The 110,886-nt window shown below is 71.8% G+C and carries 106 protein-coding genes and 5 tRNA genes (1 of these 111 cut by a window edge); 32 read left to right on the top strand and 79 right to left on the bottom strand.

The features are described from left to right. On the bottom strand, positions 1-382 hold the 5' portion of the coding sequence (locus ACH4G3_RS33365; RefSeq protein WP_397620853.1) for a hypothetical protein. It extends 56 nt beyond the left edge of the window; only the first 382 of its 438 coding nucleotides appear in the window; it begins with the start codon at positions 380-382; its stop codon lies off the left edge, out of view. Between the two features lie 163 nt (positions 383-545). On the opposite strand from ACH4G3_RS33365, the gene ACH4G3_RS33360 reads away from it, so the two are divergent. Next, positions 546-1,076 (top strand): DsbA family protein, encoded by a 531-nt coding sequence (locus ACH4G3_RS33360; RefSeq protein WP_397627990.1) that lies wholly within the window; start codon positions 546-548, stop codon positions 1,074-1,076. A gap of 63 nt (positions 1,077-1,139) precedes the next feature. On the opposite strand, the gene ACH4G3_RS33355 is transcribed toward ACH4G3_RS33360, so the two are convergent. The 3 genes from ACH4G3_RS33355 to ACH4G3_RS33345 are packed head-to-tail and all read right to left on the bottom strand — an operon-like array spanning position 1,140 to position 3,879. Beyond that, positions 1,140-1,964, bottom strand: a complete 825-nt coding sequence (locus ACH4G3_RS33355; RefSeq protein ID WP_397627989.1) for a GNAT family N-acetyltransferase — start codon at positions 1,962-1,964, stop codon at positions 1,140-1,142. Positions 1,965-2,017: 53 nt separating this feature from the next. Beyond that, positions 2,018-2,839: an aminotransferase class IV gene (locus ACH4G3_RS33350; protein WP_397627988.1), complete on the bottom strand. Its 822-nt coding sequence runs from the start codon at positions 2,837-2,839 to the stop codon at positions 2,018-2,020. Beyond that, positions 2,836-3,879, bottom strand: coding sequence for a chorismate-binding protein (locus ACH4G3_RS33345; protein ID WP_397627987.1), 1,044 nt, complete (start codon positions 3,877-3,879; stop codon positions 2,836-2,838). The genes ACH4G3_RS33350 and ACH4G3_RS33345 overlap by 4 nt, the downstream gene beginning before the upstream one ends. 176 nt (positions 3,880-4,055) lie before the next feature. Between ACH4G3_RS33345 and ACH4G3_RS33340 the strand changes: the two genes are divergently transcribed. From ACH4G3_RS33340 to ACH4G3_RS33320, 5 genes are all read left to right on the top strand, one after another. Beyond that, positions 4,056-4,128: transfer RNA gene (locus ACH4G3_RS33340), tRNA-Gly, on the top strand. A 36-nt stretch (positions 4,129-4,164) separates the two neighbouring features. Beyond that, a tRNA-Cys gene (locus ACH4G3_RS33335) sits at positions 4,165-4,238 on the top strand. A gap of 1 nt (position 4,239) precedes the next feature. Further along, positions 4,240-4,311: transfer RNA gene (locus ACH4G3_RS33330), tRNA-Val, on the top strand. 25 nt (positions 4,312-4,336) lie between these two features. Then, positions 4,337-4,408, top strand: a tRNA-Val gene (locus tag ACH4G3_RS33325). 42 nt (positions 4,409-4,450) lie between these two features. Then, positions 4,451-4,522 (top strand) — tRNA-Val (locus ACH4G3_RS33320). Between the two features lie 64 nt (positions 4,523-4,586). On the opposite strand, the gene ACH4G3_RS33315 is transcribed toward ACH4G3_RS33320, so the two are convergent. The 4 genes from ACH4G3_RS33315 to ACH4G3_RS33300 all read right to left on the bottom strand — a co-directional run bounded on the left by ACH4G3_RS33315 (position 4,587) and on the right by ACH4G3_RS33300 (position 6,952). Then, entirely contained in the window at positions 4,587-4,877 is a 291-nt protein-coding gene (locus ACH4G3_RS33315; protein WP_397627986.1) for a TFIIB-type zinc ribbon-containing protein, read from the bottom strand. Positions 4,878-4,956: 79 nt separating this feature from the next. Then, on the bottom strand, positions 4,957-5,898 hold the full coding sequence (locus tag ACH4G3_RS33310; RefSeq protein WP_397627985.1) for a phosphotransferase family protein: 942 nt from the start codon (positions 5,896-5,898) through the stop codon (positions 4,957-4,959). Positions 5,899-6,271: 373 nt separating this feature from the next. Next, positions 6,272-6,478: a hypothetical protein gene (locus ACH4G3_RS33305; protein ID WP_020272470.1), complete on the bottom strand. Its 207-nt coding sequence runs from the start codon at positions 6,476-6,478 to the stop codon at positions 6,272-6,274. Between the two features lie 234 nt (positions 6,479-6,712). Beyond that, positions 6,713-6,952, bottom strand: coding sequence for a hypothetical protein (locus ACH4G3_RS33300; RefSeq protein WP_397627984.1), 240 nt, complete (start codon positions 6,950-6,952; stop codon positions 6,713-6,715). Positions 6,953-7,147: 195 nt separating this feature from the next. On the opposite strand from ACH4G3_RS33300, the gene ACH4G3_RS33295 reads away from it, so the two are divergent. Continuing rightward, positions 7,148-8,629 carry a serine/threonine-protein kinase gene (locus ACH4G3_RS33295; RefSeq protein ID WP_397627983.1) on the top strand — a complete coding sequence of 494 codons (1,482 nt, stop codon included), beginning with the start codon at positions 7,148-7,150 and terminating at the stop codon, positions 8,627-8,629. 88 nt (positions 8,630-8,717) lie between these two features. Here the strand turns inward: ACH4G3_RS33295 and ACH4G3_RS33290 are convergent, their stop codons facing one another. The 10 genes from ACH4G3_RS33290 to ACH4G3_RS33245 all read right to left on the bottom strand — a co-directional run bounded on the left by ACH4G3_RS33290 (position 8,718) and on the right by ACH4G3_RS33245 (position 21,745). Beyond that, positions 8,718-9,110 carry an NUDIX domain-containing protein gene (locus tag ACH4G3_RS33290; RefSeq protein WP_397627982.1) on the bottom strand — a complete coding sequence of 131 codons (393 nt, stop codon included), beginning with the start codon at positions 9,108-9,110 and terminating at the stop codon, positions 8,718-8,720. Between the two features lie 16 nt (positions 9,111-9,126). Further along, complete coding sequence (locus tag ACH4G3_RS33285; RefSeq protein WP_020269477.1) at positions 9,127-9,945, bottom strand: TrmH family RNA methyltransferase; 819 nt, start codon at positions 9,943-9,945, stop codon at positions 9,127-9,129. 63 nt (positions 9,946-10,008) lie between these two features. Beyond that, positions 10,009-11,250, bottom strand: coding sequence for a uroporphyrinogen-III C-methyltransferase (cobA, locus tag ACH4G3_RS33280; protein ID WP_020269478.1), 1,242 nt, complete (start codon positions 11,248-11,250; stop codon positions 10,009-10,011). 159 nt (positions 11,251-11,409) lie between these two features. Continuing rightward, complete coding sequence (gene cobT, locus ACH4G3_RS33275; protein ID WP_397627981.1) at positions 11,410-15,582, bottom strand: nicotinate-nucleotide--dimethylbenzimidazole phosphoribosyltransferase; 4,173 nt, start codon at positions 15,580-15,582, stop codon at positions 11,410-11,412. A 367-nt stretch (positions 15,583-15,949) separates the two neighbouring features. Then, complete coding sequence (gene cbiE, locus ACH4G3_RS33270; protein WP_397627980.1) at positions 15,950-17,170, bottom strand: precorrin-6y C5,15-methyltransferase (decarboxylating) subunit CbiE; 1,221 nt, start codon at positions 17,168-17,170, stop codon at positions 15,950-15,952. A gap of 145 nt (positions 17,171-17,315) precedes the next feature. Next, positions 17,316-17,948: a GNAT family N-acetyltransferase gene (locus ACH4G3_RS33265; protein WP_020269482.1), complete on the bottom strand. Its 633-nt coding sequence runs from the start codon at positions 17,946-17,948 to the stop codon at positions 17,316-17,318. Positions 17,949-18,088: 140 nt separating this feature from the next. Continuing rightward, positions 18,089-18,907, bottom strand: a complete 819-nt coding sequence (locus ACH4G3_RS33260) for a MetQ/NlpA family ABC transporter substrate-binding protein (protein WP_397627979.1) — start codon at positions 18,905-18,907, stop codon at positions 18,089-18,091. Between the two features lie 62 nt (positions 18,908-18,969). Next, positions 18,970-19,677 (bottom strand): methionine ABC transporter permease, encoded by a 708-nt coding sequence (locus ACH4G3_RS33255; RefSeq protein WP_397627978.1) that lies wholly within the window; start codon positions 19,675-19,677, stop codon positions 18,970-18,972. Next, positions 19,674-20,708 (bottom strand): methionine ABC transporter ATP-binding protein, encoded by a 1,035-nt coding sequence (locus tag ACH4G3_RS33250; RefSeq protein WP_397627977.1) that lies wholly within the window; start codon positions 20,706-20,708, stop codon positions 19,674-19,676. The genes ACH4G3_RS33255 and ACH4G3_RS33250 overlap by 4 nt, the downstream gene beginning before the upstream one ends. Positions 20,709-21,094: 386 nt before the next feature. Then, the gene (locus ACH4G3_RS33245; RefSeq protein ID WP_397627976.1) at positions 21,095-21,745 is read right to left on the bottom strand and encodes an HAD family hydrolase; all 651 of its coding nucleotides are present in this window, start codon (positions 21,743-21,745) and stop codon (positions 21,095-21,097) included. Between the two features lie 69 nt (positions 21,746-21,814). Here ACH4G3_RS33245 and ACH4G3_RS33240 point away from each other — a divergent pair, with 69 nt between their 5' ends. Continuing rightward, a complete protein-coding gene (locus ACH4G3_RS33240) occupies positions 21,815-22,174 on the top strand; it encodes a hypothetical protein (protein ID WP_020269486.1) in 360 nt (119 codons plus the stop codon). Then, positions 22,155-22,586 (top strand): hypothetical protein, encoded by a 432-nt coding sequence (locus ACH4G3_RS33235; protein WP_397627975.1) that lies wholly within the window; start codon positions 22,155-22,157, stop codon positions 22,584-22,586. Before ACH4G3_RS33240 ends, ACH4G3_RS33235 begins: the two co-directional genes overlap by 20 nt. Before the next feature lie 69 nt (positions 22,587-22,655). Here ACH4G3_RS33235 and ACH4G3_RS33230 read toward each other — a convergent pair whose 3' ends face one another. The 3 genes from ACH4G3_RS33230 to ACH4G3_RS33220 all read right to left on the bottom strand — a co-directional run bounded on the left by ACH4G3_RS33230 (position 22,656) and on the right by ACH4G3_RS33220 (position 25,005). Beyond that, positions 22,656-23,153 carry a GNAT family N-acetyltransferase gene (locus ACH4G3_RS33230; protein WP_397628136.1) on the bottom strand — a complete coding sequence of 166 codons (498 nt, stop codon included), beginning with the start codon at positions 23,151-23,153 and terminating at the stop codon, positions 22,656-22,658. A 57-nt stretch (positions 23,154-23,210) separates the two neighbouring features. Beyond that, positions 23,211-23,705, bottom strand: a complete 495-nt coding sequence (locus tag ACH4G3_RS33225; RefSeq protein WP_397627974.1) for an RNA polymerase sigma factor — start codon at positions 23,703-23,705, stop codon at positions 23,211-23,213. A 109-nt stretch (positions 23,706-23,814) separates the two neighbouring features. Beyond that, positions 23,815-25,005 carry a glycerophosphodiester phosphodiesterase gene (locus ACH4G3_RS33220; RefSeq protein WP_397627973.1) on the bottom strand — a complete coding sequence of 397 codons (1,191 nt, stop codon included), beginning with the start codon at positions 25,003-25,005 and terminating at the stop codon, positions 23,815-23,817. Positions 25,006-25,409: 404 nt separating this feature from the next. Between ACH4G3_RS33220 and ACH4G3_RS33215 the strand changes: the two genes are divergently transcribed. Continuing rightward, positions 25,410-26,084, top strand: a complete 675-nt coding sequence (locus tag ACH4G3_RS33215) for a lysophospholipid acyltransferase family protein (RefSeq protein WP_397628135.1) — start codon at positions 25,410-25,412, stop codon at positions 26,082-26,084. Between the two features lie 22 nt (positions 26,085-26,106). Here ACH4G3_RS33215 and ACH4G3_RS33210 read toward each other — a convergent pair whose 3' ends face one another. From ACH4G3_RS33210 to ACH4G3_RS33190, 5 genes are all read right to left on the bottom strand, one after another. Continuing rightward, entirely contained in the window at positions 26,107-27,630 is a 1,524-nt protein-coding gene (locus tag ACH4G3_RS33210; RefSeq protein ID WP_397627972.1) for an MFS transporter, read from the bottom strand. Next, positions 27,627-28,178, bottom strand: coding sequence for a TetR/AcrR family transcriptional regulator (locus ACH4G3_RS33205; RefSeq protein WP_397627971.1), 552 nt, complete (start codon positions 28,176-28,178; stop codon positions 27,627-27,629). Before ACH4G3_RS33205 ends, ACH4G3_RS33210 begins: the two co-directional genes overlap by 4 nt. Before the next feature lie 110 nt (positions 28,179-28,288). Then, complete coding sequence (locus ACH4G3_RS33200; RefSeq protein ID WP_397627970.1) at positions 28,289-29,260, bottom strand: aldo/keto reductase; 972 nt, start codon at positions 29,258-29,260, stop codon at positions 28,289-28,291. Positions 29,261-29,414: 154 nt separating this feature from the next. Then, positions 29,415-30,848, bottom strand: coding sequence for an argininosuccinate lyase (gene argH, locus ACH4G3_RS33195; RefSeq protein ID WP_397627969.1), 1,434 nt, complete (start codon positions 30,846-30,848; stop codon positions 29,415-29,417). Between the two features lie 69 nt (positions 30,849-30,917). After that, positions 30,918-32,114 (bottom strand): argininosuccinate synthase, encoded by a 1,197-nt coding sequence (locus ACH4G3_RS33190; RefSeq protein ID WP_397627968.1) that lies wholly within the window; start codon positions 32,112-32,114, stop codon positions 30,918-30,920. Positions 32,115-32,331: 217 nt separating this feature from the next. Here ACH4G3_RS33190 and ACH4G3_RS33185 point away from each other — a divergent pair, with 217 nt between their 5' ends. The 6 genes from ACH4G3_RS33185 (at position 32,332) to ACH4G3_RS33160 (ending at position 38,147) form a co-directional block, all read left to right on the top strand. Beyond that, positions 32,332-33,282, top strand: coding sequence for a hypothetical protein (locus ACH4G3_RS33185; protein ID WP_397627967.1), 951 nt, complete (start codon positions 32,332-32,334; stop codon positions 33,280-33,282). 102 nt (positions 33,283-33,384) lie between these two features. Further along, entirely contained in the window at positions 33,385-33,972 is a 588-nt protein-coding gene (locus ACH4G3_RS33180; protein WP_397627965.1) for a pyridoxamine 5'-phosphate oxidase family protein, read from the top strand. Positions 33,973-33,975: 3 nt separating this feature from the next. Continuing rightward, on the top strand, positions 33,976-34,674 hold the full coding sequence (locus ACH4G3_RS33175) for a L,D-transpeptidase family protein (RefSeq protein WP_397627964.1): 699 nt from the start codon (positions 33,976-33,978) through the stop codon (positions 34,672-34,674). Between the two features lie 168 nt (positions 34,675-34,842). After that, complete coding sequence (locus ACH4G3_RS33170; protein ID WP_397627963.1) at positions 34,843-36,225, top strand: ferredoxin reductase family protein; 1,383 nt, start codon at positions 34,843-34,845, stop codon at positions 36,223-36,225. 40 nt (positions 36,226-36,265) lie between these two features. After that, the gene (locus ACH4G3_RS33165) at positions 36,266-37,351 is read left to right on the top strand and encodes an FMN-binding protein (RefSeq protein WP_397627962.1); all 1,086 of its coding nucleotides are present in this window, start codon (positions 36,266-36,268) and stop codon (positions 37,349-37,351) included. Positions 37,352-37,406: 55 nt separating this feature from the next. Beyond that, positions 37,407-38,147 (top strand): FAD:protein FMN transferase, encoded by a 741-nt coding sequence (locus tag ACH4G3_RS33160; RefSeq protein ID WP_397628134.1) that lies wholly within the window; start codon positions 37,407-37,409, stop codon positions 38,145-38,147. Between the two features lie 95 nt (positions 38,148-38,242). Here the strand turns inward: ACH4G3_RS33160 and ACH4G3_RS33155 are convergent, their stop codons facing one another. The 8 genes from ACH4G3_RS33155 to ACH4G3_RS33120 form a co-directional block, all read right to left on the bottom strand. Next, complete coding sequence (locus ACH4G3_RS33155) at positions 38,243-38,788, bottom strand: arginine repressor (protein WP_059422875.1); 546 nt, start codon at positions 38,786-38,788, stop codon at positions 38,243-38,245. Positions 38,789-38,795: 7 nt separating this feature from the next. Continuing rightward, complete coding sequence (locus ACH4G3_RS33150; protein WP_397627961.1) at positions 38,796-39,998, bottom strand: acetylornithine transaminase; 1,203 nt, start codon at positions 39,996-39,998, stop codon at positions 38,796-38,798. Next, positions 39,995-40,918 (bottom strand): acetylglutamate kinase, encoded by a 924-nt coding sequence (argB, locus tag ACH4G3_RS33145; protein WP_397627960.1) that lies wholly within the window; start codon positions 40,916-40,918, stop codon positions 39,995-39,997. Before argB ends, ACH4G3_RS33150 begins: the two co-directional genes overlap by 4 nt. Further along, positions 40,915-42,066, bottom strand: coding sequence for a bifunctional glutamate N-acetyltransferase/amino-acid acetyltransferase ArgJ (gene argJ, locus ACH4G3_RS33140; protein WP_397627959.1), 1,152 nt, complete (start codon positions 42,064-42,066; stop codon positions 40,915-40,917). The genes argB and argJ overlap by 4 nt, the downstream gene beginning before the upstream one ends. Then, complete coding sequence (gene argC / locus ACH4G3_RS33135) at positions 42,063-43,091, bottom strand: N-acetyl-gamma-glutamyl-phosphate reductase (RefSeq protein ID WP_397627958.1); 1,029 nt, start codon at positions 43,089-43,091, stop codon at positions 42,063-42,065. Before argC ends, argJ begins: the two co-directional genes overlap by 4 nt. A gap of 81 nt (positions 43,092-43,172) precedes the next feature. Then, complete coding sequence (locus tag ACH4G3_RS33130) at positions 43,173-44,252, bottom strand: sensor histidine kinase (protein ID WP_397627957.1); 1,080 nt, start codon at positions 44,250-44,252, stop codon at positions 43,173-43,175. Further along, positions 44,245-44,940: a response regulator transcription factor gene (locus ACH4G3_RS33125; protein ID WP_397627956.1), complete on the bottom strand. Its 696-nt coding sequence runs from the start codon at positions 44,938-44,940 to the stop codon at positions 44,245-44,247. Before ACH4G3_RS33125 ends, ACH4G3_RS33130 begins: the two co-directional genes overlap by 8 nt. 9 nt (positions 44,941-44,949) lie before the next feature. After that, on the bottom strand, positions 44,950-45,636 hold the full coding sequence (locus ACH4G3_RS33120; RefSeq protein WP_397627955.1) for a VanZ family protein: 687 nt from the start codon (positions 45,634-45,636) through the stop codon (positions 44,950-44,952). Between the two features lie 85 nt (positions 45,637-45,721). On the opposite strand from ACH4G3_RS33120, the gene ACH4G3_RS33115 reads away from it, so the two are divergent. Beyond that, on the top strand, positions 45,722-46,465 hold the full coding sequence (locus tag ACH4G3_RS33115) for a VOC family protein (RefSeq protein ID WP_397627954.1): 744 nt from the start codon (positions 45,722-45,724) through the stop codon (positions 46,463-46,465). Between the two features lie 75 nt (positions 46,466-46,540). Here ACH4G3_RS33115 and ACH4G3_RS33110 read toward each other — a convergent pair whose 3' ends face one another. Beyond that, a complete protein-coding gene (locus ACH4G3_RS33110) occupies positions 46,541-49,024 on the bottom strand; it encodes an alpha-L-arabinofuranosidase C-terminal domain-containing protein (RefSeq protein ID WP_397627953.1) in 2,484 nt (827 codons plus the stop codon). Between the two features lie 137 nt (positions 49,025-49,161). Between ACH4G3_RS33110 and ACH4G3_RS33105 the strand changes: the two genes are divergently transcribed. Further along, complete coding sequence (locus ACH4G3_RS33105; protein ID WP_397628133.1) at positions 49,162-49,626, top strand: DUF6314 family protein; 465 nt, start codon at positions 49,162-49,164, stop codon at positions 49,624-49,626. Here the strand turns inward: ACH4G3_RS33105 and ACH4G3_RS33100 are convergent. The 3 genes from ACH4G3_RS33100 to ACH4G3_RS33090 all read right to left on the bottom strand — a co-directional run bounded on the left by ACH4G3_RS33100 (position 49,608) and on the right by ACH4G3_RS33090 (position 52,192). Beyond that, complete coding sequence (locus ACH4G3_RS33100) at positions 49,608-50,201, bottom strand: histidine phosphatase family protein (protein ID WP_397627952.1); 594 nt, start codon at positions 50,199-50,201, stop codon at positions 49,608-49,610. The two genes, ACH4G3_RS33105 and ACH4G3_RS33100, sit on opposite strands and share 19 nt — an antisense overlap. A 73-nt stretch (positions 50,202-50,274) precedes the next feature. After that, the gene (locus ACH4G3_RS33095) at positions 50,275-50,715 is read right to left on the bottom strand and encodes a GNAT family N-acetyltransferase (protein WP_397627951.1); all 441 of its coding nucleotides are present in this window, start codon (positions 50,713-50,715) and stop codon (positions 50,275-50,277) included. Positions 50,716-50,755: 40 nt separating this feature from the next. Beyond that, positions 50,756-52,192, bottom strand: a complete 1,437-nt coding sequence (locus ACH4G3_RS33090) for an aminotransferase-like domain-containing protein (RefSeq protein ID WP_397627950.1) — start codon at positions 52,190-52,192, stop codon at positions 50,756-50,758. On the opposite strand from ACH4G3_RS33090, the gene ACH4G3_RS33085 reads away from it, so the two are divergent. Beyond that, a complete protein-coding gene (locus ACH4G3_RS33085) occupies positions 52,191-53,108 on the top strand; it encodes a DMT family transporter (protein ID WP_397627949.1) in 918 nt (305 codons plus the stop codon). The two genes, ACH4G3_RS33090 and ACH4G3_RS33085, sit on opposite strands and share 2 nt — an antisense overlap. A gap of 93 nt (positions 53,109-53,201) precedes the next feature. Then, positions 53,202-53,402 carry a DUF1918 domain-containing protein gene (locus ACH4G3_RS33080; protein WP_010045242.1) on the top strand — a complete coding sequence of 67 codons (201 nt, stop codon included), beginning with the start codon at positions 53,202-53,204 and terminating at the stop codon, positions 53,400-53,402. A gap of 1 nt (position 53,403) precedes the next feature. On the opposite strand, the gene ACH4G3_RS33075 is transcribed toward ACH4G3_RS33080, so the two are convergent. Further along, on the bottom strand, positions 53,404-54,642 hold the full coding sequence (locus tag ACH4G3_RS33075; RefSeq protein WP_397627948.1) for a glycoside hydrolase family 10-like protein: 1,239 nt from the start codon (positions 54,640-54,642) through the stop codon (positions 53,404-53,406). 180 nt (positions 54,643-54,822) lie between these two features. Between ACH4G3_RS33075 and ACH4G3_RS33070 the strand changes: the two genes are divergently transcribed. Both ACH4G3_RS33070 and ACH4G3_RS33065 read left to right on the top strand, forming a co-directional pair. Then, positions 54,823-55,698 (top strand): 3-hydroxybutyryl-CoA dehydrogenase, encoded by an 876-nt coding sequence (locus tag ACH4G3_RS33070; RefSeq protein ID WP_356041619.1) that lies wholly within the window; start codon positions 54,823-54,825, stop codon positions 55,696-55,698. A 217-nt stretch (positions 55,699-55,915) separates the two neighbouring features. Beyond that, positions 55,916-56,173, top strand: a complete 258-nt coding sequence (locus ACH4G3_RS33065; RefSeq protein WP_010045250.1) for a hypothetical protein — start codon at positions 55,916-55,918, stop codon at positions 56,171-56,173. 2 nt (positions 56,174-56,175) lie between these two features. Here the strand turns inward: ACH4G3_RS33065 and ACH4G3_RS33060 are convergent, their stop codons facing one another. The 10 genes from ACH4G3_RS33060 to infC all read right to left on the bottom strand — a co-directional run bounded on the left by ACH4G3_RS33060 (position 56,176) and on the right by infC (position 66,944). After that, a complete protein-coding gene (locus ACH4G3_RS33060) occupies positions 56,176-56,721 on the bottom strand; it encodes an NUDIX hydrolase (RefSeq protein WP_003989067.1) in 546 nt (181 codons plus the stop codon). Positions 56,722-56,828: 107 nt separating this feature from the next. Then, on the bottom strand, positions 56,829-58,169 hold the full coding sequence (locus tag ACH4G3_RS33055; RefSeq protein ID WP_397627947.1) for an NsdA family TPR-like regulatory protein: 1,341 nt from the start codon (positions 58,167-58,169) through the stop codon (positions 56,829-56,831). Between the two features lie 258 nt (positions 58,170-58,427). After that, positions 58,428-59,438 carry a PP2C family protein-serine/threonine phosphatase gene (locus ACH4G3_RS33050; RefSeq protein WP_397627946.1) on the bottom strand — a complete coding sequence of 337 codons (1,011 nt, stop codon included), beginning with the start codon at positions 59,436-59,438 and terminating at the stop codon, positions 58,428-58,430. Between the two features lie 153 nt (positions 59,439-59,591). After that, positions 59,592-62,105, bottom strand: coding sequence for a phenylalanine--tRNA ligase subunit beta (gene pheT / locus ACH4G3_RS33045; protein WP_397627945.1), 2,514 nt, complete (start codon positions 62,103-62,105; stop codon positions 59,592-59,594). Further along, a complete protein-coding gene (gene pheS / locus ACH4G3_RS33040) occupies positions 62,105-63,232 on the bottom strand; it encodes a phenylalanine--tRNA ligase subunit alpha (RefSeq protein ID WP_397627944.1) in 1,128 nt (375 codons plus the stop codon). Before pheS ends, pheT begins: the two co-directional genes overlap by 1 nt. A 129-nt stretch (positions 63,233-63,361) precedes the next feature. Next, on the bottom strand, positions 63,362-64,504 hold the full coding sequence (locus ACH4G3_RS33035) for a sensor histidine kinase (protein ID WP_397627943.1): 1,143 nt from the start codon (positions 64,502-64,504) through the stop codon (positions 63,362-63,364). A 54-nt stretch (positions 64,505-64,558) separates the two neighbouring features. Continuing rightward, positions 64,559-65,419, bottom strand: a complete 861-nt coding sequence (locus ACH4G3_RS33030) for a TrmH family RNA methyltransferase (protein WP_397627942.1) — start codon at positions 65,417-65,419, stop codon at positions 64,559-64,561. A gap of 92 nt (positions 65,420-65,511) precedes the next feature. Continuing rightward, the gene (rplT, locus tag ACH4G3_RS33025; protein WP_003989074.1) at positions 65,512-65,895 is read right to left on the bottom strand and encodes a 50S ribosomal protein L20; all 384 of its coding nucleotides are present in this window, start codon (positions 65,893-65,895) and stop codon (positions 65,512-65,514) included. Between the two features lie 95 nt (positions 65,896-65,990). Then, positions 65,991-66,185 carry a 50S ribosomal protein L35 gene (gene rpmI, locus ACH4G3_RS33020; RefSeq protein ID WP_003989075.1) on the bottom strand — a complete coding sequence of 65 codons (195 nt, stop codon included), beginning with the start codon at positions 66,183-66,185 and terminating at the stop codon, positions 65,991-65,993. A 108-nt stretch (positions 66,186-66,293) separates the two neighbouring features. Then, the gene (infC, locus tag ACH4G3_RS33015; protein ID WP_128092545.1) at positions 66,294-66,944 is read right to left on the bottom strand and encodes a translation initiation factor IF-3; all 651 of its coding nucleotides are present in this window, start codon (positions 66,942-66,944) and stop codon (positions 66,294-66,296) included. Positions 66,945-67,338: 394 nt separating this feature from the next. Here infC and ACH4G3_RS33010 point away from each other — a divergent pair, with 394 nt between their 5' ends. Continuing rightward, positions 67,339-67,695, top strand: coding sequence for a DUF1844 domain-containing protein (locus tag ACH4G3_RS33010; protein ID WP_397627941.1), 357 nt, complete (start codon positions 67,339-67,341; stop codon positions 67,693-67,695). A gap of 17 nt (positions 67,696-67,712) precedes the next feature. Here ACH4G3_RS33010 and ACH4G3_RS33005 read toward each other — a convergent pair whose 3' ends face one another. The 3 genes from ACH4G3_RS33005 to ACH4G3_RS32995 are packed head-to-tail and all read right to left on the bottom strand — an operon-like array spanning position 67,713 to position 70,489. Further along, a complete protein-coding gene (locus tag ACH4G3_RS33005) occupies positions 67,713-68,441 on the bottom strand; it encodes an SseB family protein (RefSeq protein ID WP_397627940.1) in 729 nt (242 codons plus the stop codon). Between the two features lie 60 nt (positions 68,442-68,501). Further along, on the bottom strand, positions 68,502-69,668 hold the full coding sequence (gene mycP / locus ACH4G3_RS33000; RefSeq protein ID WP_397628132.1) for a type VII secretion-associated serine protease mycosin: 1,167 nt from the start codon (positions 69,666-69,668) through the stop codon (positions 68,502-68,504). Between the two features lie 8 nt (positions 69,669-69,676). After that, positions 69,677-70,489, bottom strand: coding sequence for a hypothetical protein (locus ACH4G3_RS32995; RefSeq protein WP_397628131.1), 813 nt, complete (start codon positions 70,487-70,489; stop codon positions 69,677-69,679). Between the two features lie 1,452 nt (positions 70,490-71,941). On the opposite strand from ACH4G3_RS32995, the gene ACH4G3_RS32990 reads away from it, so the two are divergent. Then, entirely contained in the window at positions 71,942-73,144 is a 1,203-nt protein-coding gene (locus ACH4G3_RS32990) for an amino acid deaminase/aldolase (protein ID WP_397627939.1), read from the top strand. A gap of 20 nt (positions 73,145-73,164) precedes the next feature. On the opposite strand, the gene ACH4G3_RS32985 is transcribed toward ACH4G3_RS32990, so the two are convergent. Genes ACH4G3_RS32985 through ACH4G3_RS32970 form a run of 4 tightly spaced genes read right to left on the bottom strand, consistent with a single transcriptional unit; the run spans position 73,165 to position 77,654 of the window. Continuing rightward, entirely contained in the window at positions 73,165-74,076 is a 912-nt protein-coding gene (locus ACH4G3_RS32985; RefSeq protein WP_397628130.1) for a DUF2510 domain-containing protein, read from the bottom strand. 49 nt (positions 74,077-74,125) lie between these two features. Then, complete coding sequence (locus ACH4G3_RS32980; protein ID WP_397627938.1) at positions 74,126-74,911, bottom strand: 3-oxoacyl-ACP reductase; 786 nt, start codon at positions 74,909-74,911, stop codon at positions 74,126-74,128. Further along, positions 74,908-76,281 carry an aldehyde dehydrogenase family protein gene (locus ACH4G3_RS32975; protein ID WP_397627937.1) on the bottom strand — a complete coding sequence of 458 codons (1,374 nt, stop codon included), beginning with the start codon at positions 76,279-76,281 and terminating at the stop codon, positions 74,908-74,910. Before ACH4G3_RS32975 ends, ACH4G3_RS32980 begins: the two co-directional genes overlap by 4 nt. An 8-nt stretch (positions 76,282-76,289) precedes the next feature. Then, a complete protein-coding gene (locus tag ACH4G3_RS32970; protein WP_397627936.1) occupies positions 76,290-77,654 on the bottom strand; it encodes a glutamine synthetase family protein in 1,365 nt (454 codons plus the stop codon). A gap of 84 nt (positions 77,655-77,738) precedes the next feature. On the opposite strand from ACH4G3_RS32970, the gene ACH4G3_RS32965 reads away from it, so the two are divergent. The 3 genes from ACH4G3_RS32965 (at position 77,739) to ACH4G3_RS32955 (ending at position 80,803) form a co-directional block, all read left to right on the top strand. Further along, positions 77,739-78,470 carry a FadR/GntR family transcriptional regulator gene (locus ACH4G3_RS32965; RefSeq protein ID WP_397627935.1) on the top strand — a complete coding sequence of 244 codons (732 nt, stop codon included), beginning with the start codon at positions 77,739-77,741 and terminating at the stop codon, positions 78,468-78,470. 154 nt (positions 78,471-78,624) lie between these two features. Further along, positions 78,625-80,070, top strand: a complete 1,446-nt coding sequence (gene eat, locus ACH4G3_RS32960) for an ethanolamine permease (protein ID WP_397627934.1) — start codon at positions 78,625-78,627, stop codon at positions 80,068-80,070. A gap of 37 nt (positions 80,071-80,107) precedes the next feature. Continuing rightward, positions 80,108-80,803 carry a gamma-glutamyl-gamma-aminobutyrate hydrolase family protein gene (locus ACH4G3_RS32955; RefSeq protein ID WP_397628129.1) on the top strand — a complete coding sequence of 232 codons (696 nt, stop codon included), beginning with the start codon at positions 80,108-80,110 and terminating at the stop codon, positions 80,801-80,803. Positions 80,804-80,915: 112 nt separating this feature from the next. Here ACH4G3_RS32955 and ACH4G3_RS32950 read toward each other — a convergent pair whose 3' ends face one another. Beyond that, positions 80,916-81,845, bottom strand: coding sequence for a LysR family transcriptional regulator (locus ACH4G3_RS32950; RefSeq protein WP_397627933.1), 930 nt, complete (start codon positions 81,843-81,845; stop codon positions 80,916-80,918). 71 nt (positions 81,846-81,916) lie between these two features. Here ACH4G3_RS32950 and ACH4G3_RS32945 point away from each other — a divergent pair, with 71 nt between their 5' ends. Continuing rightward, positions 81,917-83,080 (top strand): TDT family transporter, encoded by a 1,164-nt coding sequence (locus ACH4G3_RS32945; RefSeq protein WP_397627932.1) that lies wholly within the window; start codon positions 81,917-81,919, stop codon positions 83,078-83,080. On the opposite strand, the gene ACH4G3_RS32940 is transcribed toward ACH4G3_RS32945, so the two are convergent. The 4 genes from ACH4G3_RS32940 to ACH4G3_RS32925 form a co-directional block, all read right to left on the bottom strand. Then, entirely contained in the window at positions 82,992-83,711 is a 720-nt protein-coding gene (locus ACH4G3_RS32940) for a helical backbone metal receptor (RefSeq protein WP_397627931.1), read from the bottom strand. The genes ACH4G3_RS32945 and ACH4G3_RS32940 overlap by 89 nt on opposite strands. After that, complete coding sequence (locus tag ACH4G3_RS32935) at positions 83,708-84,277, bottom strand: helix-turn-helix domain-containing protein (RefSeq protein ID WP_020270274.1); 570 nt, start codon at positions 84,275-84,277, stop codon at positions 83,708-83,710. Before ACH4G3_RS32935 ends, ACH4G3_RS32940 begins: the two co-directional genes overlap by 4 nt. Positions 84,278-84,638: 361 nt before the next feature. Beyond that, complete coding sequence (locus ACH4G3_RS32930; protein WP_397627930.1) at positions 84,639-87,257, bottom strand: ABC transporter permease/substrate binding protein; 2,619 nt, start codon at positions 87,255-87,257, stop codon at positions 84,639-84,641. Then, entirely contained in the window at positions 87,250-88,341 is a 1,092-nt protein-coding gene (locus ACH4G3_RS32925; protein ID WP_397627929.1) for a quaternary amine ABC transporter ATP-binding protein, read from the bottom strand. The genes ACH4G3_RS32930 and ACH4G3_RS32925 overlap by 8 nt, the downstream gene beginning before the upstream one ends. Positions 88,342-88,540: 199 nt before the next feature. On the opposite strand from ACH4G3_RS32925, the gene ACH4G3_RS32920 reads away from it, so the two are divergent. Further along, positions 88,541-89,470: a 5'-3' exonuclease gene (locus ACH4G3_RS32920; RefSeq protein WP_397628128.1), complete on the top strand. Its 930-nt coding sequence runs from the start codon at positions 88,541-88,543 to the stop codon at positions 89,468-89,470. Positions 89,471-89,574: 104 nt separating this feature from the next. Beyond that, entirely contained in the window at positions 89,575-90,417 is an 843-nt protein-coding gene (locus ACH4G3_RS32915; protein WP_397627928.1) for a siderophore-interacting protein, read from the top strand. 38 nt (positions 90,418-90,455) lie between these two features. Here the strand turns inward: ACH4G3_RS32915 and ACH4G3_RS32910 are convergent, their stop codons facing one another. Further along, a complete protein-coding gene (locus tag ACH4G3_RS32910; RefSeq protein ID WP_397627927.1) occupies positions 90,456-91,037 on the bottom strand; it encodes a GNAT family N-acetyltransferase in 582 nt (193 codons plus the stop codon). Between the two features lie 79 nt (positions 91,038-91,116). Here ACH4G3_RS32910 and ACH4G3_RS32905 point away from each other — a divergent pair, with 79 nt between their 5' ends. After that, positions 91,117-92,103, top strand: coding sequence for an RluA family pseudouridine synthase (locus ACH4G3_RS32905; protein ID WP_397627926.1), 987 nt, complete (start codon positions 91,117-91,119; stop codon positions 92,101-92,103). Here the strand turns inward: ACH4G3_RS32905 and ACH4G3_RS32900 are convergent. From ACH4G3_RS32900 to ACH4G3_RS32820, 17 genes are all read right to left on the bottom strand, one after another. Next, positions 92,097-93,608, bottom strand: a complete 1,512-nt coding sequence (locus ACH4G3_RS32900; RefSeq protein ID WP_397627925.1) for a cytochrome P450 — start codon at positions 93,606-93,608, stop codon at positions 92,097-92,099. The two genes, ACH4G3_RS32905 and ACH4G3_RS32900, sit on opposite strands and share 7 nt — an antisense overlap. Positions 93,609-93,669: 61 nt before the next feature. Next, positions 93,670-94,290 (bottom strand): GTP-binding protein, encoded by a 621-nt coding sequence (locus ACH4G3_RS32895; protein WP_397627924.1) that lies wholly within the window; start codon positions 94,288-94,290, stop codon positions 93,670-93,672. Beyond that, on the bottom strand, positions 94,271-94,669 hold the full coding sequence (locus ACH4G3_RS32890) for a DUF742 domain-containing protein (protein ID WP_020271418.1): 399 nt from the start codon (positions 94,667-94,669) through the stop codon (positions 94,271-94,273). The genes ACH4G3_RS32895 and ACH4G3_RS32890 overlap by 20 nt, the downstream gene beginning before the upstream one ends. After that, complete coding sequence (locus ACH4G3_RS32885; protein ID WP_020271419.1) at positions 94,666-95,073, bottom strand: roadblock/LC7 domain-containing protein; 408 nt, start codon at positions 95,071-95,073, stop codon at positions 94,666-94,668. Before ACH4G3_RS32885 ends, ACH4G3_RS32890 begins: the two co-directional genes overlap by 4 nt. Continuing rightward, positions 95,070-96,710, bottom strand: a complete 1,641-nt coding sequence (locus tag ACH4G3_RS32880) for a sensor histidine kinase (RefSeq protein WP_397627923.1) — start codon at positions 96,708-96,710, stop codon at positions 95,070-95,072. The genes ACH4G3_RS32885 and ACH4G3_RS32880 overlap by 4 nt, the downstream gene beginning before the upstream one ends. 371 nt (positions 96,711-97,081) lie before the next feature. After that, a complete protein-coding gene (locus tag ACH4G3_RS32875) occupies positions 97,082-99,928 on the bottom strand; it encodes a DEAD/DEAH box helicase (RefSeq protein ID WP_397627922.1) in 2,847 nt (948 codons plus the stop codon). Between the two features lie 56 nt (positions 99,929-99,984). Continuing rightward, on the bottom strand, positions 99,985-100,875 hold the full coding sequence (locus tag ACH4G3_RS32870; RefSeq protein WP_397627921.1) for a diacylglycerol kinase: 891 nt from the start codon (positions 100,873-100,875) through the stop codon (positions 99,985-99,987). 31 nt (positions 100,876-100,906) lie between these two features. Next, positions 100,907-101,869, bottom strand: a complete 963-nt coding sequence (gene tatC, locus ACH4G3_RS32865) for a twin-arginine translocase subunit TatC (protein WP_397627920.1) — start codon at positions 101,867-101,869, stop codon at positions 100,907-100,909. 47 nt (positions 101,870-101,916) lie between these two features. After that, positions 101,917-102,198, bottom strand: a complete 282-nt coding sequence (gene tatA, locus ACH4G3_RS32860) for a Sec-independent protein translocase subunit TatA (protein ID WP_020271424.1) — start codon at positions 102,196-102,198, stop codon at positions 101,917-101,919. A gap of 259 nt (positions 102,199-102,457) precedes the next feature. Then, on the bottom strand, positions 102,458-102,652 hold the full coding sequence (locus ACH4G3_RS32855) for a hypothetical protein (protein WP_397627919.1): 195 nt from the start codon (positions 102,650-102,652) through the stop codon (positions 102,458-102,460). 45 nt (positions 102,653-102,697) lie between these two features. Continuing rightward, complete coding sequence (locus ACH4G3_RS32850) at positions 102,698-102,991, bottom strand: hypothetical protein (RefSeq protein ID WP_020271426.1); 294 nt, start codon at positions 102,989-102,991, stop codon at positions 102,698-102,700. Positions 102,992-103,091: 100 nt separating this feature from the next. Next, the gene (locus tag ACH4G3_RS32845; RefSeq protein ID WP_397627918.1) at positions 103,092-104,174 is read right to left on the bottom strand and encodes a helix-turn-helix transcriptional regulator; all 1,083 of its coding nucleotides are present in this window, start codon (positions 104,172-104,174) and stop codon (positions 103,092-103,094) included. 18 nt (positions 104,175-104,192) lie between these two features. Then, on the bottom strand, positions 104,193-105,170 hold the full coding sequence (locus ACH4G3_RS32840) for a helix-turn-helix transcriptional regulator (RefSeq protein ID WP_397627917.1): 978 nt from the start codon (positions 105,168-105,170) through the stop codon (positions 104,193-104,195). Between the two features lie 129 nt (positions 105,171-105,299). After that, positions 105,300-105,671: an FKBP-type peptidyl-prolyl cis-trans isomerase gene (locus ACH4G3_RS32835; RefSeq protein ID WP_397627916.1), complete on the bottom strand. Its 372-nt coding sequence runs from the start codon at positions 105,669-105,671 to the stop codon at positions 105,300-105,302. A 61-nt stretch (positions 105,672-105,732) separates the two neighbouring features. Continuing rightward, positions 105,733-106,734, bottom strand: a complete 1,002-nt coding sequence (locus ACH4G3_RS32830) for an FKBP-type peptidyl-prolyl cis-trans isomerase (protein ID WP_397627915.1) — start codon at positions 106,732-106,734, stop codon at positions 105,733-105,735. A gap of 130 nt (positions 106,735-106,864) precedes the next feature. After that, positions 106,865-108,226 carry a Pup--protein ligase gene (gene pafA, locus ACH4G3_RS32825; RefSeq protein WP_119101884.1) on the bottom strand — a complete coding sequence of 454 codons (1,362 nt, stop codon included), beginning with the start codon at positions 108,224-108,226 and terminating at the stop codon, positions 106,865-106,867. Between the two features lie 9 nt (positions 108,227-108,235). Next, complete coding sequence (locus tag ACH4G3_RS32820; protein WP_397627914.1) at positions 108,236-109,495, bottom strand: MFS transporter; 1,260 nt, start codon at positions 109,493-109,495, stop codon at positions 108,236-108,238. Positions 109,496-109,541: 46 nt separating this feature from the next. On the opposite strand from ACH4G3_RS32820, the gene ACH4G3_RS32815 reads away from it, so the two are divergent. Continuing rightward, positions 109,542-110,600 (top strand): LacI family DNA-binding transcriptional regulator, encoded by a 1,059-nt coding sequence (locus ACH4G3_RS32815; RefSeq protein ID WP_397627913.1) that lies wholly within the window; start codon positions 109,542-109,544, stop codon positions 110,598-110,600. Positions 110,601-110,886 lie beyond the last annotated feature (286 nt).

Genomic DNA, 110,886 nt, shown 5'->3' with positions numbered 1-110,886 from the left:
GTGTCGGCGCGGCGGGCCGGGTGGCCGGGCGGGACCCCTGGCCCAGGGAGGGCGCCGATGCCGCCGGAGCCACCGCCTCCGGCCCGGCAGCCGCGCGGGCCGCCTTGCGCTCCTTGCGGGTGCCACCGCGGCGGCGCTCCACGACACGCGTGGTCATGAACAGCACCCACGCGACACCGAGCACCCCGAAGCCCGCCCAGGCGGTCAGGCTCAGTGCGGTGTCGGCCAGCCACTCGACGACTCCCGTCATCACCAGGCCGATCGGCACGAGCGAGTACGCCGCGATACGGGTCGCCGCGAGGAAGCGCTTGCGGTACGCCGTGACGGCCGCGATGCCCAGGCCTGCCGCGGACACGGCGGAGCAGACGGTCTCGGCAATCATCCGGTCCTCCAGGCGTGGCACGGTCGGGCAGGGGCATTTCGTCCCTTCCATCCTGCACCCGCCGCACCCCGGGCGGCCATGCCCCGGCCCGACATCAGGGAGATCTCCGGGTCGCCTCCTCCGCAGGTGCCGGTGCGGGTGTACGGCCTGGGAGACTGTCGGTATGAGCGACTCCTCCCCTGCCCCTGCCGCCGCCCCCGTCCTCGAGGTCTGGTGTGACCTCCAGTGCCCGGACTGCCGCACAGCGCTGGACGACCTCCATGCCCTGCGCTCCCGCTACGGCAACCGTCTGGAGCTGCGGCTGCGGCACTTCCCCCTGGAGAAGAACAAGCACGCTTTCGCCGCCGCCCAGGCCGCGGAGGAGGCGTGGGAGCAGGGCCGGGGATGGGAGTACGCCGAGGCGCTCCTGGCGCGGGTCGAGGAGCTGGGCCGTAAGGGAGAACCCTTCCTGGTCGAGGTGGCCCGCGAACTGGACCTGGACGCCGAGGAGTTCGACACGGCCTTGATCGACGGCCGGCACATCCTGATCGTGGACGCCGACCAGGCCGAGGGCAAGGCGATCGGCGTGACCGGCACCCCGACGTACGTCATCGGCGGTGAGCGGCTCGACGGAGGCAAGACCCAGGAGGGGCTGCGCGAGCGGATCGAGCAGATCACGGACCGACTGCTGGCCGGGCCGGAGCAGGAGGGCTGATCCGACGGCCCCGGTCTCCGGCCCCGGCCCCTGGCCGGCCGCTTCGCCGCAGGACCGCTGAGGCTAGAACAGCGGCTTGTACATCGCGTACAGGTTCGTCTCGTAGCCGAGCGACGCGTAGAGCCGTTCGGCCGGGGTGTTGCCTGCGAAGACGTTGAGACCGATGGTGCGCCTGCCCTCGACGATCGTCTGGGACTCGGCCACCAGCATGAGGGTGCGGCCGTGTCCCTTGCCGCGGTGGGCGGCGTGGGTCTCGACGTCGAAGACGAAGGAGCTGTCCGCGCGCAGCGCGAGCCACAGCACGCCCACCGCCGTCCCCTCGTGTTCCAGGACGCTGATGAGCGTGCCGGGGGTGGCGAGGCCGCCGGGCAGCAGGGTGGCGTGGTCCCGCTCCGACTTGGCGCGGGCCTCGGCCTCCGGGACGCCCCGCTCGGTCCAGCTCCGGGCGTAGTCCTGCTTGCCCTTCTCCAGCCACGGGCCGAACTCCGCCTCGGTCATGGGCCGGGCTCGGCTGCCCTCCGGCAGCTCCGGCGGGGTGTCGCCGAGCGGCTTCTCCATGCCGCGGTTGCGGACGACGTAGCCGAGGGCGGTGGCGAGCCGGAACGCCGCCTCGGAGCCGGCGGGCACGGTCGCCTCGATACGGCGGCACCCCCAGCCGCGTGCCACCTCCTCGGCGGCGAGCGCGGCCACCGTGCCCCGGCCGCGTCCGCGGTCCGGTTCGTCGATGCGCAGCTTCGTGATGCGGGCCACGGCGTCGCCGAACACGGGATGCGTGCCGAGGTGTATCGCCCCTACGGGACGGCTGTTCACGCATACCTGGTAGCGGCGTGAGCGCGTCCCGTCGGCGTTCTGCTGAAGCGGCTCGGTCGGCCGCAGGGTCGTGGTCATCAGGGGTGTTCTACCCGCAACCAGGGCCCTGGTCAGCCGAATATCCCGGGCTGTCAGGGGTCGAGGTCGTCGCCGGACCGCTCCTCGAAGATCCTCATGGCCTTGGCGGTCACCGGGCCGGGCGCGCCGGGCAGCTCACGGTCGTCGACCCGGTGCACGGCCTGCACGTCCCGCAGGGTGGACGTGAGGAAGACCTCGTCGGCCCGCTCCAGGACGTCCAGCGGCAGGTCGGTCTCCCTGGCGCCGGTCCATTCGATCGCCAGCGCGCGCGTGATGCCCGCGAGGCAGCCCGAGGCGAGCGGCGGAGTGTGGATCTCGCCGTCGAGGACGACGAAGACATTGGACCCCGTGCCCTCGCAGAGCTGTCCCACCGTGTTGCCGAACAGGGCCTCGGAGCCGCCCCGTTCGCGGGCGCGGGCGAGGGCCACGACGTTCTCGGCGTACGAGGTGGTCTTCAGGCCGGTGAGTGCGCCGCGCTCGTTGCGCGTCCAGGGGACCGTGATCACGGCGGTGGAGTCGGGGCGGCGGGTCGTCTCACCGAGGGCGACGACGAGGGTCGGGCCGTGCTCGCCGCGGTCGGAGCCGAGCGGGCCGTGGCCACCGGTGAAGGTGATGCGCAGGCGGCCGAGCGGCATGGGGTTGGCCTCCAGGACGGCGGCACAGGCGCGGCGCACCTCGTCGTGGTCCGGGTCGGGCAATCCGAGGCCGCGCGCCGACCTGGTCAGCCGGTCGAGGTGCCGCGTGAGCGCGAACGGCCGGCCGTCCACGGCCTTCACCGTCTCGAAGATGCCGTCGCCCACGGTCAGCCCGTGGTCGAAGACGGAGACGCGGGCGGACTCGATGTCCTGCAAGCCGCCGTCGAGCCAGATCTTCACGTCAGGTCCTCTCCACTCACCTCATACGCTCCCGACGCTATCGCGAGCAGCCGGGCCGCCTTCAGCTCGGTCTCCCGCCACTCCCCCTCGGGATCCGAGCCCCAGGTGATGCCGGCGCCGGTGCCGAAGCGCAGCATGCCGTCGGCCCGGTCGATCCAGAAGGTACGGATGCCGACGGCCAGCTCACCGGCCTGCCGGTCGGCGTCGACCCACCCGATCCCTCCGCAGTACGGCCCTCTGGGCGCCGTCTCCAGCGCGTCGATGATCCGCAACGCGCTCGACTTGGGCGCGCCGGTGACCGAGCCGGGCGGGAAGGCGGCGGCGAGCAGCTCGGCCCAGCCGGCCCCCTGCGCCAGCTCACCGCGGACCGTCGACACGAGATGGACCAGCCCCGGGTGCTTCTCGACAGCACACAGCTCGGGCACCGTCACGCTGCCGGTGGCGCAGACCCGCCCGATATCGTTGCGGACCAGGTCCACGATCATCACGTTCTCGGCGTAGTCCTTCTCCAGCAGGTCCGCCTCGGTACGGCCGGTGCCCTTGATCGGCCCCGAGGCGACGACGCGCCCCTCGCGCCGCAGGAACAGCTCGGGGGACGCGGTGGCGATCTCCACACCGTGACCGGGCAGGCGGATCGTTCCTGCATAGGGTGCCGGGTTGCCGCGGGCCAGCAGCGCGGTGAGGGCGTCCACGTCGGTGCCGGCCGCGACGGGCGCGGACAGCACCCGGCACAGGTTCGCCTGGTAGACCTCGCCGGCCGCGATGTGCTCGCGGATCCGCCGTACCGCCGCCGTGTACGCGTCGCGGTCGAGCGATGACGTCCAGTCACACGCCGCCGGGCCCCGCCATGCGCCGGGCACGGGGGCGGGCACGGCCGCATGCCGCACGTCCCGGAAGCGTGCGCAGGTCAGACGGCCTTCGAAGTCGGCACAGACGGCCCAGAAGCCGCTGGACTCCAGGGCTTCGGGATCGTCGGTGACATCGAGGAGCCCGGTGGCGACACGGTCGCCGAAACGGGCGAGGGGCGGGAGGTCGAGCACGCAGTCGAGTCTATGGGGGCGTCCTGCGATGACCGGCGGATGTCCCTTCGCGAGGCCCTGTGACCGCCCTGAGCAGGGCAAGCGCAGCACGCTGCACAAACGCGTTTTTGTGCTGGCCCCGGAATCCGCTAGAGTTCAACTCGTCGCCGGGCCGCGAGAGCGGACCGAAACGACAAGCGGACGTAGCTCAGTTGGTAGAGCGCAACCTTGCCAAGGTTGAGGTCGCGAGTTCGAGCCTCGTCGTCCGCTCGAAGGAACAGGGAGCCTCCGGGCTCCCACGCTCCTGGTGGAGTGGCCGAGAGGCGAGGCAACGGCCTGCAAAGCCGTCTACACGGGTTCAAATCCCGTCTCCACCTCCAAGGACGATTAGCTCAGCGGGAGAGCGCTTCCCTGACACGGAAGAGGTCACTGGTTCAATCCCAGTATCGTCCACTGGATCTGCTCAAAGATCCGACCCGCGCGATTAGCTCAGCGGGAGAGCGCTTCCCTGACACGGAAGAGGTCACTGGTTCAATCCCAGTATCGCGCACGCAGTGCCCATGATCCCTGCACCGAGTGGTCATGGTCCCGAGGACGATTAGCTCAGCGGGAGAGCGCTTCCCTGACACGGAAGAGGTCACTGGTTCAATCCCAGTATCGTCCACACCACACCGGAGCCCCCGGCCGAAGGAATCGGCCGGGGGCTTCGTCGTGTCGCGATGCTCCTGTCAGGACGAGAACAGCATGCGCCCGAAGCTCTTCTGCCGGTGGTGACCGTGGTGGCCATGGTGTCCGTGGCCGCCGTGCGGGGCGCCCCATGCGGGGGCCTGTGGTGCGGGGTAGGCCTGCGGGGCGGGCGGGGGCGGCGGGGCGGACTGGGACCACTGGGCCTCCAGACGCGTCAGCGACTCCAGCTCGCCGTAGTCGAGAAAGATGCCGCGGCAGCCACTGCACTGCTCGATCTGGACACCGTTGCGGTTGTAGGTGTGCATCGGCGCATGGCACTTCGGACACTGCATGGTGGTTCAACTCCTCGCCGGTCGGTCCTGCTTACCGTGTCGCCAGGACAGACTCTGTCCGGCTGTGGTCGGTTGCACCCTACTTCGCGTGCTCCTGCGCCAACTGCGGCGGGACGGTAGCCATTCGGTCACAGGCGTCCACGACCGACTGCTCCACCTCGTCCAGGGCACGACCGGCCGCGACCGCCTTGGCGACGGCCCGGGCCGCGGTCTGCACGGTGAGGGCGCGGGCGGGCACGTCCAGGGCGGGCCAGGGATCGCCGTCGACCGGGACGGCGGGGCCGCCCGCGGCACGGTAGGCGGCGAGGAACCGGGCCCATTCGCCGGGCGGGAGCAGCCCGCAGGCGTACCAGGCGGCGGGCCGGGCGAGATCCCAGGCCGGGACGCCGACGCCGAGGTCGTCCACGTCGATCAGCAGCCAGGGGCCTTCGGGGGCGGGGTGGCGTACGAGCTGGCCGAGGTGGAGGTCGCCGTGGCACAAGGTGCCGGGCTGCGGCATCGGGGCCTCGGCCCGGGCCCAGGCGGGGAGGGTGTCCCAGGCGCGCAGGACGGGGGGCGCGGCGGGGTGCGGGCCGGCGTCCCGGAGCCGGGCGATGGCGTGGGCCGCCTTGGCGGGTCCCCGCATGCTGGGCGTCTCCGGCGGGGCCGGGGTGCGGTGCAGTCGGGCGAGGAGGGCGGCGGCGGCTTCCCAGGGGGCGGCGTCCGGGGTGTCCGGGTCGACCGGGCTTCCGTACGGCCAGAACGTCACGAGGCGGCCGTGCAGGTCGGCCGGGGTAGGGGCGAGTGGGGGCAGGAGGATGCCGGGGTGGCGGGTGGCGAGGGTGAGGCGGCTGGTCAGTTCCGTGGGGTCGGTGTCCTCGGGGTGGGCCTTCGCGACGGTGTCCGCGTGCCGCACGACGATGCCGTCGGGGTGGTCCGCGAGGGTGGCCGCGCCGCAGGGGCAGGCCGAGGAACGTGCGTGAGCGGCGGCTCGGGCCTTGGCGGTGAGCTGCTGTACGAGCAGGGCGGGGGCGGGCTTCACCGGGGCGAGAGTACGCGCAGGTGAGGCCGGGCTGTAAGGCGCTGTCGGCTTCAAGTGCTCGGCGTACTCGGCTTCGCTCCACGGAAGGGGCCGTGTCGGGGGGTGTCCGCCCGCAGCGGTTGGCGCGTCAACGGACGGTTAGTCGGTATCCGACCCCATCGCGCCGTTCCGAGGACGGACACCCCCCGGCGCGGCCCCGACCCACCACCCGGCGTCAGGCGCAGCCGCAGGCCCTGGCGCGCGCAAAAAGGTAATGCCGGCGCAGCTCCCCAGCTGCGCCGGCATTTGTGCCGTCCGCCGCACCCCCGTCCCCACGGGGTTTCATGGGTGGATGTCCCCGCCCGGACCGCTCTTCCGGGCCTGGGGTCGCCGCTCAGCGCCCCAGCATCTCTCCCACGGACGACGCCTGTGTGGCCACCGTCTCCCACCCGTCGAAGACGAGGAGGAGCAGGGCCGCCAGGGGAAGGGCCATCAGCGTCGCCACCACGGGGTGGCGACGGCCCTGGCGGCGGCGGAACGCGGCGGCGTACACCTTGCGTCCCTCCTCGCGGATCAGTGTCCGCGGTGCCGTGTGGGCCATGGTCCCTCTCCTGACCGTTCTCAGTTGTCGTTGGCAGCGGCGGGTGTCTGACCTCGGGGGACGAGTGCTGCACCCGCCGCTTGACCTCAAATCTAGGCGGCCGGCCCTCCCCGGGCGTCATGCCCTCGTACCGATTGCCGGGCCTCCCGGAGGATGAGCCGTCACCTGCGGTGTACTCCCCTGGGTGGAGACGCAGGCCCAGGTCTCAGGGTCTTCCCCGAAGGGACGCCCGGCTCACCCCGCTTTGTCTGAGCTTTCCTCCCTCGGAATCGGCTGCTCGACCAGTGCCAACACCCGGTTCGCCATGAAGCGGGCCGTACACACGACGGTTCCGCTCCTGGTGACTTCGCTCACTTCCACGACACCTCGGCGTACCGCTGTCTCCACCCTGCGGCCCGCCCGGCTCGCCACCACCTCGTACGTGCGCGTCGTGTCGCCGGCGTCCACGACTATCTCCACACGGTCACCCTTCACGGGTCCAATCCCCCTTCCGTGCCAGGCGGTTGGGGTCACCCCCCGCGCGAACACGGCCTGCCCGCACGCCCCCTGACCACCCTTCAAGTCTCCCACCCGCCACTGACAATCCGCCGCCCCGAGAGGGCGCGGCCTCTGCGCGCGGGCGGCCGTGGAAACGTAAGCTGTGGCTCGTCACAGGACCGGGCAGCGGGGATGAACATGGCGATGATGCGCCTGAGGCGCGAGGACCCGCGCGTCGTCGGCTCGTTCAGGCTTCACAGACGGCTCGGCGCGGGCGGGATGGGCGTGGTCTACCTGGGCTCCGACAAGAAGGGGCAGCGGGTCGCGCTCAAGGTCATCCGGCCTGACCTGGCCGAGGACCAGGAGTTCCGCTCGCGGTTCGCCCGGGAGGTCTCGGCGGCACGGCGGATCCGCGGCGGGTGCACGGCACGGCTCGTGGCGGCCGACCTCGACGCGGACCGGCCCTGGTTCGCCACGCAGTACGTACCCGGCCCCTCCCTGCACGACAAGGTCGCCGCCGAGGGGCCGCTCGGCGCGGCCGACGTCGCCGCCGTGGGTGCCGCCCTGTCGGAGGGCCTGGTCGCCGTGCACGAGGCCGGGGTCGTGCACCGGGACCTGAAACCGTCCAACATCCTGCTGTCCCCGAAGGGGCCGCGGATCATCGACTTCGGCATCGCCTGGGCCACCGGCGCCTCGACGCTCACCCACGTCGGTACGGCGGTCGGCTCGCCGGGCTTCCTCGCACCGGAGCAGGTGCGCGGGGCCGCCGTCACACCGGCCACGGACGTGTTCTCGCTCGGTGCCACGCTCGCGTACGCCTCGATGGGCGACTCGCCCTTCGGGCACGGCAGTTCCGAGGTGATGCTGTACCGCGTCGTGCACGAGGAACCGCAGCTGCACGGCGTACCCGACGCATTGGCTCCGCTCGTCCGGGCGTGCCTGGCGAAGGACCCCGAGGAGCGGCCCAGCACGCTCCAACTGTCCATGCGGCTCAAGGAGATCGCGGCCCGCGAGGCGCAGGACCTCGCCGGCGTCCGGCCGCCCGCGCCGCGTGGTGCCGAGACCGACCGGCCCACCGACACCTATCCCGAGCGCGGCCGGCGTCCGCAGGGACAGCAGGGTGCGGGGGCGTCGGGGGCGCAGCGGGGCCGGGGGACTCCCCCGCCGCGGCGCTCCTCGGGGCCCGGGGACGGCGGTCCGCCGCCGGACGGTCCGGCTTCCCAGAGCGGAGCCGGCGCCCGGGGCGGAAACGGCGCGCGGGGCGGAGCCCGGGCGGCGAGCGGCGGAAACCGGCCGACGGGCGGCGGGAACCGCGGCAGGACTCCGATGCGCGGCTCAGGTGCCTCACGCGGCGGCACCCCGTCGCGGTCCGGAGCGCGGCCGACGCCAACCGGGCGCAACGGTACCCGGCAGGGCAGCGGCAACCGCCCTGCCCCGCACAGCGGCACCGGGCGTCCGGGGTCCAGGAACACGGGGACCGGGCTCCGGCCCGCCAACCCCCGGCTGTTGCGGCAGCGGCTGTTCGTGTTCGTCGTGGTCACGCTGCTGGTGGCGGTCGGCATCGCCCTGGTGCAGGGCTGCCAGAGCTCGGCGCGGGGACTCGGCGGCGACGGGGGCGGCGTCCGGCAGGAGCACGTCCAGCAGGGCTACGGACCGCAGGGATTCAAGCCGTAAGGCTTCGAGCGGTAAGGCTTCGAGCGGTAAGGCTCCGGAGCGCAGGAACTGCGAACCACAACAGGGCTTCGCTGCCTCAGGCCCGTGGTCACAGCCCCGGCAGGATCCGCTCGAAGAACTCGCGGTCGCCGTCGAAGACCGGATCCAGGGCAAGGAACTCCTCCGGCGTGACCCAGCGGGTCTCGGCGACCTCGCCGGGGTCGGGGACGACCTCCCCCGTGTCGGCGCGGGCGGTCCACCAGTGGAGGCGGAAGCCGTGGTCGTCGGTCTCCGACTCCCACACCTTCGCCAGCGGCACGACAGTGAGGCCGACCTCCTCGCGGACCTCCCGGACGACCGCCTGCTCCTGGGTCTCGCCCGGTTCGAGCTTGCCGCTCAGCGGCTGCCAGTAGCCGGGACGGGCGACCGCCGGGCCGCGCCGGATCGCGAGGAAGCGGTCCCCGCGCCGCAGCACGGCGACGATCGCCTGGCGCTGTTCCACGGACGGCCCCCAGGACTCAGGACTGCGGGCGGCCGGTGGCCACGGCGTAGAAGGCCACGGCCGCCGCCGCGCCCACGTTGAGGGAGTCGACCCCGTGGGACATGGGGATGCGGACCCACTCGTCGGCGGCGACCAGGGCCTGGGTGGAAAGGCCGTCGCCCTCGGCACCGAGCATGAGGGCCACGCGGTCCATGGTGTGCGGGGCGGCCTCGTCGAGGGGCCGGGCCTTCTCGTCAGGGGTGAGGGCGAGCAGCGTGAAGCCGGCCTCGCGGACCGACTCCAGGCCCTTGGGCCAGGTGTCCAGACGGGCGTACGGCACGGAGAACACCGCGCCCATGGAGACCTTCACACTGCGGCGGTAGAGGGGGTCGGCGCAGTCCGGGGAGAGCAGGACCGCGTCCATGCCCAGAGCGGCGGCGGAGCGGAAGATCGCGCCGATGTTGGTGTGGTCGTTGACCGACTCCATGATCACGACGCGGCGAGCGGTCTGGAGGAGGTCGGCCGCCGTGGGCAGGGGCTTGCGCTGCATCGAGGCGAGCGCGCCCCGGTGCACGTGGTAGCCGGTGACCTGCTCGGCGAGTTCCGGGCTGACCGCGTAGACCGGGGCGGGGAGTTCGTCGATGACGTCGCGCATGACGTCGACCCACTTGGCCGAGAGCAGCATGGACCGCATCTCGTAGCCCGCCTCCTTGGCCCTTCTGATGACCTTCTCGCCCTCCGCGATGAAGAGGCCCTCGGCGGGTTCGCGCTTGCGGCGCAGGTCCACGTCGGTCAGGCCGGTGTAGTCGTGCAGGCGCGGGTCGTCGGGATCCTCGACGGTGATGAGATCGGCCACAGGGTGATACTGCCTTGTCCTGGGTGCGGTGCCAACGGCTTGGACGGGTTGGGTTACCCGGGGTTACTCGCGGGGCGCGGTGGCTGTCGGGCCGACCTTCACGACCTCGCCGATGACGATGACCGCCGGGGGCTTCACGTCCTCGGTACGGACCGTCTCCGCGACCGTCGCGAGGGTCGCGTCGACTCGGCGCTGAGCCGCCGTCGTGCCCTCCTGGACGAGGGCGACGGGGGTGTCGGCCGGCTTCCCGTGCGCGACGAGCGCCTCCGCGATCTTTCCGATCTTGTCGACGCCCATGAGGATCACCAGCGTGCCGGTCAGCCTGGCCAGGGCCGGCCAGTCGACCAGGGAGCGCTCGTCATCCGGCGCGACATGGCCGCTGACCACGGTGAACTCATGGGCGACGCCGCGGTGAGTGACCGGGATACCGGCCGCGCTCGGAACCGAGATCGAGCTGGAGATCCCGGGGACGACCGTGCAGGGGATACCGACCTCGGCGAGGGCCTGGAGTTCCTCCATGCCGCGGCCGAAGACGTACGGGTCGCCCCCCTTCAGGCGGACCACCGACTTGCCCTGCTTCGCGTGCTCAATCAGCGCGTTGTTGATGGCCTCCTGGGCCATGAAGCGACCGTAGGGGATCTTCGCCGCGTCGATCACCTCGACGTGGGGCGGGAGCTCGGCGAGGAGATCGCGCGGGCCCAGGCGGTCCGCGATGACGACGTCCGCCTCGGCAAGCAGACGACGGCCGCGCACGGTGATCAGGTCCGGGTCGCCGGGGCCGCCGCCGACCAGGGCGACTCCCGGTGTGCGGGTGCGGTGGTGCGGGGCGACGAGCGTGCCGTCGCGCAGGCCCTCGACGACGGCGTCGCGGATCGCGGCGGTGTGGCGCGGGTCGCGGCCGCGGGCGTCCGTGGTCAGTACGGCGACCGTGACGCCCTCGCTGTGGCCGGTGGCCGGGGTCCAGGCCGTCGCCTCGTCGGCGTCGTCGGAGCGGACGCACCAGACGCGGTTGCGTTCCGCCTCGGCGGAGGCCCTGGTGTTCGCTTCGGTGTCGCCGGTGGCGATGAGGGCGTACCAGGCGTCGGCGAGGTCGCCCTCCTCGTAGGGACGCTGGTGCCAGGTGATCTCGCCGGCGTCCGCCATGGCCTGCACGGAGGGGGTGACCTCGGGGGACACGAGGATGATGTCCGCGCCCGCCGCGATCAGGGCCGGGAGGCGGCGCTGGGCGACCTGGCCGCCGCCGAGGACGACCACGCGACGGCCGGTGAGGCGGAGGCCTACGGGGTAGGCGGGGTGTTCGGCCATGAGGGTGCGGCTCCTGTTGCGGCGGTGGTTCGGTAGCCCTGACGTGCGGATTTTACGGCGCGGGTGTTCGGGGTGGCACAGGTGTCCGGTGGCTGGGCGTCGTCACCGGGTGCGGGTGCGTGGGTCCGCGTCCACGGACCCACGCGCACCTCAGGAGCCTTACTTCTCCGTCACTCCCGCCGAATCGAACGTCGCCACCTCGTGCATCGCCCGGGCCGTGCTCTGGACCAGGGGAAGGGCCAGGAGGGCGCCCGTGCCCTCGCCGAGGCGGAGGTCGAGGTCGACCAGGGGGCGCAGGCCGAGCTTGTTCAGGGCGGCCACGTGGCCGGGCTCGGCGCTGCGGTGGCCGGCGATGCACGCCGCCAGGACCTCCGGGGCGATGGCGCGGGCCACCAGGGCGGCGGCGCCGGCGCTGACGCCGTCCAGGATCACCGGCGTGCGCAGGGACGCGCCGCCGAGGAGGAGGCCGACGATGGCGGCGTGTTCGAAGCCGCCGATCGCGGCGAGCACGCCGATCGGGTCGGCCGGGTCCGGCTGGTGGAGTTCGAGGGCCCGGCGGACGACCTCGGTCTTGCGGGCGAGGGTCTCGTCGTTGATACCGGTGCCCCGGCCCGTGACCTCGGCCGGGTCCACACCCGTGAAGACGGAGATCAGGGCGGCGGAGGCGGTCGTGTTCGCGATGCCCATCTCACCGGTGAGCAGGGCCTTGTTGCCGGCGGCCACCAGGTCGCGGGCGGTCTCGACGCCGACCTCGATGGCCTGCCTGGCCTCCTCGCGGGTCATCGCGGGGCCGGTGGTCATGTCGGACGTGCCGGCCCGGACCTTGCGGGGCAGCAGTCCCGGCGTGGCCGGGAGGTCGGCGGCGACGCCCACGTCGACGATGCAGACCTCGGCGCCCACCTGGGTCGCGAAGGCGTTGCAGACGGCGCCGCCGCCGAGGAAGTTGGCCACCATCTGGGCCGTGACCTCCTGCGGCCAGGGGGTGACCCCCTGCGCGTGCACGCCGTGGTCACCGGCGAAGATCGCCACGGCGGCGGGCTCCGGGATGGGCGGCGGGCACTGGCGGGACAGGCCGGACAGCTGCGCGGAGATGATCTCCAGCATGCCCAGCGCACCGGCCGGCTTGGTCATACGCTTCTGGCGCTCCCACGCCTCGCCGAGCGCCTTGGCGTCGAGCGGGCGGATCTGCGCGACGGTCTCGGCGAGCAGGTCGTGCGGTTCCTCTCCGGGCAGGGCGCGGCGGCCGTACGTCTCCTCGTGCACGACCCAGGACAGCGGGCGGCGCTTGGACCAGCCGGCCTGCAACAGCTCGGGCTCGTCCGGGAACTCGTCGACGTAACCGACGCACAGGTAGGCGATGACCTCGAGGTGCTCGGGCAGGCCGAGGGCGCGGACCATCTCGCGCTCGTCGAAGAAGCTGACCCAGCCGACGCCGAGGCCTTCGGCGCGGGCGGCGAGCCAGAGGTTCTCCACGGCCAGGGCGGCCGAGTACGGGGCCATCTGGGGTTGGGTGTGACGGCCGAGGGTGTGACGGCCGCCGCGGGTCGGGTCTGCGGTGACGACGATGTTCACCGGCGTGTCGAGGATGGCCTCGATCTTCAGTTCCTTGAACTGCTTGGCCCGGCCCTTGGGGAGGGACTTCGCGTACGCGTCACGCTGGCGCATGGCCAGTTCGTGCATCGCGCGCCGCGTGTCGGCGGAGCGGATGACGACGAAGTCCCAGGGCTGCGAGTGGCCTACGGAGGGCGCGTGATGGGCGGCCTCCAGGACGCGGAGCAGCACCTCGTGCGGGATGGGGTCGCTGCGGAAGCCGTTGCGGATGTCTCGGCGTTCGCGCATGACCTTCAGCACGGCCTCGCGCTCGGCGGGGTCGTAGCCGGGGGCGGCGGGACCGGTGGACTGTCGTGCTTCTGCCACTGCTGCCGCGCTCTCTGCTTCGTGGCGTTCCTGATCCGCCAGGTCTTCCTGTTCGGCGCCCCGGGTGTCGAGGTCGTCGGCGTTCTGTGCGAGTTCGGCGTCGCCTTCGCGGGGTGCGGGGACGATGACCACGGGTTCCGCCTCGGGCTGGGCCGGCTGGGGGACGACGGCCTGGGACTGCTGCGGACCCTGGACATGCGGTCCGGCCTGCTCGTCCGGGACCGGGCCGGGGAGTACGACGGTGACGTCCTCGGCGGATGCCGAGGGAGTCTCCGGGGGCTGGGGGGGTTGGGGGGTCTGGGGGATCTGGGGGGCTTCCGGTGCCGCGGGGGCCGGGGTGGCTTCGGCGGGTTCGAGTGTGACGGCTGCCGGCTCGGGTGCGGTGGCTGCCGAGTCGGACGCGGCGACTACCGGCTCCGAAGCGGCGGATACCGGCTCGGAGGTGGTGGCTGCCGGCTCGGAGGTGGTGGCTGCCGAGTCGGAGACGGCGACTACCGGCTCCGAAGCGGCGGATACCGGCTCGGGTGCCGGCGGCGCCGCCTCGGCTGTGGGGTCGGGTGCGGGTGTTTCGGGGGCCTGAGCCGGTACCACTGCCTCGGCGGTCGCGCCGGGGGTCGCCTGGGCAGGTGCGGGGACCTCTGCTCCGGGGTTGGGCGTGGCCGTCTCGGCGGGCTGAGGAGGCACGGTTGCGGCAGGGGGCTCAGCCGGTGCGGTGCTCTCCGGTGCCTCGACGGGCGCCTCGGGGGCGGGTGCGTCGGCGGGCGCGGGGGCCTCGGCAGCCGGAGCGACGGCTTCCGGGACGACCGCCTCGGGGGTCGGGGCGGGGGCGGCAGGGGCGGGCGCTTCGGGGGCCGGAGTGGGCGCTTCAGGGGCGGCAGCGGCGGTCTGCGGTGCCGTCATCTCTGGTTCCTGCGCGGCCGCATCGGCGTCAGTTGCCTCGGGGACCTGGGCAATCGGCTCAGCAACCTGTGCCGCGGCCTCGTCGCCACCGGCCTCCGGCTCCTGCGCGACGGACTCGGTCGCGGGCACGCCCGGTGCGGCAGCCTCGGGGGTGATACCCGCTGCCTGTGCCTGTGCCTGTGCCTGTGCCTGTGCCTGTGCCTGTGCCTGTGCCTGTGCCTGTGCCTGTGCCTGTGCCTGTGCCTGTGCCTGTGCCGCAGCGTCGGGCCCCGCAGGGTCCGGCAGTTGGGGGGCGACGGCCTGTGCCGCATCCGCCTCGGGCGGAGCTACGACAGCAGGCTCGGGCGCGGTGGCGGCCTCCGGGAACGGGACCGCCTCGGGCACCGGTGCGGCCTCCGGGACAGGAGCGGATGCCGTGCCCTGCTCCGCAGCAGCCGCCGGGGCCTGCTCACCACCGTCGGCGGATTCGCCGACGGCACCCGGCTCCCCGGGTGCGTCGGGAGCACCATCGGCGAGCGGCGGTTCACCGTCCTGGCCGGAACCGTCCACGACCGGCCCCGGCGCATCCTCCGGAACCGGCGATCGGCCCTGCTCAGCCTCGGCCACGGCCACCGGCTCACCCGCCGGGCCAGCGCCCACACCAGCGGGCTCGCCGGCAACCCCGGGCTCGGCCGCGGCCACCTGGTCCCCGGAGGTACCGGTGCCCACGCCGGCGGGGTCACCCACAACGGCCGCACCCTCAGCGGGAACGGCCTGCTCCGGCTCGCCGGCAGCCACCGGCGCACCGGCGGGCTCGCCCGGGACCGTCGCACCCTGCGCGGCCTGTTCGGCGTAGGCACCCTGCGCCGGCTGCTCCGCGTAGGCAGCCTGCGCGGAACCGGCCGGGGCCGTCGCTGCCGCGGGGGCCGGCTCCGGGGCGACACCGGTGGCGACGGCCTGGGCCGTGCCGGCCTGCTCCGCTGCCGGAACAACCGTTTCCGCAGGCGCCGCCCCGACGCTCACCTGGACCTGGGGCGGAACCTGCGCGCCCCAGGGCGCGGCGGCCGGCGCCGGCGATTCCGGGGCGCGCGGGCCGTCGAGGAACTCGGGGCCGGGCGCCGCCCCCACGGGCTGTCGTAGCGGCGCTTCGGCGGGGCCGCGGTCGGCGAGCGAGCGGACCGGGCTGGCGGAACTGTCGGGGAGGGGCGGGCCGAGGTGCAGCGGCCGGCGCGGGGTGATGGGAGGGATCGGCGGCGGGTCGGGCAAGCGGACGCCGCCGAGGTCGACCGAGCCGCTGTCGCGGCCGGAGAGCTCGTGCGGGCCCGGCTGGTGCACGGCCTCGACGACCGGCTCCGGCGCGGGCGGGGCGACCTCGTTGCCCCAGGCGCCATGGGAGCCCGGCAGCAGCAGGTCCTCGTCCTCGACGGTGTCCTCGGAGAGGTAGGCGTACGCACCGTGCGCGGGGGCGCCCGGCTGCTCCACCATGCCTGCGCTCTCCGGCAGTCCCTCGCCCGGGACCTGGCCGGTGTCGGTCATGCGTACCCCTCGCCCATCGGTTAGTGCTCCTACGACCAGCTCACCCGGAACGGCGCACCGACCGCCCCACAGTGAAGAACGAGCGTGCGTCCCCAGCGGCACGAACGGCCCGCCCGGAAAAGGCGACAAAGCCACTCACTGGCATTGTTGCGGCCGAAGCACCGTCACGGCAGCTTGATCCGCGACGGTTCCACTGTGGACTGCGCCACGTTGCGCGTCCTCCGGTTCTGCCGTACCACACTCCCCCCAAAACGGGCGGGTTTTCCGGACATTGGCCGACGAACTGCCGGACGTCCGCGTGCGGTGCAGCGATCGGCCAGCCTACCGCGCGCAGTACGACAACCCGATCACGGGGACGGCGGCGGGGTCAGGCGCTGCGCCGGGCCAGTACCCCGCTGAGCAGGAACGCGACGCTCCGTTCCTTCTCCGTCCAGGCCCGGGTGTCGAGTTCGACGGACTGGAGCAGGGCGCACTCGACGCCGTATCCGTGCTCCGTCAGGTCCCGGCCGATGAGTTCGGCGGCGTCCCGGGTGGCGGCGTGCGTGACGATGCGCTGTGGGCGGCGGTCGGCGACGGCCGAGACGACGGCCGCTCCCCCGCCGCCGACGCGGACGACGTCGGGTTCGGGCAGGTTCTCCAGGACGTGCGGTGCGGTGCCGTGCACGATCTGGAGCTGGACGCCGAGGCGGCGGGCGGTCGCGTCGGTGCGGGCGCAGGCCGCCCGGTCGCTGTCGACCGCGAGGACGGCTGCCCCGGCGCGCGCGGCCTCGACGGCGAAGGCTCCGCTGCCGCAGCCGATGTCCCACACGAGGTCGCCGACACGCGGTCCGAGACGGGCGAGTTGGGAGGCGCGCAGCAGCTGCGTCTCGCCCTCTTTGAGGTCACCGCCGTACGCGTCGGCGGGCAGGGACCAGCCTCTTGGTCCGGCGGACGGGTCGCGGCCGGCGATCCAGCCGCCGGTCTCCCCCGCGGTGCCGGGTCCGGCCGGGCCGCCGAGGACGATGACGACGTTGGGGTCGCGCCAGGTGTGGTCGGCGGCCTTGTCGGAGGTGACGACGCTGACCCGCTCGTGTGCGGTGCCGAGTTCCTCGCAGATGACGAAGGAGCGGTGGACTCCTTCGAGGAGCAGGCCGAGTTCGGCGGGGCCGGCGCCGGGTGAGGTGAGAACCGCCACCTTGGTGTGGGCGCGGCACACGTTCACCGCGCGGCGCAGGGTGCGGCGGTGTGCGACGACCACTTGGGCGTCGTCCCAGGGCATGCCGGCGCGGGCGAAGGCGGCGGCGACCGAGGAGACGGCGGGGACGACCTCCACTTCGAGGCCGAACTCGGGAGCGCGCAGGGTGCGTACGACGCCGAAGAAGCCGGGGTCGCCGTCGGCGAGCACGACAGCCGTGCCGCGGTGGCCGGCGATGCGGCGGGCGGCGAGTGCGACGCTGCCGAGGCGGATGCGCTCGGCGCCGGCGGGTACCTCGGGGAGCGCCAGGTGGTGGGCGGCACCCGCCACGAGCGTGGCGGCACCCAGGGCGGCGCGCGCCGCGGTGGTCAGCGGCGAACCGTCCCAGCCGATCACCGTGACCCGGTCGGCCATCGTCGTCAGTCTCCAGGGGTTTTCGCAGGTCGTGTCTGTGCCGTGTGATGAGCTGCCCGCAGGCGGGCTCCGTGAGAGTACCCGGTGAACCCGCCGGAAGGGGCGGCAGTGGTGTCGCGCGCGGTGTCCGTTCCGGTCGCCTGCGTCAGTTCCAGTCGCCGAAGGACGTGAAGCCGCCGGGCAGCTGGTCGCCGACGCCTTCGAGGTCCTCGGGGAGCAGGCTCCAGACGATCAGGTCGGTGCGCACCTCGGTCCACTCGCCGTCGTCCGTCCGTGCCCGGGCTATCCAGGCGCCGCGCAGCACTCCCTCGCTGATGCAGCCGATCTTCTGGGCCACCTGCTGGGAGGCGGTGTTGTCGGCCGGGGTGCGCAGTTCGAGGCGCTCGAATTTCTGGTCGTTGAAGAGCCACTGCGCGGTGATGAGCGCCGCCTCGGAGGCGTAGCCCTCGCCGCGGGCCCAGGGGGCGATGACGTAGGAGATCTCGCTGGAGCGGATCCGCCAGTCGGTGTTCCGGATGTGGACGACGCCGACGAGGCGCTGGGTGAGGAACTCGGTGACGGCGAAGACGATGCCGCGGCCCTCGGCCCGTTCGGCCGGGGCCTGTTCGGTGATCCAGGAGCGCGCGTGGGCCTCGGTGTAGGGGTGCGGGACGGTGGTCCAGGCGGTGACGAGCTCGTCGTTCATCATGTCGGCGAACGACTGGATGTCCGGCTCCTCGAAGGGGCGCAGGACCAACCGCTCCGTGCTGATGGAGACGTTGGGAAAGGTGCTCGTCATGCGCGCTCCGTAACCTTCGGTGAACCTTCAGGGCCTGCTGAACTGCCCAGCATGCAGCATGAAAGCACTGATCCGCACCACGGGGCCCTCCCCCACCCGGTGTGGGAGGACCCCGTGCGGGACGGGTGCCGGGCGCGGGCTCAGAAGGAGGCGAGCACGGAGCCGGCGTACTTGTCCTGGATGAACTTCTTCACCTCGGGCGAGGTGAGGAGCTTCGCGAGCTTCTTCACGCGCGGGTCGTTCTCCTCGCCCTTCTTCACGGCGAGGAAGTTGCCGTACGGGTTGTTCTTCGGGGACTCCAGGACGAGGGCGTCCTTCGACGGCTTGAGGTCGGACTCGATGGCGTAGTTGCCGTTGACGACGGCGGCGTCCACGTCGTCGAGGGAGCGCGGCGTCTGGGCCGCCTCCAGCTCCTTGAACTTGAGGTTCTTGGGGTTCTTGGTGATGTCGGAGGGGGTCGCCTCGTTGCCGACGCCCGCCTTGAGGGTGATGAGCCCGTTCGCGGCGAGGAGCTTGAGGGCGCGGGCCTCGTTGACGGTGTCGTTGGGGATGGCGACGGTCGCACCGCTCTTCAGGTCGCCGGCCTTCTTGACCTTGTGGGAGTAGAGGCCGAGCGGCTCCAGGTGGACCGTGACGACGGGCACGATGTCGGTGCCGTTCTTCTTGTTGAAGTCGTCGAGGTACGGCTTGTTCTGGAAGTAGTTGGCGCCCACGGAGCCGTCCTGCGTCGCGGTGTTCGGCGTGACGTAGTCGGTGAACTCCTTGACCTGGAGGTCCAGGCCCTCCTTCTTCGCCAGGTTGTCCTTGACGTAGTTGAGGATCTCGGCGTGCGGGACGGGGCTGGCGGCGACGATCAGGGGTCCGTCGGAGCCGGAGTCGCCCGCGCCGCAGGCGCTGAGCCCGAGGGTGAGGGCTCCGGCGGCGAGGACGGCGGTGGTGATCTTGGCGGTGTTACGCACGAAAAGTGCCTTTCCTTATGACCTTGCGGGTGGTGCGACCTCGTCGTGGGTGGACGAGGGGTTCAGGAGGCGGCTTTGAGCAGCCGCAGTTTGGGGGCGGGGCCCGAGTGGGCGCCGCGGCGGTGCAGGGAGCGGGCCGCGTAGTCGCCGGCGAACTGGATGACCGAGATGACGACGGCGAGGATCGCGACGGTGATCCACATCAGCTGGGTCTCGAAGCGCTGGTAGCCGTAGCGGATGGCGATGTCCCCGAGGCCGCCGGCGCCGACGGTGCCCGCCATCGCGGAGTAGCCGATGAGGGCGACGATCGTGGTGGTGGTGCTGGAGATCAGCGACGGCAGGGACTCGGGTACGAGGACCTTGCGGACGACGGTCCAGGTGTTGCCGCCCATGGCCTGCACGGCCTCGACGAGCCCGTGGTCCACTTCGCGGACGGCCGTCTCGACCAGGCGCGCGAAGAAGGGGATGGCGCCGACGGCGAGCGGCACGATGGCGGCCTCGACGCCGATGGTCGTGCCGGTGATCCAGCGGGTGAAGGTCATCAGCGCGACCATCAGGATGATGAACGGCAGCGAGCGGGCGATGTTCACGATCTGCCCGATGACCTTGTTGGCGACGAGGTTCTGCAGGAGGCCGCCGCGGTCGGTCAGGACCAGCAGGATGCCGAGCGGCAGTCCGCCGACGACGGCGATGAGCGTGGACCAGCCGACCATGTAGAGCGTGTCCCAACACGCCTGTTCCAGCAGGGGCTGCATCTCGGTCCAGGTCACTTGGCACCCTCCTTCGCCAGTACGGTCTCGCGGCCCGGGACGTCGACCTGGAGGCCCTTTTCCCGCAGGAAGCCGATCGGCACGACGTTGTCCTCGAAGCGGCCGGGCAGTTCGATCCGCATCCGGCCGACCTGGAGGCCGCCGACGGTGTCGATGGCGGCGCCGAGGATCGATATGTCGATGTTGTAGGTCCGGGCGAGCTGCGAGATGACGGGCTGCGTCGCGCTCTCGCCCTGGAAGGTGACGTCGACGACGGTGCGGTCCTCGCCGGAGGCCTCGCCGTCGAGCGGGAACAGCGCGGCGGCCAGTTCGGAGCCCGGGGTGGCCAGGAGCTCGCTGACCGTGCCCGATTCGACGATGCGGCCGTTCTCCATGAGCGCGGCCGAGTCGCAGACGGACTTCACGACGTCCATCTCGTGCGTGATGAGCAGGACGGTCAGGCCGAGTTGCCGGTTGAGGTCGCGCAGCAGCGCCAGGATCGAGCGGGTGGTCTCCGGGTCGAGGGCGCTGGTGGCCTCGTCGGACAGCAGGACCTTCGGGTCGCCGGCCAGGGCGCGGGCGATGCCGACGCGCTGCTTCTGGCCGCCGGAGAGCTGCGCCGGGTAGGCCTTGGCCTTGTCGGCGAGGCCGACCAGGTCGAGCAGCTCAAGTGCCTTGCGGGAACGTTCCTGTCCGGACTTCCCGAGGATCTCCAGCGGAAGCTCGACGTTGTCCTGGACGGTCCGGGAGGACAGCAGGTTGAAGTGCTGGAAGACCATGCCGATCCGGCTGCGCGCCTGCCGCAGTTCCCTTCCGGCACGCGGGCCGCGGCCGGCCAGGGCGGTGAGGTCCTGTCCGGCGACCGTCACGGTGCCGGAGGTGGGACGCTCCAGGAGGTTGACGCAGCGGATGAGCGAGGACTTGCCGGCGCCGGACTGGCCGATGACGCCGTACACCTCGCCTTCGCGGACGTGCAGGTCGACGCCGTCCAGGGCGGTGACCTCGCGGCCGCGCGAACGGTAGACCTTGGTCAGGTCCGTTGTGGTGATCACGTGGGTTTCCGTCACTGTCGAGTGCGCGGGCGTGGGTGTGCCCGGGCACAGAGGCATTCGTTCAGGGACGCGACACGGTTCTCGCTGGGGCGGGGAACCGGGGAGAACATGTGCGCGGGCGGCTTGGTGTCACGCACCGCTCAGGCCGTGCGGACATGCCGCTGTCTCGCTTCGGGGCGCGAGCTCAGGGGGTGGTGCGGGGGCCCTCTAGAAGGCGCACATTCGACACATACAACGAGCACCGGGCGTCATGGTCGCCTCGGTCGCGGGGATGCGGTCGCTCGTCGTGGTCATGCCGTCAGTAAAACATGCGTACGGTCCTGACCGGCCGCCGCTGTCCGGATGCTGGACAGCGGTGGACAGGGGCCGGGATCGGCCGGCTTCCGTCAGTCGCGGAGGGAGATCTCCAGACCCTGCTCGGTGACCAGTGCGGACAGGGCCGACAGGTTCTCGACCACCAGGTCGGCCTGGAGCTCATGGGCCTGGTGGGTTGTGGTCAACGCCACGGTGGTCATCCCGGCGGCGCGGCCGGCCGTCAGGCCCGCGGGGGCGTCCTCGAAGACGACGCACCGGGCGGGGTCGACGCCGAGTGTGCGGGCGGCGAGCAGATAGGGCTCGGGGTCGGGCTTGCCGCGGGTGACGTCGTCGGCGGCGACGAGCGTCTTGGGCAGGATGCCGACGGCGTCGAGCCGGGCCTCGGCCAGCCGCCGGGTGGCGGAGGTGACGACGGCCCAGCGCTCGGCGGGCAGGACGTCGAGGAAGGAGCGGGTCCCCGGCAGCAGGTGCACCCCGCCGTCGGGTACGTCCTCCACCTCCAGGTCCTCGATCCGCGCGACGGCCTGCGGCACCATGCCGGCGGGCAGCAGGTCGGCGGCTATCTCGGCGGCCGGCCGGCCGTGCAGCTCGACCCGGGCGAACTCCTCGGGCGTGATCCCGTACTCCGTGGCCCACCGCGTCCAGCAGCGGTCCACCGAGGCGAGGGAGGAGACCAGGGTTCCGTCGTTGTCGAACAGCAGAGCGTGCGCGTGGATCTTCATGCCCTCGACCCTACGGTGCAGGCCAGGGCCGCGGGCAGCGGGCCTTTTCGGCCGTAATAAGGTCGCAGCATGCTTGATGCCCTGACGCTGGTGACCGGTGTCGCCGCGCTGCTGCTCGCCGCCTGGTGCGGCTGGGCCGCCTTCCGTGACCAGCCGACGAAGGACTGGCACTTCATCGGGATGGCCGTGGTCACGCTGCTGACACTGGTCCAGCTGGTCGTGGGGATCGTGCTGCTGGCGCAGGGCGAGAAGCCGGAGCAGGGCACGACGATCTTCGTGGCGTATCTGCTCGGGGCGTTCGCGTGTGTCCCGGCGGCGGGGTTCATGTCGCTGGCGGAACGCACGCGGTGGGGTTCGGTGACGGTCGCCGCCGGCGGTGTGGTGCTGGCTGTGCTGGAGGTACGGCTCTATGACATCTGGGGAGGCTGAGGTGAGCCGGCGGCGGCTGACCAGCGGGCCCGGCACGCTGCTGGTGTGGCTGTACGGCGTGATGGTGGTGGGCGCGGTGTCGCGGTCCGCGTATCAGATCGCGACGGAGTTCGACCGGGCGCCGCTCGCGTACTCGCTGTCGGCGGTGGCCGGTGTGGTGTACGGGTTCATCACGTACTCGCTGGTGCGGGGTGGGGAGACGGCGCGCAAGGCTGCGCTGGCGTGCTGTGTCGCCGAGTTGGTGGGTGTGCTGACGGTGGGGACGTGGACGTTGATCGAGCCGTCGGCGTTTCCCGACGCGACCGTGTGGTCGGACTTCGGGATGGGGTATCTGTTCATCCCGGTTCTGTTGCCGGTGTCGGCTATTTACTGGCTGCGGCTGTCGCGTGCGCGGGATGGGGATGCCGCCTGAGGTGAACAGGCGGCCGCGGGCCGTGTGTGGTTGCTCGCGCAGTTCCCCGCGCCCCTGAAAAACAAGCCGTCAAGCTGTCGCTGCGTACGTGCCCGCCGGCTTCTCCAGGACGATCATGGGGATGCCGTCCGCGCCCTGGGACGTGCCCACGGTTTCGTAGCCCACCTTGCGGTAGAGGCGCAGGTGACCCTCGCTGCGGTGGCCGGTGTGGAGGCGGAAGCGGGTGGCGCCGTGCTGGTCGGCGAGGGCCGATTCGGCCGCTCGGAGCAGGCGGGCGCCGATGCCGTGCCCCTGGAGGCGGGGGTGGACGCAGAGCTTGCCGATCGCGGCGGCGCCGTCCTCGGTGACCGAGCCGCGCACCGAGCCGACGACCTCGTCGCCGAGCCGGGCCACGAAGACGCAGTCGCGGGCGACCTCCTCGCGGACCGAGTCGAGGGTTTGGACGAGCGGGTCGATGCGGTAGTTCCCGTACAGCGCCGCCTCCGACTGGAAGCACAGGTATTGCAGCCTGAAGATCTGCTCCGCGTCCTGCTCGGCCGCCGCAGAGATGGTCACGCTCATGCCCATGTGCGCACGCCTCCCGCTCATCTGATCACCTGTCGTTCCTCACTCCTATCCCCCTCCTCAGCGGGCCGCAACCTCCGGCGCCAGCAATCTGCGCAGACATCCCAGGCATCTGGAACGTTCCGGGCCAAGACTGCCCTGTGAGATACCCAACTCCCCCGCGATTTCCCGGTATGTCAGGTCCTCGGGAGAGAGCAGGGCCTCCATGAGCCGGGGGCAGCGGCCCGGGAGGCGGCGTACGGCCGCGCGCAGGGCACGGCCCCGGGCCGCGGCGAGGGCGAGCTGCTCGGGACCGAGGTCGCCGTCGTCGACCGGTTCGACGGCGTACGGCCGTTCGAGGCGGCTCGTACGGCGGGTGCGGCGGGCTTCCGAGCGGACGGCTCGGCGGAGCCATTCCTGCGGGTCGAGCGGCGGGCCCTCGGCGTCTAGGCGCTCCAGCAGCCGGAGCCAGACCGCCTGCTCCAGGTCACCCGGATCGGTTCCGGCGGCATATGCCTCCGCGGAGGCCTCGGCGGTGAGCAGCGGACGCAGGGCGGTGACCAGGTCGGGCGTCATATGCGGAGCGACGCGGCCGCCCGGGCCGTGGGTTGCCCGGGCGGCCGAAGCTCACCCGGCCGGGGGGCGCGAGCTCACCTGTTGACGCTCGCCGCCGACGCCTTGACGCTCAGCCGCCGACGAAGTCCTCGCGGGCCAGCACGCCCGTGTCGGGCTGGTCGGTGAAGACGCCGTCGATACCGGTCGCGAAATACGCCTTGTACGCGCCGAAGACATCACCGTAGGCGTCCGCGTCCGTGCCCTTGCGGAAGTTCGCGGGCAGGAAGGGGTTCTCGTTGCGCATCGTCCAGGGGTGCAGGATCAGACCCACCTTGTGCGCGTCCCGGACGAGTGTCGTCGGCTGCGTGAGGTTGCCCTTGGCGTCGCGGGGGATGACCAGGTCGAGCGTCGGGCCGATGCCCTGCGCGTAGGAGGCGATCTCCCGCAGGCCGGCCGGCTTGACCAGGTCGGCGACGGTGCGCGGGTCGCCCGTCTCGACGAAGTCCCAGGGGCGGCTGCCCGCCGAGGACAGCAGCACGACCAGGGGGTTGTCGACGAGCTTGTTGAGGCGCTCGATGCTGGTCGGCTCGAAGGACTGCAGGATGACCGGGGAGGTACGCCGGTCCTTGCGGTACTTGCGCAGCAGCTTGGCTACCCGCTCCTCCAGCGGGAGGCCCTGCTTGCGGAAGTAGGTGGGGTGCTTGAGCTCGGGGTAGATCCACACCTGCTTGCCGCGCTCGCGGCTCTGCTCGTCCTGCCACTTCAGGACCTCTTCGAAGGTGGGGATCTCCCAGCGGCCGTTGTAGAGGGTGTTGTGCGGGCGGTTGGCCGGGATGCGCTCGATCGCGCGCAGGGTCTTCAGCTCGGCGAGCGTGAAGTCCTCGGTGAACCAGCCGGTGGTGGAGACGCCGTCGAGGAGCTTGGTCTTCTTGCGGTCGGCGAACTCGGGGTGGTCGGCGACGTCCGTGGTGCCGCCGATCTCCGGCTCGTGACGGCAGACCAGGTGCCCGTCCTTCGTGGGGACCAGGTCGCCCGCCTCGACGATGTCGGCGCCCAGGTCGAGGGCCAGCTCGTACGAGCCGAAGGTGTGCTCCGGGCGGTAGCCGCTGGCGCCGCGGTGGCCGACGATCGTCGGCTTGGGCAGGCTCTTCAGCCCGCCGTGCCCGCCATACCCGCCCTGTCCGCCGCCGGGCCGGGCGCCGTCGGCTCTCGCCGTACCCGCCATGCCGAGGACCGCTCCCCCGGCGCCGAGGACCGCCGCGCCGAGCAGGGCCCGCCGTCCGGTTCCGCTCGTTTCCTCGTTCGGCCTCTGCGTTCCCATGAGCGCCCTCCCTGCCGTGAGCTCGTCCGTGCGGGCTGATCGTACGGGCGCGTACATGACGAGTGGGAGACGCCGGGCGGAACACGCGGGTGACGAAGGATGTCGTAGTGGCTGGTGGGGGCGGCGAACTGACGGCCCGTCGGAGACTCGCCGGGTTCGTCGCGTCCCGGCGATTCGGTGCGGCGGTTCTGGGAACGCGTCCGATACGCCCGGGGAGCGACGTCCGTCACATGTGGCGGCCGGGTTACGTACCGTCCATGGCGCGTCACCGCAGGTAAACACGCGTCAACGGTACGTAAGGCCTCGGTTAAGTCGCCGTGCCCGATGTGCGCGACCCCCGGGGCCGCGAGTATCGTCCTCACCTGCACAGACTCATACTGAATCCCTTGACACCGGAGGGTCCGTTGTCCCGCTTCGCGCTCATCAAGGCAGTGCTCGGCCCGATCATGCGCCTGATGTTCCGCCCTCAGGTGGAAGGTGCGGAGCACATTCCCGGCGACGGTCCGGTCATCCTGGCCGGCAACCACCTGACGTTCATCGACTCGATGATCCTGCCGCTGGTCTGCGACCGTCAGGTCTTCTTCATCGGCAAGGACGAGTACGTGACCGGGAAGGGCTTCAAGGGCCGGCTGATGGCCTGGTTCTTCACCGGCGTCGGCATGATCCCCGTGGACCGTGACGGCGGCCGGGGCGGGGTCGCCGCGCTGATGACCGGGCGCCGGGTACTGGAGGAGGGCAAGGTCTTCGGCATCTACCCGGAGGGCACGCGCTCGCCCGACGGCCGGCTGTACCGGGGGCGTACCGGGATCGCCCGGCTCACGCTGATGACGGGGGCGCCGGTGGTGCCGTTCGCGATGATCGGTACGGACCGGCTTCAGCCGGGCGGGTCGGGGCTCCCGCGGCCGGGGAAGGTCACCGTCCGCTTCGGTGAGGCGATGGAGTTCTCCCGGTACGAGGGGATGGACCGGGACCGGTACGTGCTGCGGGCGGTGACCGACTCGGTGATGAGCGAGGTCATGCGGCTCTCCGGGCAGGAGTACGTGGACATGTACGCGAGCAAGGCCAAAGAGGCCGCGTAGCGCCGTTCGGCTTCTCCGCCCCTCAAGGCCGGCTGTCGAGCCGTTGGCCGCGCAGCATGAACCATGCTGCTACGGCCGCGGCGAGCAGCACCGCCGCGCCCGCCCCAGCGGCCAGCGCCAAGCCGTCCACGAAGGACGTGCGGGCCGCGTCCAGCATCACGGCGGAGGTGTGGGCGGGCATGTTCCCGGCCGCCTCGACGGCGCCGCCCAGTGACTCGTGGGCCGCGGCCGGTGTGCCCGCCGGGCCGGTGAAGTCGCTGTAGACGCCGGTCACGATGGAGCCGAGCACGGCGATGCCGAGGGCCGCACCGAGTTCGTACGCCGTCTCGGACACGGCGGACGCGGAACCCGCCTGCTCCTTGGGCACGCTGGAGAGAATCACGTCGGCGGTCACGGTGAACGAGAAACCGGCCCCGACCCCGACCACCAGCAGCGCGGCCCCGAGCAGCGGGTAGCCGGTGGACTGGTCGATCACCGTGAGCGCGGCCAGGGCGAGGCCGATCGCCGCGAGCCCCCCGGAGACGACGGCCCGCACCGAGAAGCGCCGGGCGGCACGCCCCGCGAGCAGACCGGCCACCACCGCGCCGATCGCGGCGGGCAGCTCCGCCAGGCCCGCCTCGAACGGGCGCCTGCCCTGGACGAGTTGCAGGTACTGGGAGAGGAAGAACACCAGCCCGGACAGGCCGAGGATGGTCAGCAGGTCGGCCAGCACCGCCCCGCTGAAGCCGCGATGACGGAACAGGCGCATGTCCAGCAGCGGGGCCGCGAGCGTGAGCTGCCGGCGTACGAAGCCGTACAGGGCAGCCGCGCCCAGCAGGCCGGCGGCCAGGGTCGCCCACGCGAAGCCGTGCGCGGCGGCCTCCTTGACCGCGTACACGACACCGACCATGCCGACCAGCGACAGCACGACGCTGACCAGGTCCCAGGGACCGGGGTTCGCGGTGCGCGACTCGGGCAGCAGCCTGATGCCGACGAGGACCAGGACGGCCATCACGGGCAGGTTGATCAGGAAGACCGAGCCCCACCAGAAGTGCTCCAGCAGGAACCCGCCGACGATCGGGCCCACGGCCGTACCCGCCGAGGCGGTGGCGCCCCAGATGCCGACGGCCAGACTGCGTTCGCGCGGGTCATGGAAGAGGTTGCGGATCAGGGCGAGCGTGGCCGGCATCAGGGTCGCGCCGGCGACGCCGAGCAGCGCCCGCGCCACGATCATCATCTCGGGCGTGGTGGCGTAGGCGTTGACCACGGATATCGCACCGAACGCCGTGGCACCGACCAGCAGGATCCGCTTGCGGCCGATACGGTCGCCGAGGCTGCCCATGGAGACGAGCAGACCGGCGATGACGAACGAGTACACGTCGCCGATCCACAGCAGCTGCGTGCCGGACGGCTTGAGGTCCTCGCTGATGTAGGGGGTCGCGAGTCCGAGGACGGTCGCGTCCACGGCCACCAGCAGCACGGCGAGCACGAGGACGCCGAGCGCGAGCCAGCGGCCCGGGCGCGTCACCGCCTCGGCCGTCTCGGCCGGCTGCAGGGTGCTGGTCATGATTCCTCTCTCCGTAGTGCGCCGCCGAGCAGCAGCTCGACGATCATGTGCTGGAAGTCCTTGGGGGCGCCCTTGCCGCTCTGCACCATCCAGGCGCCGGAGGCCAGCAGGCCGTAGAGCGCCTCGGTGAGCCAGGCCGGGGTGAGGTCGATGCGGAACTCGCCGCTGAGCTGGCCGCGCCGGAACAGGGCGGAGATCCGCTCGTCGATCAGCGTCCAGCCCGCGTTCTGCTCCTCGCCCTCGAACAGCTGGTTCTCGGTGTAGAGGAACCCGAGCAGTCCGGCGGCGGGCTCGATGGCCCCGACCAGCCGGCGTACGGCCTCGCTCGCCGTGCCCTCTTCGAGCCGGGCGGCGTCCAGCGCGGCCTCGCATTCGGCGATGCCCAGCGACTCCAGCGCGCGGACGAGGGCGTCCCGCCCGGCGAAGTGGCGGTGCAGCGTGGCGCGGCTGATCCCGGCGGCCTTCGCGACCTCGTCCATGGTCGCGGTGGATTTGCGGGTCAGCAGGGCCGCGGCGGCGCGCAGCACGTGGTCAGGATCGACAGCCATGAGACAACCATACTCCATATGAGACATTGATGTCTCACACTGGGCATGCGTGACTCACGGCTGCCGGTGCACCCGGAGCGGCGGAGAGGTGGGAGAGGACCTGCGGGTGATCAGTGCCAGGGCAGCTGCCCGCGCCGCTCCCAGTACAGGTGGGGTTCCTCGACCAGCGTGGCCAGGCGGGTCAGCTGGTCGTCGTCGAGGTCGACGACCGCCGCGTGCAGATTGGAGGCGAGCTGGGTCGTGGTCGCCGCGCCGGAGAGGACGACGCCGGCCCAGGGCTGTCGCAGGATCACCGCAAGGGCGACGGCGTCGCAGCCCAGCCCGGTCACCTCGGCGATCTCCTTCAGGACGTCCGGCGCGTGCGGACCGGCGAGCCGGCCGTTGGCCATGCCCTCCTTGACGATCACGGTGAGCCCGGCGTCGTGCGCCTCGGCGAGGGCGGGCGCGGCAGAGATCTCCAGCGCGTTGTACGTCGACTGGACGGTACGGAAGAGGGGTTCGCCGTCGACCGTCACGGCGAGGGCGGCGCGGATCGCGTCCGCCTGGGCGGGACCGCTGGTGGAGAAGCCGATGGTGAGTCCCCGGGCGGCGGCTTCCGCGAGCTTCGCGTGCAGTTCCTTGTCGGTGAGGGCCGGGCTGTCCGGGGTCACCGAGTGGATCTGGTAGAGGTCGAGGCGGTCGCCGAGCAGGGCGTCGCTCTCTGCGCGCTGCCGTTCGTAGGTGGCGAGGGTGTGGTCCTTGACCTCGTGGGTCTCGGCGTCGGTGGACCAGTCGGCGGTGTAGGTGTAGCCCCATTTGCTGCCCACGACGATGTCATCGAGGCCGGGCCTGGTGTTCAGCCAGTCGGCGAGGAACTCCTCCGAGCGGCCGTAGGAGCGGGCGGCGTCGAAGTAGCGGACGCCCTGTGCGTAGGCGGCGTCCAGGAGTTCATGTGTGCGCTCGCGTAGAGCGTCGACCGTGCGCTCTGCCGGCAGGTCCTGATCGCGGCCCAGATTGATGTAGCCGGGGCGTCCGACGGCGGCGAGGCCGAGGCCGATGTGACAGGTGGGGGTTGTCGCTGTGGCCAGGCGGGCGAAGGGCATCGTCGGCTCCGTTCGGTCGGCTCACGGTGGCTTCCGAACAACGTAACCTGCGATGACCTTCGCCTCAGAGCTCGGCTCTCGCTGTGTTTCGGCGGGTGCGGGTCGTCGTCGCTTGTTCGCGCAGTTCCCCGCGCCCCTGAAGGGCGTTCCCCCCTCAGCCCTGCTTCTTGGCCGCTGCCCAGGCGTGCTGGACCGCCACGTCCGCCTTCACCTCTGCCAGCTGGATCGCGACCGCGCTCGGGGCCGTGCCGCCCCTGCCGTTGCGGGAGGCGAGGGCGCCCGGGACGTTCAGGACCGTGCGGACCTCGGGAGTCAGGTGCGACGAGATCTTCGCGAACTGCTCGTCCGTCAGGCCGTCCAGCTCCTTGCCCTCCGCCTCGGCGACCTTCACGCACTCACCCGCCACCTCGTGGGCCACGCGGAACGGGACGCCCTGCTTGACCAGCCACTCGGCGATGTCCGTGGCGAGGGAGAAGCCGGCGGGGGCCAGTTCCTCCATGCGCTCCCGGTGGACGGTGAGCGTGGCCATCATGCCGGTGAAGGCCGGCAGCAGGATCTCCAGCTGGTCGATGGAGTCGAAGACGGGCTCCTTGTCCTCCTGGAGGTCGCGGTTGTACGCGAGCGGGAGGGCCTTGAGCGTGGCCAGCAGGCCCGTCAGGTTGCCGATCAGACGGCCGGACTTGCCACGGGCCAGCTCGGCGATGTCCGGGTTCTTCTTCTGCGGCATGATCGACGAGCCGGTGGAGAAGGCGTCGTGCAGGGTCACGAAGGAGAACTCCTTCGTGTTCCAGAGGATGACCTCCTCGGCGATCCGGGAGAGGTTGACGCCGATCATCGCCGTGATGAACGCGAACTCGGCGACGAAGTCCCGGGAAGCCGTGCCGTCGATGGAGTTGCCCGAGCTGCCGTGCTCGAAGCCGAGGTCCTTCGCCACCGCCTCCGGGTCCAGGCCCAGGGAGGAGCCCGCGAGCGCGCCCGAGCCGTAGGGCGACACCGCCGTGCGCGCGTCCCACTGGCGCAGCCGCTCCGCGTCCCGGGACAGGGACTGGACGTGGGCGAGGACGTGGTGCGCGAAGAGGACCGGCTGGGCGTGCTGGAGGTGGGTGCGGCCGGGCATCGCCACGTCCGGGTGGGCCTCGGCCAGTCCGATCAGTGCGTCCTGGAGCTCGGCGATCAGGCCGCCGATGACGCGGGCGTGGTCGCGCAGGTACATGCGGAACAGGGTCGCGACCTGGTCGTTGCGGGAGCGGCCCGCGCGCAGCTTGCCGCCCAGGTCCGGGCCGAGCCGCTCCAGCAGGCCGCGCTCCAGTGCGGTGTGCACGTCCTCGTCGGCGATGGTGCCCACGAAGGAGCCGTCGGCGACGTCCGCCTCCAGCTGGTCGAGCCCGGCGATCATCCGGGTCAGCTCGTCCTCGGTGAGCAGGCCCGCCTTGTGCAGCACGCGCGCGTGCGCACGCGAACCGGCGATGTCGTACGGCGCGAGCCGCCAGTCGAAGTGGACGGACGCGGACAGCTTGGCCAGGGCCTCGGCGGGACCGTCGGCGAAACGGCCGCCCCAGAGCCGTACGTCACCGCTGTTGCTGCTCACTTGCGTTGCTCCTAGAGAGGTGTGGATGTGACGCGGACCTTTATATGCCCACGCCGGGTGCCCGTCGCGCTACGCCCGCAGCTGACGCTGTGCCGCGATCTTCGACGACAGGCTGTAGATGTCGATGAAGCCCTTGGCGGCGGACTGGTCGAAGGTGTCGCCCGTGTCGTAGGTCGCGAGGTTGAAGTCGTACAGCGACTGCTCGGAGCGCCGGCCGGTGACGACCGCGCGGCCGCCGTGGAGAGTCATCCGGATGTCGCCGGTGACGTACTGGTTCGCCTCGTTGACGAAGCCGTCGAGGGCGCGCTTGAGCGGGGAGAACCACAGGCCGTCGTAGACCAGCTCGCTCCAGCGCTGCTCGACGCCCCGCTTGTACCGGGCCAGTTCGCGCTCGACTGTGACGTTCTCCAGCTCCTGGTGGGCGGTGATCAGGGCGATCGCGCCCGGAGCCTCGTACACCTCGCGCGACTTGATGCCGACGAGCCGGTCCTCGACCATGTCGATCCGGCCGATGCCCTGGGCGCCGGCGCGCTCGTTGAGCTCCTGGACGGCCTGGAGCACGGTGACGGGCCTGCCGTCGATGGCGACCGGGGCGCCCTCCTTGAAGGAGATGACCACCTCGTCGGCCTCGCGCACGACGGCCGGGTTCTGCGTGTACTCGTAGATGTCCTCGATCGGCGCGTTCCAGATGTCCTCGAGGAAGCCGGTCTCGATGGCGCGGCCGAAGACGTTCTGGTCGATGGAGTACGGCGACTTCTTGGTGGTCGCGATCGGCAGGCCCTTGTCCTCGCAGAAGGCGATGGCCTTGTCGCGGGTCATGGCGTAGTCACGGACCGGGGCGATGCACTTCAGGCCGGGGGCGAGGGCGGCGATGCCGGCCTCGAAGCGGACCTGGTCGTTGCCCTTGCCGGTGCAGCCGTGGGCGACGGTCGTGGCGCCGTGCTTGCGGGCGGCGGCGACGAGGTGCTTCACGATCGCCGGCCGGGACAGGGCGGAGACCAGCGGGTAGCGGTCCATGTAGAGGGCGTTGGCCTTGATCGCCGGGAGGCAGTACTCCTCGGCGAACTCGTCCCGGGCGTCGGCCACTTCGGCCTCCACCGCGCCGCACGCGAGGGCGCGCTTGCGGATGACGTCCAGATCCTCGCCGCCCTGGCCGACGTCCACCGCGACCGCGATGACCTCGGCGCCCGTCTCCTCGGCGATCCAGCCGATGGCGACGGAGGTGTCAAGACCGCCGGAGTAGGCGAGTACGACGCGCTCGGTCACGGGTTCTTCCCCTCATACTGCGAACACTGACCTGCATGATTATGCAGAGCTCTGCATGATTCGTCAATCGGTCTCGGACCGAGGGCCTGATTCCGGCCATGCCGAAACGACTTCGAAGATCCTTTGAACGCGCGAAACCGCTTACCCGTACCTCTCGCCGAACGCAGGCGCCGCGTTTCGACACCGACGATCCCCCGACCCCTAGTGAGGCATCCGCATGTCCAGGGCTCTTCCGAAGTACAACAAGCGTCGCGTCGGCTTCATCGGCGGCGCCGCCGCGGTGGCACTGTCCGGCACGGTGATCGCCGGCTTCGCCCTCGCCGGGGAGACGCCCGAGAGCGGCGGGACGAACGCCCGGACGCTGGCGGGTCCCGGCACCATCACGTGCCCGGACGTCACCGGCCAGCTGCCGGACATCCCCGCCTCGGCGCAGGCGGAGGTCGACCGCAACCTCGCCCAGCTGACCACCCAGATCGAGGAGGCCAACAAGCGTCTCGTCGACACCGTCGGGCAGGGCGGGCCCAACTTCGTCCAGAACGCCATCCTCGGCCCGCTGGAGGACAAGCGCGTCGCCGCCCTGAACCGCATCGAGACCGCGATCGGGCGTGCCGCCGAGAAGCCGGAGGGGCTGGAGGCCTTCGCCGCCTGCCAGCTCAACGCCGACGGCGCCGCCGGAGCGGGCGAGGCGGCGGGTGGCGAGGCGGGCGCCGGCGAGGAGGCCGGCACGGGCGCTGAAGCCGGCGCGGGTGCCGAGGCCGGTGGGGGTGCCGAAGCCGGCGCCGAGGCCGGAGCCGGTGCCGAAGCGGGCGGGGGTGCGGAGGCCGGTGCGGGCGCCGGGGAGGACGCGGGTGCGGGCGAGGCGGGCAACGCCGGTGCCGGCACGATCAGCTGCCCGGACGTCGCCTCCCAGCTGCCCGCGATCCCGGCCTCCGCCCAGGCCGAGGTCGACCGCAACCTGGCGCTGCTGGACACGCAGGTCGCGGAGGCCAACAAGCGCCTCGTCGACACCGTCGGCCAGGGCGGGCCCAACTTCGTCCAGAACGCCATCCTCGGCCCGCTGGAGGACAAGCGGATCTCCACCGTCAACCGCATCGCCACGGCCATCGGCCGCACGGCCGAGAAGCCGGCCGGCCTGGACTCCCTGGCCGCCTGCACGCTCAACAAGTGAGCTGACAGGCGCTGTGGCCGCCCCGCGTGAGCGCCGGCCGGGGCGGCCACGGGGTGCCGCAATTCCTTAGACAGGCGAAAGACCTGCGCCATAATCGGCGGCATGGGAAAAACTCATGAGCGCATAGAAGGCCGGCTCCGCTCGTTCATCGAGGCGCAGCCGGTCTTCTTCACCGCCACCGCTCCCCTGTCCGCCGACGGCACGGTCAACCTCTCCCCCAAGGGGCTCAAGGGCTCCTTCGTGGTCCTCGACGACCACACCGTCGCCTACCTCGACTTCGCCGGCTCGAACGCCGAAACCATCGCCCATCTGCGGGAGAACGGTCGGATCACCCTGATGTGGTGCGCCTTCCAGGGCCCGCCGAACATCGTCCGGGTGCACGGCCGCGGGGAGCCGGTCTTCCGGGACGACCCCCGTTTCGGAGAGCTGCTCGGCCACTTCCCGGACATCGACCCGGCACAGCACGGGCTGCGCGCGATCATCGTCGTCACGGCCGAACTCGTCCGCGACACCTGCGGCTACGCCGTGCCCTTCATGGCCTACGAGGCCGACCGCGACCTGCACGGCAAGCGTTTCGCCCGCGAGGACGACGCCTCGCTCAGCGAGTACTTCACCAAGAAGGAGCACATCGCGACCAGCCTGGACGGACTACCCGGGCTGCCGTTGCCGCTGCCGCCTTCTACCGTCTGAGGCATGCGCCCCCGTGCCGTCGCCCTCGCCGTCTCCTCCCTCGTCGTGCTCGGCGCCGGGCCGCCCGCCCCCTCGCCCCCGCTGCCGGCCCGGATGACGGACACCGGCGGCGGCACCCAGCTGATCACCGCGGTGGCCCCGCGGAGGGCCTCGACGACGGGCACGGTCACCTGGTGGGACCTCAGGGGTGGGCGGTGGGTGCGGGCGGGTTCCGCGCCCGCGCGGTTCGGAGCGAACGGGCTGGCCGAGGGCGCGGCCCGCAAACAGGGCACGAACACGACGCCCACGGGTCTGTACGGGCTGCCGTACGCGTTCGGCATCAAGGCGGCGCCGCGCGGGACGGCGTACAGGTACCGCCGGGTGCACCGGGACTCCTGGTGGTGCCAGGACAACGACTCCCGCTCCTACAACCGCTGGAGCGAGCCCCGCGCGGCCGACTGCCGGGCCGCCGAGTCCGAACACCTGATCACCTACGGCGAGCGGTACGCGCACGCGCTCGTCATCGGCTTCAACTACGGGCGTCCGGTGCGGGGGCGCGGCGCTGGCATCTTCCTGCATGTCAACGGGCGGGGGGCGACGGCCGGGTGCGTGTCCGTGCCGAAGCGCGCCATGCGGACGATCCTCCGCTGGGCCGACCCGGCGAAGCGCCCCCACATCGCCGTCGGGACGGCGAGCGGGACCACCGCCGTCACGCGTTACTAGGGCCGGGAGGCCGCTCCGGCGCCTGCTGCCGGAGCCGGAAGGCCGTTTTGGCGCCCGTCCGGGTTACCGCCGGTCACTTCCGTGTGCGCACGACTCGGTACGCGGCTGAACACTCCCGTGTCCCGGCACGTATCTGTGGGCCAAGGGTCAAGTCCCCACGGAGGAACCGTGACCACCACGCTCGCAGGCGGCCGTGCCGCCCGCCGCCAGACGATGCGCCGCATCCGCCCGCGCCGCTCCCCGGCCGTACCGCTGCTGATCGCCCTGTGGGCGGGGGCGGCGGCCGTGCTGTGGCTGTGGTGGGACAACACACCGTCCCTCGCGGACACCACGAGCAAGATCCTGGCCGCGGGCCGGATCACCGGCCTGCTCGCCGGCTACCTCATGGCGCTGGTGGTGCTCCAGATGGCCCGGGTACCGGCGCTGGAGCGGCGGGTGGGCACCGACCGGGTCGCCCGCTGGCACGCCATGACCGGCCGCTACACGCTCTGCCTGGTCCTGGCGCACGTCTTCCTCACCATGTGGGGCTACGCCCTGCAGGCGGGCAAGGGGCTCGGCGACATCGTCCAGCAGACGACCGACTCCATCAACCAGCTGCCGGACATGGGCAAGGCCGCCATCGGCACGGGCCTGCTGTTCGTCATCGGGATCCTCTCGATCGGCGGCGTCCGCCGTCTGATCGGGTACGACACCTGGTACCACGTGCACCTGCTCACCTACGCGTCGGTGTACATGACGTTCTGGCACCAGATCACGACCGGCAACGAGTTCGCCGTCGAGCCCGCCGCGAAGACCTTCTGGTACGGGCTGTACGGCGCGGTGACCGCGCTCGTCCTCTGGTACCGGATCCTCACCCCGATCCGGCTGAACCTGCGGCACCGGATGCGGGTCGAGGCGGTCATCGAGGAGACCCCGGGGATCGTGTCCGTGCTGATCGGCGGGCGCAAGCTGCACCGGATGGGCGCGGAGGCGGGCCAGTTCTTCCGCTGGCGGTTCAAGGCGCCCGGCATGCGCTTCAGTTCGCACCCGTACTCCCTGTCGGCGGCGCCCCGCCCGGACATGCTGCGGATCACCGTCAAGGCGATCGGTGACCACACCTCCCGGCTGCGCGAGCTCGAGCCCGGCACCAAGGTGTGGGCGGAGGGCCCGTACGGCGCGATGACCGCGCAGCGCCGCAGCCGCGGCAAAGTGCTGCTGGTCGCGGGCGGTGTCGGCATCACCCCGATGCGGGCCCTGTTCGAGACGCTGCCGGGCGCGTCCGGGGACATCACGCTGCTCTACCGGGCCAACAGCACCCAGGACCTGGCCCTGTGGGGCGAGCTCGCCAAGATCGCCGACGAGCGCGGCGCCCGGCTGATGTACGCGGTCAACAGCCCCGACGGGGAACGCCCCGACATCTCCGCGGAGTCCCTCCAGCGGAAGATCCCGGACATCGGCGACCACGACGTCTTCATGTGCGGGCCGCCCGGCTTCGCGCAGTCGGTGTACGAGGCACTGCGCGGCGCGGGAGTCCCCGCCCGCCGTATCCATCACGAGTCGTTCGAGATGTGAGCGACGGGACATCAACGGCCCTTCAGGAGCTTGAGAAACGATGAGGAAGTCTCACCCCGTCCGGCGTGCCGTGCTCGCCGGCGCAGCCACCGTCTCCGGGATCGTGCTGCTGCTGTCACTGAAGCCGGCCTCCGACCCGGGCTCCGCCCAGGCGGCGGGGCAGGCGCCGCCCGCGGCGGCCGGGCAGGCCCCGCAGGGCGGCGTGAACGGCGCGGTCACCGGTGACGCGGCGCAGACGCAGTACGGCGCGGTGCAGGTACGCCTGACCATGAGCAACGGCAAGATCACTCAGGCCGAGGCGGTCCAGGCCCCCAAGGGCGGCCGCAGCGACCAGATCACCGCCAGCTCCGTGCCCCGCCTCAACCAGGCGGCGGTCGCCGCACAGAGCGCGGACATCGACGCCGTGTCCGGGGCGACGTACACCAGTGCCGGCTACAAGAAGTCCCTCCAGTCCGCCCTGGACAAGGCCAAGGCCTCGGCCGGCGGCGCGCAGGGCTCGGGCAATGCCCAGACGCTGACCGGCGATGTGGCGCAGACGCAGTACGGCCCGGTGCAGGTCCGCATCACCGTCGCCGGCGGGAAAATCACCAAGGCCGAAGCCGTCCAGGCCCCCAAGGGCGGCCGCAGCGACCAGATCACCTCCTCCTCCGTGCCCCGCCTCAACCAGGCGGCGGTCGCGGCCGGGAACGCGGAGATCGACGCGGTCTCGGGCGCCACGTACACCAGCGCCGGTTACAAGAAGTCCCTCCAGTCCGCCCTGGACAAGGCTCCGGCAGGAGGCGGTTCGTCCCAGGCCGCCGGCTCCGGGGGCGGTTCGTCCCAGGCCGCCGGCTCCGGGGGCGGTCAGGCCCAGACGCAGACCCTCACCGGCAGCGTGGCGCAGACCCAGTACGGCCCGGTCCAGGTCCGCATCACCGTCGCCGGCGGGAAAATCACCAAGGCCGAAGCCGTCCAGGCCCCCAAGGGCGGCCGCAGCGACCAGATCACCTCCTCCTCCGTGCCCCGCCTCAACCAGGCGGCCGTCGTGGCCGGGAACGCGCAGATCGACGCCGTCTCCGGAGCCACCTACACCAGCGCCGGCTACAAGAAGTCCCTCCAGTCGGCGCTGGACCAGGCCGGTGGCTGACACGGTGGCCGACTCCGCACAGGCTCCCGCCGCGGTACGTCACGCCGAGGAGACGATGGGGACCGTCTTCTCCTTCGACGTCCGCGGCGGGGAACCCGGCGCCGTACGCGCGGCGGTGGACGAGGCCGTCGCCGGGCTGTACCGGGTCGACGAGGTGTTCAGCACCTACCGCGAGGACAGCCAGATCTCCCGGCTGCAACGCGGTGAGCTGACGGTCGAGGAGTGTGATCCCGAGGTCGCCGAGGTCCTGGAGCTGGCGGCCGAGGCGGAGCGGCTGAGCGACGGCTGGTTCAGCACGTCGTACGGGGGCCGGCTCGATCCGACCGGCATCGTGAAGGGCTGGGCGGTCGAGCGGGCGGCACGGCAGCTGGCTGCGGTGCCCGGGGTGAGTGGGGTGAGCGTCAACGGCGGCGGCGATGTGCAGTTGCTCGGGGTTCCCGGTGCGCAGCGGCCGTGGCGCGTCGGGGTCTCGGATCCCCTGCGGCCGGGGGGTCTCGCGGCGGTGATCTCCGCGGCGGGGGTGGACGAGCTGGCGGTGGCCACGTCCGGGACCGCGGAGCGGGGGGCGCATATCGTCGACCCGCGCACGGGCCGTTCGGCCGTGACCGACCTGGTCGCCGTCACGGTGGTGGGGCCTCGGCTGACGTGGGCGGACTGCTGGGCCACGGCGGCGTTCGCGATGGGGTCGCGGGAGGGCTTGACGTGGTTGGAGTCGCTGCCCGGGGTCGAGGCACTGTTGATCACTGCCGGCGATGAGGTGCGCTGTACCGGGGGGTTGGCGGGGCGGCTGGGCTGAGTGGCGGCTGGGGCGGATGCCCCCGGGGGCGCGGGGAACTGCGCGACCAGCCACGGCGCACCCGCACCCGACCACCACCGGCCCCCCCGGCGTGCTCAGTGCCCGTTCTGCGCCAGCCTCAGCAGATGGTCGGCCAGCGCCTGCCCCCCGTCAGGGTTCCGGCTGATCAGCAGCAACGTGTCGTCACCGGCGATCGTCCCCAGGATGTCGTGCAGCTCGGCCTGATCGATCGCCGACGCCAGGAACTGCGCGGCCCCCGGAGGGGTCCGCAGGACCACGAGGTTCGCCGAAGCCTCCGCGGAGATCAGCAGCTCCTGCGACAACCGCCGCATCCGCTCCTCCTTCGCCGACCCGCCCAGCGGCGCGCGCGGCGTGCGGAAACCGCCCTCGCTCGGTACCGCGTAGATCAGGTCGCCGTCGGAGTTGCGGATCTTCACCGCGTTCAGCTCGTCCAGGTCCCGGGAGAGCGTCGCCTGAGTGACGCTCAGCCCGTCGTCGGCGAGCAGCTTCGCCAGCTGGCTCTGCGACCGCACGGGCTGCCGGTTGAGGATGTCCACGATCCGGCGGTGGCGTGCGGTGCGGGTCTGCGGCACGGCGGGCCCGTTCGCCCCCGGCTGCTCGTGGTCCTGCGCCTGGCTCATCGTCGTCTCATTCCCCGGATCGTCCGTCCCCGTCGGCTGCGCTTGCGTCGAGGACGCCGGGCAGCGCCCGGAGGAAGGCGTCCACCTCGTCGTCGCCGATGTTCAGCGGCGGCATGAGCCGTACGACATCGGGAGCGGGCGCGTTCACCAGGAGGCCGGCGTCCTGAGCCGCCTGCTGCACCTGGGGCGCGAGCGGCTCGGTGAGCACGATACCCAGGAGGAGACCCGCACCCCGGACGAAATCGATCAACTCGTGGCCGAGGCCCTCGATCCCGTCCCGCAACTTCTCGCTCTGCCGCTTGACGTTCTGCAGCAACCCCTCGTTCTCGATGGTGTCGAGGACGGCGAGCCCGGCGGCGCAGGCGACGGGGTTGCCGCCGAAGGTCGTGCCGTGGTGGCCGGGCTGGAGCAGTTCGGCGGCGCGTCCGAAGGCGACGGTCGCGCCGAGGGGCAGTCCGCCGCCGAGGCCCTTGGCGAGGGTGACGACGTCGGGCAGCACGCCCTCGTGGGCCTGGTACTCGAACCAGTGCCCGGTCCGGCCGATGCCGGTCTGCACCTCGTCGAGGACGAGCAGCGCGCCGGTGGAGGCGGTGATGGCCCGGGCGGCCTTGAGGTAGCCGGCGGGCGGGACCACGACCCCGTTCTCGCCCTGGACCGGCTCGATGATGACCAGGGCCGTCTCGTCCGTCACCGCGGCGGCCAGCGCCTGCGCGTCGCCGTACGGGACGTGCGTGACGTCGCCGGGCAGCGGCAGGAAGGGCTCCTGCTTGCCGGGCTGGCCGGTGAGCGCGAGGGCGCCCATCGTGCGGCCGTGGAAGCCGCCCTGGGTCGCGACCATGTGGGTGCGCCCGGTGAGCCGGCCGATCTTGAAGGCGCCCTCGTTCGCCTCGGCGCCGGAGTTGCAGAAGTAGACCTTGCCGTCGCGGCCGAAGAGCTGGAGCAGCCGTTCGGCGAGCGCGACCGGCGGCTCGGCGACGAACAGGTTGGAGACATGGCCGAGGGAGGCGATCTGCCGGCTCACGGCCTCGACGACGGCCGGGTGGGCGTGGCCGAGCGCGTTGACCGCGATACCGCCGACGAGGTCCAGGTACTGCTTGCCGTCGGCGTCCCACAGCTTGGTGCCCTCACCGCGGACGAGCGGGAGCCTCGGGGTGCCGTAGTTGTTCATGAGCGCGCCCTGCCACCGTGCGGTCAGTTCCTGGTTGCTCACGACTCCCCCTGTCCGCCCGGTCCCTCGGGCTTCTCGTCGGCCACGACCATCGTGCCGATCCCCTCGTCGGTGAAGATCTCCAGCAGGATCGAGTGCTGGACCCGGCCGTCGATGACCCGGGCGGTGGTGACGCCGCCGCGTACGGCGTGCAGGCAGCCCTCCATCTTCGGCACCATGCCGGAGGACAGCTCGGGCAGCAGCCGCTCCAGCTCGGAGGCGGTGAGGCGGCTGATCACCTCGTCGCTGTTGGGCCAGTCCTCGTAGAGTCCCTCGACATCCGTGAGGACCATGAGGGTTTCGGCGCCCAGTGCAGCAGCGAGTGCCGCAGCCGCCGTATCAGCATTGACGTTGTAGACATGTCCGTCGTCCTGGGAGCGGGCGATCGAGGAGACGACCGGGATGCGGCCGTCGGCGAGCAGGGCCTCGATCGCACCCGTGTCGATCGCGGTGATCTCGCCGACCCGGCCGATGTCGACCAGTTCGCCGTCGATCTCGGGCTGGTGCTTGGTGGCGGTGATGGTGTGCGCGTCCTCGCCCGTCAGGCCGACGGCGAGCGGGCCGTGCTGGTTGAGCAGCCCGACCAGCTCGCGCTGCACCTGGCCGGCCAGCACCATCCGTACGACGTCCATGGCGTCCTCGGTGGTCACCCTGAGGCCCGCCTTGAACTCGCTGACGATGCCGTGCTGGTCGAGGGCGGCGCTGATCTGCGGGCCGCCGCCGTGCACGACGACGGGCTTGAGGCCGGCGTGGTGCAGGAACACCACGTCCTGGGCGAAGGCGGCCTTCAGGTCCTCGTCGACCATGGCGTTGCCGCCGAACTTGATGACGACCGTCTTGCCGTTGTGCCGGACCAGCCAGGGCAGCGCCTCGATGAGGATCTGGGCCTTGGGCAGGGCGGTGTGTTTGCGGGTGGTGCTCATGACGAGTACGCGCTGTTCTCGTGGACGTAGTCCGCGGTGAGGTCGTTGGTCCAGATCGTGGCGGTCTCGGACCCGGCGGCGAGGTCGGCGACGATGTGCACCTCGCGGTAGCGCATGTCGACCTTGTCGCGGTCCTCGCCGACACCGCCGTTCTTGCACACCCAGACGCCGTTGATGGCGACGTTGAGCCGGTCCGGCTCGAAGGCGGCGCTCGTCGTGCCGATCGCCGACAGCACCCGGCCCCAGTTGGGGTCCTCGCCGTGGATCGCGCACTTGAGGAGGTTGTTGCGGGCGATGGAGCGGCCCACCTCGACGGCGTCGTCCTCGGTCGCGGCGTTGATCACCTCGACCTTGATGTCCTTGCTGGCGCCCTCGGCGTCCCGGATGAGCTGCTGACCGAGGTCGTCGCAGACCTGCCGGACGGCCTCGGCGAACTCGTCGTACTCAGGGGTGACCCCGGCGGCGCCGGAGGCGAGCAGCAGCACGGTGTCGTTGGTGGACATGCAGCCGTCGGAGTCGACCCGGTCGAAGGTCGTGCGGGTGGCCGCCCGCAGGGCCTTGTCGAGTGCGTCGTTGTCCAGGTCCGCGTCCGTGGTGAGGACGACGAGCATGGTGGCGAGGCCGGGGGCGAGCATGCCCGCGCCCTTGGCCATGCCGCCGACGGTCCAGCCGTCCTTGGTGACGACGGACGTCTTGTGGACCGTGTCGGTGGTCTTGATGGCGATGGCGGCCTTCTCACCGCCGTGCTCACTCAGCGTCGCGGCTGCCTTCTCCACGCCCGGGAGCAGCTTGTCCATCGGCAGGAGGATGCCGATCAGTCCGGTGGAGCAGACGGCGACCTCGATGGCGCCCCGCCCGAGGACCTCGGCGACCTTCTCGGCCGTGGCGTGCGCGTCCTGGAAGCCCTTCGGGCCCGTGCAGGCGTTGGCGCCGCCGGAGTTGAGGACGACGGCGGACACCTGGCCGCTCTTGAGGACCTGCTCGGACCACAGCACCGGGGCGGCCTTCACGCGGTTGGAGGTGAAGACGCCGGCGGCGGCGCGGCGGGGCCCGGTGTTGACCACGAGGGCCAGGTCGGGGTTGCCGTTCTCCTTGATCCCGGCGGCGATGCCCGCCGCCGTGAATCCCTTCGCTGCCGTCACACTCACGGCGCAACTCCGATCGTCGTCAGTCCGGTGGTCTCGTCGAGCCCCAGGGCGATGTTCATGCTCTGGACGGCACCGCCGGCGGTGCCCTTGGTGAGGTTGTCGATGGCGCTGATCACGATGATCCGTCCGGCGGCCGTGTCGTGCGCGACCTGCACCTGAACGGCGTTCGAACCGTAGACGGACGCCGTGGCGGGCCACTGGCCCTCGGGCAGCAGGTGCACGAAGGGCTCGTCGGCGAAGGCCTTCTCGTAGGCGGCGCGCAGGGACTCGGCGGTGACTCCGTCCGTCGCCTTCGCGCTGCACGTGGCGAGGATGCCGCGGGGCATCGGCGCGAGGGTCGGTGTGAAGGAGACGGAGACCGGCTCGCCGGCGGCCGCGCTGAGGTTCTGGGTGATCTCGGGGGTGTGCCGGTGCCCGCCGCCGACGCCGTACGGGGACATCGAGCCCATGACCTCGCTGCCCAGCAGGTGCGGCTTGGGTGCCTTGCCCGCGCCTGAGGTGCCGGAGGCGGCGACGACCACGGCCTCGGGCTCGGCGAGTCCGGCGGCGTACGCCGGGAAGAGGGCCAGCGAGACGGCCGTGGGGTAGCAGCCGGGCACCGCGACGCGCTTGGACCCCTCCAGCGCGGCGCGGGCGCCCGGCAGTTCGGGAAGGCCGTAGGGCCAGGTTCCGGCGTGCGCGGAGCCGTAGAACTTCTCCCAGGCGGCGGCGTCCGTGAGCCGGAAGTCGGCACCCATGTCGATCACCAGCACGTCCGGCCCGAGCCGCTCGGCGACGGCGGCGGACTGCCCGTGGGGCAGTGCGAGAAACACGACGTCGTGGCCGTCGAGCACCGCCGGGGTCGTCTCCTGGAGCACTCGGCCGGCCAGGGGCAGCAGGTGCGGCTGGAGCGCACCGAGTTTCTGCCCCGCGTTGGAGTTGCCGGTCAGGGCGCCGATCTCGACCTCGGGGTGCGCCAGGAGCAGACGCAGCAGTTCCCCGCCCGCGTATCCACTCGCTCCGGCCACTGCCGCACGTACCGCCATGGAACCTCCTCCTTAGAGGGCATGACTATACGTTTCTCTGCAGTTTTATGCAATCACGCCGCTCTGCTCGGGGACGGCTGCCTACGGCGTGCCGGGAAGCCGGACCGTGACGATGAGGCCGCCGGCGGGGCGGGGGGCGAGGTCGAGGGTCCCGTCGTGGGCGCGGACGATGCTGTGCACGATGGCCAGGCCGAGGCCGACGCCGGCGTGCTCGTCGGTGCGTACGCGTTCCGTTCCGCGCTGGAAGGGTTCGGTGAGGGTCGGTACCAGGTCCGGTGGGAGCCGGCGGCCCGTGTTCTCGACCCGCAGCACGCTCGTGTCGCCGTGCGCCTCGGTGTGGACCGTCACGGTGCCGCCGGCGGGGAGGTTGTGGACGACGGCGTTCTGCACGAGGTTCGTCACCATCCGCAGCAGGAGCTCCGCGGAGCCGCTGGTCCGGGCCGCCCCGCCGGTGACGTCGAGCGTGGTCCGGCGGTGTTCGGCGAGGGGCAGCAGCGTTTCGGCGGCTTCTTCGGCGATGAGGGAGAGGTCGACGCTCGCGCGGGTGAAGTTTCCGCGGTCGCTGCGGCTGAGCAGCAGGAGGGCCTCGGTGAGGCCGATCGCCCGCGTATTGACGGCGTGCAGGCGTTCGATGAGTTCGTCCGGGTCCCGCGTGGGGTCCTTGCGGGCGACGTCGAGCAGCGTCCGGGAGACGGCCAGTGGGGTGCGCAGTTCGTGGGAGGCGTTCGCGGCGAACCTCTGCTGCTCGGCGACGTGCGACTCGAGTTGTTCGAGCATGGTGTCGAAGGTGTCGGCGAGTTCACGGAACTCGTCCTGGCGGCCCTCCATGCGGATGCGGTGGGACAGCGATCCCTTCCCGGCCCTCCGTGCCGCGGCCGTGATCGTGGTGAGCGGCGCGAGCATCCGGCCGGCGAGGATCCATCCCCCGACGAGGCCGAACACGAGCAGGAAGACCATCGCCACGGCCGCGGCGGGGGCGAAGGTGCGCACCAGGAGGTAGCGGTTGGGTGAGGTCCCGAGCAGACCCTGGGAGTTGTCGGGTACGTAGCGCAGCAGGTACATCCACACCACGGCCAGCAGGAGAGCGCCGGCGACGGCGAGGAATCCGGCGTAGCTGAGGGTGAGCCTCAGCCGGGCGCTGAGCCCTGGTCGTCTATGCATGCGCACTGCCGGGGCCGGTGGTGTCCCCGCCGGTGTCGATCCGGTAGCCGACGCCGGGCACCGTGGCGATGATCCATGGTTCGCCGAGCCGTTTGCGCAGTGCGGAGACGGTGATGCGCACGGCGTTGGTGAGGGGGTCCGCGTTCTCGTCCCAGGCCCGTTCCAGGAGCTCTTCGGCGCTGACGACACCGCCGTCGGCGGCGACGAGGACTTCCAGCACGGCGAACTGCTTGCGGGTGAGGGCGACGTAGCGTCCGTCGCGGAAGACCTCCCGGCGGAAGGGGTCGAGCCGCAGGCCCGCGATCTCGCGGACGGGGGGCCGGGCGTACGCGCGTCTGCGGTCGAGCGCCCTCAGCCGCAGGACGAGTTCCCGCAGCTCGAACGGTTTGGTGAGGTAGTCGTCGGCGCCGAGCCCGAATCCGGACGCCTTGTCGTCGATCCGGTCGGCGGCGGTGAGCATGAGGATCGGGATGCCGCTGCCGGAGGCGACGATGCGCCGGGCGACCTCGTCGCCGGAGGGTCCGGGGATGTCGCGGTCGAGGACCGCGAGGTCGTAGGAGTGGACGCTGAGCAGCTCCAGGGCGGTTTCGCCGTCGCCGGCGATGTCGGCGGCGATCGCCTCCAGCCGCAGACCGTCACGGACGGCTTCCGCCAGGTAGGGCTCGTCCTCCACGATCAGTACGCGCATGCCCGAAGCCTAAGCAGCACGGCATATCGCAGACGTATGCGGCGACGTGCGCCACCACCGGCGCGACGCCAGTGCGGCCAGCACGGCGCCGGCGGTGTTGACCAGTACGTCGTCCACGGAGGACACCCGGTCCAGCCGCAGGACGTACTGTGCGGTTTCGACCAGGACCGAGCAGCCCGCCCCGAGCGCCAGGATCCGGGGCACGGACGCGAGCGCCGAGAACCGCGTCGGGGCGAAGAACCCCAGCGCCGCGAAGACCAGCAGGTTGCCGACGATCCCGAGCGGCCCCATCGTGACCAGGTCCCGCAGCGGCACCAGGCTCACCCGGGCGGGGACGGTGCCGACCCCGGCGCCCGGCATCATGGTCAGCCACAGGAACGGCACCGTCCCGTGGACCATGCCCACCTCGGCCAGCGACTTCCGCCACGGCGATGTGACGCCGGCGGCCTGCCGACGGCGCGCCAGGGCCCACACCACCAGCGCGGCGAGCGGCAGCGCGACCAACGTCATGAGCACCACGCCGTTGAACGTGTCGAAGCAGCCGTGCCACCGCCCGGCCATGCACACCGGAGCGGACATCATGAGCGGCCGCCGCACGACGAACAAGGCACCCGCCAGGCCGAGGACGGCCAGGGCGAGAAACACGATCCCGCGCGTACGGCGGGGCGGTGCCGACAGGGATGCGTTGGGATTCATGCCCCCATTGGAGGTGGCGGGCCGTTGCGGCGGCGTATGGGATTTTCCGTACGCCCGCGATACACGCGGAAATAAGATCACCGGTATGGCACTGCGACCCGTTCAGGTGAACATCAAGGCCCTTGACGACTCGGCGGTCGGCCGCTTCTGGGCGGAGGCGCTCGGCTGGGGGGTCTCCAGCGAGGGACCCGGCGTGACCAACGTGGAACCCGGCGACGGCTTCGTCTGGCCGGACCCGGTCGCCGTCTGCATCGACGTCGTCGCCGTCCCGGAACCCAAGACAGCGACGAAGAACCGTGTGCACCTCGATCTCGCCACCACCTCCGCGGCCCATCAGGCGGAGTTGGTCGCGCGTCTGAAGGCTCTCGGTGCGACGCCCGCCGACGTGGGCCAGGGCGACGCGCCGTGGACGGTCCTCGCCGACCCGGAGGGCAACGAGTTCTGTGTGCTGGAGCCCCGGGAGATCCACCGGGACACCGGGCCGATCGCCCGGGTGGTGGTCGACTGCGCGGATCCGCGGGCCATGGCCGGATTCTGGGGCGAGGCGACGGACTGGACCCTGCACGAGGTGACCGGCGAACACGCGGTGCTGCGGTCCGCCAAGGGCGTGGGACCGTACCTCGAGTTCCGCCGCTCGTCCGACGCGAAGACGGTGCCGGACCGCGTCCATCTCGACCTGCTGCCCTACCCCGGTGACGACAAGGCAGCGGAGGTGGCCCGGCTGAAGACCCTCGGCGCCACCGACCTCGACCTCGGCCAGGGCGACGTGCCGTGGACGTGTCTGTCCGACCCGGAGGGCCATGAGTTCTGCGTCCTCGGCCCGCACTGACGCGGATCCTCGACGACGCCCGGGCAGGCGCGTGGGCCGCCGCCCCAGGGGGCAGCGGCCCACGCGAGGTGCTTGCTACCTCTGCTTGATCCGCAGGAAGGTGACGGAGTTCGCCGGGAAGGTGTAGGTGAACTTCCGGTCCACCCCCCGGAGGGTGGACGTCACCGGCGTCACCGGCGTGTCCGTCTCGGTGTTCACCGCGTCCTCGTCGGCGGCCAGCGTGGTCACACGAGCCGTGGAGGCGACCTTCGCCCCGCCCAGGTCGACGGCCGTACGGGCCTCGGCGGCCTGGGCGTTGACGACCTTGACGATCAGGTCACCGGTCTTCGCGTCCTTGGTGACGACCTGGCGGAACGGCTCGGCCGGCTTGTCGTCCTTGAAGCTGCCCCACTCCTTGCCGTCCAGGAACAGGGTGACCTGACGGCCGCGCACCTTGATGTCGATGTCGTAGGCGCGGCCCGTCTCGATCGACCCGGCCTTCGTCATCAGCGTGCCCTTGCCGCCGTCGACGGCCTGCTCGATCGCGGACTGGGTGTTGTTCCAGCCGCCCAGGTTCCACCAGTAGTAGTTGCCGGTGTCCTTGACGCCGAAGGCGACGAGGAAGCCCTCCTTGCCGGACTTCTTGGTGGCCTTCACATGCAGGTCGTAGTCCTTCCAGGCCGGATCGCCCGCCGTGACCATGGTGTTCTCGGCGGCGGTGTCGGTCTGGACGTACTGGCCGTCCTGGATGCTCCAGCTGCCCCGGCCACTGGTGGTCCACTTCGAGGCGTCACCGGAGAAGTCGTCGCTGAGCAGCGTCGAGCCGTCCGCAGCGGTGACCTTCACGTCGTCGTACGCGGCGCTGGTCGCCCACGTGGACAGGCCGACGGCACCCGTGATGGGGCCGCTGACGTTCGGCGTGGTCGTGGCCTTCGAGGGGACCACGCGGTCGCCGACGTTGGTCATGAACAGCTTCTGGACCTCGTAGTTGGCCGAGTTCCAGGAGGCGTGGTTGTTGAACCAGATCATGTCCGGCCGCCACTGCACGTAGTCCTCGTTGGCGAGCAGCGGGGCGTACGAGGCGAGCTTGACGATGTCCGCGTTGCGCTCCAGGCCGGTCATGAACGCGGCTTCGGAGAGGCCGTTCTTCCAGGCGTTGCCCTGGGAGGCGTACTCGCCGAGGAAGACCTTGGGGCCGTTGCGGTCGTAGGTGTCGTAGCGGTCGTTGTTCTGGAGGAACCAGTTCGGGCTGTTGTAGTAGTGCTCGTCGACCATGTCGACCTTGTGCTCGCGGTTGAGCTGCCAGGCGGTGTCGAAGGTCGCGCCGGCGTCGTCGGGGCCGGAGTTGGAGATGACGGTGATGTCCGGGTACTTGGCCTCGATTGCGGCCCGGAACTGCTGGAAGCGGGCGAAGAACGCCTCGGGGAGGTTCTCCTCGTTGCCGACTCCGAGGTGGGTGAGGTGGAAGGGCTTGGGGTGGCCCATCTGCGCGCGGACCTTGCCCCACTTGGAGGTCGCCGGGCCGTTGGCGAACTCGATGAGGTCGAGGGTGTCCTGGATGTGCCGCTTGAGCAGCGCGTCGTCGTCGGTGGCCTTGTTCTGACCGCAGCCGGTCACCAGGGCGGGGACGACGGGCAGCGGCATGGCGCCGATGTCCTCGGAGAAGCGGAAGTACTCGTAGTAGCCGAGGCCGTAGCTCTGGTTGTAACCCCAGAAGTTGGAGTTGGTGGCGCGCTGCTCTACGGGACCGATGGTGTCCTTCCACTGGTAGCTGCGCTTGCGCTGCCAGCCGGAGGCCTCGCTGTAGTCCTCCATGGAGCCGGTGTTGACCAGGCAGCCGCCGGGGAAGCGCACGAAGCCCGGCTTCAGGGCGGCGATCTTCTCGGCGAGGTCCTTGCGCAGGCCGTTCGGCTGGTTCTTGTAGGTGTCGCGCGGGAACAGCGAGATCTCGTCGAGCGCGGCGGCGTTCGTCGAGGCCACGGCGAGGCGGCCGCGGTTGCTGGTGCGGGTCGCGGTGAAGGTGGCCTTGTACTTGGCCCAGCCGCCCTTGACGGCCACCTGCCGGGCGGTCGCCAGCGTGCCCGCCGCGTCCTTGAGGGAGACGGTGAGCGTGCTGCCGCTCTCCGCCCGGGCCCACACGGAGAAGTCGTACTTCTTGCCCTGCTCGACCCGGATGCCGGTGTTGTAGCCGGCGTTCGTCACGGAGGAACCGGCGTCCAGGGAGAGGTAGTTGCGGTTGCGCTCGTTGAGGCGGCCCGCGTCGTTCACGACCTCGGCCGTGCCGCCGACCGTCCAGGAGGTCAGGGGCGTGTAGGAGCCGTTGTCGGCGGTGGAGTACTCGAAGGAGCGGTTCTGTACGAGCTCGGCGTACAGACCTCCGTCGGCGGCACGGTTGATGTCCTCGAAGAAGACGCCGTACATCGTGTCGTCGATCGCCGCGCCCTTGGCGGACGGGTCGACGGTGATCGCGTAGTCGGTGACGTCCTCGGCGTGCGCGGGGGCCGGTACGAGGGCTGCTGCCGTCAGGAGGGCCGTGGTCGTGAGACCGACTCTCCATCGGGTGCGGGCGGTGCGTGGCATGGATACTCCGCGGCTCTCTGGTAGAGGAGTGTTCGAAATATCAGACATTGATCAGCACTTCGAACGGCAAGATAGGGAGGGGGCTGATGCGCGTCAATGGGTCGCGCAGCAACGGTTGTTACGGAGAGCAGGACGGAATGGGCGAGTTCTGGCCAGTGCCGGATGTCCTGGCCTATCTGGCCGGGCGCTGGCGCGTGGCCCGGTCGGTGCGGGATCTCGCGAGCGGCGAGCAGGGGGAGTTCTCCGGAACCACCGTGTTCGCCCCGGAGGACGAGGGCGGGCTGCTGCACCACGAGTCCGGCACGTTCGTCTGGCAGGGCGTCGCCCGGCCCGCCGAGCGGACGCTGCGATTCCTGCCGGGCCCGGGCGGCACGGCGGACGTGCGGTTCGCGGACGGGCGGCCGTTCCACGACCTGGACCTGACGTCCGGGCGGCACGTCGCCGACCACCCCTGCGCGGCGGACCTCTACCGCGGCGAGTTCACCGTCCGCGACGCGGACCACTGGCGGACGGTGTGGCACGTAGGCGGCCCGGCCAAGGACCTCGTACTGAGCACCGACTACGCCCGCGAAGCCGAAACCGGCTACGCCCGCGAAGTCTGAGCCGGCACCCCGTCGAACCGCAGGTTCCAGCGCCCCGCCCGGCCCGTCACGGCGGTCGTCGACAGCGGGCGGACGTCGATGTTCCAGTACGTCGAGGGCGGTGCCTTCAGGGCGTACACCAGGGCGGCGCGGATCACGGACGGCTCGGCGACGGCCACGACCCGGCAACCGTCCTCGACAGGCCGGGTGTCGAGCCAGCCGCCGACGCGGGTGATGAAGTCCACCAGTGACTCACCGCCGTGCGGTGTGGCGCGCGGGTCGGCGAGCCAGGCGTCCACCGCCTCCGGCTCCCGGGCCATCGCCTCGCCCAGGGTCAGTCCCCGCCACCGGCCCATGTCGCAGTCCCGCAGGCCCAGTTGCACGAGCGGCGCATACCCGAGCCCCTCCCCCGTCGCACGGCTGCGCGGGGTCGGCGAGCAGTAGCGCAGCTCGGCCGCGGCGAGCGGCAGCAGGTCGTGGGCGACGCGCTCCACCTCACCCCAGCCGGCCTGGTCCAGCGGCCGGTCGTCCTCGAAGCGCTCGGCGAGCAGCGGGGAGCTGCGCGCGGCGGCGACGAACGTGACCCGAAGTGGCATGCGGCGATGGTGAGCGCCGCAAGTGCGCAGGTCAAGAGGTGTTACCAGGGAGTTACCCAGGGTGCACCGGCCCTCACGGGCCGAAGATGAGCGCCATCCAGTGCTCGGGCCGCTCCAGCGCCGCGAACCCGAGCTTCTCGTAGACGCCGTGCGCGTCGTGCGTGGCGAGCAGGACCCGGCGCACCCCGTACGGCCGCAGCTCCTCCCGTACGGCCGCCACGAGCGCGGTGCCGACACCCTTGCCGCGCACCGACGGGTCGACGTACACGTCGCACAGCCACCCGAAGGTCGCCCGGTCCGTGATGACCCGGGCGTACGCCACCTGCTCCCCCGACACCGTGTCGTACACCCCGAAGTTGAGCGACCCCTCGATCGCCCGGTCCTGCTTCTCGCGGGAGCGGCCCAGCGCCCAGTACGCGTCGGTGGACAGCCAGTGGTGGACCTGCCCGGCGTCGACGCGGGCGGGGTCGGTGGAGATCTCGTAGCCCTCGGGCAGGCTCGGCGTGTCGGTCATGACGGGATGCTGGCAGGTCGGGCGGCCAGGCGTCGAACGCTTATCCCAGCACCTCGTCGCAGGCCGTGCGCAGCCGCCGTACCCCCTCCGTGATCTCCCCGGTCCCCGCGACCGCCGCGAAGCTCAGCCGGATGTGTGCGGCCGGCGGTTCGGCGCTGAAGTAGGGGCGGCCGGGGGTGATCGCGACGCCCGCGCGCAAGGCGGCCGCCACGAGGGCCGGCTCGTCCGTCCCGTCCGGCAGTCGCGGCCACAGGTGGTAGCCGCCGGACGGCACGTGCGGCAGGGCGAGTTCCGGCAGGTGCAGCGCGAGCGCGGCGGTCATCGCGTCCCGGCGCGTCTTGAGCGCGGCGGACACCGCTCGCAGATGGCGCGGCCAGGCGGGCGAGCCGACGAGTTCGAGCGCCGCCTCCTGAAGGGGCCGGGGCACGAAGAAGGTGTCGACGACCTGGATGGCGCGCAGCCGCTCCAGGACCGGGCCGCGCGCGGCCAGGGCGCTCACCCGGAAGCTCGGCGAGGTCGCCTTGGTGAGGGAGCAGACGTGGACGACGACACCGTCGGGGTCGTCGGCGGCCAGCGGGCGTGGCAGCGGCCCCGCGTCCTCGTGCACGAGCCGCCGCACGAAGTCGTCCTCGACGACGAACGCGCCCGCCTCGCGGGCGATGCGCAGCACCTCGTGACGCCGCTCGGGCGCGAGCACGGCGCCGGTGGGGTTCTGGAAGAGCGGCTGGCAGACGAAGGCCGGGGCGCCGGTGGCCCGGAAGGCGTCGGCGAGCAGCGCCGGTTTCACCCCGTCCGCGTCGACCGGGACGGGCACCGGACGCAGGCCCGCGGCACGAGCGATGGCGAGCATGCCGGGGTAGGTCGGCGACTCGACGAGGACGGGGGCGCCGGACGGTGCGAGGGCACGCAGGGCGGTGGTGAGGGCGGACTGCCCGCCCGCGGTGACCAGCACCTCGGCGGCCGTGAAGGACCCGCCGATGCCCCGCGCGAACCACTCGCGCAGCTCCGGCAGCCCCTCCACGGGCGGGCGTCCCCAGGCGCCGGGGCGGCGTCCGGCGCGTGACAGGGCGGCGGCCATCGCACGCTCCGGCTGCAACGAGGGGTGCAGGTAGCCGCCGTTGAACTCGATCACGCCGGGCGGCGGGGCGGCCAGCGAGACCAGCACCCCGGAAGCGTCCACGGAGCGCGGTACGAGATCGGCGGCACCGTCCGCGCTGAGCGCGACCTCCTGCCAGGAGGTGTCCCCGGCGGGGGCCGGTGCGGTCCGGGCCTGCGCGCGGAACGCTCCCGCGCCGGGCCGGGTGACGACCAGCCCCTCGGCGGCGAGCTGCGCCAGCGCCCGCGACACGGTCACGGGACTCACCCGGAACCGCTCGACCAGGGCCCGGCTCGGCGGCAGCTTTCCACCCGGCGAGTAGCGGTCCAGCTCCCGTCGCAGCTGTTCCGCCAGTTCAATGACGCTGCTACGCTCTTGCATGAGAGTACAGAGTAGCGCTACTAACGCTTCCCGGATAGCAGTCGCCACGGAGCGGGAGCAGCCCGGCCTCGGCACCCTCCAGGCCGCCCTGGGCGTCATCGCCTTCTCCCTCACCTTCCCCGCCACCGCCTGGGGTCTGGAGGGCTTCGGGCCCTGGTCACTGGTCGCCGTACGCAGCGTCCTGGCCGCGGTGATCGCGGGCGGTGCGCTGCTGGCGCTGCGCGTCCCGCTGCCCGCCCGCCGCCACTGGCCCGGCCTCGCGGTCGTGGCGGCCGGTGTCGTGCTCGGTTTCCCGCTGCTGACCACGCTCGCACTGGAGACCTCGACCACCGCGCACGCCGCCGTCGTGGTCGGACTGCTCCCGCTGACCACCGCGCTCCTGTCCGCCCTGCGCGTCGGCGCCCGGCCCTCACGCACGTTCTGGGCGGCGTCCCTCGTCGGCGCGGCGGCGGTGCTGGCCTTCACCGTGCAGCAGAGCGGGGGAGCCCTGAGCACGGCCGACGTGTACCTCTTCGCGGCGCTGCTGGTGTGCGCGGCCGGCTACACCGAGGGCGGCCGGCTGGCCCGGGTCATGCCGGGCTGGCACGTCATCGGCTGGGCGCTGGTGCTGTGCCTGCCGCTGACCGCGGCCGTCGCCGTGTTCGCCCTGGCGCAGGAACCCGTACGGCTGACCGCGCACAGCGTCGCCGGGCTGCTGTGGGTCGCGGCGGGCTCGCAGTTCCTCGGGCTGGTCGTCTGGTACCGGGGCATGGCGGCCATCGGCATCCCGAAGGCCAGCCAGTTGCAGCTCGCCCAGCCCCTGCTCACACTGGTGTGGTCGGTGCTGCTGCTGGGCGAGCACCTGCCGGTGGCCGCCCCGCTGACAGCCGTGGCGGTGCTGGTCTGCATCGCCGTCACACAACGGGCGCGCGGCTGAGCGGGGCACGCACGGCCCCTGCCGAGTCGCGCCCCCGGCCGTAGACTCAAAGGCCACGGACCGCTTGCTCCGCACCTCGTGAGGAGGCCCCAGATGCGCGCAACCGTGGGCGACCAGCTTGTCCAGCACGGCAGGGTGGTCGGTCAGCACGACAAGGTCGGCGAGATCGTCGAAGTGCTGGGCCAGGAGGGCAACCCCCCGTACCGCGTCCGGTTCGAGGACGGGCACGAGGGCGTGTGCTCGCCGGGACCCGACACCGAGATCCGGCACCGGGAGACCACCACCGGGCCGTGATTCAGCGCGGCGGCGGCGCCGGCTGCCCGTAGTGGTCGGCGGCCACCCTCGCCATCGCCCCGATCCGATCGGTCGCCATGTCCTTGGCGGCGAAGAAGACGTGCCCGCGCACCTGCGCGTGACCCCTGGCCAGCGTCAGGTGCCGGGACAGCTCGGCCGGGTCCTGCCAGGCTGCGGGCTGCGCCGGGTCACCGGCCTTGTACAGCGCCTCCCCCACGTACAGCCGCGTCGAGCTGCCGCGCGCGACCTCCGCCCACCAGGGCAGCAGTTTCGCGTAGTCGGCGGCGGCGAAGCCGATGTTCCAGTACAGCTGCGGGACGATGTAGTCGAGCCAGCCCTCGCGCACCCACTTGCGCGTGTCCGCGTGCAGGTCGTCGTACGTCTGCACGCCCGCCCGGGTGTCCGAGCCGCGCGAGTCGGTGGCGGCGTTGCGCCACACGCCGAAGGGGCTGACGCCGAAGGGGGTGCCGGGCCGGACCCGCTTGACGCGCTCCGCCGTCTCCCGCACCAGCTTGTCGATGTTGTCCCGCCGCCACGCCGCCCGGTTCGGGAAGCCGGCGCCGTACTCCTCGTAGGCCGCGTCGTCGTCGAAGCCCTGGCCCGCCACCGGGTACGGGTAGAAGTAGTCGTCGAAGTGGACGCCGTCCACGGGGTACTTCGCCACCGCGTCGAGCATCGCTTCCTGTACGAAGCCACGGACCTCGGGCAGCCCGGGGTTGTAGTAGAGCTTCCCGCCGTACGTCACCACCCAGTCCGGGTTGCTGCGGGCGGGGTGGTCGGCGGCCAGCCGGGTCGGATCGGCGTGGGCGGCGACCCGGTAGGGGTTGAACCAGGCGTGCAGCTTCAGACCGCGGGCGTGGGCCTCCTCCACGGCCGTGCCCAGCGGGTCCCAGCCGGGGTCCTTGCCCTGGGTGCCGGTGAGGTACTGCGACCACGGCTCGAACGGCGAGGGCCACAGGGCGTCCGCCGTGGGCCGGACCTGGAAGAACACGGTGTTGAGCCGGTTGCGGACGGCCCTGTCGAGGTGGGTGATCAGCTCGGTCCGCTGCCGCGCGGCGGTCAGCCCCGGCTTCGACGGCCAGTCCCGGTTGGCCACGGTGGCCAGCCACACGCCCCGCATCTCGGAGGCCGCCCTGTTGTCGCCCCTGCCGTTCCGCTGAGGGGCGGCCGACGCCGGAGGCACCATCGTGAAAGCCGACAGCGCCGCCACCGCGAACGCCCTGCGTGACACTCGTCCCATCCGCATGCCCCAAAAAGCCGCGGATCCGCCCGGTCGCGGATCACTCCGCGCCCAGCATGCCCGAAGCGGGCGCGACCCCGGCGATCGATCATCGATACTTGGGAGTAACGTGCACGAACGGAGCAGGCACCGGACCCCGGAGCACCTGCCCAGAAGTGGATCAGCAGCGAAAGGGACGATGTGACGGACACCCCAGCGGGAGACATTGCACGCGTCGGAGTCGTGGGCTGCGGTCAGATGGGCGCGGGGATCGCCGAGGTGTGCGCCCGGTCCGGTCTGGACGTCATGGTCGCCGAGACCACCGGCGAGGCCCTGGAGATCGGCCGGACCCGGCTGTTCAACTCCCTGGCCAAGGCAGCCGAGCGCGGCAAGATCACCGAGGAGGAGCTGGAGGCCACGCAGGCCCGCCTGAGCTTCACCACGGACCTCGGCGAGTTCGCCGACCGCGACCTGGTGATCGAGGCCGTCGTCGAGAACGAGCAGGTCAAGACCGAGATCTTCCAGGTGCTCGACCAGGTCGTGACCCGGCCCGACGCCATCCTGGCCTCCAACACCTCCTCTATCCCGCTGGTGAAGCTGGCGGTGGCGACCTCGCGGCCCGACCAGGTCATCGGCATCCACTTCTTCAACCCGGCCCCGGTGCAGAAGCTCGTCGAGCTGATCCCGGCCCTCACCACGTCCGAGGGCACGCTGAGCCGGGCCCAGCTGTTCACCGAGAAGGTGCTGGGCAAGCACGCGATCCGCGCCCAGGACCGCTCCGGCTTCGTGGTGAACGCGCTGCTGATCCCGTACCTGCTCTCCGCGATCCGGATGTTCGAGACGGGCATCGCCAGCCGCGAGGACATCGACAACGGCATGGAGATGGGCTGCGCCCACCCGATGGGCCCGCTGAAGCTCTCCGACCTCATCGGCCTGGACACGGTCGCCTCGGTGGCCCAGTCGATGTACGAGGAGTACAAGGAGCCCCTGTACGCCGCTCCCCCGCTCCTCCAGCGCATGGTCGACGCGGGCCGGCTGGGCCGCAAGACGGGGTCGGGCTTCTACACGTACGACTGACCCCGCGTACGCCCCCGAGGCTGATTACTGACGGTCAGGATCCGGCCAACCCAAGGGCCCGGCACCGGAATTGGTGCCGGGCCCGTGGCATTCACACACCGTGTGCGCGCCGGGCTCGCATATGCCCGTCGCACACTCTCCCCAGGCGCCCACCAGGCGAGTTGACTCCTCATGCGCATGCAAGGGATGTGCAATGACTACGGAAAGGAGCGGACTCGTGACCGTCGATCCCGAGCATCCGGTCGTTCATGGAGAACTCGCAGAGTTACGACGCCGCCTCGATGTGGCGTACGCCCGTGTCGAGGGCGGGCTGGCTCTGCTCAGCCACCGCACCGAGGAGACCGCCAAGGAACTCGACGAGCTCAACACCCGGATCAACTCACTCGAACACGCGCGCTGGCCGCTGCCCGCGGTCGCCGCCCTCACCGCCGTGGGTGCTCTCGTCGTGGCGATCTGGCAGGCACTGGGACGCTGAGATCAGGGCAACGTGTCCTGCCCGAGCCTGAGATGGTGCAGCAGCAGTAACGCGGCCGCCATGTTGGCGGCCGGGACCTCCCCGCGGGCGACCATGTCGGGGACGAGCTTGAGGGGAACCCATTCCCGGCGATCCGACTCGAAGTCGTCCACGGGGTGCCCGACGTACTCTCCCTCGTCGGCCCAGTACACGTGGTGCCGGGCGTCGGTGAGCCCGTTGGACGGCTCCACGCTCATGAGGTGGTGCAGGGGTCCCGGCCGCCAGCCGGTTTCCTCCTCCAGTTCCCTGGCGGCCGCGCGGGCCACGTCCTCGCCGTCCTCGACGACGCCCGCCGCGAGTTCCCATCCCCAGCTGTCGGTGATGAAGCGGTGCCGCCAGAGCAGCAGCACCTCGTTGGCCTCGTTCACGACCGTGGCCACGGCAACGGGCCGCAGCCGTATGAGGAAGTGGTCGAGGTGCCGGCCGTCCGGCAGTTCGACATCCGCGAGATTGACGCTGAACCAGCGGTTTGAGTACACAGCTTGTTCGTTGTGTTTCGTCCACTGCACGGTTCTGCCACCTTCCGTCGAGTAAGTGGCAATATCGCAGTAGGGACGTACTGACAGCAGGCGCACAGGCAGTCGCTCGGGATGACACGGGTGCCGTCGCCCGGGGTCTACAACGGTACGCGCAGGGCCCCGTCGATGAGTTCGGCCGCCTCGGCCGTGCCGGCGCAGCCGCTGCGCACCAGGTGCTCCCGCACCGCGCGCAGCCGGTCGCGCAGCCGCTGGGACTCCATGCCGCGGGCCTGCTCGGCCATCTGCACGGCGATGGCCACGGCCTTGTCCGCGTTGCCCTGCCGCAGCTCGATCGTGCTGAGCATGGCCAGCCGGTGCACCCGGCCGCGGTCGTGCGCCGGGTTGTCGACCGCGGCCGCGGCATGCTCACCGGCGGCCGCGATCTCCCCGAGACTCAGCAGGGCCTCCGCCACCTGGACGTTGACCAGCCCCGGCTGGACGTAACCGGTCTCGTCGGGCTCGTAGCCACGCCGGATGCGGGCCGCGGCCTGCTCGGCCCGCCGGATGCAGGACAGTGCGCTCGTGCCGTCCCCGAGATGCGCGTACGCCTTCGCCTGCATCGCGTACAGGTCGGAGGCGAGAGCGGGGGTGATGTGCTTGCCTGCGGCACGCAGCGCGGCCTCGGCGAAGGCGACGGCCTGCCGGTACTCCCGCATGAACAGCGACTGGTTGACCAGCAGCGCGATGATGTACGCGCCCAGTCCCCGGTCCCCGCTGGCCTTGGCGAGCCGCAGGGCCTGGTGGAAGTAGCGCTGCGCGAGGCCGTGCGCGTCGGAGTCGTAGGCGCAGATCCCCGCGACGGCCACCAGCCCTCCGGTCGCGCGGTGGAGTTGGCGGCCCGTCTCGTCGGTGTAGCTGCCGCGCAGCAGCGGCGCGGCCTCGGCGTTGAGGAAGCCGACGATGCGGGCCCGCGTCGCGATGCCCCCGGCCTTGCGGTACATCTGCTCGTAGTGCGTACGGGCCGCCCGCAGCATCTCCAGGTCGCCCGGGGTGACCCGGTGTCTGCCGCCGCGTGAGACGTCCACGTCCTCGGGCGGGTTCTCCCACTCCCACACCGGCATGACGGCGGGCGTGCCGGTGAGCGCGGGCGCGCCCAGGATGTGCGGGCGCTGTTGCTGGTCGGAGCGCCACAGGGCGGTGGCCCGCTCGACGAAGCCGGACAGCGAGCCGGTGTGCGGTGCGGACGGCTCGCCGGGCACGCCCAGGCCGATGTCGTCGAGGGTCACCTGCCGCCGCAACCGGGCGGCGAGCACCTCGCAGATCAGGTCGGGCACCTGACCCCGGGGACGCTGCCCCTTCAACCACCGGGCGACGGCGGTGTGTTCGTACCTCAGGGACAGACCACGCGCCCGTCCCGCCTGGTTGACATGTGCGGCCAGCCCCGCGTGCGAGATCCCGGCCTCGTCCAGGATCGCGTCGAGCAGAGTATTGGGCTGCATGTGGGCCCCCCGGTGGCTCGGTGCGGCCAGATTAGTGGCTCCGCCTTCACACGGGGTGTGAACGGAGTGCTCGAATCCGCGCTGTGTGCGCACTGTCGCGGAGAGTCGTCAGCCGGTTGACTTAAATGCCTCGCAAGAGGCCGGCCGGGCCGCCGGCTCCCCCTCGTACAGTGCGGCGGCCCGCTTCCGCCGTCCGCCCAGCTGCCTGCCCGACACTCCGTGGCGGGGCGGACGGCTCCGCCGGCTGGGCGGGGCGAGTCATCGCCGGGGTGTCAGAGGTGCGTCGTCGGCTGCGGGTGGGGTGTGGCTCGTCGCGCAGTTCCCCGCGCCCCTCAAGGACCTGCCCCGACCGTTCCGGAGAACCATCAGGGCGATGTCGTCCGACGACGTACCCCCGGTGTGGTGCCGGAGGGCGGCGAGGATCCCGCTCAGAACGGTCTGCGGGGAAAGGGCCTCCTCCCGCACGACGTTCGCCACGACGCTCGACAGGGGAAAGAACCGGCCACGGGCGTCCCTCGCGTCCTGGGCACCGTCCGTGAAGAGGAACAGCGCGTCACCGTGCTCCAGACAGCCCAGGCCTACGGTGGGCAACTCGGCCGGAAGCGGGACCAGGCCCAGGGGCGGATACGGATCGGCGGGGGCGAGTTGGTCGACGTCCGTGCCGCTCAGCCGGTACGGCCACGGGTGCCCGCAGTTCAGTGCGGTCATCTCCCCGTCGGCGCGGATCTCCACGAGCAGCAGGGTGACGAACTCCTCGGCGGCGCCCGCCGGATGCTCCTGGCGCAGGTGCCGGGCCAGGGCGCGTTCCAACCGGTGCAGCACGCTGCCGAGGTCCTTCTCGTCGTGCGCGGCCTCACGGAAACAGCCGAGCACGGCGGCGACGGTCCCGAACGTCCCGATCCCGTGCCCGCGTACGTCGCCCATCACGGCCCGCACTCCGTACTCGGTGGCGACGACCTCGTACAGGTCACCGCCGATGGCCGCCCCGCGCTCCGCCGACAACTGGGCGGCGGCGACGTCCAGTCCGTCGACGGACGAGGGCGGCGGCCTCAGCAGCGCGCTCTGCGCGGCACCCGCGACGCGGCGCAACTGCCGCAGCTCACGCATCAGCGTCTGCCGCACATGGAGGATCAGCCCGGTACCGACAGCGAAGAACACGGCACTGGTCACGATCCGCGCTTCGAGGCCGGTCTCCTGGGCGAGCGGACAGGCCAGCTTGTACGTGACGGCCGCCGCGCCCCACACCGTCGGCAGACCGAGACTTCGCACCCGACTCCTGACGCGGATCATGCCGATGGCCCCCCAATAGGCCCCTGACACACAGAATCGGACCGGCCCGAACGGACCGGTCCGATTCTGTCGACAGCACACCCCGGAAGGGCAGGCTTACCTACCTTTACCACTCAAACGAGTGAGGTGGCGCTAACTCCGCAGCTCAGCCCCGACACGCTCGCCCGCAAGCGCGACCGCCGCGTCCCGAGCCGCAGAAGCCTCGTCCACGGTCAGCGTCCGGTCAGCCGCCCGGAACCGCAACGCATACGCGAGCGACTTCCGCCCCTCCCCCAACTGCTCGACGTTCTCGTACACGTCGAACAGCCGGATCGACTCCAGCAGCTCCCCGGCGCCCTGGCGCAGGGCCTCCTCGACCTCGGCCGCCGGAACAACCGCATCGACGACGAGGGCGACATCCTGCGTGGCAACGGGGAACGTGGAGATGCGCGGCGCCTTCACCATGGCGTCACCCGCCGACTCCACCGCGTCCAGGTCGATCTCCATCGCACAGGTACGCTCGGGCAGCCCCAGCGCCTTCACCACGCGCGGGTGCAGCTCCCCCGCGTGGCCCACGACGCGCTCGGCACCGTCCACGGTGATCGCCAGCTCGGCGCACCGGCCCGGGTGCCACGGCCCGTACTGCCCCTTGCGGATGACGAGTTCGGTGCCCGCCTCGTGGGCGACCTTCCGGGCCGCCTCGACCGCGTCGGCCCAGTCGGCCGGACGGCCCTTGCCCCACCAGCCGGCCTGCTCCCGCGCACCGGCGAGGACGACGGCGGCGTGCCGCGGCTGCTCGGGCAGCGCCGCGTTCAGCTCGGCGAGCTCCTCGTCGGTCGGGCGGCGGTCGACGGGCAGCACGGCGGCGATCCGCTGCTCCTCGCGCGGCCGGAAGACCAGGCCGGTCTCGAACAGGGCGAGGTCGTGCGAGCCCCGTCCGTCGTTGCGCCGCAGAGCGGTGAGCAGGCCCGGCAGCAGCGTCGTGCGCAGCGCGGGCTCCTCGTCGCTCAGCGGGTTGCTGAGCTTCACGACGCGGCGGGCCGGGTCGTCCGCTTCGAGGCCGAGCTGGTCGAAGACCTGCTCGCCGATGAACGGGTAGTTCAGCGCCTCGACGTACCCGGCACCGGCCAGGGCCCGGCCGACGCGGCGGTGCAGCCGCTGCCGGCCGGTCAGGCCGAGACCGGCGGGCGGCTTGGGCAGCGTGGAGGGCAGGTTCTCGTAGCCCTCCAGCCGGATGACCTCTTCGGCCAGGTCGTTCGGGTCGGTGAGGTCGGGCCGCCAGGACGGCACGGTGACGATCAGCTCGTCCTGCCCGTACACGTCGCAGCCGATCTCCTGGAGCCGCCGTACGACGGTCTCGCGGCCGTAGGCGACGCCCGCGACCTTGTCCGGGTGGTCGGCCGGGATCGTGATGGTGCGGGGCGCGGTCGGGGCGACGACCTCGGTGACACCGGCCTCGGCGGTGCCGCCCGCGAGCAGCACCAGCAGGTCCACCGTGCGCTGCGCGGCAGCGGCGGCGGCCTGCGGGTCGACGCCGCGCTCGAAGCGCCGGGACGCCTCGGAGGACAGCTTGTGCCGGCGGGCCGTGCGCGCGATCGACACCGCGTCGAAGTGGGCGGCCTCGATGACGATGTCGGCCGTGGCGTTCTCGGTGTCGTCGTGGTCGGCGATCTCCGTGTTGGCGCCGCCCATGACACCGGCGAGGCCGATCGGGCCGCGGTCGTCGGTGATCACCAGGTCCTCGGCGTCCAGCGTGCGCTCGACGCCGTCGAGGGTGGTGAGCTTCTCGCCCTGCTCTGCGCGGCGCACGCCGATGGTGCCCTGGACCAGGCCGCGGTCGTAGGCGTGCAGCGGCTGGCCGAGCTCCATCATCACGTAGTTGGTGACGTCGACGGCGAGCGAGATCGGGCGCATGCCGACCTTCTGGAGCCGGCGCTGGAGCCAGATCGGCGAGCGCGCCTCGGCGCTCAGGCCGGTCACCGTGCGGGCCGTGAAGCGGTCGCAGCCGGTGGGGTCGGAGATCCGCACCGGGTAGCCGTAGGCGTTCGGGCCGGGCACGTCGAGCAGGGCCGGGTCGCGCAGCGGCAGGCCGTAGGCGATGGCGGTCTCGCGGGCGACACCGCGGATGGACAGGCAGTAGCCGCGGTCGGGCGTGACGGCGATGTCGAGGACCTCGTCGACCAGCTCCAGCAGCTCGATCGCGTCCTTGCCGACCTCGGTCTCCGGGGGCAGCACGATGATGCCCTTGGTGCCGTCGTCGCCCATGTTCAGCTCGTCGCTGGAGCAGATCATGCCGCGGGACATCTTGCCGTAGGTCTTGCGCTCGGCGATCTGGAAGTCACCGGGCAGGACGGCGCCGGGCAGGGCCACGACGACCTTGTCGCCGACGGCGAAGTTCCGGGCGCCGCAGACGATCTCCTGGGGCTCGCCGGTGCCGTTGGCCTGACCGACGTCGACGGTGCAGAAGCGGATCGGCTTCTTGAACTCCGTCAGCTCCTCGATGGTGGCCACCTGGCCCACGACGAGGGGGCCCTTGAGGTCGGCGCCGAGCTGCTCGACGGTCTCGACCTCCAGACCGGCCGAAATGAGCTTGGCCTGGACGTCCCGGCCGGTCTGAGTAGCCGGCAGGTCGACGTACTCCCGCAGCCAAGAAAGCGGGACCCGCATCAGATCTCCATCCCGAACGGCCGGGTGAACCGGACGTCACCCTCGACCATGTCTCGCATGTCCTCGACGTTGTGGCGGAACATCAACATCCGCTCGATGCCGAACCCGAAGGCGAAGCCGCTGTACTTCTCCGGGTCGACGCCGCAGGCGGTGAGCACCCGCGGGTTGACCATGCCGCAGCCGCCGAGCTCGATCCAGCCCTCGGACGAGCAGGTGCGGCAGGGCCGGTCGGGGTTGCCGATGGACTCGCCCTTGCAGACGTAGCAGAGCATGTCCATCTCGGCGCTCGGCTCGGTGAAGGGGAAGTAGTTCGGCCGCAGCCGGGTCTTCATGTCCTCGCCGAACAGGGACTGGACCATGTGGTCCAGGGTGCCCTTGAGGTCCGCCATGGTCAGGCCCTCGTCGATCGCGAGCAGCTCGATCTGGTGGAAGACGGGCGTGTGCGTGGCGTCCAGCTCGTCGGTGCGGAACACCCGGCCGGGGCAGACGATGTAGACCGGCAGCTCACGGTCGAGCAGCGCGCGGGCCTGCACCGGGGAGGTGTGCGTGCGCAGCACGACGCCGGAGCCGGACTCCTCGGTGCCCTTCGGGCCCTGCACGAAGAACGTGTCCTGCATCTGCCGGGCCGGGTGGTCGGGCAGGAAGTTGAGCGCGTCGAAGTTGAACCACTCCGCCTCGGCCTCCGGCCCCTCCGCGACCTCGTAGCCCATGGCCACGAAGACGTCCGCGACCCGCTCCATCATCGTGGTGAGCGGGTGCCGGGCGCCGGCCGGTACGCGGTCGTAGGGCAGCGTGACGTCCACCGCCTCCTCGACCAGCACACGGGCGTCCCGCTCGGCTTCCAGCTCGGCCTGGCGGGCGGCGAGGCCCTTGTTCACGGCGCCGCGGGCCTGCCCGACGCGCTTGCCGGCGTCGGCCTTGGCGTGCGGGGGCAGGGCGCCGATCTCGCGGTTGGCGAGGGCCAGCGGAGAGGCGGGGCCGGTGTGGGCGACCTTGGCCTCGTGGAGCGCTTCGAGGGAGTCCGCGGCGGCGAAGGCGGCGAGCGCCTCGTCCCGCATGCGCTCGATCTCTTCCGGTTTCAACGCCTCGACCTCTACAGGGTCGTACGACTTATTCGGTGCCGACATCTCTTCCCGTGCTTCCGATTGGCTGGCTGGAGGTCCCCGTCACCGACTCCGACGGCCGTCTGCGGGACACAAAGGTGCCAATGGCCGAGTCTAACGGGGTGGAGGTGTACGAATGCGCCCGCGGGCTGCTCAGGCGAGATAGGCCGGAGCGCTCACGGGCAACGTAAATCGGAACTCGGCGCCGGCGCCGGGGGCGCGGCCGACCGTGATGGTGCCGCCGTGGGCTTCGACGATGCCCTTGACGATGTAGAGCCCGAGGCCCGTGCCGCCGCGCTTGCTGCCCCGCCAGAAGCGGGTGAAGACGCGGTTCATGGACTCCTCCGGGATGCCGGGCCCCTCGTCGCTCACGGTGACCGACGTACCGGTGTCCTCGCCCTCACGGGGGGACGCCGTGGCCGTGACGTCGATCGTGACAGTTCCCTCGCCGTGCCGCACGGCGTTTTCCAGGAGGTTGCTGAGCACCTGGTCGATCTTGTCGGGGTCGGCCCACAGGTCGGGCAGCGGCTGCTGGACGCGCAGCAGGAACCGGTCGGCGGGCTGCCCGGCGGCGACGTAGGCCTGGATGTGCCGTCCGACGGCGGCGCCGATGTCGACGGGCTGGCGCCGCACCTCCAGCCGGCCGGAGTCGATCCGGGAGATGTCGAGCAGCTCGGCGATGAGCCGGGTGACCCGGTCGGCGTCGGCGTCGACGGTCTCCAGCATCAGCCGCTTCTGGTCGTCGGTGAAGCGTTCCCACTTGGCGAGCAGGGTGGCGGTGAAGCCCTTGACGGAGGTGAGCGGGGAGCGCAGCTCGTGGGCGACGGTGGCGATCAGCTCGGCGTGGCTGCGCTCGGTGCGGCGCCGGGCCTCGGTGTCGCGCAGGGTGACGACCAGGCGCCGGAGGGGCCCGGTGGGCCGGGTGCGGACGTAGCGCGCGGAGACCAGCACCTCACGGCCGCCGGGCAGGAGCAGGTTGCGCTCGGGCTGTCCGACCCGGATGGCGAGGCCGCCGTACGGGTCGGTCAGCTGCCACCAGCGTCGCCCCTCCAGATCCTCTAATGGCAGGGCCTTCTCCAGTCGCTGCCCGAGGGCGTCCCGGGCGCGCACGGCGGTGATGCGCTCGGCGGCGGCGTTGAAGCAGACGACCCGGCCCTCCTCGTCGGCGACGACGAGTCCGTCGGGCAGCATGTCGGGGTCGATGCCGAGGTCGGCGAGATCACCGGGCGGCCGGGACGCGGCGGGCGGGCTCCCGGCGTCCTGGGCCCCTGGTGCGCTGCTCGTGCCGACGCTCATCCCCGTACCCCACCTCCAAGGCTCCGCAGAGGGGTCCCTGAGCTGGTCACCCTACTAGTTCCCGGTGACGGAGCGGCACCCTCCGGCGGCGCGCTGTGCGCGCGCCGACGCATAGAGACATACGGCGGCGGCGGTGGCGAGGTTCAGGCTCTCGGCCTTCCCGTGGATCGGGACGCGGACGACGGCGTCGGTGATGGCGCGGGTCTCCTCCGGCAGGCCCCAGGCCTCGTTCCCGAAGACCCAGGCGGTCGGCCCGCCCATGGTGCCCTTGTCGAGCTCGTCGTCGAGGTCGCGGTCGCCGGCCCCGTCGGCGGCGAGGACGCGCACACCGGCGGCCCGCAGTCCTTCGACGGCCTGCTCCACGGGGACGCCGACGGCGACGGGCAGGTGGAACAGGGAGCCGACGGAGGCGCGGACGGCCTTGGGGTTGTACACGTCGACGGAGGCGTCGGTCAGGACGACGGCCTCGGCACCGGCGGCGTCGGCGCAGCGCAGCACGGTCCCGGCGTTGCCCGGGTCGCGGACGTTGGCGAGGAGGGCGACGAGCCGGGGGCGCGCCGCGAGGACCTCCTCGAAGGGCGTGTCCAGGAACCGGCAGACGCCGACGAGTCCCTGCGGGGTGACGGTGGTGGAGATGTCGGCGATGACCTGCTCGGCGGCGAGGTGCACGCGGGCGCCGGCGTCCCGGGCCGCTCCCACGATGTCGGCGTACCGCTCGGCGGCCTCCAGGGTGGCGAACAGCTCCACGAGCGTGGCCGCGCCCCCGGCGAGGTGCCCGGCCGCTTCCCGCACCGCCTGCGGCCCCTCCGCGAGGAACAGCCGCTCCTTCCCCCGGAAGTTCCGCTTCGCCAGCCGCCGCGCGGCCAGGACGCGGGGGGAACGCGGGGAGATGAGCTCGGGGGTGGCGGGGGGCATCGCGTTCGCTTTCTCAGTAGCTGGCTGCACAGCAGGACCCGCAGGCCGCTCGGGCCTGCGGGTCCTTCCGTCACATCGGCTCGGAGCCGGCGTCAGGCCGCCTTGGGGGCGTTGACGTCGCTCGGCAGCGCCTTCTGGGCGACCTCGACGAGCGCGGCGAACGCGCCGGCGTCGTTGACGGCCAGCTCGGCCAGGATCTTGCGGTCGACCTCGACGTTCGCGGCCTTCAGACCCTGGATGAAGCGGTTGTAGGTCATGCCGTTGGCGCGGGCAGCGGCGTTGATGCGCTGGATCCACAGCTGGCGGAAGTCACCCTTGCGCTTCTTGCGGTCGTTGTAGTTGTAGACCAGCGAGTGGGTGACCTGCTCCTTGGCCTTGCGGTACAGGCGCGAACGCTGACCGCGGTAGCCGGAGGCCTGCTCGAGGATCGCCCGGCGCTTCTTGTGGGCGTTCACTGCCCGCTTGACGCGTGCCACTTTTTAACTCCTTGTAGCGGGGCCGCGGTGGTCCTCACACGGCCCGGTATCGATTGGGTCCCGGTCCTGACGTACGGCGCTCGCGCGCCGGAGCGTCACTTGCCGAGAAGCTTCTTGATCTTCTTGGCGTCGCCCGGGGCCATCTCGGCGTTGCCGGTGAGGCGACGCGTCACACGGGACGACTTGTGCTCGAGCAGGTGGCGCTTGCCGGCGCGCTCACGGAGCACCTTGCCGGAGCCGGTGACCTTGAAGCGCTTGCTGGACCCGCTGTGCGACTTGTTCTTCGGCATAGCGCCGTACTCTCCTCGTCGGTGGCGCTCCGGTGCCCGGTCGCGAAACCGGGCACGGTGGAGCGTCGTCTTGTTTCGGTTGCTTCCTGGGACTCGCGTCCCCAGGGGTCACGCCTCGGCGGGCTCCTCGGCCGGCGCCTCGACGTCCGCGTCGGCGTCCGCGGCGTTCTGCGAGCGGCCGGGGTTGGCCTTCGCCTCCGCCTTGCGGGCCTCCTGCGCCTGGCGAGCCTCGGCCATCGCCTCGGTCTTCTTCTTGTGCGGACCGAGGACCATGATCATGTTTCGGCCGTCCTGCTTCGGGTTCGACTCCACGAAACCGAGGTCCTGGACGTCCTCCGCGAGCCGCTGGAGCAGTCGGTAGCCCAGCTCGGGCCGGGACTGCTCGCGACCACGGAACATGATCGTGATCTTGACCTTGTCGCCCTGCTTGAGGAACCGAACGACGTGACCCTTCTTGGTGTCATAGTCGTGCGGGTCGATCTTCGGCCGGAGCTTCATCTCCTTGATGACCGTGTGCGCCTGGTTCTTGCGCGCCTCACGGGCCTTCATGGCCGACTCGTACTTGAACTTCCCGTAGTCCATGAGCTTGCACACGGGCGGACGGGCGTTCGCCGCGACCTCGACCAGGTCCAGGTCGTACTCCTGCGCAAGCTCCAGTGCCTTGGCCAGGGGGACGATGCCCACCTGCTCGCCACTGGGACCGACAAGTCGCACCTCGGGAACGCGAATCCGGTCGTTGATGCGGGGCTCGGCGCTGATGGATCCTCCTCGGTAGCACCACGCGACGGTCTGGCGGACGGCCGCGTAACGTCTCTGTTCGATAGACCTAACCGCGCCGAAGCACAAAAAATGCCCCGGACGATTCCCAGGCGGGGCTCCTCGAACTACCGGAGCACCGCCGCGGGGGAGCCGCGGGGCGCGATTTCGGACGGATCGCCGCTGGGGCGGAACCGTCTGACCGGTGACCCGCCGCCCTGGGGGCGGTCAGGTGGGAGTTCGAAAGCCTCCACTTGTGGGTCGGGCTCGCGGGCCGCGAGGCATACGGGTCCGACCGGTCGTTACACGAGATTACCAGCAATGGCCAGGAACGGCTAATCGTGGCGCCCCGGGGCCTGGTGCGGCGCACCCCCGGCCTGCGCCTATCGTGTGGGGCATGAGTGAGACCCCTCCTGAGTCCCCCGACTTCGACGCCATGGCCCGCGACATCGCCGAGGTCCCGGCGGTCGAGGTGATCGTGACGGTCGCCGTCAACCTGATGAGCGCCGCCGCGGTGAAGCTCGGTCTGACCGAGGAGGGCGCCCAGCACAAGGACCTGGACGAGGCCCGCAAGCTGGTGCACGCGCTGGCCGGCCTGCTGGACGCGTCCGCGACCGAGATCAGCTCGTTCCATGCCGCACCCCTGCGCGACGGCCTGAAGTCGCTCCAGCTGGCCTTCCGCGAGGCGTCGCTCGTCCCGGACGAGCCGGGCAAGGGCCCGGGCGAGAAGTACACGGGCCCGGTCTACGGCTAGCCGGTACGGCAGGTCCCTCAGCGTTCGTACAAGGGCTCGCCCGGTGGCGTCGCCCCGGCCGGCAGCAGTGCCAGGTCGAGGCCGTGCACCAGGCGGGCCCTCAGTGTCTCGTCGGCGGCGAGCCGCCGGGCGACCGCCCGGGCGGCTTCGGCGGGGGCGGCGGCCGGGTCCAGGACCAGGGCGAGGGTGCCGTCGGCCTGGCCCGGGCCGAGGTGGGCGCGCAGGACGGCGGGCTCGGCGGCGACGGCGTCCCGCACGGCCCCGACGACGGCCGGGTCGGCGAGCGGATCGGTCGTCGTGCGGCCCTCCGCGAGCGCGAGCAGGGCGGGGCCGGTCAGCTCGAAGGGCACCGGCCCGGCCAGGTCGAGCACGACCGTGTCCGCCTTCTCGTGCGCGGCGGCTTGCAGGGCCTGGTGCAGGGGTACGGCGACGGGGCGGGCCGCCGGGTCCCAGCGGGCGAGGGAGTCGGTGGAGGTGAAGGCGGGCAGCGCGGTGCGGTTCCCGGCCTTCAGGGTCGGTACGGCCATGTCACTGGTCTTCTCGCGGCGCAGTCCCCGCTCGTCCTCCTCGACCTCGCCGAGCACGGCCACGACGGGGACGAGCAGCCGGGCGCCCTTGAGTGCGTCGAGGACCGGGCCCACGGCGCTGCGGTCCTGCGACCAGGCGGCGAGTGCCGCGCTCAGCCGGGGGTCGGCGGAGCCGTCGTCGTCGGAGAAGCCGGAGTCGGGGATGTTCTTGTTCGCCACGGTCGTCGACCCTATAGGCCCGGTGCCGCCGCCTCGGCGGGCGGTCCTTCCGGCCGAAGGTCAGAGCTCGTCGTGGTTCGCGCGGCGGCCGCGCCACAGGACCACGGCCGCGACCAGCAGGACGCCGCCGGCGCTGCCCGCGAGGGGGGCGGCCCAGTCGGCGGTGTCGTCGCCGGAGCCGGTGGCGTCCGGGCCGCTGCCGAAGTACTTCGCGCCGTACGACGCCGAGTGGAGGCCCTGCGGCTTCAGCCGGTCGGCGGCCTTGATGGCGGCGGCCGGGTCGACGAAGCCGAAGCCGCGGGAGTCGTCGCGGCCGCCGACGGGGGCGTTGCGGGCGGTGTCCTCCAGGAGCGACTTGATCTGGGCCGGGTTCAGGTCGGGGTGGGCGGCCTTGACCAGGGCGGCGGCGCCGGAGACGAAGGCGGCGGCGGCGCTGGTGCCCCAGCCCTCGTAGTACTTGTGGTCGGGGTCGGCGATGACGACGTCGACGCCGGGGGCGCTGACCGTGGCGTACCAGCGGCGGGTGGAGAAGGGGGCGCGGGTGCCGGCGCGGTCGACGGCGGTGGCGGCGATGACGCCCGGGTAGGCGGCGGGGTAGGAGATGCGGTCGCCCTTCTCGCCGCCGTTGCCGGCGGAGGCGACGACGACCACGCCCTTCTTCAGGGCGTACTGGATGGCCTGGTCCTCGGCGGGTTCCGGATGCGCGGAGGCGGAGTCGTCGCCGAGGGAGAGGTTGATGACGTCGGCGCCGTGGTCGGCGGCCCAGCGGATGCCGTCGGCGAGGGCGTTGCCGCGGGTGCTGCGGGCCTTGGCGCGGGAGGGGTCGCCGTCCTCCAGGATCACGCGGACGGGGAGGATCTTCGCCTCGGGGGCGATGCCGAGGACGCCGTCGGCGTCGCCCGGGCCGTGTCCGTGCCCGGCGATGATGCCGGCCATGGCGGTGCCGTGCCGGGCCCAGGCGCGGTCGCCGGGTTCGGCTCCGAAGCCGACCAGGTCCTTGCCGGTGAGGACGTTGCCGATCAGGTCGGGGTGGTCGGCCTCTACGCCGGTGTCCAGGACGGCGACGGTGACGCCCTCGCCCTTGGTGGTCCGCCAGGCCTCCTGGGTGTGCATGGCCTCCAGAGCCCACTGCTGGGCGCGGATGCCGTCGGCGTGGGCGGTGGTGGAGGGGACCAGGACGAGGCCGGCGGCGAGGAGGACACTCAGGAACCCGCCCGCGCGGGACATGACGGCTTTCACGACGGCTGCTCCGTGGCCGGGCGGACGTTCTTGCGCAGGCCGCGTTCGACGCGGTCGGCGAGGCCCTGGGCCTCGTTGCCGAGGCCGGCCTGGGCGGGGGCGGTGGTGGCTCCGGACTGCATGGCGTCCCCGGCGGGCTGCGGGTCGTCGACCGTACGGCCGTCGGCCCAGCCGGAGACGGCGTAGACGACGACCGGGGCTTCGGTCAGCACGGAGACGGTCCAGGCGGCGCGCTGCTCCGGGCCGAAGTGGGCGGCGGGCGTGTCCTTCGCGGCGTACGGCAGGGGCATCAGGTCGCTGCGGCGGTCCAGGCGCTCCTTGCGGAAACGGTTCGCGAGTGAGGCCATGCCCGGGGCGTCGGCCGTGGTGAAGAGCAGGCCGACGGTGGTCACGTAGCTCTCGGTGGCGTCGGTGTAGGTGGCGCGCAGGAGCCGCTCGCAGCCGACGGGGGCGAGGGCCTTGCGCAGCAGGGGGTCGAAGGCGTCGTTGCAGCCGCTGTCCGGGGCGACGGCGATCCGGGTCCAGGTACGGTCGGCTCCGCCGGGGCCGGCGCCCTGCCCCTGCACGGTGGGCGGGAACAGCTGGTCGACGGGAACGCTGTGCCAGAGGCTGCCGGCCGCGGCGAAGGTGGAGGGCGAGCCCTCCGCCCCTGAGTCCCCCACGAGCCAGCTCCCGGTGACGGCGCCCGAGATGAGCCCCAGCCCGAGCACGAGACAGACGGCGGCAGCGGCGGCCTGGGACGCCCCACGCCGTCCGAGCGGCCGGGGCCGCGCGTCGCGGTCGTACCCCTCGGGCTTTCCGAAGGACACGACGGGGCGGGTGCCGGAGGGCGGAGGGGCGCTCCAGGAGAGGGACGGGTCGGGCGAGACGTCCGTGGGCCGGTGGGTGGGCGGGGAGGGCATGCGCATGCCATGGCCGTCGGTGGTGTCGGCAGTGGCTCGGGGCTCCCGCGCGGGGCGTGGCGGAACACCGGGTCGCGTGGAACCGGGGCGGCCGAAGGATTCAGGGGGCTCGGAGGACGGGCGCGCGGCTCGCTCGGCGGGTGCCGGGCCGGCGGGGACCGGTCGCAGGCGTGCGGTCGTCTCCGAGGAGTTTTCGGCGGGGGCGCCGGGACGGCGTGACGTGGGGGCGTACCCCGGCCCGCCAGACGGGCCCGGCGAGGGAAGGTGACGCGGTCGCGGAGGGGCGTCCGGTGGGGTGGACGGCCTGTTCGACTCGGGTCGCGTCACGCGGCCGACGCCGGGCTGCGTGTCCGGGAACCGGTCGGAAGCGCGGGGCGGGGGCGGGGCGGGGGTTGGCTCGGTACGCCGGGGGGCTGGAGGCTCGCTACGGCGGGGGGCTGGGGGCTCGCTACGGCGGGGCGCGGCGAGCTCGCCGCGCCGGGGAGCAGCGGACCCCCCACGCCGGGCCACGGCGGTCTCGCCGCGCCGGGGCGCGTCGGACTCGCCAGCGCGTTGAGCAGCGGGCTCGCTAGCGCGGGGCGGGTCGGACTCGCCATGCCAGGGAGCAGCCGACTCGCCACCGCGGGGCGCGTCGGACCCGACACGCCAGGGAGCAGCCGACTCACTACCGCGGGAAGCAGCAGACTCGCCACGCCGGGCCGCTGCGGGATCGCCACGCCAAGGATCAGCCGACTCGCCACCGCGTCGAGCAGCGGACTCGCCACCCCGGGGACCAGCCGACTCGCCACCCCGGGGCGCGGCGGGCTCGGTGGGACGGGACATGGTGTCGCCGAAGCTCGGGAAACGGCGGGCGCCGTTCGGGCCGGCGGTCTTGGCGGAGGACGCGCCACCGCTTCCAGAGGCCGCTTCCTGCCCGGCGGCAGCAGACCCTGACGAGTCCGTGTCCCGCTCCGGCGAGGGACGCCGCGCACCCGGGGCCGGGTCGGAAGACGCCGCCCGGGCGTCCTCGGACGAGGCCGGGGGGTGTGAAGGGCGTGGCGGAGCGCTGGGGCGTGGGGGGAAAGAGGCACGCTGTGCTTCCGTGCTCATGCACCCCCCGTTTCCTCGTCCCCGGGCCGCTGCGCACTGCGCGGGCCGGTGTCGTCCCGCCCGAGGCCCGGAACTGAGTCGTCCCGGGCACACATACCCGTACGGAGGGAGCGTCATCCCGGCGCGGAAGTCCGGCCGGCGTCGCTCCGCCGTACGTGCGCGTCACTCTACGGCTTGTTGCTGCGCGAACGGGAACCAGTCCACGAGCCCGGGGCATCTGCCCGGAACGTCCCCCTACCCTGCGGTAATCCAGTCTGGCAGGCTGCGTTCATGACTGCGCGCGCCTCCGACCGGGCCCGTTACGACCGGGCCACCGCCCATCTCGACGCCCCTCTCGCGATCGTGGACCTGGACGCCTTCGACGCCAACGCCGCCGATCTGGCCCGTCGCGCCGGGGGCAAGCCCGTACGGGTCGCCAGCAAGTCGGTGCGATGCCGGGCGCTGCTGGAACGGGTGCTGGCCCGGGACGGTTTCGCGGGGATCATGTCGTTCACCCTCGCCGAGTCGCTGTGGCTGGCGCGCTCGGGCTTCGACGACGTGCTGCTCGCCTACCCGTCCGCGGACCGGGCCGCGTACGCCGAACTCGCCGGTGATCCCAAGCTCGCCGCCGCCGTGACGGTGATGGTCGACGATGTCGCCCAGCTCGATCTCATCGACGCCTCGCGGGGCGGCGGTCGTGAAGTCGTGCGTGTCTGCCTGGAGTTGGACACCTCACTGAAGCTGCTCGGCGGGCGGGTGCGCGTCGGCGCCCGGCGTTCGCCGCTGCACTCCCCCGCCCAGGTCGCCGACGTGGCCCGGGCCGTGGCCCGCCGGCCGGGCTTCGAGGTCGTGGGGATCATGGCGTACGAGGGGCACGTCGCCGGTGTCGGGGACGCCGTGGCCGGGCGTCCGCTGCGGTCGCGTGCCATCCGGCTGATGCAGGCCGCCGCCAAGCGTGAACTCGCCGAGCGGCGTGCGGAGGTGGTGCGTGCGGTGCGGGCCGTCGTGCCGGGTCTGCAGTTCGTCAACGGCGGCGGCACGGGCTCGGTGCAGCACACGGCGGCCGAGGACGCGGTGACCGAGATCGGCGCCGGGTCGGGGCTGTACGTGCCGCGGCTGTTCGACAACTACACGTCGTTCAGCGGGCGTCCGGCGGCCCTCTTCGCCCAGCCCGTGGTTCGGCGGCCGGGCGTCGGGGTCGTGACGGTCCTCGGTGGCGGGTACCCCGCCTCCGGCGCGGCCGGGCCCGACCGGCTGCCCGTGCCGTATCTGCCGGAGGGGTTGCGCTACGACCCTCAGGAGGGGGCCGGTGAGGTGCAGACGCCGCTGCTCGGCTCGCCCGCCGACGACCTGCTGATCGGCGACAAGGTGTGGTTCCGGCACGCGAAGGCCGGTGAGCTGTGCGAGCGGTTCGACGTGCTGCACCTGGTCGAGGGGGACGCCGTGACGGCGACCGTGCCGACGTACCGCGGCGAGGGGCACACCTTCCTGTAGCGGCCGCGCGGTCGGTGCCGTCAGTCCGACGGGCCGATGCTGCTGCCCACGCCGCCGCCGGTGTCCGCGTCGCCGAACGGCCGGATGCCCTCGGTGATGCGCTCCATGTCGGCGAGCGGCGGCCCGTCCTCGCCCGCGTCGAAGACGTAGCGGACGAGGACGGGCGACTCGGTGCCGACGCTGGACGGGAAGACGAGCGACTGCACGTAGCCGCCCGGCCCCTTGGCGGTCCGCACGCGCCAGCGCACGAGGTACCCGGCGCGGCCCGCCACCGCGACCGGCCCGGACTTGACCTGCTGGTGCGACTCGATGCCCCCGTAGAGCTCGCGGCCGAGCCTGTCGCGGTCGTAGGCCTCGTCGGCCGCGTCCTTGATGTCCGCCTTGGCGAGGGCCTCGGGGGACTTCTCGTCGTTCTCGGTCACCGTGCGGGAGAAGACGAGGCCGTGGCGGCAGAGGCCGACGCCGCCGGGGCAGTCGTAGGTGCCGTCGGTCGTCATGACGACGTCGTCCTGGGCCACGTACTGCGGCCGGACCCAGCCGTCGAGCAGCGGGAAGGTGACGCCGTTGAGCTGGTCCTCGACGACGGCCGGGTCGTCGGCGGCCGGCTCGGACGTGGACGGGGACGCCTCGGGTGTCGTCGCCGGCGGTCCGTTCGGGGCCGGGGGCGCGGACGTCGGGGCCGTCCGCGTCTCCGCGCCGTCGCCGTCGCCGCTCAGCACGACGGCCCCGGTGACGATCGCCGCGACGAGGACGGCCCCGGCGGCGATGAGGGCGACGGCCTTCGCACGCCCGGTGCCGCCGCCCGGAGGCGGGGGCACCGGGCCTGTCGGGGCCTCGGGCGCACGGCGGTGCTCGGTCCAGGCCGTGCCGTCCCACCAGCGTTCCAGATGGGGGCCGTGCGGGTCGGGATACCAGCCGGGCGGTGGCGTCATGCTCATCCCGGCACTGTAGAGCGAGAGCCCGGCGGTCCGGGCACGGCGCTTACAGAGGTGTGACGTATGCCCCCGCGATCCCGCCGTCGACCAGGAAGTCGGTGGCGTTCACGAAGGAGGAGTCGTCGCTGGCGAGGAAGGCCACGGCGGCGGCGATCTCCTCGGCCTCGGCGAACCGGCCCAGCGGGATGTGCACCAGACGGCGCGCGGCGCGCTCCGGGTCCTTGGCGAACAGCTCCTGGAGGAGCGGGGTGTTGACCGGGCCGGGGCACAGGGCGTTGACCCGGATGCCCTCCCGGGCGAACTGCACGCCCAGCTCACGGGACATGGCGAGGACGCCGCCCTTGGAGGCCGTGTACGAGATCTGGCTGGTGGCGGCGCCCATCCTCGCCACGAAGGACGCCGTGTTGATGATCGAGCCCTTGCCCTGGCGCTGCATGTAGGGGATCGCGGCCTTGCAGCACAGGTAGACGGAGGTGAGGTTGACCTCCTGAACGCGCTTCCAGGCCTCCAGGCCGGTCTCCAGGATGGAGTCGTCGTCGGGCGGGGAGATGCCGGCGTTGTTGAAGGCGATGTCGACGCTGCCGTAGGTGTCGTGGGCCGCCTTGAAGAGGGCCTCCACCTGCTCGGGGTCGGTGACGTCCACCTTCACGAAGATGCCGCCGGTCTCCTCGGCGGCGGCCTTGCCGCGGACCTCGTCGACGTCGCCGCAGACGACGTGCGCTCCCTCGGAGGCGAGGCGGCGGGCGGCGGCGAGGCCGATGCCGCTGCCGGCTCCCGTGACGACGGCGCTGCGGCCGACCAGCCGGCGGCAGATGCTTTCCTGAGCGGTCACTGTGCGGGGCCCTCCGTGCTGATGAAGACGTTCTTGGTTTCGGTGAAGGCGGCCAGGGCCTCGGGGCCGAGCTCGCGGCCGACGCCCGATTGCTTGTAGCCGCCGAAGGGGGTCCAGTAGCGGACGCTGGCGTGGGAGTTGACGGACAGGTTGCCGGCGCGGACGGCCTGGGAGACGCGCAGGGCGCGGCCGATGTCCCGGGTCCAGATGGAGCCGGAGAGGCCGTAAGGGGTGTCGTTGGCCAGCCGGATCGCGTCGGCCTCGTCGGTGAAGGGCAGGAGGACGGCGACGGGGCCGAAGATCTCCTCGCAGGCCGCGGGCGAGTCGGGGCTCTCCGCGGTGAGGACGGTCGGCGGGAACCAGAAGCCGGGCCCCTCGGGGGCGCTGCCGCGCAGGGCGGGGGCGTCGTCGGGAACGAAGCCGCGGACGCGGTCGAGTTGCTGCCGGGAGATCAGCGGGCCCATCTGGGTCTTCTCGTCGGCCGGGTCGCCCACCACCACGGCGGCCAGCGTCTCGGCGAGCAGCTCGCGTACCTCGTCGTACACCGTCTCCTGGACCAGGATGCGGGTGCGGGCGCAGCAGTCCTGGCCGGAGTTGTCCAGGAAGGAGAAGGGGTCGACGGCGGTCTTCAGGTCGGCGTCGGCGAAGACGATGTTCGGGCTCTTGCCGCCGAGTTCGAGAGTGACCGGCTTGATCTGCTCGGCGCCGAGGGCCGCGACGCGCGTCCCGGTCCGGGTCGAGCCGGTGAAGACGATCTTGGCGACTCCGGGGTGCCGGACCAGGGCGTCGCCCGTGATGTCACCGCGTCCCGGCAGCACCTGGAAGAGGTGCTCGGGGAGCCCGGCCTCCAGGGCCAGTTCCGCGAGGCGCAGGGCGGTGAGCGGGGTGGTCTCGGCGGGCTTGAGGAGGACCGCGTTCCCGGCCGCGAGGGCGGGGGCGGTGCCCCAGGCCGCGATGGGCATGGGGAAGTTCCAGGGCGCGATCACGCCGACGACGCCGAGCGGTTCGAGGATCGTGACGTCCAGGCCGCCGGGCACCGGGATCTGCCGGCCGGTGAGCCGCTCCACTCCCCCGGCCGCGTAGTCCAGCAGGTCACGGACGTTGCCCGCCTCCCAGCGGGCGTTGCCGATGGTGTGGCCGGCCTCCCGGACCTCCAGTCGGGCCAGTTCCTCCAGGTGCTCGTCGACGGTGGCCGCGAAGCGGCGCAGCAGCCGGGCGCGGTCCGCGGGGGCGAGGGCGGCCCAGGTCCGCTGTGCCCGGGCGGCCCAGGTGACGGCCGTGTCGACGTCGGCCGGACTCGCACCGGCGACGGCGGCGACGACCTCCTCGGTCGCGGGGTTCAGTACTTCCAGTAGGTGCTCGGAAGACAAGAAGGGCCTCACATGCGTTCGAAGGAGCGGCGCAGCTCCCAGTCGGTCACCGCGGCGTCGAAGGCGTCCAGTTCGACGCGCGCCATGTTGCGGTAGTGGGCGACGACCTCGTCCCCGAAGGCGGCCTTGGCGATGGGGCTGTTCTCCCAGAGCTCGGCGGCCTCGCGCAGGGTGGTGGGGACGTGGGCGAAGTCGGCGGTGTAGGCGTTGCCGGGGCAGGGCTCGGGCAGTTCCAGCTTCTGCTCGATGCCGTGCAGCCCGGCCGCGACCAGTCCGGCGACGGCGAGGTAGGGGTTGACGTCTCCGCCGGGCAGCCGGTTCTCGAAGCGCATCGAGCGGCCGTGGCCGACCACGCGCAGCGCGCAGGTGCGGTTGTCATGGCCCCAGGCGACGGCGGTCGGGGCGAAGGAGCCGGGCTGGAACCGCTTGTAGGAGTTGATGTTGGGGGCGTAGAGGAGGGAGAAGTCGCGCAGGGCGGCGAGCTGGCCGGCGAGGAAGTGGCGCATGACGTCCGACATCCCGTCTTCGCCGTCGCCTGCCATGGCGTTGGTGCCGTCCGCGTCGGCGAGCGAGAGGTGGATGTGGCAGGAGTTGCCCTCGCGCTCGTTGTACTTGGCCATGAAGGTGATCGACATGCCCTCCTGGGCGGCGATCTCCTTGGCGCCGGTCTTGTAGACGGCGTGCTGGTCGCACGTGACCAGGGCCTCGTCGTAGCGGAAGGCGATCTCGTGCTGGCCGGGGTTGCACTCGCCCTTGGCGGACTCCACGGTGAGGCCGGCGGCCGCCATCTCGTTGCGGATGCGGCGCAGCAGGGGCTCGATGCGGCCGGTGCCGAGCACCGAGTAGTCGATGTTGTACTGGTTGGCCGGGGTCAGCCCTCTGTAGCCCGCGTCCCAGGCCTGTTCGTAGGTGTCCTTGAAGACGATGAACTCCAGCTCGGTGCCGACCTGGGCGGTGTAGCCGAGTTCGGCGAGGCGCTCCAGCTGGCGGCGCAGGATCTGCCGGGGTGCGGCGACCACGGGCGAACCGTCGTTCCAGGCGAGGTCGGCGTGGAGCATGGCCGTGCCCTCGTTCCAGGGGACGCGGCGCAGGGTGCTCAGGTCCGGGTGCATGGCGAAGTCGCCGTAGCCGCGGTCCCAGGAGGACATCGCGTAGCCGTCGACGGTGTTCATCTCGGTGTCGACGGCGAGCAGGTAGTTGCAGCCCTCCGTGCCGTGCTGGAGGACCTCGTCGAGGAAGAAGCGCGCGGCGAACCGCTTGCCCTGGAGCCGCCCTTGCATGTCGGGGAAGGCCAGGACGACAGTGTCGATCTCACCGCCGGCGACGAGGGCGTGCAGTTCCTCGACGCTCAGCGGGGGTGTGCGGTCTGCCACGGGAGGGCCTCCTTGGCTCCTTGGGTCCGCCGGAGACCATAAGGTATTGCGGAGAACCATTGCTTGGGAAGGGGGTACGGCCACATGCCGGAGGAAGCTGGCGGGATGCGGGACGGGCTGACGCCGGTGCTGCGTCCGGTGCGCGCGGGCAACGGCTTCGAGGAGGCGCTGGAGCAGATCCTCCAGGTCGTACGGCTGGGCCTGGTGCCGGGGGGCGAGCGGCTGCCGGCCGAGCGGGAGCTGGCGGAGCGGCTGGGGATCAGCCGGGTGACGCTGCGCGAGGTGTTGAAGGTGCTCCAGGACCAGGGGCTGGTGGAGTCGCGGCGGGGCCGGTACGGCGGCACGTTCGTGCTGCCGCGTCACGACGCCGGCGGCGAGGACGAGCTGCGGCGCCGGATCTCCGAGGTCGACATAGAGGACGTGCTGCGGTTCCGGGAGGTGCTGGAGGTCGGCGCGGCGGGGCTGTGCGCGGCGCACGGGCTGGAGGACAAGCAGGCGCAGCGGCTCCGGGAGGCCCTGGCGCGCACGCACGACGCCCCGCTCGCCGACTACCGCCGCCTGGACACGCTGCTGCACCTCACGCTCGCCGAGCTGTCCGGCTCCCCCACGCTCACCGCCCAGTACGCGGCCGTCCGCGCGACCGTGAACGACCTGCTCGACTGCATCCCGCTGCTGGTGCGCAACCTCGAGCACTCGCAGCGGCAGCACACGGCCCTGGTGGAGGCCGTGATCGAGGGCGATGCCGACCAGGCGCGGGAGATCACGCGCGAGCACTGCGCGGGCACGGCGGCACTGCTGCGCGGCTTCCTCGGCTGAGCCGTGCCAGGGCGCGCGACTCGGCTCGGCTCGGCTCGGCTCGGCTCGGCTCGTGAGGATTTACGGGCGATTAACGCACGGGTATTGCCATTCCCCGGTCGGCACCGAAAAGGTATGGATCCATTCCATTGAGCCGGAGCTCGGGAGTCTGCCCATGTCCCAGGAATCCACCAGCCCACCCGCCGCCGCACAGACGGACGACTATCTGGAACGCAGGGCACTTCGCCGCGGCAGCGCCGGCTGGGTGCTGCTGACCGGTCTCGGCGTCGCCTACGTCGTCTCCGGTGACTACTCGGGCTGGAACTTCGGCCTGGCCGAGGGCGGCTTCGGCGGCCTCGCGATCGCCATGGTGCTCATGGGCGCGATGTACGCGTGCATGGTCTTCGCCCTCGCCGAACTGTCCTCGATCCTGCCGACGGCCGGCGGCGGCTACGGCTTCGCCCGCCGGGCGCTCGGCCCGTGGGGCGGCTTCCTGACCGGTACGGCGATCCTCATCGAGTACGTCCTCGCACCCGCCGCCATCGTCATCTTCATCGGCGACTACGTCGAGTCGCTGGGCCTGTTCGGCCTGGAGTCCGGCTGGCCGGTGTACCTGGTCTGTTTCGCGATCTTCCTCGGCATCCACCTCTGGGGCGTCGGCGAGGCGCTGCGCTTCAGCTTCGTCGTCACCGGCATCGCGGTGGCCGCCCTGATCGTGTTCGCGCTGGCGGCGCTGCCCGACTTCTCGTTCGCCGCGCTGGACGACATCCCGGTCGACTCCTCCGCCGCGGGGTCGAGCTCCTGGCTCCCGTTCGGCCTGCTCGGCATCTGGGCGGCGTTCCCGTTCGGCATGTGGTTCTTCCTGGGCGTCGAGGGCGTGCCGCTGGCCGCCGAGGAGACGCGGGACCCGGCCCGTACGCTGCCGAAGGCGATCCGCTGGTCGATGGGCATCCTGGTGGTACTTGCCGTGGTGACCTTCTTCGCGGCGGCAGGGACACGCGGCTCCGCGGCGATCCAGGAGGCGGGCAACCCGCTCGTCGAGGCGCTCCAGCCGGACGGCAGGGCGACGACCCTGAGCCGGATCGTGAACTACGCGGGGCTGGCCGGCCTGGTGGCGTCGTTCTTCTCCCTGATCTACGCGGGCTCGCGCCAGCTGTTCGCCCTGTCCCGCGCGGGCTACCTGCCCCGCTTCCTGTCCCTCACCAGCCGCCGCAAGGCGCCGTACCTGGGACTGCTGGTGCCCGGCACGATCGGCTTCCTGCTGGCGGCGGCGTCCGGCAACGGCGCGCGGATGCTGAACATCGCCGTCTTCGGCGCGACCATCTCCTACGCCCTGATGTCCCTGTCGCACATCGTGCTGCGCCGCCGCGAGCCGGAGCTGCCGCGGCCGTACCGCACGCCGGGCGGGGTCCTGACCTCCTCCGTCGCCCTGGTGCTGGCCTGTGCGGCGCTGGTGGCGACGTTCCTGGTGGATGTGACGGCGGCGTTGATCGCGCTCGCGGTGTACGTCGTGGCCCTCGCGTACTTCGGTCTGTACAGCCGGAAGCGGCTGGTGGCGAAGGCACCGGAGGAGGAGTTCGCGGCGCTGGCCGCGGCCGAGGCAGAGTTGACACGGGACTGAGACATCGAGTGTGAGGGGAGTTTCTGTGGCCAGGCCGTTGATCGGGGTCAGCACGTATCTGGAGGCGGGTGCGCGCTGGGGGGTGTGGGAACTGGAGGCCGCGCTGCTGCCGGTCGGCTATCCCCGGCTCGTGCAGCGGGCGGGCGGTCTGGCCGCGATGCTCCCTCCGGACGACCCGGCGTACGCGGCCGCGGCCGTGGCCCGGCTGGACGGGCTGGTCATCGCGGGCGGCCCGGACGTGGAGCCCGTACGGTACGGCGCCGAGCCGCACCCCCGCACCGGGCCGCCGGCGCGGGAGCGGGACGCGTGGGAGCTGGCCCTGATCGACGCGGCCCTCACGGCGCGCGTCCCGCTGCTCGGCATCTGCCGGGGTATGCAACTGCTGAACGTCGCCCTGGGCGGGACGCTGGTGCAGCACCTCGACGGTCATGCGGAGGTCGTCGGCGTCTTCGGCAGCCATGCGGTCAAGCCGGTGCCGGGGAGTCTGTACGCCGGTGTCGTGCCGGAGGAGACGTCGGTGCCGGCGTATCACCACCAGGCCGTGGACCGCCTGGGCGAGGGACTCGTCCCGTCCGCCTACGCCGACGACGGCACGGTGGAGGCGCTGGAACTGCCGTCCCGGGAGGGCTGGGTGCTCGGAGTGCAGTGGCATCCGGAGATGGGCGAGGACGTACGGGTGATGCGGGCGCTGGTGGAGGCGGCGGGGTCGGCCTCCAGCCCGTCCGGCGTTTGAGGACGAGGCCGTTCAGGCCGACCGGGGGTCCAGGGGGCGGAGCCCCCTGGCGGGGTCGAAGGGGCGGAGCCCCTGGAGGGTGGGACGGGTAGGGGCGGCGGGGGCGAGGAAGCTACCCCCGCGTCAGCGACAACAGGTCCCGGGCCGGACCCGTCGGCCGATGCCCCGTCGGCCACACCGCCCGAAGGTCCCGCGCCAGCGCGACCCCCTCCACCGGCACCCGCACCAGCCGCCGCATCGCCAGCTCCTCCCCCACCGCGAGTTCGCTCAGCACCGCCGGCCCCGCCCCGCTCACCGCCGCCGCCTTGACGGCAGTCGTGGACGACAGCTCGATCAGCGGCCGGGCCAGCCCGCCCAGCGCCGCGTCCAGGACCTGACGCGTACCGGAGCCCTTCTCACGCAGGATCAGCGGGGTCGACGCCAGTTCCTCCGCGGCCAGGGAACGCCGCCGCCGGGCCCAGGGATGGGCAGGCGCCGTGACCACTATCAGCCGGTCATGGGCGATGACCACCGAGTCCAGCCCCGTCGGGACCGTCAGCCCCTCGACGAACCCCAGGTCCGCCTCGTCCGCCAGCAGCCGCTCCGCGACCACCGTCGAGTTCCCGGCATGCAGGGACACCGCCGTGTCGGGCCGCTGGGCGCGCAGCGCGAGCAGCCAGCCCGGCAGCAGATACTCGGCGATCGTCATGCTCGCCGCCACCCGCAACCGGGAGTCGCGCCGGTCGCGCAGCGCCTGCGCCCCCACGTCGAACGCCTCCGCCGCCTCCACGATCCGCCGCGCCCAGTCCGTCACCAGGGCACCGGCGTCCGTGAGCCGGGACCCGCGCGGTGAGCGGTCGACCAGCGCCACGCCGAGCTGCCGCTCCATCGACCGGATCCGGCTGCTGGCCGCGGGCTGGGTGATGCCGAGCTCCCGCGCCGCCCCGCCGAGGCTGCCGAGCCGCGCCACCGCCAGCAGCAGCTCCAGGCCGCCCAGATCCGGCACCCGGTGTGCGAGAGACCCGTTCGCCGGGATATCGCCCTGCTCTTCCGTCCTGCTCATAAACCCAGCTTATGTCGCCATAGAGACATGCTCCCTGGCGGCGGGGTGCCCACGGCCCGACCGTGGGAGTCATGGTCACCGCAGCCCAGCCGGCTCAGCCCCTCCCCCCGTGCGCCGTCTCGGTCCGTCACCTCGGACCCAACTGGTACGCCACCGTCATGGGCACCGCCGTCGTCGCCACCGCCGGGACCGCCCTGTCGCCGCACTTCCCCGGGCTGCGCGGCGCGCTGGCCGGTGTCTGGGCCCTCTCCCTGGTCCTGCTCATCACCCTGCTCTGCGCCCGGGCCGTGCACTGGGCCCACCACCGGGACCAGGCCCGAGCCCACCTCCTCGACCCGGCGACGGCCCCCTTCTACGGCTGCCTCGCCATGGCCCTGCTGGCCGTCGGCGGGGGCGCCCTCGGCGTCGGCCGGGACTGGATCGGCCTGCGGGCGGCCGTCGCGCTCGACGCCGTGCTGTTCATCGCCGGTACGGCAATCGGGCTGGCCGCCGCCGTCGCGGTGCCGTATCTGATGGCCGTACGGCACCGTGTCGAGCCGGGACAGGCCACGCCCGTCTGGCTGCTGCCGCTGGTCGCGCCCATGGTGTCCGCCGCCGTCGGGCCGCCGCTGGTGCGCCATCTGCCTCCCGGTCAGCCCCGGGAGACGCTGCTCCTCGTCTGCGTCGCCCTGTTCGGGCTCAGCCTCCTCGCGACGCTGGTGATGCTGCCGCTGGTCTTCGGACGGCTGATCGCCGGCGGGCCGCTGCCGCTCGCCCTCACTCCGACGCTGTTCCTGGTGCTCGGGCCGCTCGGGCAGTCCACGACCGCCGTCGGCGCGTTCGCGGACGCCGCCCCCGGGGTCGTACCGGCGCCGTACAGCCAGGGCTTCGCTGTGCTCGCCGTGCTCTACGGCGTGCCCGTGATGGGGTTCGCGCTGCTGTGGTTCTGCCTCGCCACCGCCCATGTGGTGCGCGCCCGGCGGCACGGGATGCGGTTCGCGATGACCTGGTGGTCGTTCACCTTCCCGGTCGGCACCTGTGTCACGGGCGCCGAGGCGCTGGGCCGGCACACCGGGCTCGTGGCCTACACGGGGCCGGCTCTCGTGCTGTACGCGGTGCTGGTCGCCGCGTGGGTCACCGCCGCCGTGGGCACCGTGCGCGGGCTGCTCAGGGGCGAGCTGCTCGCAGGGCCCGGCCCAGTACCCGTGGCGCCTCGGCCAGCGACGGCCCGTACCACGTCAGGTGCCGTCCGCTGACGAGCGCGCAGGGCAGGCCGGGGAAGGCCTCCGGGCCGTCGTCCGCGGTGAAGCGGTAGGGCTCGTCGGGAAGGACCACCATGTCCGGCGCTGCGGCGCGGAGTTCCTCCAGCGGGACGCGCGGGTAGCGGTCGGGGTGCGCCGCGTACACGTGATCGACACCGAGGCGCGCCAGGACGTCGCCCGCGAAGGTGTCGCGGCCCAGGACCATCCAGGGGCGGCGCCAGATCGGCACGATCGCCGTCAGCCGGGCGGCCGGGCGCGGCAGGGACGACCAGGTCTCTTCCGCCTCGTCCAGCCAGCGCGGGCGGGCCGCCACCCCGCAGGCGTCCAGGACCCGGGCCAGTTCGGGGAAGGCCTGCGGCACGTCGCGGATCTCCGTGACCAGCACCTCGACGCCCGCCGCGCGCAGGGCCGCCAGGTCGGGTTCGCGGTTCTCCTCCTCGTTGGCGATCACCAGGTCGGGAGCGAGGGACACGATCCGGTCGGTCTTCGGGTTCTTCGTGCCGCCGACGCGGACGACGTCGAGGCCGGGCGGATGCGTGCACCAGTCGGTGGCGCCGACCAGGGCGCCGGGCGCGGACCGGGCCACGGCCTCGGTCAGCGACGGGACCAGCGAGACGACCCTCACCGGCGGGGCCGGTCCCGGACGGCCTCGATGTGTTCGGCCACGGCGACGACGATCACCCGGGTGTCGGACTCCGCCGCCCGCCAGCGGTGCCGCACACCGCCGGTGAGGTACAGCGTGTCGCCGCGGCCGAGCCGGTAGGCGCGGCCCTCCGCCTCGATCTCCACGGCGCCGTCCGCGACGTACATCAACTGGTCGTTGCGGTACTGGAATTCACGGCCGGCGTCATGGTCGCCGGTGAACTCGGAGGCGTGCATCTGGTGGTGGCCGCGCACCAGGGACCGGGTCCGGGGGTGGGGCAGCGGTTCCGTGTCGTCGGCGCGTACGACGTCCACGCTGCAGGCCGGGTCGGCCGCGGCGAGGAGCTCGACCGCGGTGGTGCGCAGGGCGTCGGCGACCTTCTCCAGGGAACTCGTGCTGGGCCGCGCCCGGTCGTTCTCGACCTGGCTGAGGAACGGGACCGACAGGCCGCTGCGCTCCGCCACGACGGCGAGGGTGAGCTCCAGCGCGCGGCGCCGCCGACGCACGGCCGCGCCCACCCGCAGGGGCTGCTCTTTGTGGTCGCCCATCGCTCCGGCTCCCTCCTTCGCCCGTCGATCCGCTCCCGGTGCGTCGGTGTCCCGGCGCACTGCTTCTGTTGAGTTGTCTGCACCCTACGCATGTTCGGCAAACCGGTGCATGCGCCGGTCACATCGACGTCATGACGGGCGGTGTGAGACCTCACACTTCGCGCCAGGGGATCCGCCGCCCTCGAGGGCGGCGCGCCGATTCCTCCTACGGGAGGAACAGGGAGGGAGAAGGGGTTCGGGGGGTGGCGTAGCGCTCTGTGGTTGTCCGGATCCTGCTGGGTCCGGGCCGCGGGTGGGATACGGGTGAGGGTACGCGTACGGGGCGGGACGCGGTGTGTCGCGCCCCGCCCCGTACCGGGCCTCACTGCGGCGTCATGCGCTCCACCATGTCGGGGTGCTGCTTCAGCCACGCGGCGACGGCCTCTTCCTCATGGCCCTGGCCGCGGTTCTTGATCTCGCTCTCCAGGCTGCCGAGCTCGTCCTCGCTCATCTTGAAGTTCTTGATCCACTTCGTGAGCTGCGGGTACTCCTCGGGGAACTTCTCGTTGGAGATGGTGCGGATCGTGTTGCCCTCACCGAAGGCCTTCTTGGGGTCCTTCAGCTTGGTCAGCTCGTAGTCGCTGTAGGCCCAGTGCGGCGACCAGAGGGTGACGGCGATCGGCTCCTTCTTGGCGTACGCGCGCTTCAGCTCGGCCAGCATGGCCGGGGTGGAGCCGTCGACGACCTCGTACTCCTTGTCGAGGCCGTAGGCGGGCAGGACCTTGTTCTTCGCCAGGTCCATCTCGCCGGTGCCCGGCTCGATGCCGATGATCTTCCCGTCGAAGGTGCCGGCCTTGCCCTTGAGGTCCTCAAGGGAGTCGACGCCCTTGACGTAGGACGGCACGGCGATCTCCAGGGAGGTCGGTTCGTACCAGGTGCCGAGGTCCTTGAGCCGGTCCTTGTTCTTGTCCCAGTAGTTCTTCTGGGCGTAGGGCAGCCAGGCGTCGAAGTTGAGGTCGAGATCGCCCGAGGCCAGACCCGTGTAGACGGGGCCGACGTCCATCTGCTTCAGGTTCATCCGGTAGCCGCGCCGTTCGAGGACGTTCTTCCACAGGTACGTGACGGCGATGTCCTCGTCCCAGGGGAACCACGCCACGTCCAGCGGCCGCTTCGCCTCGGCGGGCGTGCTGCCGCCGGCGCCCTTGACGGGGGCGAGCTTGTCGACGTAGCCGGGGTGCTGCTTCAGCCAGGCGCGGACGGCCTGCTGCTGGTTGCCCTTGCCTGCCTTGTTGATCTCGGCTTCGAGGCTGGTGAGCTCCTTCTCGCTCATCTTGAACTTCTTCAGCCAGCCGGCGACCGTCGGGTCGTCGTCCGCGAAGCCCTTGCGGGCCAGCGTGTGCACGCCGTCGCCCTTGCCCCAGGCGCCCTTGGGGTCCTTGAGCTTCTTCAGGTCGTAGTCGTTGTACGCCCAGTGCGGCGACCAGAGCGTGACGACGATCGGTTCCTTCTTGGCGTACGCGCGCTTCAGCTCGGCCAGCATCGCGGGCGTGGAGCTGTCGACGACCTTGTACTCCTTGTCCAGGCCGTACTCCTTGAGGACCTTGCTCTTGAGCAGGGCCATCTCGCCGGCGCTGGACTCGATTCCGGTGATCTTGCCGCCGAACTCGGACGCCTTGCCCTTGAGGTCCGCCAGGGAGTCGATGCCCTTCATGTAGGAGGGCACCGAGAGCTCCAGGGACGTCTTGTCGTACCAGGCGCCCAGGTCGTCGAGCTGCTTGCCGTACTTCTTCCAGTACTGGGCGTGGGTCGTGGGCAGCCAGGCGTCCGTCTGGAAGTCGACGTCGCCCTGGGCGAGGGAGGTGTAGAGCGGGCCGGCGTCGAGCTGCTTGGCCTCCACCTGGTAGCCGCGCTGCTCCAGGACCTCCTTCCAGAGGAAGGTGGAGGCGACGCCCTCGTCCCAGGGGATGTAGCCGATGCTGATCTTCTTGCCCTGGCCGACGTCCTTGCTGCCCGCCGCCGCGGTGGAGCCGGTGCCGCCGCTGCCGAAGACGCCCAGGCCGCCGGAGACGAGGGCGAGGACGACGACGCCGATCACGGCGACGGCCGGGCGGGGCCGGTACGACCAGATCTTCAGCCCCTGTGCGGCGCGCAGCCGGGCGGCGGCGCGGCGGCCGAGCGGGGAGACCTGGGTGCCCAGCGCGCTGGTCATGCGGTCGAGGTAGATGGCGAGGATCACGATGCCGACACCGGCCTCGGCGCCCAGGCCGACGTTGAGCTGGCCGATGGCCTGGTTGACGTCGCCGCCGAGACCGCCGGTGCCGACCATGCCGGCGATGGCGGCCATGGACAGGCCGAGCATGATGACCTGGTTGACGCCGGCCATGACCGTGGGCAGGGCGAGGGGGAGCTGGACGCGCAGCAGGATGTTGCGGGGTGTGGTGCCGAACGCGTCGGCGGCCTCGACCAGTTCCCTGTCGACCTGGCGGATGCCGAGTTCGGTCATGCGCACGCCCGGGGCGAGCGCGAAGATCAGGGTGGCGACGATACCGGCGGAGGCGCCGGTGCCGAAGAAGAGGATCGCCGGGATGAGGTAGACCATCGCGGGCAGCGTCTGCATGAAGTCCAGGACGGGCCGGACCAGACCGCTGACGCGGTCCGAGCGGGCCGCCCAGATGCCCACCGGTATGGAGATCACCAGCGCGATGACGGTCGCCACGAGGACGAGCGCCAGGGTGATCATCGCGTTCTCCCACAGTTCGAGGGAGTCGATGAACGCGAATCCCACGAAGGTGAGGACACCGGCGAGGGTGCCGCGCAGCCAGAAGGCGACCACGGCGAAGATGCCGGCGAGGAGCAGCGGTTCGGGAGCCTGGAGGACGGCGTTGATGCCGTCGTAGAGGCCGAGGAAGACGGTCTTGCAGAAGTCGAACAGCCACCCCATGTGGGTGGTGAGCCAGTCGACCGCGTCGTTGACCCAGGTGCCGAGCTGAATCCTAGGCACGGGCGGTCACCTTCTCTCCGCCCTTGTCCCGCGGGGAGTCGCAGGGTTCCGGGGTGGTGTCCTGCTCGTCGCCGAGGAAGGCGACCAGGCGCTGCCGGGGGACGACGCCGATCAGCCTGTTGTCCTCGTCCACGACCGAGACGGGGTGGGTGAGCCGGGCGCTGATCGCGCACAGTTCCGTGAGCGGGGTGTCGGCCGTGGCGGTCTCGCAGTGGCAGCCGGGGTCGTCGCCGGTGACCGAGGTGTCCATGAGCTCGCCGGTGGTCAGCACGCGGGCGCGGTCGACGTCCTGGGTGAAGGAGGCGACGTAGTCGTTCTCCGGCCGCAGCAGGATGTCCTGCGCGGTGCCGATCTGGACGATGCGGCCGTCGCGCATGACGGCGATGCGGTCGCCGAGGCGCATGGCCTCGTTCAGGTCGTGGGTGATGAAGACGATCGTCTTCTTCAGCTTCTGCTGGAGCTCCAGCAGCTGGTCCTGCATGTCGCGGCGGATCAGCGGGTCCAGGGCGCTGAAGGACTCGTCCATCAGCAGCAGGTCGGCGTCGGTGGCGAGGGCGCGGGCGAGACCGACGCGCTGCTGCATGCCGCCGGACAGCTCGTCGGGCCAGGACTTCTCCCAGCCGGCCAGGCCGCACAGGGCGAGCGCCTCGTCGGCGCGGCGTACGCGCTCGGCGCGGGGCACGCCCTGCACTTCCAGACCGTAGGCGGCGTTCTCGCGGACGCTGCGGTGCGGGAAGAGCGCGAAGTGCTGGAACACCATGCTGATCTTCCTGGAGCGGACCTCGCGCAGCTCCCGGTCGCCGAGCGCGGTCAGGTCCTGGCCGTCGAAGCGCACATGTCCGGCGGTCGGCTCGAGCAGGCCGTTCAGCATGCGCAGCAGGGTGGACTTGCCGGATCCGGACAGGCCCATGACGACGAAGATCTGGCCGGGCTCGACGGTGAAGGACGCGTCGATGACAGCGGCGGTCGCGCCCTCGGCGCGCAGTTCCTCCCGGTCGGCCCCGGCGCGGAGCCGCTCGACCGCTCGGTCCGGTCTCCTGCCGAACACCTTGTACAGGCTCTCTGCCTGAAGCCTTGCTGACACGTGCACCTCTTGGTTCGACGGCAACAGAACACAGCGAGGCCGGGGCGCAAAACAGTTGAAATGCGCAACCGACCTCGCTCCGGGGCCGCGCCTCCCCCCGATCCCGGAAGGCAAACCCGGAAGTGGGGCGCTTCACACAGAACGCACACATCGCAACGCGTCGCGCAGCGGCGAGTCGCTGTCGGTGGCGTACGGCATGATGCGTGACGTGACCGGACGACTGATGCTCCTCGACACCGCCTCCCTGTACTTCCGCGCCTACTTCGGCGTCCCGGACTCGGTGAAGGCACCGGACGGCACGCCGGTGAACGCCGTGCGCGGGCTGCTCGACTTCATCGACCGCCTGGTCCGGGATCACCGGCCGGACCACCTCGTGGCCTGCATGGACGCCGACTGGCGTCCGCACTGGCGGGTGGAGCTGATCCCCTCCTACAAGGCCCACCGCGTCGCCGAGGAGCACGCGGCCGGCCCGGACGAGGAGGAGGTGCCGGACATGCTGTCGCCGCAGGTGCCGGTCATCGAGGCGGTGCTGGACGCGGTGGGCATCGCGCGCGTGGGCGTCGCGGGATACGAGGCCGACGACGTGATCGGCACGTTCACCGCGCGGGCGAAGGGGCCGGTCGACATCGTCACGGGCGACCGCGATCTGTACCAGCTGGTCGACGACGCACGCGGGGTGCGCGTGCTGTACCCGCTGAAGGGCGTGGGCACGCTGCAGCTCACCGATGAGGCATGGCTCCGTGAGAAGTATGGGGTCGACGGCAGCGGGTACGCGGATCTGGCCCTGCTGCGCGGCGACCCCAGCGACGGCCTGCCCGGCGTGCCGGGCATCGGCGAGAAGACGGCCGCCAAGCTGCTGGCCGAGTTCGGGGACCTGGCCGGGATCCTGGCGGCGGTCGAGGACCGGGGGTCGAAGCTGACGCCGACGCAGCGCAGGCGGCTGGACGAGGCGCGCCCGTATCTCGCGGTCGCGCCGAAGGTGGTCCGGGTCGCGGACGACGTACCGCTGCCGGACGTCACGACGGCGGTGCCGCGGACGCCTCGCGACCCCGCGGAGCTGGAGGTACTGGCGGCCCGCTGGGGACTGGGCGGGTCACTGGAGCGCCTGCTGACGACGCTCGCGGCGTGACCCGTAGGTAAGAGAGCGACGTGACCTTCGCGTACGAGAGGTCTGAACTGGGGGCGAGGTGCTAACTTAGGTAAGCCTAACCACAAGAAATCAGGGAGGCCCTCATGGCAGAGCGACCGGGACGCCAGCCGCGCAAGCCGCACTCCGCTCAGGTCGTCCGCACCGAGCGGCTGACCCCGCACATGCAGCGCGTGGTGCTCGGCGGCGAGGGCCTCGCCGACTTCGCGGCGGGCACCTGCACCGACCACTATGTGAAGCTGCTGTTCCCACCGGAGGGCGTGACCTATCCGGAGCCCTTCGACCTGCAGCGCATCCGCGAGGAGCTGCCGCGCGAGCAGTGGCCGGTGACCCGGACGTACACGGTGCGCCACTGGGACGCCGAACACCGCGAGCTGACCCTGGACTTCGTCATCCACGGCGACGAGGGCCTGGCCGGCCCGTGGGCGGCGCGCGTCCAGCCGGGCGAGACCGTGCGGTTCATGGGCCCCGGTGGGGCGTACGCGCCCGACCCGGACGCCGACTGGCATCTGCTCGTCGGCGACGAGAGCGCGCTGCCGGCGATCGCCCGCTCCCTGGAGGCACTGCCACGCGGGGCCAGGGCGTACGCCTTCGTGGAGGTCTCCGGCCCCGAGGAGGAGCAGAAGATCGACTCTGACGTGGAGGTCGTCTGGCTGCACCGCGGTGACCGGCCGCTCGGCGAGGCGCTCGTCGAGGCCGTGCGGAACCTGGAGTTCCCCGAGGGCCGGGTGCACGCCTTCGTCCACGGCGAGGCGCACTTCGTGAAGGAGCTGCGCCGGCTGCTCCGCGTCGAGCGCGGCATCGCGCGCGAGGACCTGTCGATCTCCGGCTACTGGCGCCGCGGCCACAACGAGGACGGCTGGCAGGCCTCGAAGCGGGAGTGGAACGCGCGCATCGAGTCAGAGCAGGAGAGCACCCCGGCCGCCTGACGGCCTCCGGGCTGCCGCGGGCTGCCCGGACACCGGGGTCAGTCGCCCCGCACGCGTGCGTGCAGATGCATGTCGTGCCAGCCGTCCTGGTGCAGGATGGCGCTGCGCTTGGTGCCTTCGAGGGCGAATCCGGTCCGGGAGGCGACCCGGCAGGAGGCCTCGTTGCGCACGGCGTGCAGCAGTTCGAGACGGTGGAAACCGATCTCGTCGAGCGCCCACCGGGCGAGTGCGGTCGTGGCCCGGGCGGCGACGCCCCGGCCCCGTGCTGCCGGGACGGTCCAGTACGCCACCTCCGCCGTGCCGTCGCCGAGCCGTATCTCGCGCAGCGCCACCCGCCCCAGCAGCCGGTCGGAGTCCGCGTCGACGACGGCCCACTGCGCCTCCCGCCCCTCCTCCCACGCCTGGTGCCAGTCCCGGATCCAGTCGGCGACCTCCTCCTCGGAGCCGGCGCTCCGGGCGTGCCACTGGTGCATCACGGGGTCCTGGAAGACCTCGTACACCGCGGGCGCGTCCCCGGCCCGCCAGGGGCGCAGGAGGAGTCCGTCGCCCGTGGCGAGGGTGGGCTGCGGCCGGCCGGTGAAGACGTCGTGGGGCAGGACCGGGCTGATGAGGAAGGGCATGCCCACATCCTGGCAAGGGGGCGGTGGGCGGCCCCAGTGGTTTTCCGCCGTGCCCGCCCGCCTCGTACGCTGGGCCGCGATGAGACGGAAGACGCGCATCCCGCCCGCTCCCCTGCCGCAGCGCCGCGGGGTGGATCCGGTGCGGGTACGGCTGCCCGCCGCGGGGGCATGGGCCACGGTGCGTGAGCATCTGGTGGAGCGGCTCTCGGGAGCCGGTGACGGGGCCGTCGACGGCATGTTCGACGCGGGGCTCGTCGTCGGTGCGGACGGGCGGGCCGTGCCGGCGGACGCACCGTACGTGCCCGGGATGTTCGTGTGGTTCCACCGGGAGCTGCCCGACGAGGTGCCGGTGCCGTTCCCGCTGGAGGTCGTGTACCGGGACGAGCACATCGTCGTCGTCGACAAACCCCACTTCCTCGCCACCACCCCGCGCGGCAGCCATGTCGCCGAGACCGCACTGGCCCGGCTGCGCCGCGAGCTGGACATCCCCACGCTCGCCGCCGCGCACCGCCTGGACCGGCTCACCGCCGGACTCGTGCTGTTCACCGTGCGCCCCGAGGAGCGCGGCGCGTACCAGACGCTCTTCCGTGACCGGCTCGTGCGCAAGGAGTACGAGGCCGTCGCCCCGTACGATCCCGGCCTCACGCTCCCCCGGACCGTACGCAGCCGGATCGTGAAGGAGCGCGGCGAGCTCACCGCCCGGGAGGTGGCGGGCGAGCCCAACGCCGTCAGCCGCGTCGAGCTCGTGGAACACCGCCCGGACGGGAGCGGCGGACTCGCCCGGTACCGGCTCAGGCCCGGCACCGGGCAGACCCACCAACTGCGCGTGCACATGGCCGCGCTGGGCGTGCCGATCCTCGGCGACCCGCTCTACCCCGAGGTCACCGCACCCGTGCCGGCCGGTGACTTCCGGCGCCCGCTCCAACTGCTGGCCCGGGCCCTGGAGTTCACCGACCCGGTCACGGGCGGGGAGCACCTGTTCCGCAGCGGCCGGGTGCTCGCGGCCTGGGCGTCGTACCACCGGTGGGCCGCCGGGACGTACGACGGCCCGTCGGACGGTCAGTAACCGCGCCACCAGCTCAGGAAGCGCTGCCAGACGCCCTTACGGCGGGCCGGTTCCTCCGCCGCAGGCTGGGCCTGTGGCGGCACGGGGGCCGGCTGGGGCTGCGCCGGGGCAGGGGCCGGCTGCGGCTGTGCGGCGACCGGTGCAGGCTGCGGCTGCGGCTGTGTGATGCCGATCTGCCAGTCGGAGCGCTGGGCGGGGACGTGGTTGTGGTTCGGCGTCTCCGTGATGTCCTGCGGCGGCTTGGGCGCGAACGCCACCGGCAGAGCCACGAGGTGCCGGGAGGCGATGGACGCCGTCCAGCGCAGCTCGTCCTCGTCGCAGTCGAGTTCGACGTCGGGCAGCCGCATCAGCAACGCGTCGACGCCGACGTCGGCGATGGAGCGGCCGATGTCCTGGCCGGGGCACTCGTGCGGGCCGCCGCCGAAGGCGAGGTGCGACCGGTTGCCCTGCATGCTGGCCTTCAGGTCCGGCCGCACCCGCGGGTCGACGTTGGCCGGCAGCGGGGCGAAGAGCAGCCCGTCGCCCCGGCGGATGCGCTGCCCGCCCAGCTCGGTCTCCTGCTTGGCGAAGTAGGCGAAGACCGTGCTGAACGGCGGCTCGTTCCACAGCGACTGCTCCACCGCCTCCGGCACCGTCATCTGGCCGCCGTTGAGCTGGGCCCGGAAGCGGGGGTCGATCAGCACCGTGAGCAGCACGTTGGACAGCAGGTTGGCGGTGGCCTCGTAGGCGGCGAAGAGCACCAGGCGCAGGTGCTCCCTGACCTCGTCGTCGGTGAGCCGGGCCGGGTGGGTGATCAGGTAGCTGGCCAGGTCCTCCTCCGGCTGGGCGCGGCGCCTGACGGTGAGCCGGCTCAGGGCGTCCATGACGTAGGAGTGGCTGGCGATCGCCGTCTCGGTGCCCTTGAGCGCGTCGCGGGCGGCCTCGACGAGACGGTCGCTGTACTCGTCGGGCATGCCGAGGATCTCGCACATCACCGCCATCGGCAGGTGCTCGGCGAACTGGCCGACGAGGTCGGCCTCGCCCTCCTCGCAGAACCGGTTGACGATGGCCTGCGTGCTGCGGTTGATGTAGCGGCGCAGGCTGCGGAAGTCGATGGTCGAGATGGCGCCCTGAACCGCGCCGCGCAGCCGCTTGTGCTCGTCGCCCTCGGCGTGCGAGGCGATGGGCTGCCAGGCGATGTGCGGCATCAGCGGGTGATCGGGCTTGACCAGGCCGTCCCTGAGCGGGGTCCAGATACGGCTGTCCCGGCAGAACTGCGTGGGCGAGCGGACCATGTGCAGGTTCTCGGCGTGGCCGAGCACGATCCAGATCGGCACGTCGTCGTGGAGCAGCACGGGCGCCACGGGGCCGTGCTCCTTCCGCAGCTGCTCGTACAGCCCTGCCAGGTCCTCCGACTCGTGCAGCCGGTGCAGCCCTCCGGGCCCGAGGCCGTGCGCGGGGCAGCCGGGGGGCGGGCCGGCCAGGGGGGTGTCCGTACCCGTCGAGGCGTGGGATTCAGGCGTCACAGTGGTCGCTCCGAAACTTTCCAGGTGTCTGGGGGGAAGTGTGGGATGGGACGGACACGGATCAGGTGAGCGAGCCCGTCATGGCGAGCGAGTGCAGGAAGCGCATGAGGGTCATCAGGACGTCACGGCTGGAGGCCCGCCGCCGCGCGTCGCACTCCATGATCGGGATGTCCGGGGAGAGGTCGAGTGCCGTGCGCAGCTCCTCGATGGGGTAACGCGGCGCGTCCGGGAAGGAGTTGATGGCGACCACGAACGGCACGCCGCGCTCCTCCAGGCGCCCCATGACGTCGAAGCTGACCTCCAGGCGGCGGGTGTCGACCAGCACCACCGCGCCGAGCGCGCCCTCGAACAGGCCGTTCCACAGGAACCAGAAGCGCTGCTGGCCGGGTGTGCCGAAGAGGTACAGCACGAGCTGGTCGGTGATGCTGATCCGGCCGAAGTCCATCGCCACGGTGGTGGCCGTCTTCGTCGCGGAACCGAAGTTGTCGTCGACACCGATGCCGGCCTGCGTCATGGTCTCCTCGGTGGTCAGCGGTTTGATCTCGCTGACCGAGCCGACCATGGTCGTCTTTCCGACACCGAAGCCCCCCACGATCACGATCTTGGCCGCGGCCTGTGCCGTGTGTGGCAACTGGTCCTCGGCCCGGGGGCCCGGGATGGTGTCAGAGCCTTTGAAGTCCATTCATCACCGCTTCGAGGAGGGAACGGTCGGGGAGCGCCTGGCGGACGATCGGGGAGCGCGCCGTCACCAGATCCGCCGTCAGCAGCTCGGTGAGCAGCACGCCCATCGCGCTGAACGGCAGGCTGAGGTAGGCCGACAGCTCGGCCACGGACAGGGGGGCGGCGCAGAGCCGGAGCAACGCCGCCTGCTCGGGCGAAGCGGAGGGCGGCGGGTCCGCGGCACGCGCCACGATTAACGTCACCAGGTCGAGCTCGGCCCGTTCACCGTCCGGGCCGGCCACCACGTACATGCGCTCCGGGTTGCGGACCTTGCCCTCGCCCTCCTCGGGCTTGGGCGGTTCCGGGGCGGGTTCGCGCCTCTGGCGTTGGGGAGGCGTCATACGATCTGCCCGTTCCGCCGGGGCGGACTGGTCAGATGGCCGCCGATGCGGACGACGAGGTCGCGCATCATCGCGCTCATCCGGCCGGGTTCGCATCTCACGTCGGAGAGCACCGCGAGGAAGGCGTTGGCTCCGGCGCTCATCAGGTAGAAGTAGCCGCGGTCGATCTCGATCATGACGAGCTTCATCTCGCCGTCGCCGACGCTGAGTTCCTGGCAGACGCTGCCCGCGAGGGACTGCAGGCCGGCGCAGGCCGCGGCGACCCGGTCGGCCGCGTCGGGCTCGCCGCCGTAGCGGGCGATGCGCAGACCGTCGGCCGACAGCACCACGATCATCTCGATGCCCGGCACGCCGTCGGCGAGTTGCTTGAGCATCCAGTCGAAGTTGCCTCGCTGCTGGATCACTTGAGGTCCCCCTCGTCATCGGCCTCGGTGGGGGCCGGGTCGTTGAGCAGGTGCAGGTACTTGGTCGGGTTCCGGATGAAGTCGGTGGGGTGGGTGCCGGGCTCGATGCCCTGCTTGAGCCCCTCCCAGAACGCCTCGAGGCCCTTGCCGGGGGCGTCGGGGGCGTTCATGTCGCGCAGGGGCTTGGGCTCGGGCTCGGGTGTCGCCCAGGGGTTCGCCTCGCCCCGTGCCGCGGCCTCCCGGTCTTCCCGGTCGTAGGCGGCCTGCTGGGCGATCCGCTCGGTGAGGGACGTCTTCACCCGGCTGCGGCGCTGCGGCAGGCCGTTGGGTGTCCACTCGGTGACCACGGGGACGTCGTCGTCCTCCAGGGAGACCGTCTCGGGGATGCGCGGGTTGGTGGGGCGGCGCTTCTTGGGCGTGCGCTTCGGGCCCTCGGGGATGCCGACCGGCATGGGGATGCCGGTGGCGCCGATGCCGTGGGCGAGTCCGACACCGGGCTCGTGGGTGACCATCTCGCTCGGCACGATGAGGATGGCGCGGACACCGCCGTACGCGGAGGCGCGCAGCGAGACCTGCATGTTGTACGCCGAGCAGAGGCGACCGACGACGGCGAGGCCGAGGCGCGGGTGCTCGCCGATGTCCTGGAGGTCGACGCCGGCCTTGGCGGCCTCCAGCATGCCCTCGATCCGGGCGCGGGCCTCCTCGTTGAGGTTGACACCGCCGTCCTCGATCTCGATGCAGACGCCGGTCTGCACCTCGGTGGCGGTGACGTGCACCTTGGTCTGCGGCGGCGAGTAGCGCGTGGCGTTGTCGAGGAGTTCGGCGGCGGCGTGGATGACCGGCTCGACGTAGATGCCCTTGACGCTGATCTTGGCGATGGAGGACAGCTGGATGCGCCGGTACTCCAGGATGCGGGACATGGCACCGCGAAGCGTGCTGTAGAGGGACACCGGCTCGGGCCACTGCCGTCCGGGGCGGCCGCCGCCGAGGACGGAGACGGAGTCGGCGAGGCGGCCGATCAGGGCGTTGCCGTGGTCGATGCGCAGCAGGTCGTCGAAGACCTCGGGGTTGCGGCCGTGGTCCTCCTCCATCTCCCGGAGTTCCTCGGCCTGCTGGTGGATGATCGCCTGGACGCGGCGGGCGACACTGACGAAGGAGCGCGCGGCGGCGTCGCGCATGGTCACTTCGCGGTCGACGATCTTCAGCACCGTCAGCAGCGTCTCGGTCTGCGGCGCGGGCAGGTCGCGGTACTCGGGGTTGGCGAGGCCGAGCTTGCGAATCACCTCCCTGGGGGATTCTCCGGTGCTCAGCAGACGGAGCGCCGCGGGGATGATCTCCCGCGAGAAGCGGACCAACTCGTTCTCGTGGGCCGCGATCCGCTGTTCCAGATGCGCGGTGTGCCGGGCGTGCTCGCCCCGCTGCTTGCGCAGGGCACGGCCGCGGCGCACCGCCTCGGCCGCCGTCGCGATCACCAGCACGGTGGCGATACCACCGCACCAGCCGACGGCGAGCCGGGCCGGCGCCGTCACCAGGGCGACAGCGGCTCCGGTCGCCGCGGCCATCACTATGGCCGGCAGCAGCAGGACGCGCGCGTAGGGAAGTTCACGGCGACCGGGAGGGGATTGAACACTCACCATGTGGGCCTTCTGAAAGGAGTCGGCTGGGGTTCGGGAGCACTTGCAGGGGGGTATGTCATGACGCTGTAGGACTCTTCCGCACATTGGGGAACAAGCGCACGAATTCATCTCAAGCCGGTGCGCTGCGGGCGAGCTTAGTCCGACCGGATCATCGCCGTGTCATATTCAGCAACTGCCGGAAACCGGTCGCGAAGGGATAGTACGCTCAGTCTTTTACACGCTGCGACATCGTTCGAATACGACCAGTAACGGCGAACAGACACGCGAAAGCCCCTCCCCTGAACGGGTGAGGGGCTTCAGCAACAACGCCCTTTAAGGGGCGCGGGGAACTGCGCGAGCAACCACGACGAACCGGCGCTCGCGCAACAAGTTCACCCCACCGACGAGTAGGCGACAACCCCCCGCAGCAACAGATCAACGGCCTTACGGGCGTTCTTCACCACAGAAGAGCCCTGCGGCGCCGCCGCAGCGATCTGCCCCAGCACATCGATGACCTGCTTGCACCACCGCACGAAGTCCCCCGCCGGCATCTCCGCCTCGCGCAGCACCTCGTCGAGCCCCTTCCCGGAGGCCCACATGTACGCGGCCCAGGCGAACCCGAGGTCCGGCTCACGCTGCCCGACCCCCTCGGTCTGGCTGATCCGGAACTCCTCCTCCAGCGCGTCCAGCCGCCCCCAGATCCGCACCATCTCGCCCAGCGCGGCCTTGGCCTTGCCCGACGGCAGCTTCGGTGCCAGCGCGTCGTCCCCGACGCGCGCCTCGTACACCAACGCCGAGACACACCCGGCCAGTTCGGCCGGGCTGAGCCCCTCCCAGACGCCCTCGCGCAGACACTCGCTGGCGAGCAGGTCCAGCTCGCCGTACAGCCGCGCGAGCCGCTTGCCGTGCTCGGTGACCTCGTCACCGCGCAGGTAGTCCATCTCGGTCAGCAGCGCGACGATCCGGTCGAACGTCCGCGCGATGGTGTTCGTACGGCCCTCGATGCGCCGCTCCAGCTGCGAGGTGTCCCGCATCAGCCGGTGGTAGCGCTCGGCCCAACGGGCGTGGTCCTCACGGTCGCTGCACCCGTGACAGGGGTGCGCCCGCAACGCGGTCCGCAGCCGGGCGATCTCGCGGTCGTCGGCCGCCTGGGAGCGCCGCTTGCGGTGCCGGTCGGCCGGGATGTGCCCGGCCTTGGTGCGCAGCGCGGACGCGAGGTCCCGACGGGACTGCGGGGAACGGGGGTTGAAGGACTTCGGGATCCGCATCCGCTCCAGCGGCTCGACCGGCACCGGGAAGTCGATGGCCGCCAGCCGCTTCACCTGCCGCTCGGCGGTCAGCACCAGCGGGCGCGGCCCGTCGTGGTGCTCGAATCCGCGGTGGCCGTTGGAACGGCCCGCGGGCAGGCCCGGGTCCAGCACCAGCGCCAGACCGGCGTACTTGCCGGTGGGCACGTGGATGACGTCACCGGGCTTCAGCTTCTCCAGCGCGACGGCGGCCTCCGCGCGCCGCTGTGCCGCGCCCTGCCGGGCCAGCTCGTTCTCCCGGTCCTTCAGTTCACGGCGCAGCCGCGCGTACTCCTCGAAGTCGCCGAGGTGGCAGGTCATGGAGGCCTTGTAGCCCTCGAGACCCTCCTCGTTGCGCTGCACCTGCCGGGAGATCCCGACGACCGACTTGTCCGCCTGGAACTGCGCGAAGGACGTCTCCAGCAGCTCGCGCGAGCGGTGCCGGCCGAACTGCTCGACCAGGTTGACCGCCATGTTGTACGAGGGCTTGAAGCTGGAGCGCAGCGGATACGTGCGCGTGCCGGCCAGGCCCGCCAGGTGCTCGGGGTTCATCCCGCGCTGCCACAGCACCACGGCGTGGCCCTCGACGTCGATGCCGCGCCGTCCGGCCCGGCCCGTCAGCTGCGTGAACTCGCCCGGGGTGATGTCCGCGTGCTGCTCGCCGTTCCACTTGACGAGCTTCTCCAGCACCACCGAGCGGGCGGGCATGTTGATGCCGAGGGCGAGGGTCTCGGTCGCGAACACGGCCTTGACCAGGCCGCGTACGAAGAGCTCCTCGACGACCTCCTTGAAGGTCGGCAGCATGCCCGCGTGGTGGGCGGCGATGCCGCGCTCCAGGCCCTCCAGCCACTCGTAGTAGCCGAGGACGTGCAGGTCCTCGCGCGGGATGGACGCCGTGCGCTCCTCGACGAGGGAGCGGACCCGGTGGCGCGCCTCGTCGTCGTTCAGCCGGAGGCCCGCGTACAGGCACTGCTGGACGGCGGCCTCGCAGGCGGCACGGCTGAAGATGAAGGTGATGGCGGGCAGCAGCCCTTCGGCGTCGAGCCGCTCGATGACCTCGGGCCGGCTCGGCGTCCACACCCGGGACCGCTGTCTGCGCTCACGCTCCCGGTCGGCCTCGCGCAGCCGGCCGCGCCGGCGGTCCTGGTACGACGGCCGGGTCGCCTCCATGCGCGCCATGCGCGTGAGGTCGGGATTGACGGCCTTCTTGTGGCCTTCGCCCTCCTCGAACAGGTCGTACATCCGCCGTCCGGCCAGCACGTGCTGGAACAGCGGCACGGGCCGGTGCTCGGAGACGATCACCTCGGTGTCGCCGCGGACCGTGTCGAGCCAGTCGCCGAACTCCTCGGCGTTCGACACGGTCGCCGAGAGCGAGATCAGTGTGACCGACTCGGGAAGGTGGATGATCACCTCTTCCCAGACGGCGCCGCGGAACCGGTCGGAGAGGTAGTGCACCTCGTCCATGACCACGTAGCCGAGGCCGAGCAGCGTCTGCGAACCGGCGTACAGCATGTTCCGCAGGACCTCGGTGGTCATCACGACCACCGGGGCGTCGGAGTTGACGCTGTTGTCGCCGGTGAGCAGGCCCACCTTGTCCGTGCCGTAGCGGCGGCACAGGTCGGCGTACTTCTGGTTCGACAGCGCCTTGATGGGTGTCGTGTAGAAGCACTTCTTGCCCTGCTGGAGGGCGAGGTGGACGGCGAACTCGCCGACGATCGTCTTGCCGGAGCCGGTGGGCGCGGCGACCAGCACGCCCTTCCCCGCCTCGAGCGCCTGGCAGGCCTCGATCTGGAAGGGGTCGAGGCCGAAGTCGTACATCTCGCGGAAGGAGGCGAGCGCGGTGGCCTGCTCGGCAGCGCGCTTGCGGGCTGCCGCATACCGCTCGGCCGGTGAGAGATCCTCTGTCATCGTGCTTTCGAGCGTACCGGGCCGCACTGACAACAGGACGATCATTATCCGGATCCGTTCCTGTGAAACCGGGGATCGGCGCAGCTCAGGGGCAGCGCGGCTCAGGGGCCGACGACCCGCACGCCCCCGCGTACGCAGCGCGCGGTCAGCGGCAGCGGACCGAGCGGCTCCCCGTCGGCGTAGCCGGTGACGTCGTGGGCGGTGATCTCGACCCGGGCCGCGCGCAGCACGGTCACCTTCGGATGCTCGACGTGACTCCCCCGGTACACCCGCGGGAACACCCGCAACAGCGTCGTACGGTCGCAGTCCCCGACCACGGTGATGTCGAACAGGCCGTCGGTCAGGTCGGCGCCGGGGCAGATGCGCATGCCGCCGCCGTACGACGAGCCGTTGCCGACGGCGACGAGGGTCGCCTCGACCTCACGGATCTCACCGTCGTCCAGCCGGATCCGGTAGGGGACGGGCCGGAACGCGGCGAGTTCGGCGATCATCGCGAGGTCGTACTTGAAGCGGCCCGAGGGCCACCGCATGCGGTTGCCCCGGTCGTTGACGCGGGAGTCGAAGCCGGAGGCGAGGACCGTGCCGAACCAGCGGTCGCCGACCTGACCGAGGTCGATGTCGTGGATCCGGCCACACTTGAGGGCGTCGGCGATCATGCGGCCCGCGGCGGCCGGCTCGCGCACGGGCAGGCCGAGGGCGCGGGCGAAGTCGTTGCCGGTGCCGACGGCGACCAGGCCGAGCGGGGTGCGCGTGCCCGCCACCGCCCGCAGCGCGAGGTTGGCCATACCGTCACCGCCGACGGCTATCAGCGCACCGGTGCCGCCCTCGACGGCGGCACGCGCGCGGGTGAGGGCGTCCGCGGCGTCCACGCCGAGCACCGTACGCACCGAGAAACCGGCCGCCCGCAACGCGGAAGCGGCCGGCTGCGCCGCGCGGGCGCCCCGGCCGCGGCCCGCGGTGGGGTTGACGAAGAGGGTGATCTCGCTGGTCACGCGACTGACCCTATGAGCTGCCCGCGGATCTTCAGGTCACGTCGTCATAACCGTTGACCCGGTCCGTGCGGTCCCCGCTCGCCTGCTCGGGCAGGGCGGCACGGCTGGTGGTCACGGGCTCGATCTCGCCGATGTCGTCGGGCGTGAGGTCCAGCTCGGAGGCCTCGTCGTCGGCCGGGCCCAGGGCCTCGCGACGACTGCGGCGGCGGTCGTTGACCAGGGAGAAGGCGACTGCGGCGAAGTAAAGGATCCAGATCGGCGCCGCGAGAGCCAGCATGGTCAACGGGTCGGTGCTGGGCGTGGCGATGGCCGCGAACACCGTGATGCCCATGATCATGCCGCGCCACCAGCCGAGCATGCGCTTACCGGTGAGCACACCGGTGAGGTTGAGCATGACCAGCAGCAGGGGCAGTTCGAAGGAGAGGCCGAAGACGAGCACCATCCGCATGACCAGGTCGAGCAGGTCGTCCAGCGGGAGGAGGTTGGACGTGCCGCCCGGGGTGAACTCGAGCAACACCTTCGCGGTGGTGGGAAGGACCGTGTACGCGAAGTAGGCACCGACGATGAACAGCGGGGCGCCCGTGCCCACGAAGGCGTAGGCGTACTTCTTCTCGTGCCGGTGCAGACCGGGCGCGACGAAGGCCCACAGCTGGTAGAGCCAGATCGGCGAGGCCAGCACGACGCCGGCCATCAGGGACACCTTCAGCGCCAGTGTGAAGGGAGTGAGCAGACCGTTGATGGTGATCTGCGCGCACGGCTTCGAGCCTGGCTGCGATTTGGCCAGTTCCGCGAAGGTCTTGTCACAGCCGACCGAGTCGAGGATCGGCTTGGTGATCAAGTTGATGATGTCGTTGTAGAAGAAGGCGGCGAAGACCGTGACGACGACGATCGCCAGGATCGCCTTGGCGAGCCGGTTGCGGAGCTCGCGAAGGTGCTCCGCGAGGGGCATCCGCCCCTCGGGATCCCTCTCCTTTTTGCGGGCAGACTTCAGCAACCCACGTTCCCATCTCGTGCGGCGGGCCGGAGGTCACCGGCCCTGCGTCAGCGCTTGGTCGTGTCCGTCGGCTCGTTGACCGGGCGCGAGCTGGTCACGTCACCGGGGGCGGCCTGGATGGTGCGCTGCGAGGGCTCGTCGGTGTTGGGCGGGCCGGCCGGGGTCGTGGACGACTTGCCTTCGTCCTTCATGGCCTTGGCCTCGCTCTTGAGGATGCGGGCCGACTTGCCGAGCGACCGAGCCATGTCCGGAAGCTTCTTCGCGCCGAACAGCAGGATGATGACGACGAGGATGAGAATGATCTCGGGGGCTCCGAGCCTTCCGAACATAAGTCTTTACCTTCTCACCGAGGCGGCTGTGGTGGGGTGCTGTCCGACCGGTCGGACATGTGTCCGAACGATCGTGTTGACAGCGATCGTAACGCTCAGGGGTGAACGTGGGGCAATCCCTCTGCATCCCCTGTGCGTACTCCCGTCCGCGGCCAGTGCCTCGTTAACCGGGCCGCGATCAGCAGCGTACCTGTCCGAACCGCCGAGGTGACAGGGCGAAGTGTCCCAAAGCCAGACTCACAGCCGCCTGCCGGACAGCTCACAGGGCGTCCACGGAGCGGGCCGTGCTCTCCGCCGCCCGTTCGAGGTCCTCCGCGGCCCGGTTGATCCGGCGCGCCGAGTCCGTGACCTGGCTGCCCAGGCGCTGTGCCTCGACGAAGACGCGCACGGCGAGCACCCCGAGCACGACGAGACCCACGAATCCCACGGCAATCGCGAACATCGGCCAGAACATGACGCCGAGCCTAGACCCTCCCGACGGGCCGGATGCCCCGGGCCACTAGACGGTGGAGTGCAGCCGCAGGGTGCGTACACCGCCGCCGGTGAGCAGTTCCACGATCCGCTCCCCCGCGGGCTTGCGGACAGCGGCGCCGCACTCAGGGCAGGTGAAGGAGTAGAAAGTGGTACGGCTCGTGGCGCCGATGGCGAGGCGCAGGGCGCCCGCGGTGAGCTCGAAGCGCTCCCGGCAGTCCGGGCAGCCCGCCCGGAACACCACCGGGGTCACGCTTCTCATCCCGGAGAACGCGGACTCGACCGTCATGCCCATGGCACCGGACGTCACCGACTCGCTCACAGCCCTGGCTCCTCTTTCTCGGGTCGTTCGCCTCCGGGGCGCCACGGCCGGTGTCGCGGGACGGCCGTGTCCGGCCGTCGACGCCGGTGGCACCCGCGGCTCACTCGCGTCTGCCGTCCGGCCCGTCCGCGACGGCGTGCACCGCACGCGGCCCGCCCGCACCGGCGGCGGCCTCCGCCCCGCCGGCCACCGCCACTGCCTCGATCCCGTCGTACGCCGCCAGCGCCTCGCGGGCCGCCTGCCGGGCGCTGTCCGCCAGCTCGGGCGGCGACACGATGCGGCCGTCACGCCCGAGCCGCAACGCCAGGCGCCGCAGCGACGTCGGTTCGGGGGTCCGCAGAGTGATACGCAGCCCGCCGTCCGCGAGCTCGTCCGCACTGTCGTGCGGGTAGTACTCGGCGACCCAGCGGCCGCCGGGCCCGACCTCGACCACCACCTCCGGGTCCTCGGCCGCGGGCTGCACCAGCGCCTCGGACAGGTCGCGCAGCTCGATCTCCGGCGGTGCCGACGGCTCGTCGAGGATCTTGATCTCGGCGACCCGGTCGAGCCGGAAGGTACGGCGCGCCTCCGAGCGGCGGCACCAGGCCTCGACATAGGTGTGCCCGACGCTGACCAGGCGGATCGGGTCGATCTCCCGCTCGGTGACCTCGTCGCGCGCGGGCGAGTAGTAGCGGATCCACAGCCGGCGGCGCTCGGCGATCGCCCGGTCGACGTCCGCGAAGACCCCGCCCTCGGACTCGAAGGTCACCGACAGCCGCGAGCTGGCGCCCGCAGCCTCGCCGGCGGCGGTCTCCACCTTGGCCGTCGCCCGCAGCAGCGCCTGCCGGTCGCTCTCGCGCAGGCCGGGCAGGGTGGCCACGGCCCGGGCCGCGACGAGCAGGGCGGTGGCCTCGTCGGCGGCGAGCCTGAGCGGCTCGGCCGCCTCCGCCGCCAGGGCGGCGGGGTTGTGCCACCAGATGCGCTCGCCGTCGGTGTCGATGTCGAGCAGGTCGCCGCCGCGGAAGCTGGTGCCGCACATGGGCAGCACGTCGAGGTCGGAGACCAGCTCGTCCTCGGTGATGCCGAAGGCGCGCGCGACGTCCTCGACCCGGGCCCCGGGGCGCTCCCTCAGATACGTCACCAGGGAGAGCATCCGCCGGGTCTGGTCGATGGCGTTCACGGGCCTGACCGGTTTGCCTGCCACTGTCTCGTCCGCTCCCCCTCAGCCCTTGGCCACGGCCCGCAGCCGGTCCACCACGTCGGCCCGCAGCTCCGCGGGCTCCAGGACGACCACGTCCGGCCCGAACTCCACCAGCCAGGCGTCCAGCCCGTGGCCGTACGGAATCTCCAACTCGTCCCAGCCGTCACCGAGTTCCCGGACCGAGGTGGCCTTCGCCCGAAGGGGGTACCCCGCGGCCGAGCGCAGCCGGATCCGCGCCGAGCGGTCGGTGATCTCCCCGGCCCAGCTCGCGACGGTCTCACGGACGGTGACGACGTCCGGCACGTCAGCGGTGTACCGGCCGCCGCGCGAGCGGACCTTGCCGGTGATTCGGGACAGCCGGAAGACCCGCTCGGCACCCCGGTCGCGGTCCCAGCCCGCCAGGTACCAGTGGCCCCGCCAGCACTCCAGCGCCCACGGCTCCACGTGCCGCTGCTCGGGGTGGGCGGCGGTGGCCTTGCGGTAGTCGAACACGACGGGCCTGCGGTCCCGGCAGGCCAGCATCAGCGGCTCGAACGCCGCCTCGTGCACGGGGATGCGCGGCTCCAGCGCCCCGTGCGCCCCGTACGGGTCGACGTCCTCGGGGAGTCCCGCAGCGCGCAGCTTCTGCAGGGCGCCGCTGGCGGCACCGGCGAGCCGGGCCTGCTGCCACACCTTGGCGGCGAGCCCGAGCGCAGCGGCTTCCTCGGCGTCCAGGGTGATGGGCGGGAGGCGGTTGCTGTCGCGGCGCGCCAGGTAGCCGATCTCGCCGTCGAGGCTCTCGACGGTCTCGATGACCAGTCCGAGTTCGCGCAGGTCGTCCTTGTCGCGCTCGAACATGCGGTTGAAGGAGTCGTCGTTGCCGCCCGCGCCGTTGCCCGGCCCGAAGGCCTCGACGTAGGCCTCGATGGAGTCGCGCAGCTCACGCTTGCTGAGCGGCCGCCGGGTCCCGAGCAGACACAGCGCCAGATTCATCAGCCGCTCGGCCTTGGCAATGGCCATCGACGCGCTTCGCCTCCCTATGGTGCTTGACGACGACGACCGTACCGCCCCACGGTGGCCCGGCAAAAGCCGAGGGCCCATGCCCGAACAGGCATGGGCCCCACGTGATCGAGTCTGTTCGGATCCTGCTCAGACCCCGAGCAGGTCGACCACGAAGATCAGCGTCTCGCCGGGCTTGATCAGAGGGGACGGGCTCTGGTTGCCGTAGGCGAGGTGGGCGGGGATGGTCAGCTGGCGGCGGCCGCCGACCTTCATGCCCTGCACGCCCTGGTCCCAGCCCTTGATGACCCGGCCGCCGCCCAGCGGGAAGCGGAAGGGGGCGCCACGGTTCCAGCTGGCGTCGAACTCCTCGCCGGTGCTGAAGGAGACACCGACGTAGTGCACGGTGACGGTCTGGCCGGCCTGCGCGACCGGGCCGTCGCCTTCCCAGATGTCCTTGATCTCGAGGTCCGCCGGGGGCTCGCCGCCCGGGAAGTCGATCTCGGGCTTGTCGATGCTCACGTCTGTTGCTCCTGCTTGTCTACGGAAAGGCGAACACGCACAGTCTTACATCCCGCGCGCGTCACAGCTTCGCGAGGATGTCCACCGAAAAGACCAGCGTGGAGTCCTTCTTGATGCCGCTGCCCTGCGGCGGATTGTCCCCGTAGCCCAGCTTCGGCGGGATGACGATGAGGACGCGGCTGCCGACCTTCTTGCCGGTCAGGCCCTGCGCCCAGCCCTTGACGACCTGCTGGAGCGAGAACGACACGAGCTGCTTGTTGGCGTACGACGAGTCGAACTCCTTGCCGCCGTCCCACAGCACGCCCTTGTACTGCACGAGGACGCTGTCGGCGGCGGCGACCTTCTCGCCGTCGCCCTCCAGGACGTACTCCGCGACGAGCTTCTTCGGGGCGGCTGCCTTGGGCACCTCGATGGAGGGCGCCTTGCCGTCGGTGTCGGTGCCGACCTTGGGCAGGTCCGCGTTGTCCTGCGGGACCTCCTTGCCCTGGGCGGAGCTCTTGGCGTTGAACGTGTCCTGCACGTCGACGACGAAGACCAGGGTGTCGGTGCCCTTGATGCCCGCCTGCGGGTTGCCCTGCGAGCCGTACCCCCAGGTGGGCGGGACGGCCATCTCGACACGGCTGCCGGCCTTCTTGCCGGCCAGCGCGTACCGCCAGCCGTCGATGATCTGGCCCTGGGCGAGCTGGATGGCCAGGCGGGCCTTGCGGTCGTAGGAATTGTCGAAGACCTTGGCGGTGCTCCAGACCTGGCCGAGGTAGTTCGCGACGACGAAGTCGTTCTCCGCGACGGTCTTGCCGCTGCCCGCGACCAGGGTCTTCACCGCGAGCTGCTTCGACGGCTCTCCGCTGCCCTTGGCGATCGTCGGCTTCTCGTCGAACTTCGTGCCCGCGGTGACCGCCGGCAGCGGACCGTCGACGATCTTCGGCGGCGGGGCCGCGGACGGAGCCGACGCCGAGGGCGACGGGCTGTCGCTGGCCTTGCTCGAGTCGGACTTGTCGTCGCCGCATGCGGCGAGCGTGGCCAGTCCAGCGGGTACGGAGATGAGAAGTGAGCGTCGGCGCACTGTGGGGGCCTCGTAATCGGTCGATCTTGTTGATGGCGTGCGCGCAACTCTACGGCGTGAGAAGGGCGCCGCACTTGTAACGTACGGCGCCCGTGTGGCGTTCCGGCGATTTTCCCGCCGGCGCAATTCCTCACATTCCGGCGATCAGCTTCTCCACCCGGTCGTCCACGGAACGGAACGGGTCCTTGCACAACACGGTGCGCTGGGCCTGGTCATTCAGCTTGAGGTGAACCCAGTCGACCGTGAAGTCACGGCGCTGTTCCTGCGCGCGCCTGATGAAGTCGCCGCGCAGCCGGGCCCGAGTGGTCTGCGGCGGAACGGACTTGCCCTCGAAGATCTTCAAGTCGTTGCAGATCCGCGCTGCCTGACCCTTCTTCTCGAGCAGGTAGTACAGGCCACGACGGCGGTGGATGTCGTGGTAGGCGAGGTCTATCTGCGCGACCCGCGGATGCGACATGGTCATGTTGTGCTTGGCCCGGTACCGCTCGAGGAGCTTGTACTTCATGACCCAGTCGATCTCGGTGCCGATGCGGTCGAGGTCCTCGGTCTCGATCGCGTCCAGGGTGCGGCCCCACAGCTCCAGGACCTGCTCCACGGTGCCGGTGCGGATGCCGCGGCGCTCGCAGAAGTCCACGGCCTTCTCGTAGTACTCGCGCTGCACCTCCAGGGCGGAGGCCTCGCGTCCGCTGGCCAGGCGGACCTTGCGGCGGCCGGTGATGTCGTGGCTGACCTCGCGGATCGCCCGGATCGGGTTCTCCAGGGTGAGGTCCCGCATCACGGTGCCCGCCTCGATCATGCGCAGTACCAGGTCGGTGGCCCCGACCTTGAGCAGCATGGTCGTCTCGGACATGTTGGAGTCGCCCACGATGACGTGCAGGCGGCGGTAGCGCTCGGCGTCCGCGTGCGGCTCGTCACGCGTGTTGATGATCGGCCGGGAGCGGGTCGTCGCCGAGGAGACGCCCTCCCAGATGTGCTCGGCCCGCTGGCTGACGCAGTACACGGCACCGCGCGGCGTCTGGAGCACCTTGCCCGCGCCGCACAGCAACTGCCGTGTGACCAGGAACGGAATCAGAATGTCCGCGAGCCGGGAGAACTCCCCGTGCCGGGCCACCAGATAGTTCTCGTGGCAGCCGTAGGAGTTGCCCGCCGAATCGGTGTTGTTCTTGAAGAGGTAGACGTCGCCCGCGATTCCCTCCTCGTGCAGGCGTCGTTCGGCGTCCACCAGGAGTCCTTCGAGAATGCGCTCGCCCGCTTTGTCGTGGGTGACCAGTTCGGTCACGTTGTCACATTCCGGTGTGGCGTATTCCGGATGTGAACCCACGTCGAGATAGAGGCGGGCGCCGTTTCGCAGAAAGACATTGCTGCTGCGGCCCCATGACACGACACGGCGGAAGAGGTACCGCGCCACCTCGTCAGGAGACAGGCGGCGCTGTCCCCTGAACGTGCACGTGACGCCGTACTCGTTCTCCAGCCCGAAAATGCGGCGGTCCATGAGGGAACATTACGCCCGATCCCCTGAACTGAAACGGGGTTCGACGGCACGGTTTGGATCATTTTCCGAACCGGCGGCAACCACCGCTCCCCCACCGGGAGCTGCGAGTACCCGCCCGGTGGCGGTCAAAACCAGCAAGGACACGCTGCCCGCGACCCCCGGCACGGCGAAGCCCCACAGGGCCCCGCCCACCTCTACGACGGGTCCCGCGACGCCCGTTCCGACCGAGTGGCCCACGGTGAACGTCGTCACCAGCCAGGAGAACGCCTCGGTGACCGTGCCGCGCGGCGCGTGCCGGTCGACCAGGACGAACGCGCAGGCGATGGCGGGCGCGAGGAAGACCCCGGCGAGGGCGGTCAGCGCCACCATGGGCACCGCGTCCGGCATGAGCATCAGCGGCAGGTAACACACCACCAGAAGGGCCACCAGCACCCGCAGTCGCCGCGCGGGCTCACCGGCCCACTGCCGGGCCCCGTAGACGGAGCCGCCGACCAGCGCCCCGAACCCCAGAGCCGCCATCAGCCAGCCGTACACGACGTCACCGCCGTGCTCGTCCGCGTAGGGCACCGAGGCGACCGTGATGGACCCGAGCGCCATCCCGATGAACAGGAACGCCGCCAGCAGCGCCAGCAGCCCCGCCGAGCGCAGCGCGCCGAGCCAGTGGGCCTCGCGCGGCGCCGACCGCCACGCGCGCGAGGGCGGCGACACCACCACGGACAGGGCGCCCAGCACCCCGACCACGTTCAGCACGAGCAGCGCGGCCTGGGCGGACCACAGGGACACGCACAGCGTCACGAGCAGCGGCCCGACGGTGAACATCACCTCCTGGGCCACGGCGTCCATGGCGTACGCGGTGTGCACGTGCTCCTCCTTGCGGAGGACGGACGACCACAGGGCGCGCAGCCCGCCCTCGAGGGGCGGCGTGAAGAGCCCGGCACCGGCCACCGCGGCATACGCGAGGGGCAGCGATCCGATCCCGGCGAAGGCGAAGACGGCCATGGCCAGCCCGGAGAGGACGGCCGCCGGCAGCTGCACGCGCGGCTGCCCGCGCAGGTCCACGAGCCGGCCCAGCACCGGCTGCCCCACGGCGTTGGCGACGCCGTACACGCCCGCCAGCGCCCCCGCGAGGCTGTACGAACCGCCTTCGGCGCGTACGAACAGCAGGATCGCGATGGCCGCCGTCGCGTTGGGCAGCCGGCCGACGAGCGTGCCGACGAGCAGCCGGGCGGCGTGTCGCGCCCGAAGGATCTCCAGGTATCCCGTGGCCATGTCCCCGCCCTAGGTTTTACGTATAACGTCGACTCCCATACGTACCATGGCCGCTGTTCACGAGTCCAGACGAAGGAGCGGCCCGACGGTGGCACGAGGCAGCACCCGACCCACGAGCCGGGACGTCGCCCAGGCCGCCGGCGTGTCCCAGGCGGCGGTCTCCCTGGTCCTCGGGGACAAGTGGCGCGGGCGCGTCTCGGAGGCGACGGCGCAGCGGGTCCGCGAGGCCGCGCGCGACCTCGGCTACCGCCCGAACCTGGCCGCCCGCAACCTGCGCCTGGGCCGTACCCGCACGGTCCTCCTGGTGGTCCCGGCCCTGACCACGGAGTTCTTCGCCGGCGTCTACACGGGCGCCGCCCGCGTCGCCGCCGAGCACGGCTTCGGCGTGGTCCTCTACCCCTCACCCGAGGGGATCGGCCCCGCCCGGGACCCCTTCGCCTCCGCGCAGGCCGCGCTCGACGGCGTCATCGCGTCGTCCATGGCCGCGGACGCGCTGACCGCGATCCGCGGGGAGGCGCTGCCGCTGGTGATGCTGGACAGTGACCCCGCGGGCAGCCTGGGGGCGGCGACGGTCAACCTGGACATCGCCGACGGTGTCCGCCAGGTCACGGAACACCTGCTGTCCCTGGGGCACCACCGGTTCCTCCACCTGGCGGCGGACGTGCCGTCGTGGACCTTCGAGGTACGCGCCCGGGAGCTGGCGGCGCGCCTGGCCGGGGTGCCCGGCACGTCCGTCCGTACGGCGCGCTCACCGATCTCCATCGAGGGCGCGGTGGCCGCCGCCGAAACCGCCCTCTCGGGGCCCGGTCCCCGTCCCACGGCCGTGGTCTGCGACGACGACCAGCTGGCCGCCGGCACGTACAAGGCAGCTCGACGTCTGGGCCTGCGCGTCCCGGACGACCTGTCGGTCACCGGCCTGGACGATCTGGCCCTGGCCACGGCGATCGACCCGGAGCTGACGACGGTCCGCCTGGACGCCGAGCTGTTCGGTGAACGGGGTATGGCGGCGCTGCTGGCCGTCCTGGAGGGCCGTGAGCCCGAGGGCGGGGACATCCCGGTGCGACTCGTCGTACGGGGCTCTACGGCACCGCCGGGATTGCCGTAGCGGCCGTTTGCGCTGAGGCGGTGGGTCCGCAGCCCGGCGGAGCGGGGTGCCTCCCCCAAGCTCTCGGCTTCGCTCGAGCAGGGGGGACCCCCATCGCCCACCCGTGCCGCCCTTAGCGGCACGATTGCCCGCAGCTGAGCGGGATGGGCGGCCCGCCCCCACGCGCCCGCAGCCGCCGTACGACGCAAGGGGACGTGTCGGGGGGTGTCCGCCCGCAGCGGTTGGCGCGTCGACGCCAGTCAGTCGGTATCCGACCCCATCGCGCCGTTCCGAGGACGGCCCCCCC

The sequence above is a fragment of the Streptomyces afghaniensis genome, from assembly GCF_044327915.1.
Lineage (GTDB): Bacteria > Actinomycetota > Actinomycetes > Streptomycetales > Streptomycetaceae > Streptomyces > Streptomyces afghaniensis.
This window is presented reverse-complemented; position numbering and strand designations above follow the sequence as displayed.

What these genes read in the sequence shown, in the direction of transcription:
- eat (WP_397627934.1), top strand. Translation starts at nt 78,625, where the DNA reads ATGTCCCAGGAATCCACCAGCCCACCCGCCGCCGCACAGACGGACGAC.
- ACH4G3_RS33360 (WP_397627990.1), top strand. Translation starts at nt 546, where the DNA reads ATGAGCGACTCCTCCCCTGCCCCTGCCGCCGCCCCCGTCCTCGAGGTC.
- ACH4G3_RS32905 (WP_397627926.1), top strand. Translation starts at nt 91,117, where the DNA reads ATGAGACGGAAGACGCGCATCCCGCCCGCTCCCCTGCCGCAGCGCCGC.
- cbiE (WP_397627980.1), bottom strand. Translation starts at nt 17,170, where the DNA reads ATGGCCGACCGGGTCACGGTGATCGGCTGGGACGGTTCGCCGCTGACC.
- ACH4G3_RS33080 (WP_010045242.1), top strand. Translation starts at nt 53,202, where the DNA reads ATGCGCGCAACCGTGGGCGACCAGCTTGTCCAGCACGGCAGGGTGGTC.
- ACH4G3_RS33200 (WP_397627970.1), bottom strand. Translation starts at nt 29,260, where the DNA reads ATGCCCTTCGCCCGCCTGGCCACAGCGACAACCCCCACCTGTCACATC.
- ACH4G3_RS33230 (WP_397628136.1), bottom strand. Translation starts at nt 23,153, where the DNA reads ATGGGCATGAGCGTGACCATCTCTGCGGCGGCCGAGCAGGACGCGGAG.
- ACH4G3_RS33055 (WP_397627947.1), bottom strand. Translation starts at nt 58,169, where the DNA reads ATGCAGCCCAATACTCTGCTCGACGCGATCCTGGACGAGGCCGGGATC.
- ACH4G3_RS33075 (WP_397627948.1), bottom strand. Translation starts at nt 54,642, where the DNA reads ATGGGACGAGTGTCACGCAGGGCGTTCGCGGTGGCGGCGCTGTCGGCT.
- ACH4G3_RS33160 (WP_397628134.1), top strand. Translation starts at nt 37,407, where the DNA reads ATGGGGACCGTCTTCTCCTTCGACGTCCGCGGCGGGGAACCCGGCGCC.
- ACH4G3_RS32895 (WP_397627924.1), bottom strand. Translation starts at nt 94,290, where the DNA reads ATGGACTTCAAAGGCTCTGACACCATCCCGGGCCCCCGGGCCGAGGAC.
- ACH4G3_RS32990 (WP_397627939.1), top strand. Translation starts at nt 71,942, where the DNA reads ATGACTGCGCGCGCCTCCGACCGGGCCCGTTACGACCGGGCCACCGCC.
- ACH4G3_RS32840 (WP_397627917.1), bottom strand. Translation starts at nt 105,170, where the DNA reads ATGGCCATTGCCAAGGCCGAGCGGCTGATGAATCTGGCGCTGTGTCTG.
- ACH4G3_RS33010 (WP_397627941.1), top strand. Translation starts at nt 67,339, where the DNA reads ATGAGTGAGACCCCTCCTGAGTCCCCCGACTTCGACGCCATGGCCCGC.
- ACH4G3_RS32815 (WP_397627913.1), top strand. Translation starts at nt 109,542, where the DNA reads ATGGCCGCTGTTCACGAGTCCAGACGAAGGAGCGGCCCGACGGTGGCA.
- ACH4G3_RS33030 (WP_397627942.1), bottom strand. Translation starts at nt 65,419, where the DNA reads ATGCCCCCCGCCACCCCCGAGCTCATCTCCCCGCGTTCCCCCCGCGTC.
- ACH4G3_RS33120 (WP_397627955.1), bottom strand. Translation starts at nt 45,636, where the DNA reads ATGAATCCCAACGCATCCCTGTCGGCACCGCCCCGCCGTACGCGCGGG.
- tatA (WP_020271424.1), bottom strand. Translation starts at nt 102,198, where the DNA reads ATGTTCGGAAGGCTCGGAGCCCCCGAGATCATTCTCATCCTCGTCGTC.
- ACH4G3_RS33185 (WP_397627967.1), top strand. Translation starts at nt 32,332, where the DNA reads ATGTCCAGGGCTCTTCCGAAGTACAACAAGCGTCGCGTCGGCTTCATC.
- ACH4G3_RS33220 (WP_397627973.1), bottom strand. Translation starts at nt 25,005, where the DNA reads ATGGGAACGCAGAGGCCGAACGAGGAAACGAGCGGAACCGGACGGCGG.
- ACH4G3_RS33105 (WP_397628133.1), top strand. Translation starts at nt 49,162, where the DNA reads ATGGGCGAGTTCTGGCCAGTGCCGGATGTCCTGGCCTATCTGGCCGGG.
- ACH4G3_RS33355 (WP_397627989.1), bottom strand. Translation starts at nt 1,964, where the DNA reads ATGACCACGACCCTGCGGCCGACCGAGCCGCTTCAGCAGAACGCCGAC.
- ACH4G3_RS33245 (WP_397627976.1), bottom strand. Translation starts at nt 21,745, where the DNA reads ATGAAGATCCACGCGCACGCTCTGCTGTTCGACAACGACGGAACCCTG.
- ACH4G3_RS33110 (WP_397627953.1), bottom strand. Translation starts at nt 49,024, where the DNA reads ATGCCACGCACCGCCCGCACCCGATGGAGAGTCGGTCTCACGACCACG.
- ACH4G3_RS33315 (WP_397627986.1), bottom strand. Translation starts at nt 4,877, where the DNA reads ATGCAGTGTCCGAAGTGCCATGCGCCGATGCACACCTACAACCGCAAC.
- ACH4G3_RS33090 (WP_397627950.1), bottom strand. Translation starts at nt 52,192, where the DNA reads ATGCAAGAGCGTAGCAGCGTCATTGAACTGGCGGAACAGCTGCGACGG.
- ACH4G3_RS33305 (WP_020272470.1), bottom strand. Translation starts at nt 6,478, where the DNA reads ATGGCCCACACGGCACCGCGGACACTGATCCGCGAGGAGGGACGCAAG.
- ACH4G3_RS32855 (WP_397627919.1), bottom strand. Translation starts at nt 102,652, where the DNA reads ATGTTCTGGCCGATGTTCGCGATTGCCGTGGGATTCGTGGGTCTCGTC.
- pheT (WP_397627945.1), bottom strand. Translation starts at nt 62,105, where the DNA reads ATGCGGGTCCCGCTTTCTTGGCTGCGGGAGTACGTCGACCTGCCGGCT.
- ACH4G3_RS33295 (WP_397627983.1), top strand. Translation starts at nt 7,148, where the DNA reads ATGAACATGGCGATGATGCGCCTGAGGCGCGAGGACCCGCGCGTCGTC.
- ACH4G3_RS32950 (WP_397627933.1), bottom strand. Translation starts at nt 81,845, where the DNA reads ATGAGCAGGACGGAAGAGCAGGGCGATATCCCGGCGAACGGGTCTCTC.
- pheS (WP_397627944.1), bottom strand. Translation starts at nt 63,232, where the DNA reads ATGTCGGCACCGAATAAGTCGTACGACCCTGTAGAGGTCGAGGCGTTG.
- ACH4G3_RS33235 (WP_397627975.1), top strand. Translation starts at nt 22,155, where the DNA reads ATGACATCTGGGGAGGCTGAGGTGAGCCGGCGGCGGCTGACCAGCGGG.
- ACH4G3_RS33130 (WP_397627957.1), bottom strand. Translation starts at nt 44,252, where the DNA reads ATGCATAGACGACCAGGGCTCAGCGCCCGGCTGAGGCTCACCCTCAGC.
- ACH4G3_RS32880 (WP_397627923.1), bottom strand. Translation starts at nt 96,710, where the DNA reads ATGGTGAGTGTTCAATCCCCTCCCGGTCGCCGTGAACTTCCCTACGCG.
- ACH4G3_RS33210 (WP_397627972.1), bottom strand. Translation starts at nt 27,630, where the DNA reads ATGACCAGCACCCTGCAGCCGGCCGAGACGGCCGAGGCGGTGACGCGC.
- ACH4G3_RS33155 (WP_059422875.1), bottom strand. Translation starts at nt 38,788, where the DNA reads ATGAGCCAGGCGCAGGACCACGAGCAGCCGGGGGCGAACGGGCCCGCC.
- cobT (WP_397627981.1), bottom strand. Translation starts at nt 15,582, where the DNA reads ATGACCGACACCGGCCAGGTCCCGGGCGAGGGACTGCCGGAGAGCGCA.
- ACH4G3_RS33115 (WP_397627954.1), top strand. Translation starts at nt 45,722, where the DNA reads ATGGCACTGCGACCCGTTCAGGTGAACATCAAGGCCCTTGACGACTCG.
- ACH4G3_RS33035 (WP_397627943.1), bottom strand. Translation starts at nt 64,504, where the DNA reads ATGAGCGTCGGCACGAGCAGCGCACCAGGGGCCCAGGACGCCGGGAGC.
- ACH4G3_RS33095 (WP_397627951.1), bottom strand. Translation starts at nt 50,715, where the DNA reads ATGACCGACACGCCGAGCCTGCCCGAGGGCTACGAGATCTCCACCGAC.
- argC (WP_397627958.1), bottom strand. Translation starts at nt 43,091, where the DNA reads ATGGCGGTACGTGCGGCAGTGGCCGGAGCGAGTGGATACGCGGGCGGG.
- ACH4G3_RS33180 (WP_397627965.1), top strand. Translation starts at nt 33,385, where the DNA reads ATGGGAAAAACTCATGAGCGCATAGAAGGCCGGCTCCGCTCGTTCATC.
- ACH4G3_RS32875 (WP_397627922.1), bottom strand. Translation starts at nt 99,928, where the DNA reads ATGATCGTCCTGTTGTCAGTGCGGCCCGGTACGCTCGAAAGCACGATG.
- rpmI (WP_003989075.1), bottom strand. Translation starts at nt 66,185, where the DNA reads ATGCCGAAGAACAAGTCGCACAGCGGGTCCAGCAAGCGCTTCAAGGTC.
- ACH4G3_RS32920 (WP_397628128.1), top strand. Translation starts at nt 88,541, where the DNA reads ATGCGTGACGTGACCGGACGACTGATGCTCCTCGACACCGCCTCCCTG.
- ACH4G3_RS33240 (WP_020269486.1), top strand. Translation starts at nt 21,815, where the DNA reads ATGCTTGATGCCCTGACGCTGGTGACCGGTGTCGCCGCGCTGCTGCTC.
- argB (WP_397627960.1), bottom strand. Translation starts at nt 40,918, where the DNA reads ATGAGCACCACCCGCAAACACACCGCCCTGCCCAAGGCCCAGATCCTC.
- ACH4G3_RS33175 (WP_397627964.1), top strand. Translation starts at nt 33,976, where the DNA reads ATGCGCCCCCGTGCCGTCGCCCTCGCCGTCTCCTCCCTCGTCGTGCTC.
- mycP (WP_397628132.1), bottom strand. Translation starts at nt 69,668, where the DNA reads ATGTCCCGCGCGGGCGGGTTCCTGAGTGTCCTCCTCGCCGCCGGCCTC.
- ACH4G3_RS32965 (WP_397627935.1), top strand. Translation starts at nt 77,739, where the DNA reads ATGCCGGAGGAAGCTGGCGGGATGCGGGACGGGCTGACGCCGGTGCTG.
- ACH4G3_RS33265 (WP_020269482.1), bottom strand. Translation starts at nt 17,948, where the DNA reads ATGACGAGCACCTTTCCCAACGTCTCCATCAGCACGGAGCGGTTGGTC.
- ACH4G3_RS33205 (WP_397627971.1), bottom strand. Translation starts at nt 28,178, where the DNA reads ATGGCTGTCGATCCTGACCACGTGCTGCGCGCCGCCGCGGCCCTGCTG.
- ACH4G3_RS32820 (WP_397627914.1), bottom strand. Translation starts at nt 109,495, where the DNA reads ATGGCCACGGGATACCTGGAGATCCTTCGGGCGCGACACGCCGCCCGG.
- ACH4G3_RS33165 (WP_397627962.1), top strand. Translation starts at nt 36,266, where the DNA reads ATGAGGAAGTCTCACCCCGTCCGGCGTGCCGTGCTCGCCGGCGCAGCC.
- ACH4G3_RS33100 (WP_397627952.1), bottom strand. Translation starts at nt 50,201, where the DNA reads ATGCCACTTCGGGTCACGTTCGTCGCCGCCGCGCGCAGCTCCCCGCTG.
- ACH4G3_RS32935 (WP_020270274.1), bottom strand. Translation starts at nt 84,277, where the DNA reads ATGGGCGACCACAAAGAGCAGCCCCTGCGGGTGGGCGCGGCCGTGCGT.
- ACH4G3_RS32945 (WP_397627932.1), top strand. Translation starts at nt 81,917, where the DNA reads ATGGTCACCGCAGCCCAGCCGGCTCAGCCCCTCCCCCCGTGCGCCGTC.
- ACH4G3_RS33225 (WP_397627974.1), bottom strand. Translation starts at nt 23,705, where the DNA reads ATGACGCCCGACCTGGTCACCGCCCTGCGTCCGCTGCTCACCGCCGAG.
- ACH4G3_RS32890 (WP_020271418.1), bottom strand. Translation starts at nt 94,669, where the DNA reads ATGACGCCTCCCCAACGCCAGAGGCGCGAACCCGCCCCGGAACCGCCC.
- ACH4G3_RS33085 (WP_397627949.1), top strand. Translation starts at nt 52,191, where the DNA reads ATGAGAGTACAGAGTAGCGCTACTAACGCTTCCCGGATAGCAGTCGCC.
- ACH4G3_RS32910 (WP_397627927.1), bottom strand. Translation starts at nt 91,037, where the DNA reads ATGCCCTTCCTCATCAGCCCGGTCCTGCCCCACGACGTCTTCACCGGC.
- pafA (WP_119101884.1), bottom strand. Translation starts at nt 108,226, where the DNA reads ATGGACCGCCGCATTTTCGGGCTGGAGAACGAGTACGGCGTCACGTGC.
- ACH4G3_RS32915 (WP_397627928.1), top strand. Translation starts at nt 89,575, where the DNA reads ATGGCAGAGCGACCGGGACGCCAGCCGCGCAAGCCGCACTCCGCTCAG.
- ACH4G3_RS32985 (WP_397628130.1), bottom strand. Translation starts at nt 74,076, where the DNA reads ATGACGCCACCGCCCGGCTGGTATCCCGACCCGCACGGCCCCCATCTG.
- ACH4G3_RS33125 (WP_397627956.1), bottom strand. Translation starts at nt 44,940, where the DNA reads ATGCGCGTACTGATCGTGGAGGACGAGCCCTACCTGGCGGAAGCCGTC.
- cobA (WP_020269478.1), bottom strand. Translation starts at nt 11,250, where the DNA reads ATGGCCGAACACCCCGCCTACCCCGTAGGCCTCCGCCTCACCGGCCGT.